Annotated in this window: 109 protein-coding genes, 1 other RNA gene, 1 pseudogene and 1 riboswitch (2 of these 112 running past the window's edge); of the genes and pseudogenes, 76 read left to right on the top strand and 35 right to left on the bottom strand. The window is 33.7% G+C overall.

Annotated elements, in window-relative coordinates:
* Together ppk1 and G3A46_RS07250 are read left to right on the top strand one after the other, a co-directional pair.
* Positions 1–1,803, top strand: the 3' portion of a protein-coding gene (ppk1, locus tag G3A46_RS07255) for a polyphosphate kinase 1 (RefSeq protein WP_165148171.1). Its footprint begins 294 nt before the window's first position; the window shows 1,803 of its 2,097 coding nt (coding positions 295–2,097); its start codon lies beyond the left edge, outside the window; it ends in the stop codon at positions 1,801–1,803.
* Position 1,804: 1 nt separating this feature from the next.
* The gene (locus G3A46_RS07250; protein ID WP_165148168.1) at positions 1,805–2,707 is read left to right on the top strand and encodes an ethanolamine ammonia-lyase reactivating factor EutA; all 903 of its coding nucleotides are present in this window, start codon (positions 1,805–1,807) and stop codon (positions 2,705–2,707) included.
* A gap of 53 nt (positions 2,708–2,760) precedes the next feature.
* Here the strand turns inward: G3A46_RS07250 and G3A46_RS07245 are convergent, their stop codons facing one another.
* The 5 genes from G3A46_RS07245 to G3A46_RS07225 all read right to left on the bottom strand — a co-directional run bounded on the left by G3A46_RS07245 (position 2,761) and on the right by G3A46_RS07225 (position 8,512).
* Positions 2,761–4,017: a T9SS type A sorting domain-containing protein gene (locus tag G3A46_RS07245; protein WP_165148165.1), complete on the bottom strand. Its 1,257-nt coding sequence runs from the start codon at positions 4,015–4,017 to the stop codon at positions 2,761–2,763.
* Between the two features lie 30 nt (positions 4,018–4,047).
* Positions 4,048–4,653 carry a class I SAM-dependent methyltransferase gene (locus tag G3A46_RS07240; protein ID WP_206735977.1) on the bottom strand — a complete coding sequence of 202 codons (606 nt, stop codon included), beginning with the start codon at positions 4,651–4,653 and terminating at the stop codon, positions 4,048–4,050.
* 1 nt (position 4,654) lies between these two features.
* Positions 4,655–5,962: a chloride channel protein gene (locus tag G3A46_RS07235; RefSeq protein ID WP_165148162.1), complete on the bottom strand. Its 1,308-nt coding sequence runs from the start codon at positions 5,960–5,962 to the stop codon at positions 4,655–4,657.
* A 21-nt stretch (positions 5,963–5,983) separates the two neighbouring features.
* Positions 5,984–6,565: a tRNA-(ms[2]io[6]A)-hydroxylase gene (locus tag G3A46_RS07230; RefSeq protein ID WP_165148159.1), complete on the bottom strand. Its 582-nt coding sequence runs from the start codon at positions 6,563–6,565 to the stop codon at positions 5,984–5,986.
* 126 nt (positions 6,566–6,691) lie between these two features.
* A complete protein-coding gene (locus tag G3A46_RS07225) occupies positions 6,692–8,512 on the bottom strand; it encodes a DNA polymerase III subunit gamma/tau (protein WP_165148156.1) in 1,821 nt (606 codons plus the stop codon).
* 145 nt (positions 8,513–8,657) lie between these two features.
* On the opposite strand from G3A46_RS07225, the gene rnpB reads away from it, so the two are divergent.
* Positions 8,658–9,018, top strand: an RNA gene (gene rnpB / locus G3A46_RS07220) — RNase P RNA component class A.
* A 22-nt stretch (positions 9,019–9,040) separates the two neighbouring features.
* On the opposite strand, the gene cdaA is transcribed toward rnpB, so the two are convergent.
* Together cdaA and folP are read right to left on the bottom strand one after the other, a co-directional pair.
* The gene (gene cdaA / locus G3A46_RS07215; RefSeq protein WP_165148153.1) at positions 9,041–9,814 is read right to left on the bottom strand and encodes a diadenylate cyclase CdaA; all 774 of its coding nucleotides are present in this window, start codon (positions 9,812–9,814) and stop codon (positions 9,041–9,043) included.
* Positions 9,815–9,936: 122 nt separating this feature from the next.
* Positions 9,937–10,725, bottom strand: a complete 789-nt coding sequence (gene folP / locus G3A46_RS07210) for a dihydropteroate synthase (protein WP_165148150.1) — start codon at positions 10,723–10,725, stop codon at positions 9,937–9,939.
* Between the two features lie 108 nt (positions 10,726–10,833).
* Between folP and G3A46_RS07205 the strand changes: the two genes are divergently transcribed.
* From G3A46_RS07205 to G3A46_RS07095, 24 genes are all read left to right on the top strand, one after another.
* Entirely contained in the window at positions 10,834–11,379 is a 546-nt protein-coding gene (locus G3A46_RS07205) for a DUF1599 domain-containing protein (RefSeq protein ID WP_165148147.1), read from the top strand.
* Positions 11,380–11,518: 139 nt separating this feature from the next.
* Positions 11,519–13,234 (top strand): BT_3928 family protein, encoded by a 1,716-nt coding sequence (locus G3A46_RS07200; protein WP_139854810.1) that lies wholly within the window; start codon positions 11,519–11,521, stop codon positions 13,232–13,234.
* Complete coding sequence (locus tag G3A46_RS07195; protein WP_165148144.1) at positions 13,234–14,310, top strand: ABC transporter permease; 1,077 nt, start codon at positions 13,234–13,236, stop codon at positions 14,308–14,310. The genes G3A46_RS07200 and G3A46_RS07195 overlap by 1 nt, the downstream gene beginning before the upstream one ends.
* Before the next feature lie 97 nt (positions 14,311–14,407).
* A complete protein-coding gene (gene tpiA, locus G3A46_RS07190) occupies positions 14,408–15,163 on the top strand; it encodes a triose-phosphate isomerase (RefSeq protein WP_165148141.1) in 756 nt (251 codons plus the stop codon).
* A gap of 125 nt (positions 15,164–15,288) precedes the next feature.
* Complete coding sequence (locus G3A46_RS07185; protein WP_165148138.1) at positions 15,289–16,230, top strand: glycosyltransferase family 2 protein; 942 nt, start codon at positions 15,289–15,291, stop codon at positions 16,228–16,230.
* 40 nt (positions 16,231–16,270) lie between these two features.
* The gene (locus G3A46_RS07180; protein ID WP_165148135.1) at positions 16,271–17,218 is read left to right on the top strand and encodes a glycosyltransferase family 2 protein; all 948 of its coding nucleotides are present in this window, start codon (positions 16,271–16,273) and stop codon (positions 17,216–17,218) included.
* 47 nt (positions 17,219–17,265) lie between these two features.
* Positions 17,266–18,075, top strand: a complete 810-nt coding sequence (locus tag G3A46_RS07175) for a polysaccharide pyruvyl transferase family protein (protein WP_165148132.1) — start codon at positions 17,266–17,268, stop codon at positions 18,073–18,075.
* A 58-nt stretch (positions 18,076–18,133) separates the two neighbouring features.
* The gene (locus G3A46_RS07170; protein ID WP_165148129.1) at positions 18,134–19,120 is read left to right on the top strand and encodes a glycosyltransferase family 2 protein; all 987 of its coding nucleotides are present in this window, start codon (positions 18,134–18,136) and stop codon (positions 19,118–19,120) included.
* Complete coding sequence (locus G3A46_RS14600; RefSeq protein WP_165148127.1) at positions 19,117–20,343, top strand: glycosyltransferase family 4 protein; 1,227 nt, start codon at positions 19,117–19,119, stop codon at positions 20,341–20,343. The genes G3A46_RS07170 and G3A46_RS14600 overlap by 4 nt, the downstream gene beginning before the upstream one ends.
* Positions 20,344–20,374: 31 nt before the next feature.
* Positions 20,375–20,758, top strand: coding sequence for a GxxExxY protein (locus G3A46_RS07160; RefSeq protein ID WP_139854802.1), 384 nt, complete (start codon positions 20,375–20,377; stop codon positions 20,756–20,758).
* Positions 20,759–20,828: 70 nt separating this feature from the next.
* On the top strand, positions 20,829–22,217 hold the full coding sequence (locus G3A46_RS07155; RefSeq protein WP_165148125.1) for an asparagine synthase-related protein: 1,389 nt from the start codon (positions 20,829–20,831) through the stop codon (positions 22,215–22,217).
* Entirely contained in the window at positions 22,201–22,326 is a 126-nt protein-coding gene (locus G3A46_RS14475) for a hypothetical protein (RefSeq protein ID WP_277875386.1), read from the top strand. The genes G3A46_RS07155 and G3A46_RS14475 overlap by 17 nt, the downstream gene beginning before the upstream one ends.
* Positions 22,327–22,441: 115 nt before the next feature.
* Positions 22,442–23,494: a glycosyltransferase family 4 protein gene (locus G3A46_RS07150; protein WP_165148123.1), complete on the top strand. Its 1,053-nt coding sequence runs from the start codon at positions 22,442–22,444 to the stop codon at positions 23,492–23,494.
* Positions 23,495–23,496: 2 nt separating this feature from the next.
* The gene (locus G3A46_RS07145) at positions 23,497–24,354 is read left to right on the top strand and encodes a sulfotransferase domain-containing protein (RefSeq protein WP_165148121.1); all 858 of its coding nucleotides are present in this window, start codon (positions 23,497–23,499) and stop codon (positions 24,352–24,354) included.
* A 2-nt stretch (positions 24,355–24,356) separates the two neighbouring features.
* Complete coding sequence (locus tag G3A46_RS07140; RefSeq protein WP_165148119.1) at positions 24,357–25,559, top strand: glycosyltransferase family 4 protein; 1,203 nt, start codon at positions 24,357–24,359, stop codon at positions 25,557–25,559.
* Between the two features lie 74 nt (positions 25,560–25,633).
* Positions 25,634–26,707 (top strand): exostosin family protein, encoded by a 1,074-nt coding sequence (locus tag G3A46_RS07135; RefSeq protein WP_165148117.1) that lies wholly within the window; start codon positions 25,634–25,636, stop codon positions 26,705–26,707.
* Positions 26,708–28,141 (top strand): MBOAT family protein, encoded by a 1,434-nt coding sequence (locus G3A46_RS07130; RefSeq protein WP_165148115.1) that lies wholly within the window; start codon positions 26,708–26,710, stop codon positions 28,139–28,141.
* Positions 28,141–29,022, top strand: coding sequence for a hypothetical protein (locus G3A46_RS07125; RefSeq protein ID WP_165148113.1), 882 nt, complete (start codon positions 28,141–28,143; stop codon positions 29,020–29,022). The genes G3A46_RS07130 and G3A46_RS07125 overlap by 1 nt, the downstream gene beginning before the upstream one ends.
* Positions 29,022–30,365, top strand: a complete 1,344-nt coding sequence (locus G3A46_RS07120; RefSeq protein WP_165148111.1) for a glycosyltransferase family 2 protein — start codon at positions 29,022–29,024, stop codon at positions 30,363–30,365. Before G3A46_RS07125 ends, G3A46_RS07120 begins: the two co-directional genes overlap by 1 nt.
* 174 nt (positions 30,366–30,539) lie before the next feature.
* Positions 30,540–31,631, top strand: coding sequence for a glycosyltransferase family 4 protein (locus G3A46_RS07115; protein WP_165148108.1), 1,092 nt, complete (start codon positions 30,540–30,542; stop codon positions 31,629–31,631).
* 59 nt (positions 31,632–31,690) lie between these two features.
* Complete coding sequence (locus G3A46_RS07110; RefSeq protein ID WP_165148105.1) at positions 31,691–32,821, top strand: glycosyltransferase; 1,131 nt, start codon at positions 31,691–31,693, stop codon at positions 32,819–32,821.
* A 105-nt stretch (positions 32,822–32,926) separates the two neighbouring features.
* Positions 32,927–34,192, top strand: coding sequence for an O-antigen ligase family protein (locus G3A46_RS07105; RefSeq protein WP_165148102.1), 1,266 nt, complete (start codon positions 32,927–32,929; stop codon positions 34,190–34,192).
* A complete protein-coding gene (locus tag G3A46_RS07100; RefSeq protein WP_165148099.1) occupies positions 34,155–35,177 on the top strand; it encodes a glycosyltransferase family 4 protein in 1,023 nt (340 codons plus the stop codon). Before G3A46_RS07105 ends, G3A46_RS07100 begins: the two co-directional genes overlap by 38 nt.
* Before the next feature lie 177 nt (positions 35,178–35,354).
* Positions 35,355–36,746: a sugar transferase gene (locus G3A46_RS07095; protein ID WP_165148096.1), complete on the top strand. Its 1,392-nt coding sequence runs from the start codon at positions 35,355–35,357 to the stop codon at positions 36,744–36,746.
* 31 nt (positions 36,747–36,777) lie between these two features.
* Here the strand turns inward: G3A46_RS07095 and G3A46_RS07090 are convergent, their stop codons facing one another.
* The 3 genes from G3A46_RS07090 to G3A46_RS07080 are packed head-to-tail and all read right to left on the bottom strand — an operon-like array spanning position 36,778 to position 38,772.
* Positions 36,778–37,311, bottom strand: coding sequence for an RsmD family RNA methyltransferase (locus G3A46_RS07090; protein WP_165148093.1), 534 nt, complete (start codon positions 37,309–37,311; stop codon positions 36,778–36,780).
* Positions 37,311–38,129 (bottom strand): DUF3822 family protein, encoded by an 819-nt coding sequence (locus tag G3A46_RS07085; protein ID WP_165148090.1) that lies wholly within the window; start codon positions 38,127–38,129, stop codon positions 37,311–37,313. Before G3A46_RS07085 ends, G3A46_RS07090 begins: the two co-directional genes overlap by 1 nt.
* A complete protein-coding gene (locus G3A46_RS07080; RefSeq protein ID WP_165148087.1) occupies positions 38,110–38,772 on the bottom strand; it encodes a hypothetical protein in 663 nt (220 codons plus the stop codon). The genes G3A46_RS07085 and G3A46_RS07080 overlap by 20 nt, the downstream gene beginning before the upstream one ends.
* Positions 38,773–38,899: 127 nt before the next feature.
* Here G3A46_RS07080 and G3A46_RS07075 point away from each other — a divergent pair, with 127 nt between their 5' ends.
* The 5 genes and pseudogenes from G3A46_RS07075 to G3A46_RS07060 all read left to right on the top strand — a co-directional run bounded on the left by G3A46_RS07075 (position 38,900) and on the right by G3A46_RS07060 (position 43,425).
* Positions 38,900–40,330, top strand: a complete 1,431-nt coding sequence (locus G3A46_RS07075) for an AAA family ATPase (RefSeq protein ID WP_139854785.1) — start codon at positions 38,900–38,902, stop codon at positions 40,328–40,330.
* A gap of 88 nt (positions 40,331–40,418) precedes the next feature.
* The gene (locus G3A46_RS07070; RefSeq protein ID WP_139854784.1) at positions 40,419–40,997 is read left to right on the top strand and encodes a DUF4126 domain-containing protein; all 579 of its coding nucleotides are present in this window, start codon (positions 40,419–40,421) and stop codon (positions 40,995–40,997) included.
* A gap of 53 nt (positions 40,998–41,050) precedes the next feature.
* Positions 41,051–41,758: pseudogene (kdsB, locus tag G3A46_RS14330) on the top strand (3-deoxy-manno-octulosonate cytidylyltransferase); the annotation flags it as partial.
* A 48-nt stretch (positions 41,759–41,806) separates the two neighbouring features.
* The gene (locus G3A46_RS14325; protein WP_241836875.1) at positions 41,807–42,868 is read left to right on the top strand and encodes an iron-containing alcohol dehydrogenase family protein; all 1,062 of its coding nucleotides are present in this window, start codon (positions 41,807–41,809) and stop codon (positions 42,866–42,868) included.
* A gap of 20 nt (positions 42,869–42,888) precedes the next feature.
* Positions 42,889–43,425 carry a 1-acyl-sn-glycerol-3-phosphate acyltransferase gene (locus tag G3A46_RS07060; protein WP_165148084.1) on the top strand — a complete coding sequence of 179 codons (537 nt, stop codon included), beginning with the start codon at positions 42,889–42,891 and terminating at the stop codon, positions 43,423–43,425.
* A 112-nt stretch (positions 43,426–43,537) separates the two neighbouring features.
* On the opposite strand, the gene G3A46_RS07055 is transcribed toward G3A46_RS07060, so the two are convergent.
* The 5 genes from G3A46_RS07055 to gcvT all read right to left on the bottom strand — a co-directional run bounded on the left by G3A46_RS07055 (position 43,538) and on the right by gcvT (position 47,627).
* The gene (locus G3A46_RS07055; RefSeq protein WP_139854782.1) at positions 43,538–44,260 is read right to left on the bottom strand and encodes a YebC/PmpR family DNA-binding transcriptional regulator; all 723 of its coding nucleotides are present in this window, start codon (positions 44,258–44,260) and stop codon (positions 43,538–43,540) included.
* A 172-nt stretch (positions 44,261–44,432) separates the two neighbouring features.
* Entirely contained in the window at positions 44,433–44,714 is a 282-nt protein-coding gene (locus tag G3A46_RS07050; RefSeq protein WP_165148081.1) for a 4a-hydroxytetrahydrobiopterin dehydratase, read from the bottom strand.
* A 36-nt stretch (positions 44,715–44,750) separates the two neighbouring features.
* The gene (locus tag G3A46_RS07045; RefSeq protein ID WP_165148078.1) at positions 44,751–45,608 is read right to left on the bottom strand and encodes a sugar nucleotide-binding protein; all 858 of its coding nucleotides are present in this window, start codon (positions 45,606–45,608) and stop codon (positions 44,751–44,753) included.
* Between the two features lie 22 nt (positions 45,609–45,630).
* Positions 45,631–46,545, bottom strand: a complete 915-nt coding sequence (locus G3A46_RS07040; protein WP_165148075.1) for a glutaminase — start codon at positions 46,543–46,545, stop codon at positions 45,631–45,633.
* Positions 46,545–47,627 carry a glycine cleavage system aminomethyltransferase GcvT gene (gene gcvT / locus G3A46_RS07035; RefSeq protein ID WP_165148072.1) on the bottom strand — a complete coding sequence of 361 codons (1,083 nt, stop codon included), beginning with the start codon at positions 47,625–47,627 and terminating at the stop codon, positions 46,545–46,547. The genes G3A46_RS07040 and gcvT overlap by 1 nt, the downstream gene beginning before the upstream one ends.
* Before the next feature lie 221 nt (positions 47,628–47,848).
* Here gcvT and G3A46_RS07030 point away from each other — a divergent pair, with 221 nt between their 5' ends.
* Together G3A46_RS07030 and G3A46_RS07025 are read left to right on the top strand one after the other, a co-directional pair.
* Entirely contained in the window at positions 47,849–49,210 is a 1,362-nt protein-coding gene (locus G3A46_RS07030) for an NAD-dependent succinate-semialdehyde dehydrogenase (protein ID WP_165148069.1), read from the top strand.
* Positions 49,211–49,270: 60 nt separating this feature from the next.
* Complete coding sequence (locus G3A46_RS07025; protein ID WP_139854776.1) at positions 49,271–49,660, top strand: hotdog domain-containing protein; 390 nt, start codon at positions 49,271–49,273, stop codon at positions 49,658–49,660.
* Positions 49,661–49,755: 95 nt separating this feature from the next.
* Here G3A46_RS07025 and fumC read toward each other — a convergent pair whose 3' ends face one another.
* Entirely contained in the window at positions 49,756–51,141 is a 1,386-nt protein-coding gene (gene fumC / locus G3A46_RS07020; RefSeq protein ID WP_165148066.1) for a class II fumarate hydratase, read from the bottom strand.
* Between the two features lie 251 nt (positions 51,142–51,392).
* On the opposite strand from fumC, the gene G3A46_RS07015 reads away from it, so the two are divergent.
* Positions 51,393–51,566, top strand: a complete 174-nt coding sequence (locus G3A46_RS07015; RefSeq protein ID WP_165148063.1) for a hypothetical protein — start codon at positions 51,393–51,395, stop codon at positions 51,564–51,566.
* A 189-nt stretch (positions 51,567–51,755) separates the two neighbouring features.
* On the opposite strand, the gene G3A46_RS07010 is transcribed toward G3A46_RS07015, so the two are convergent.
* The 5 genes from G3A46_RS07010 to G3A46_RS06990 form a co-directional block, all read right to left on the bottom strand.
* Positions 51,756–54,254 (bottom strand): TonB-dependent receptor, encoded by a 2,499-nt coding sequence (locus G3A46_RS07010; RefSeq protein WP_165148060.1) that lies wholly within the window; start codon positions 54,252–54,254, stop codon positions 51,756–51,758.
* Positions 54,255–54,371: 117 nt separating this feature from the next.
* Positions 54,372–54,713, bottom strand: coding sequence for an arsenate reductase (glutaredoxin) (gene arsC, locus G3A46_RS07005; protein WP_165148057.1), 342 nt, complete (start codon positions 54,711–54,713; stop codon positions 54,372–54,374).
* A 74-nt stretch (positions 54,714–54,787) separates the two neighbouring features.
* Entirely contained in the window at positions 54,788–55,264 is a 477-nt protein-coding gene (locus G3A46_RS07000) for a hypothetical protein (RefSeq protein ID WP_165148054.1), read from the bottom strand.
* A gap of 139 nt (positions 55,265–55,403) precedes the next feature.
* Entirely contained in the window at positions 55,404–55,763 is a 360-nt protein-coding gene (locus G3A46_RS06995; protein WP_165148052.1) for a plastocyanin/azurin family copper-binding protein, read from the bottom strand.
* Entirely contained in the window at positions 55,760–56,302 is a 543-nt protein-coding gene (locus G3A46_RS06990; protein WP_165148049.1) for a DUF4142 domain-containing protein, read from the bottom strand. Before G3A46_RS06990 ends, G3A46_RS06995 begins: the two co-directional genes overlap by 4 nt.
* A 241-nt stretch (positions 56,303–56,543) precedes the next feature.
* Between G3A46_RS06990 and G3A46_RS06985 the strand changes: the two genes are divergently transcribed.
* The 3 genes from G3A46_RS06985 (at position 56,544) to G3A46_RS06975 (ending at position 57,547) form a co-directional block, all read left to right on the top strand.
* Complete coding sequence (locus tag G3A46_RS06985; protein ID WP_165148046.1) at positions 56,544–56,705, top strand: hypothetical protein; 162 nt, start codon at positions 56,544–56,546, stop codon at positions 56,703–56,705.
* Between the two features lie 87 nt (positions 56,706–56,792).
* Complete coding sequence (locus tag G3A46_RS06980; protein ID WP_165148043.1) at positions 56,793–57,056, top strand: hypothetical protein; 264 nt, start codon at positions 56,793–56,795, stop codon at positions 57,054–57,056.
* A 311-nt stretch (positions 57,057–57,367) separates the two neighbouring features.
* Positions 57,368–57,547 (top strand): DUF1328 family protein, encoded by a 180-nt coding sequence (locus G3A46_RS06975; protein WP_165148040.1) that lies wholly within the window; start codon positions 57,368–57,370, stop codon positions 57,545–57,547.
* Positions 57,548–57,613: 66 nt separating this feature from the next.
* A riboswitch (TPP riboswitch) is annotated at positions 57,614–57,716 on the top strand.
* Positions 57,717–57,783: 67 nt separating this feature from the next.
* Here the strand turns inward: G3A46_RS06975 and prfB are convergent.
* Positions 57,784–58,891, bottom strand: a protein-coding gene (prfB, locus tag G3A46_RS06970) for a peptide chain release factor 2 (protein WP_165148037.1) whose coding sequence is annotated in 2 segments (ribosomal slippage) — positions 57,784–58,827 and positions 58,829–58,891 — 1,107 coding nt in all. Because the reading frame shifts where the segments join, the coding sequence is not laid out codon by codon here.
* 119 nt (positions 58,892–59,010) lie between these two features.
* Between prfB and G3A46_RS06965 the strand changes: the two genes are divergently transcribed.
* From G3A46_RS06965 to pncA, 3 genes are read left to right on the top strand one after another with little or no spacing between them, the layout of a single operon-like run.
* Positions 59,011–60,033 carry a GntG family PLP-dependent aldolase gene (locus G3A46_RS06965; protein ID WP_165148034.1) on the top strand — a complete coding sequence of 341 codons (1,023 nt, stop codon included), beginning with the start codon at positions 59,011–59,013 and terminating at the stop codon, positions 60,031–60,033.
* A gap of 13 nt (positions 60,034–60,046) precedes the next feature.
* The gene (locus G3A46_RS06960) at positions 60,047–61,447 is read left to right on the top strand and encodes a nicotinate phosphoribosyltransferase (protein ID WP_165148031.1); all 1,401 of its coding nucleotides are present in this window, start codon (positions 60,047–60,049) and stop codon (positions 61,445–61,447) included.
* A 3-nt stretch (positions 61,448–61,450) separates the two neighbouring features.
* Positions 61,451–62,056, top strand: a complete 606-nt coding sequence (pncA, locus tag G3A46_RS06955) for a bifunctional nicotinamidase/pyrazinamidase (RefSeq protein ID WP_165148028.1) — start codon at positions 61,451–61,453, stop codon at positions 62,054–62,056.
* A gap of 103 nt (positions 62,057–62,159) precedes the next feature.
* On the opposite strand, the gene G3A46_RS06950 is transcribed toward pncA, so the two are convergent.
* Both G3A46_RS06950 and G3A46_RS06945 read right to left on the bottom strand, forming a co-directional pair.
* Positions 62,160–62,480: a YegP family protein gene (locus G3A46_RS06950; protein ID WP_165148025.1), complete on the bottom strand. Its 321-nt coding sequence runs from the start codon at positions 62,478–62,480 to the stop codon at positions 62,160–62,162.
* Between the two features lie 100 nt (positions 62,481–62,580).
* Positions 62,581–62,904, bottom strand: coding sequence for a YbaB/EbfC family nucleoid-associated protein (locus G3A46_RS06945; RefSeq protein ID WP_139854759.1), 324 nt, complete (start codon positions 62,902–62,904; stop codon positions 62,581–62,583).
* A gap of 64 nt (positions 62,905–62,968) precedes the next feature.
* Here G3A46_RS06945 and G3A46_RS06940 point away from each other — a divergent pair, with 64 nt between their 5' ends.
* The 6 genes from G3A46_RS06940 to G3A46_RS06915 all read left to right on the top strand — a co-directional run bounded on the left by G3A46_RS06940 (position 62,969) and on the right by G3A46_RS06915 (position 70,731).
* A complete protein-coding gene (locus G3A46_RS06940; RefSeq protein ID WP_165148022.1) occupies positions 62,969–65,104 on the top strand; it encodes a S9 family peptidase in 2,136 nt (711 codons plus the stop codon).
* 81 nt (positions 65,105–65,185) lie between these two features.
* A complete protein-coding gene (locus G3A46_RS06935; protein WP_165148019.1) occupies positions 65,186–66,223 on the top strand; it encodes a pyridoxal-phosphate dependent enzyme in 1,038 nt (345 codons plus the stop codon).
* A gap of 180 nt (positions 66,224–66,403) precedes the next feature.
* Entirely contained in the window at positions 66,404–67,666 is a 1,263-nt protein-coding gene (locus tag G3A46_RS06930; RefSeq protein ID WP_165148016.1) for an aminotransferase class I/II-fold pyridoxal phosphate-dependent enzyme, read from the top strand.
* Positions 67,667–67,763: 97 nt separating this feature from the next.
* Positions 67,764–68,441: a DUF2461 domain-containing protein gene (locus G3A46_RS06925; RefSeq protein WP_165148013.1), complete on the top strand. Its 678-nt coding sequence runs from the start codon at positions 67,764–67,766 to the stop codon at positions 68,439–68,441.
* A 336-nt stretch (positions 68,442–68,777) separates the two neighbouring features.
* Entirely contained in the window at positions 68,778–69,527 is a 750-nt protein-coding gene (locus G3A46_RS06920; protein ID WP_165148010.1) for a carbonic anhydrase family protein, read from the top strand.
* A 148-nt stretch (positions 69,528–69,675) separates the two neighbouring features.
* Positions 69,676–70,731, top strand: a complete 1,056-nt coding sequence (locus G3A46_RS06915; protein ID WP_165148007.1) for an NAD(P)-dependent alcohol dehydrogenase — start codon at positions 69,676–69,678, stop codon at positions 70,729–70,731.
* Positions 70,732–70,811: 80 nt separating this feature from the next.
* Here G3A46_RS06915 and G3A46_RS06910 read toward each other — a convergent pair whose 3' ends face one another.
* Positions 70,812–71,213 carry a VOC family protein gene (locus tag G3A46_RS06910; RefSeq protein WP_165148004.1) on the bottom strand — a complete coding sequence of 134 codons (402 nt, stop codon included), beginning with the start codon at positions 71,211–71,213 and terminating at the stop codon, positions 70,812–70,814.
* 42 nt (positions 71,214–71,255) lie between these two features.
* On the bottom strand, positions 71,256–71,417 hold the full coding sequence (locus G3A46_RS06905; RefSeq protein WP_139854751.1) for a DUF1328 family protein: 162 nt from the start codon (positions 71,415–71,417) through the stop codon (positions 71,256–71,258).
* A gap of 327 nt (positions 71,418–71,744) precedes the next feature.
* Between G3A46_RS06905 and sbcD the strand changes: the two genes are divergently transcribed.
* Together sbcD and G3A46_RS06895 are read left to right on the top strand one after the other, a co-directional pair.
* Positions 71,745–72,947: an exonuclease subunit SbcD gene (gene sbcD / locus G3A46_RS06900; protein WP_165148001.1), complete on the top strand. Its 1,203-nt coding sequence runs from the start codon at positions 71,745–71,747 to the stop codon at positions 72,945–72,947.
* 3 nt (positions 72,948–72,950) lie between these two features.
* A complete protein-coding gene (locus G3A46_RS06895) occupies positions 72,951–75,986 on the top strand; it encodes an AAA family ATPase (protein ID WP_165147998.1) in 3,036 nt (1,011 codons plus the stop codon).
* Positions 75,987–76,111: 125 nt separating this feature from the next.
* On the opposite strand, the gene G3A46_RS06890 is transcribed toward G3A46_RS06895, so the two are convergent.
* The 3 genes from G3A46_RS06890 to G3A46_RS06880 form a co-directional block, all read right to left on the bottom strand.
* Entirely contained in the window at positions 76,112–77,842 is a 1,731-nt protein-coding gene (locus tag G3A46_RS06890) for a serine/threonine-protein kinase (protein WP_165147995.1), read from the bottom strand.
* Positions 77,839–78,699 (bottom strand): protein phosphatase 2C domain-containing protein, encoded by an 861-nt coding sequence (locus G3A46_RS06885; protein ID WP_165147992.1) that lies wholly within the window; start codon positions 78,697–78,699, stop codon positions 77,839–77,841. The genes G3A46_RS06890 and G3A46_RS06885 overlap by 4 nt, the downstream gene beginning before the upstream one ends.
* A gap of 100 nt (positions 78,700–78,799) precedes the next feature.
* Positions 78,800–80,473 (bottom strand): trypsin-like peptidase domain-containing protein, encoded by a 1,674-nt coding sequence (locus G3A46_RS06880; protein WP_165147989.1) that lies wholly within the window; start codon positions 80,471–80,473, stop codon positions 78,800–78,802.
* A gap of 516 nt (positions 80,474–80,989) precedes the next feature.
* Here G3A46_RS06880 and G3A46_RS06875 point away from each other — a divergent pair.
* Together G3A46_RS06875 and G3A46_RS06870 are read left to right on the top strand one after the other, a co-directional pair.
* Entirely contained in the window at positions 80,990–81,364 is a 375-nt protein-coding gene (locus G3A46_RS06875; protein ID WP_165147986.1) for a cupin domain-containing protein, read from the top strand.
* A gap of 182 nt (positions 81,365–81,546) precedes the next feature.
* Positions 81,547–82,167, top strand: a complete 621-nt coding sequence (locus tag G3A46_RS06870; protein WP_165147983.1) for a class I SAM-dependent methyltransferase — start codon at positions 81,547–81,549, stop codon at positions 82,165–82,167.
* Between the two features lie 54 nt (positions 82,168–82,221).
* Here the strand turns inward: G3A46_RS06870 and G3A46_RS06865 are convergent, their stop codons facing one another.
* The gene (locus G3A46_RS06865) at positions 82,222–82,743 is read right to left on the bottom strand and encodes a YetF domain-containing protein (protein ID WP_165147980.1); all 522 of its coding nucleotides are present in this window, start codon (positions 82,741–82,743) and stop codon (positions 82,222–82,224) included.
* 216 nt (positions 82,744–82,959) lie between these two features.
* Between G3A46_RS06865 and G3A46_RS06860 the strand changes: the two genes are divergently transcribed.
* The 8 genes from G3A46_RS06860 to G3A46_RS06825 all read left to right on the top strand — a co-directional run bounded on the left by G3A46_RS06860 (position 82,960) and on the right by G3A46_RS06825 (position 92,673).
* Positions 82,960–83,463: a DUF1648 domain-containing protein gene (locus tag G3A46_RS06860; protein WP_165147977.1), complete on the top strand. Its 504-nt coding sequence runs from the start codon at positions 82,960–82,962 to the stop codon at positions 83,461–83,463.
* A gap of 258 nt (positions 83,464–83,721) precedes the next feature.
* Positions 83,722–84,273 (top strand): hypothetical protein, encoded by a 552-nt coding sequence (locus tag G3A46_RS06855; RefSeq protein ID WP_165147974.1) that lies wholly within the window; start codon positions 83,722–83,724, stop codon positions 84,271–84,273.
* Positions 84,274–84,423: 150 nt separating this feature from the next.
* Positions 84,424–86,421, top strand: coding sequence for a heavy metal translocating P-type ATPase (locus tag G3A46_RS06850; RefSeq protein ID WP_165147971.1), 1,998 nt, complete (start codon positions 84,424–84,426; stop codon positions 86,419–86,421).
* A 276-nt stretch (positions 86,422–86,697) separates the two neighbouring features.
* Entirely contained in the window at positions 86,698–87,858 is a 1,161-nt protein-coding gene (locus G3A46_RS06845) for an alanine--glyoxylate aminotransferase family protein (RefSeq protein ID WP_165147968.1), read from the top strand.
* 170 nt (positions 87,859–88,028) lie between these two features.
* Entirely contained in the window at positions 88,029–88,736 is a 708-nt protein-coding gene (locus G3A46_RS06840; RefSeq protein WP_165147965.1) for a DsbA family oxidoreductase, read from the top strand.
* A 401-nt stretch (positions 88,737–89,137) separates the two neighbouring features.
* A complete protein-coding gene (locus G3A46_RS06835) occupies positions 89,138–90,748 on the top strand; it encodes a GMC oxidoreductase (protein WP_165147962.1) in 1,611 nt (536 codons plus the stop codon).
* Positions 90,749–91,002: 254 nt separating this feature from the next.
* Positions 91,003–92,208: a tyrosine--tRNA ligase gene (gene tyrS, locus G3A46_RS06830; RefSeq protein ID WP_165147959.1), complete on the top strand. Its 1,206-nt coding sequence runs from the start codon at positions 91,003–91,005 to the stop codon at positions 92,206–92,208.
* Positions 92,209–92,316: 108 nt separating this feature from the next.
* The gene (locus G3A46_RS06825; RefSeq protein WP_165147956.1) at positions 92,317–92,673 is read left to right on the top strand and encodes a hypothetical protein; all 357 of its coding nucleotides are present in this window, start codon (positions 92,317–92,319) and stop codon (positions 92,671–92,673) included.
* A gap of 318 nt (positions 92,674–92,991) precedes the next feature.
* Here G3A46_RS06825 and G3A46_RS06820 read toward each other — a convergent pair whose 3' ends face one another.
* The gene (locus tag G3A46_RS06820) at positions 92,992–94,764 is read right to left on the bottom strand and encodes an ABC transporter ATP-binding protein (protein ID WP_165147953.1); all 1,773 of its coding nucleotides are present in this window, start codon (positions 94,762–94,764) and stop codon (positions 92,992–92,994) included.
* 202 nt (positions 94,765–94,966) lie between these two features.
* Between G3A46_RS06820 and G3A46_RS06815 the strand changes: the two genes are divergently transcribed.
* Both G3A46_RS06815 and G3A46_RS06810 read left to right on the top strand, forming a co-directional pair.
* Positions 94,967–95,839: a T9SS type A sorting domain-containing protein gene (locus tag G3A46_RS06815; protein WP_165147950.1), complete on the top strand. Its 873-nt coding sequence runs from the start codon at positions 94,967–94,969 to the stop codon at positions 95,837–95,839.
* A 153-nt stretch (positions 95,840–95,992) separates the two neighbouring features.
* Positions 95,993–96,955 carry a tRNA-dihydrouridine synthase family protein gene (locus G3A46_RS06810; protein WP_165147947.1) on the top strand — a complete coding sequence of 321 codons (963 nt, stop codon included), beginning with the start codon at positions 95,993–95,995 and terminating at the stop codon, positions 96,953–96,955.
* A 37-nt stretch (positions 96,956–96,992) separates the two neighbouring features.
* On the opposite strand, the gene G3A46_RS06805 is transcribed toward G3A46_RS06810, so the two are convergent.
* Positions 96,993–97,376 (bottom strand): acyl-CoA thioesterase, encoded by a 384-nt coding sequence (locus G3A46_RS06805; protein WP_139854731.1) that lies wholly within the window; start codon positions 97,374–97,376, stop codon positions 96,993–96,995.
* Between the two features lie 199 nt (positions 97,377–97,575).
* Here G3A46_RS06805 and G3A46_RS06800 point away from each other — a divergent pair, with 199 nt between their 5' ends.
* The 10 genes from G3A46_RS06800 (at position 97,576) to G3A46_RS06755 (ending at position 107,665) form a co-directional block, all read left to right on the top strand.
* Positions 97,576–100,398, top strand: coding sequence for a TonB-dependent receptor (locus G3A46_RS06800; RefSeq protein WP_165147944.1), 2,823 nt, complete (start codon positions 97,576–97,578; stop codon positions 100,396–100,398).
* A gap of 24 nt (positions 100,399–100,422) precedes the next feature.
* Positions 100,423–101,427 carry a metallophosphoesterase gene (locus tag G3A46_RS06795; RefSeq protein ID WP_165147941.1) on the top strand — a complete coding sequence of 335 codons (1,005 nt, stop codon included), beginning with the start codon at positions 100,423–100,425 and terminating at the stop codon, positions 101,425–101,427.
* A gap of 1 nt (position 101,428) precedes the next feature.
* The gene (locus G3A46_RS06790) at positions 101,429–102,496 is read left to right on the top strand and encodes a phytase (RefSeq protein WP_165147938.1); all 1,068 of its coding nucleotides are present in this window, start codon (positions 101,429–101,431) and stop codon (positions 102,494–102,496) included.
* Positions 102,497–102,722: 226 nt separating this feature from the next.
* The gene (locus tag G3A46_RS06785) at positions 102,723–103,568 is read left to right on the top strand and encodes an urea transporter (RefSeq protein ID WP_165147935.1); all 846 of its coding nucleotides are present in this window, start codon (positions 102,723–102,725) and stop codon (positions 103,566–103,568) included.
* A 77-nt stretch (positions 103,569–103,645) separates the two neighbouring features.
* The gene (locus tag G3A46_RS06780) at positions 103,646–104,515 is read left to right on the top strand and encodes a helix-turn-helix domain-containing protein (RefSeq protein WP_165147932.1); all 870 of its coding nucleotides are present in this window, start codon (positions 103,646–103,648) and stop codon (positions 104,513–104,515) included.
* Between the two features lie 387 nt (positions 104,516–104,902).
* Positions 104,903–105,616, top strand: coding sequence for a pirin family protein (locus tag G3A46_RS06775; RefSeq protein WP_165148907.1), 714 nt, complete (start codon positions 104,903–104,905; stop codon positions 105,614–105,616).
* Positions 105,616–105,924 carry a GNAT family N-acetyltransferase gene (locus G3A46_RS06770; RefSeq protein ID WP_347237688.1) on the top strand — a complete coding sequence of 103 codons (309 nt, stop codon included), beginning with the start codon at positions 105,616–105,618 and terminating at the stop codon, positions 105,922–105,924. The genes G3A46_RS06775 and G3A46_RS06770 overlap by 1 nt, the downstream gene beginning before the upstream one ends.
* 9 nt (positions 105,925–105,933) lie before the next feature.
* On the top strand, positions 105,934–106,359 hold the full coding sequence (locus G3A46_RS06765) for a DoxX family protein (RefSeq protein WP_165147926.1): 426 nt from the start codon (positions 105,934–105,936) through the stop codon (positions 106,357–106,359).
* Between the two features lie 43 nt (positions 106,360–106,402).
* Positions 106,403–106,924, top strand: coding sequence for a YceI family protein (locus tag G3A46_RS06760; protein ID WP_165147923.1), 522 nt, complete (start codon positions 106,403–106,405; stop codon positions 106,922–106,924).
* Between the two features lie 168 nt (positions 106,925–107,092).
* Entirely contained in the window at positions 107,093–107,665 is a 573-nt protein-coding gene (locus G3A46_RS06755; protein WP_165147920.1) for an MliC family protein, read from the top strand.
* Between the two features lie 150 nt (positions 107,666–107,815).
* Here the strand turns inward: G3A46_RS06755 and G3A46_RS06750 are convergent, their stop codons facing one another.
* Genes G3A46_RS06750 through G3A46_RS06740 form a run of 3 tightly spaced genes read right to left on the bottom strand, consistent with a single transcriptional unit; the run spans position 107,816 to position 111,523 of the window.
* Complete coding sequence (locus tag G3A46_RS06750) at positions 107,816–108,820, bottom strand: ABC transporter ATP-binding protein (RefSeq protein WP_165147917.1); 1,005 nt, start codon at positions 108,818–108,820, stop codon at positions 107,816–107,818.
* Positions 108,821–108,822: 2 nt separating this feature from the next.
* Complete coding sequence (locus G3A46_RS06745; protein WP_165148904.1) at positions 108,823–110,487, bottom strand: iron ABC transporter permease; 1,665 nt, start codon at positions 110,485–110,487, stop codon at positions 108,823–108,825.
* Positions 110,468–111,523, bottom strand: a complete 1,056-nt coding sequence (locus G3A46_RS06740; RefSeq protein WP_165147914.1) for a Fe(3+) ABC transporter substrate-binding protein — start codon at positions 111,521–111,523, stop codon at positions 110,468–110,470. Before G3A46_RS06740 ends, G3A46_RS06745 begins: the two co-directional genes overlap by 20 nt.
* Positions 111,524–111,857: 334 nt before the next feature.
* On the opposite strand from G3A46_RS06740, the gene G3A46_RS06735 reads away from it, so the two are divergent.
* From G3A46_RS06735 to ilvD, 5 genes are all read left to right on the top strand, one after another.
* Positions 111,858–112,091, top strand: a complete 234-nt coding sequence (locus G3A46_RS06735; RefSeq protein WP_165147911.1) for a hypothetical protein — start codon at positions 111,858–111,860, stop codon at positions 112,089–112,091.
* 379 nt (positions 112,092–112,470) lie between these two features.
* Positions 112,471–112,929, top strand: a complete 459-nt coding sequence (locus G3A46_RS06730) for a hypothetical protein (RefSeq protein ID WP_165147908.1) — start codon at positions 112,471–112,473, stop codon at positions 112,927–112,929.
* Positions 112,930–113,312: 383 nt separating this feature from the next.
* Positions 113,313–113,504, top strand: a complete 192-nt coding sequence (locus G3A46_RS06725; protein WP_139854717.1) for a cold shock domain-containing protein — start codon at positions 113,313–113,315, stop codon at positions 113,502–113,504.
* 615 nt (positions 113,505–114,119) lie between these two features.
* Complete coding sequence (locus G3A46_RS06720; protein WP_165147905.1) at positions 114,120–115,010, top strand: branched-chain amino acid transaminase; 891 nt, start codon at positions 114,120–114,122, stop codon at positions 115,008–115,010.
* Positions 115,010–115,343 carry the 5' portion of a dihydroxy-acid dehydratase gene (gene ilvD, locus G3A46_RS06715; protein WP_165147902.1) on the top strand. The gene runs 1,343 nt beyond the window's last position, so the window shows 334 of its 1,677 coding nt (coding positions 1–334); the start codon lies at positions 115,010–115,012; its stop codon lies off the right edge, out of view. The genes G3A46_RS06720 and ilvD overlap by 1 nt, the downstream gene beginning before the upstream one ends.

The raw sequence follows: 115,343 nt of genomic DNA, 5'->3' as shown, positions 1-115,343 counted from the left end.
CAGGCTCAAAGTCTCGAGATTCTAAGTAAAATTCAAACGAAACTTAGGAAAGAGAATATATTTATTATCAACGAGACCGAAATATCACCTTCGCAAAGTAAGTTTATTTCAGAGTACTTTGTGAGATATGTTAGCCCGGCGATGATGACCATTATGATTGGTGAAGTTGATGAATTCCCCAATCTTCGTGATGATGCTGCATACTTAGCTGTAACAATGGTTATGAGTAAGGAAGATGAGACTTTTGAAGCTAAACACAACTATGCTTTAATTGAAATTCCGCGAACTATCAACCGTTTTGTTGAGCTTCCGAAAGAAGGGGATAAGCAATATGTTATTATTCTAGACGATTTAATTCGCCATTGTTTAAACAACATATTCAATATTTTTAAATATGAGACAATTTCGGCTCATATGATTAAAATAACCCGTGATGCTGAGCTAGATATAGATAGCGATTTAAGCCGTAGTTTTATTGAAAAAATCTCAAAAAGTGTAAAAAATAGAAGTGCTGGAGACCCAGTTCGCTTTGTGTACGATAAAAGTATTGATAAAAAATCGTTACAGTTTCTATTAGATAAAATGGGAATTGATAAAACCGACAGTATTATTCCTGGAGGACGTTATCACAACAGACGAGACTATATGAATTTCCCTAGATTGGGAAGGCCTGATCTTCAATACGAAAAAACAGAACCGCTTCCAATACCAGGACTGAGTTTACAAGGTAGTTTGTTCGATAGAATTGCTGAAAAAGATTACCTGCTTCACGCACCGTATCAAACATTTATGTATGTAATCAAGTTTTTACGTGAAGCTGCCTTAGACCCAAAAGTGAAATCTATTAAAATCACAATTTACCGCTTAGCAGAAGTTTCGCATATTGCTAGTTCGCTTATAAATGCTAAGAAAAACGGGAAAGACGTAACGGTACAAATTGAGCTTCAGGCGAGATTTGATGAAGAAGCAAATATTAAATACGCTGAATTACTTCAAAGTGAAAACATCAAATTGATTTTTGGAGTAAAAGGTCTAAAGGTGCATTGTAAAACTTGTTTGGTTGAAAGACTAGAGAACAACAAAACGGTTCGTTATGGTATCTTAAGTACAGGAAACTTCAATGAATCTACTGCAAAACTTTATACCGATTATACTTTGTTTACTGCAAATCAAAAGATATGCAAAGAGATAAATAAGGTTTTCGACTTTTTTGAAGTCAATTATCAGGTAAAAAAATATAGACATCTTATCGTGTCGCCGCATTACACTCGAAAGGCTTTATATAATTTAATCGATACGGAAATTAAAAATAAAAAAGCAGGCTTACCTAGCGGAATTAAATTAAAGCTCAACAGTCTGTCGGACTATGCTATGATAGACAAGCTTTACGAAGCGAGTAGAGCAGGAGTTAAAATTAAAATGATTGTTCGTGGTATTTGCTGCTTAATTCCAGGTGTGAAAGGAATGAGTGAAAATATTGAAGCTATAAGTATTGTTGGTAAATATTTGGAACACCCGCGTTTGTTTATTTTTGAAAATGCCGGAGATACTAAGGTGTATATTTCTTCTGCCGATTTAATGGGAAGAAACTTAGATAACAGGGTAGAAGTGAGTTGTCCGATATACGACCCTGATATTAAAAATGAAATTTTAGAAAATTTTGAAATTGGGTGGAGTGATAATGTAAAAGCAAGAGTGTTTAGCATTAAAAATGACAACGCTTATAGAAGAAACAACAATCCTCCAGTTCGTTCTCAATTCAAAATGTACAATTATTATTTAAACAAACTTGAAGTAAATTAATTTGTTAAACATAGAAAAATACGGAGCAGTAGATATTGGTAGTAACGCTATACGTTTGCTAGTAGTTACTGTAATTGAACAGAAGGGAAAAGATACTATATTTAAAAAAACATCTTTAGTTCGTGTGCCTATTCGTTTAGGTGCGGAAGTTTTTGTTAATGGAAAGATTTCTGATAAAAATGCTGTAAGGATGCTTGATGCAATGAAGGCATTTAGTCTGTTGATGAAGACGCACGGAATAAAACGTTATAGAGCGTGTGCTACTTCAGCGATGCGTGAAGCTTCCAATGGCTCTGAAATAGTTGAAACGATTAAAGAGAAAAGCGGAATTGTAATCGACATAATTGACGGTAATGATGAGGCTGCAATTATCGCTTCTACAGATTTAAAAACACTAATTGAAGACGACAAGGTTTTTCTTTACGTAGATGTTGGAGGAGGAAGCACTGAGCTAACTATTTTTGCCAATGGAAAAACAGTTACTTCGCAAAGTTTTAAAATTGGAACAGTTCGTTTGTTAGAAAACCTCGTAGTTGAAGATGTTTGGAAACAAATGGAGGCTTGGATTAAACAAGAAACCAAAGATTATAAAAAGATTTTAATGATTGGTAGTGGTGGAAACATCAATACTATCTTTAAAAAGAGCGGGAAAAAGCTTGGGAAGCCACTTAGTTATATTTATCTATCTTCATATTATAAAACATTAAAATCACTTACTTACGAGGAGCGTATTACAGAATTAGATATGAATCCAGATCGTGCAGACGTGGTAATTCCTGCTACAAAAATCTATTTATCTGCTATGAAATGGAGTAAAGCTAAGAGTATGTATGTACCTAAAATAGGACTTAGTGACGGTATTGTGAAAAGTCTTTACAACGAAAAAATTGCTGCAGAAAATTAGGATTAAGCCTAAAGCTCATCGTGGGAATTTGACAATGGGAAGTAATATTTACACTATTTAACTATTAGTTTTCTAACAAATTTAGAACTCTCTGTTGTTAAACTAAAGATGTAAATAGAGTTGTCTAAGTTGCTAAGGTTTAGCATAAAACTACTTTTGTTGTTCGATTTTCTGTTGAATAAAATTTTTCCTGAAACATCAAAAATTGAAACATCAATTTCCTGATAGTTTTTATCGAGATTAACAAATAGCTTATCTGTGGCTGGATTCGGATAAATAGATATTTGTTCCTTTTTAAACCTATCGATGTTTAATATTGGAATCTCTATAGTTTTTGTTTTGGTATCCGATTTACCACAAAAAGTAATGGTTTGTGAAACATTATAAATTCCACTTTCAGTATATGTGTGAACTGGATTAGTTTCGGTGGAATTGTATCCATCGCCAAAATCCCAATAGATTGAATGGAAATCACTGCTAGTATTAGTAAATGACACTTCACTTCCGTTTATTTCTTCCGTAAAATCTGCTACGGGGATTTCTGTAAAATCCCAATTAGTGATTTCATCAAAAACAATTGTCTTAGCTGCTGCTTTAATGGTATTAGCTTGATTTTCATCTAAACTAGAATTCCAAGAAATAAAAGTTGGGTCTTTTTTATAAATCATCGCATAAAAAGCACACGCAACAGCATATGAGCCTGCTAAGGACGGATGTGAGCCATCACCGGAGTACAGTGGAATATTGGGGTGGTTTTCTCTAAGATATCGCCATACAGCGCCTGCAGGAGCTGACTCAGATTGGTTGGTTTCAGCTAAGTATATATAAGTAGCTCTAATTACGTCGTCCATTTCTTCGTAAGTACAAACCCAAGGTCTTATAGCGCAATTTTGAGCATCTCCATCTTTACGCCCCCAGGTCATATAAAACAGCGGTTGTGAACATTCGTTGTTTGTTCTTATGGCATTGCTTAATGCTTCTACATAGGGAAATACTTCTGTTTCCATCTGCGACTGACTCAAAGAAGTTTCTCGACTTTGGCCTTGAAGGGCAACGTTATCCCAGTTATCTGAACTTATTTTAGTAAGAGTGGTATTGTTAGACGCGTGATCCATAAAACGAAATCCACCTGGAGTATTGGAATCATAAATTAGAATATCCCCAGTGCTATTGGCCATTTCGCTTACCATAAGCGGCAGATTATTAGCAGCTGTATAGCTATTCCCAATAAATAATACTTTTTTGGTGGTCTGACTATTTACAGTAATAGTTGCTAAAACAAAAGCTATAAATAGAAGGACCTTTTTCATCTCGTATCTTTAAGTGGCTGTTGGCTTAGACTATCGTTTTTTAAAACTACAAAATGTAAAATTCTGAAGTGTGTCGAAGGGAGTTTTGTGGTCTTCGTTTAGACAGCTAATTTTTTCAAAATCTTCAGCAAATTCAGAGCTTAATTCCTCCTCACTGTATTGAGTAATCTCAAGTCCGCTACATTTTAAAGGTCCATTTTCTGAAAAAGTTGCAATTATTAAATAGCCGTTTACCGAGTTTTTAATTGTTTGCTTATACTTTTCAATATGTTCAGCATTGGTTAAAAAGTGAAAAGCTGCTCTGTCGTGCCAAAGGTCGTAAGTAGTTTCTGGTTCGAACTCTGTGATATCACTTACAATCCAAGTTACTTTCTCTGCCTTATCACCGAGTCTTTTTTTCGCTTTATTGAGTGCTTTTTCTGAAATGTCTAAAACAGTAATATTTTCAAAACCAGCTTTAAGTAGATGATCTACCAAGTTGCTATCACCGCCACCAACGTCTATAATTTTTGCAGTTTTCTTTAATTCTAGCGATTGAATAAAATCTAATGAAGTTTTAGGAACCTCTTGTGTCCAACTTACTTGCTCTGGAGTTTTAGTTTCGTAAACTGTCTCCCAATGGTTTTTTTTATTCATATTATTTATTGTTATGCTTTTTTATTTTAATAGCTCTCTTTTCTTTTTCTTCCATTTGAGCTCCAATAAAAGGAATACGAGGAGCTAGAAAATAGCCTGTTAAACTCGCGAATAGTATTGGAATAAAATATGTGAACCCTGTTAATGTAGCGAGTAGAATAGTTGTACTCATTGGGGTGCGAGTTACACAAGAGTTTATAGCAGCCATACAACTTACAATAGTTAACGAAAGGCTTATGGAAGGGAAAATGCTGTGAATTAGTAACCCTAAAGCTGTACCGCAGAAAAACAAAGGAATAATAAAACCTCCACGCCATCCTGAAGTTACTGTAATGGAAATAGCTATAATTTTAAAAATAAGAACTGCTCCAAGAAATTGTAACGTGCCATTTTCTTCTAATAATTCATTGATTTCAAAGTGGCTGAAATATCTAGTAAGCGGAATATAATAAGCAATTACCCCTAGAAGAATACCTCCGATTAAGGTTTTAATGTAAATTGGAGATTTTAATTTTTTGAAAAGAGTTTTAAAAAACTTAGTACAAAAAATAAACATCCATCCCACTACAGTTGCCATAATTGCAAATAAGACAGCCCAACCAAAATCGAAAAAAGTTTCCATTTCGTAGGCAGGAAGATTCCACATTGGTCCCCAACCTAATTGAACGATTATAGCAAAAATGATATAACTAAAACCACTGGCAACAAGTGCTGGAATTATTGCTTGGTAATATTCTACGGCGTGTTTGTGGTGGAGTATTTCTAAAGAAAAGAGGCTACCTCCAAGCGGAGCACCAAATAAGGCGGTAAATCCAGATGCCATCCCTGCAATGCTTAAAGAGCGCAACTCTTCACCTTTTAATCTAAAAATCTTTCCCATCCAAGTTCCTGTGGAACCTGTAACCTGTACCAAAGGTGCTTCTGGGCCTAAACTTCCTCCCGAGGCTACACACAGAAGCGATGATAGTATCATTGAAGGATTGTTTTTAGGGTCTAACTTTCCTTTTTTGAAACGAATGTTGTTAACCATAAGTTCCATTTCGCCGGGGTCGCCAATAAAGTAGATAATTAACCCTGCAAGAAGCCCACAAATAGCCATAACAGGAATAACAAGCCACCCTTGATATACTGCTAAAAAGTCGGTTAGATACATTAAAACTACCCAATACACTCCAGAAATTACTCCTCCAATAAGCCCTAATAAAGCCCAGAGAATAAACATCCTACTAAACACAAAGGGGTTAAAACGAATAGGTTGGTCTAAAACATCTCTGTATTTAATTAATTTCCTTCTTCTTTCGATTTTCATTTGGAAGGGAGTCTAAATTATTTATCCGTGAATGGATTGATGCTTTCCCAAGTCTTTCATTACTTCAGCTTCATAGGTAAGAAGATCGTTCCATTTTTGATCAACCTCTTTTCTGTCACCGTATTGACGTGCAAAACCAAGGAACATTGTATAGTGATTTGCTTCACTAACCATTAGTTTTCTGTAAAATTCGGCTAGTTCTTTGTCTTCAAGTTCTTCACTTAACAATCTAAAACGTTCGCAGCTTCTAGCTTCAATAAGTGCAGCATACAATAGTCTATGAACGAGTTGTGTTGTGCGGCTTCCACCTTTCGGGAAAAACTTTAGTATCTGAACAACATAGTCATCTTTTCTATCTCGACCTAAAACCCAGCCTCTTTCCAAAATTTTATCGTGTACCATTTTAAAATGGCTGATTTCTTCCTTTACCAAAGCAATCATCTCTTGTGTGAGCTCTGTGTATTCAGGGAAACTCACAATTAAAGAAATAGCAGTAGATGCGGCCTTTTGTTCGCACCAAGCGTGATCTGAAAGAATGTCTTCTATGTTTTTTTCAACAATATTTACCCAGCGAGGGTCTGTGGGAAGTTTTAAGCCTAACATATTATCTTAATCGTTTGAATTTATGGTTTTAAGATTTTAATTGTCCAAACTTAAAGAGTGATGTCAATTAAAATCTATCGCTATTGTTTTCAATAACTACCTTATTGTTTTTTGAATTTACTCTAGTTATATATCTAAATCAAATTCCTGTCTAAGTCTTTCTAAAGCAGGATTCATTTCCTTCATTTTCTCGAATTTCTCTCGTGTTGAGTAAACATAACGCTTTTCCGTGGTTTCGTTTACTGTAATATCTAAGTCTATCTCATAATTTTGAAGTTTTTCACGCAGATAACCAAGTAAATCGTATTTAGCGCGTTCAACTTCAGTTTTTATGGTATGATTTGGAAATTCAAGATGAATTATCGCACCCTCCAATTTTGGTGTACCCATTGTTAAGTGAGAAAGCAGGTTAAACTTCCCGTCTTTTTCCACTTTTTTGGTGTATTTATTCCAATACTTAAGCATCTCTTCTTCGGTAAAATCATTCACCGGAAGATCTTCCTCTTTAGGTTGATTGGCTTCTAATTCTTGCTTTAACTCTTGTTTCTTCTGAATGCTTTTTAACGATAATGCAGAAACTTTTCTTTCATTTCGTCTAGTTGCTATACTAGGCTGTGCTACTTCTTGAGTAGTGGATGGCTCTTCTTTAGTTGTAGTTTCAACTTTTTCTGAAGGCTTATTTGAAGTAGATTCGTTTACATCGCTTTGACTTTCTTCTGCTTGAGAAGGTGCAACTTCCTGTTGAACTGTATTATCAGTTTCAATTTTCCTAAACGGCTTAGGTGTAATACTTCCAGCAGAGGTTATTTTCTTTGAAGTAAATTCTTCCGATTTAAAATAGGAGGGAGCTATTACGAAGCGTTGCCCGCTACTAGAGTTTTTTTTTTCGCCCTGAAAAGTCAAGGAAGCAAGTTGCAATAGGCAGAGTTCAACAAGGAGTCGCTGATTTTGACTGTTTTTATACTTTAAATCGCAGGTATTAGCGATTTCTATAGCATCCATCAAAAATTGAGCGCTTGTTTTTTTAGACTGCTCTAGATACATTTCCTTTACTTGCTCTCCAACTTCAAGGAGTTGTATTGTTTCCTGGTTTTTACAAACCATCAAATCTCTAAAGTGAGATGCAAGCCCCATTACAAAATGGTGACCGTCAAATCCTTTTGCGAGAATATCGTTATAAGTAACTAAAACTTGCGGAATATTGTTTTGCAATAGCAAATCGGTGATTTGAAAATACCACGTATAATCAAGAACATTTAAGTTTTCGGTTACAGCTTCACGCGTTAGGTTTTTTCCTGCAAAACTTACAACCCTATCAAAAATTGACAGTGCGTCACGTAGTGCGCCATCTGCTTTTTGAGCAATAATGTGAAGAGCATCATCTTCTGCGTCTATTCCTTCAGCTTTGGCTACATCGGCTAAATGGCCTTTAATATCGTTTACGCCAATTCTTCTGAAATCGAAAATCTGACAACGAGAGAGAATAGTAGGAATTATCTTGTGCTTTTCGGTAGTAGCAAGTATAAATATAGCATGTTTTGGCGGCTCTTCAAGCGTTTTTAGGAACGCGTTGAAAGCTGCTGAAGACAGCATATGAACCTCATCTATAATATAAACCTTGTATTTTCCAACTTGTGGAGGAATTCGTACTTGGTCTATTAGATTACGAATATCATCAACCGAGTTATTTGAAGCCGCATCCAATTCAAAAATATTGAAAGCGAAATCTTCATCTTCTTTTTCTGTGCCATCTTGGTTAATCTTCTTGGCAAGAATACGCGCACAAGTAGTTTTCCCAACACCTCTTGGTCCCGTAAAAAGTAATGCTTGTGCTAGGTGGTTGTTTTCTATGGCGTTATCCAAAGTATTGGTAATGGCCTGTTGCCCAACTACATCTTTAAAAGTTGCAGGGCGGTATTTTCGGGCTGATACAATGAAGTGTTCCATAGTTAAAATAGTCCTTTTCAAAATTCAGTATTAAATTTCTGAATTGTAAATTATGACTTGGTAGCAAATATAAAGATGTGTATCGGGTTTTAAAAAAATAGATGCTCGTATTTTCTCATATTTATTAACATTGGAGTACTTTTGCGCAGCAGGCCGCCTTATCGTCGTCCCGTCCCGATTGATATCGGGAATCGGGAGGGAGGAAAGTCCGGGCACCACAGGGAGGCATAGCGGCTAACAGCCGTCACTATTCTTGCGTAAGTAAGAATTTTAGGACAAGTGCAACAGAAAGTATGTACAGGTAATGCTGTAGTGAAACCAGGTAAACTCTATGCGGTGAAATGTCACGTAAACCTGCGTTCCGTTTTCGGATAAGGGTACCCGCCCGATGCAGGAGGGTAGACAGATTGAGCGTTTCGGTAACGAAACGTCTAGATAAATGATAAGGTGCTATTTTGATTTAATCGAAGTAGTAACAGAACCCGGCTTATAGGCCTGCTTTTTTATTTTATACTTAGATTTAGGTTTTTAGCTTAAATCTTTTTTTAGGAGTTTTTTCAGTTCATCGGTGTTTTCGTAAAGCACGAAGTCACCGTCTTTTAGATAAGAAATTTGGCCGTTTTCCTCCGAAACAACTAGGCAAACAGCGTCTGTTTTTTCGGTAATACCCACGGCTGCACGATGTCGCAATCCAAATCGCAAAGGTATAGTCCGGTCGTTGGAAACTGGTAAAATTACACGTGTTGCCGTAATCCTATTTTCTTCAATTATCATAGCTCCGTCGTGTAAGGGGCTATTTTTGTAAAAAATACTTTCTATAATAGGTTGGTTAACTTCAACATTCATTTTGTCTCCGGTGTTTTTTACAAAATCCAAACTATTGTTACGCTGAATTACAATTAAAGCTCCTGTATTGGTGCCTGCCATTTTTTTACAAGCTTTTACAATAGCATCGATGTCTATAAAAGGGCCAGAATCGGCAGAAGAAAAATTAAATCGTTGGAAAAACTTCCGGCGGGCTTTAAAATTTGTAGAGCCAAGCATTAAAAGGAACTTCCTAATTTCAGGCTGGAAAACAACTACCAAGGCGAACATCCCAACACCTAAGAACCCCCCTAAAATTTGGCTGAGTAACTCCATTTCTAAAAGTTGAGTTACAACGTAAATGGTATAGATAATAATTATACCCACCAAAATATTGATGGCAACAGTGCCTTTCACTAGGTTATAGATATAGTATAATAGCACTGCAACCAGTACTATATCTACAATGTCTAAAATTCGAATATCCAGAAAATCCAAAGGGCTGTATTTTTTGTAAAAGTACTTTAAAAATTGATTTTATGTTTCAGTCTTAAGTACATTTTGAAAGTTAGAAAATTTATAATACTTCGGTACAGAAAACCTAGGTAATTTTTGCCTCATTATAAGGAATGTTCAATACCGTTAACTGCACACCAAAGCTTTACACATTCCACAGCTTCTTTTACATCGTGAACTCGTAAAATAGATGCTCCTTTCATAAGTGAAACGGTATTTACAAAAGTAGTCCCGTTCAACGCATGTTCAGGAGTGGTGTCTAGCGTTTTGTAAATAAAAGATTTTCTAGAAACTCCCGATAATAGTGGAATCTCGAGGTTTTGGAAAAGCTCAAGGTTGTTTAAAACTTCAAAATTCTGCTCTCGTGTTTTTGCAAAACCAAATCCAGGGTCGGAAATCACATCGTTTATACCTTCTGCACGAGCTAAGGCAATTTTTGACGCAAGGTCTTTTATAACTTCAATAGTTACATTTTCATAATCGGTAAGTGTACTCATTGTTTTAGGAGTACCCCGCATATGCATTAAAATATAAGGCACTTTTAGTTTTCCTACAGTAGAGTACATTTCTGAATCTAAAGTTCCACCAGAAACGTCGTTTACTATTGCGGCTCCTGCTTCAACGGCTTTTTTTGCTACTTCACTTCGGAAAGTATCCACTGAAATTATTGCTTCAGGAAACTTCTTAAGGATAAGGGTTATTGCTTCGGTAACTCTTTTAATTTCTTCAGCTTCTGTAACTTCATTTGCACCAGGTCGGGTGCTGTAACCGCCTATGTCTAAAAATGTTGCGCCATCCGAAAGCATTTTTTCGGCTTGACTTAGAATATCGTTTTCAGTAGTCGTTTTTCCACCGTCATAAAACGAATCGGTAGTAACGTTTATAATTCCCATTACTTTTGGGATGCTAAGATCTATGAGCTTGCCGCGGCAATTAAGGGTCTGCAATTTTCTAAATTGATTTATTTACCCGAAATTTACGCAAAATCTTACAATTTACGAATGGCAAAGACATCAAAACAATACAGCGAACAAGTAGAAAAATGTAGGGAGCTGTTTATCAATAAAATGCACGACTACGGAAGTGCATGGCGAATTCTTCGACTTCCTTCACTTACCGATCAAATTTTTATTAAAGCACAACGCATTCGCGGATTACAAGAAAATAAAGAACAAAAAATTGCCGAAGGTCAAACGAGTGAGTTTATCGGAATTGTAAATTACTCAATTATGGCGCTTATCCAACTTGAAAAAGGTGTTGTAGATCAACCCGATTTATTAGTAGATGAGGCTGTAAAACTTTACGACAAACACATTGCCGAAACCAAACAACTGATGATGGACAAAAATCACGATTATGGCGAAGCTTGGCGTGATATGAGAGTGAGTTCGTTAACAGACTTGATTCTTCAAAAATTACTTCGCGTAAAACAAATTGAAAACAATAGCGGGAAAACTTTAGTATCTGAAGGGATTGATGCTAATTATCAGGATATGATAAATTATGCAATTTTTGCGCTAATTCATTTAAATGAAAATGAAGAGTAGAGAGTAGAGAACAGAGATTAGAGATTAGAGATATTTGGTGTAGAGGGAAATTAGGAGTTTACCTTAGTTGTGATTTGATAAAGTTTATTCAGAATTGAAGTATCCTTAATATTAAAAGTTTAATTAAGTAATAGTATATATGAAAATATTAGTTGGAATATCTAGAGTATTGGTTGGAGCCTTGTTTATTATAAGCGGCTTGGTGAAACTTAACGATCCTATTGGGTTTGCTTTTAAATTACAAGACTACTTTGCCCCAGACGTTTTAGACCTTGGGTTTTTGGTGCCTTATTCATTACTAATTGCAATTTTCGTTGTAATTTTTGAGGTGCTAGTAGGTGTAGCTCTTCTCTTAGGGTATTTAAAAAAGTTTACGCTATGGGCATTAATGCTAATGATAGTGTTTTTCACTTTTCTTACCTTTTATTCGGCTTATTTCAACAAAGTAACAGATTGTGGGTGTTTTGGAGATGCAATTCCATTAACTCCTTGGGAATCGTTTTACAAAGACATTATTCTTTTAGTTCTAATTATAATTCTTTTTATAGGGCGTAAATACATCAAACCATTTTTTGCTGAAGGCACGCGTAGCATCATCATTTTCGCAACTTTTGTAGGGTGTATGGCTATTACGTATCACGTATTACAACACCTTCCCATTATTGACTTCAGGCCTTATAAAATTGGTGCAAATATTAAGGATGGTATGACTGTTCCTGAAGGTGCTCCAGGTCCTATTTATGAATACAAATGGACGTTTAATATTAATGGTGAAGAAAAAACTATCGTTACAAACGGGGAATACCCACAGGTTGATGGAGAATTAGTGAATACTGAAACTAAAATGATTCAGGAAGGTTATGTGCCGCCAATTCACGATTTTACTATGGAAAGAAATGGCGAAGACTTTACCGATCAGTTCTTAAATGAAGAAAATCTTATTGTAATTGTAGCTTATAGCTTGACAAACACTGAAAAAGACGGTTATATTTCTGTAAAAGAAATTACAGATAGAGCTATTAAAAACGGTTATAATGTAATTGGACTATCTGCTTCTTCACAAGAAATGACTGAAAGCTTAACGGATACTTACAAATTAAACTTCAAGTTTTATTTCTGCGATGAAACTACTTTAAAGACTATTGTAAGAAGTAATCCAGGAATCTTAGAATTGGATAAGGGAACGATAAAGCAAAAACTTCATTGGAATGACGCTCATAAGCTAGAGCTACCTGTAGTTGAAAATTCAAAACCTAAATTGGATTTATCATTAAAACAGCGACTTGATAGCATAGGAAACTTAGATCAAAAATACAGACGCCTAATGCAAACTAGATCTTTGGAAGAAAGAAAGCAACTTGGTGAAAGTATGGGATTGACTGAAGCTGAATACAGCGGCGATCTTTCAGAAATGCAAAAGGTTTTGGATAGCGTTAATATGATTTTTGTAGAGAAATATTTTATTGAAAAAGGATATCCAGGTAAATCAGTAGTGGGAGAGGAGTCTAGTTTAGTAGCTTGGAATGTACTTCAGCATAATCCTGATAAAATCCCAAATTATTTACCACTTGTAAAAAAAGCAGCTGATGCAGGTGAAATTCCGAAGACCGCTGCAGCTATGATGGAAGATAGGTATTTAATGCTAGAAGGGAAACCACAAGTTTACGGTACGCAGGGAATGAGCTATGACGATGCAAGAGGTTCTTTTATTTGGCCTATCGAAAAGCCTGAAACTGTTAATGAACGAAGAAAAGAAGCTGGTTTTACAGAAACGATAGAAGAGTATGCAAAAATTCTTTTTGGAGACGACTTTATCTACGAGGTTAAAACGATGGACCAAATAAATCAAGGTTAGTGGTAAAGTATATTCTTCAAAAGTTGGGTTATGCAGTATTGACACTTTTTGGGGTTGTTACTGTTATTTTCCTACTTTTCACAATACTTCCTGGTGATCCAGCAAGAATGATGTTGGGTCAAAATGAAACCGCCGAACAAGTAGCAATCGTTAAAAAGAAATACGGTTTCGATCAACCTGTTTCTGTTCAATATGTACGGTATTTAAACGATTTATCACCAATTTCATTTCACAGTAATAATCCTGATGACTATACATTTCTAAAACAAGGAAAGTACAATGCTACTCATTTGTTCAACGTAGGAAATACAAGTGTTGTAGTTAAAACGCCTTATTTACGCGAATCTTTTCAAAAAAATGGAAAAGAAGTAAGTCAGGTAATTGCTGAAACCCTCCCAAACACCTTTATACTTGCAGTTTCAGCCATTGTAATTGCAATTTTTATTGGAGTGCTTTTGGGAATTATTTCAGTGTTGTTCAAAGATGGATTTATCGATAAGATGATTCAATTGGTAAGCACATTAGGAATGAGTGTTCCTTCGTTTTTTAGTGCGATTATATTCGCTTGGATTTTCGGATTTCTACTACACGAATACACAAACTTAAATATGACAGGAAGCTTGTATGAAGTTGATGATTTTGGAAATGGTAAATACATTCAGTGGAAAAATTTGATTTTACCTGCCGTAGTATTAGGTATTCGCCCACTTGCAGTTGTTAGTCAGTTAATGCGAAATTCCTTGCTAGAAGTTTTAAATCAAGACTACATACGCACTGCAAAAGCTAAAGGACTTTCGTTTTATCAAATCATTAAACGCCACGCTTTAAAAAACTCACTAAACCCGGTAGTTACGGCTATTTCTGGTTGGTTTGCTTCTATGCTTGCAGGAGCTGTTTTTGTGGAATACATCTTTGGCTGGAACGGATTAGGGAAAGAAATTGTAAACGCTTTAAACACCTTAGATTTACCCGTAATAATGGGCGCAGTATTAGTAATTGCGACATTATTTATAATAATCAATATTTTTGTAGATATAATTTACGGCTGGCTAGACCCGAAGATTAGTAGACAGTAGATAATTATGAATTATGAATGCAGAATGTAGGGTTATGATTTAAAATTGAAGATTAGTTTTATTAATAGAAAATACAAAATACCAAACATATACGATAATGAGAAAGAAAATAGTAGCTGGGAATTGGAAAATGAATAATGATTTAGCACAGACTGAAACATTTTTAGTAGATCTTAAAAAACAAGTTTTTCCAGAAGATGTAGTGGTAATGATAGCCCCTCCTTTTACCAATTTAAGTCATGCCTTTACTTCTATGCGCGAACATCCTGTATCGATTGCTGCTCAAAATATGCATCAAAGTGAAGAAGGTGCTTTTACAGGTGAGGTGTCAGCAAAAATGCTTAAAAGCGTTGGAGTAAACACTGTTATATTAGGTCATAGTGAGCGTCGTGCTTATTTTAATGAAGATAGCCAGCTGCTAGCAGAAAAAGTAAATACAGCTTTAAAAAATGAAATGACTGTAATTTTCTGTATAGGAGAGGAGCTTGAAGAAAGAAAAAGCGGAAATCATTTTAACCTAGTAAAAAATCAACTTACAGAAGGACTCTTCCATGTTTCTAGTGGAGCTTGGGAGAATATTATTATAGCCTACGAACCAGTTTGGGCAATTGGTACTGGAGAAACTGCTAGTCCAGAGCAAGCACAAGAAATACATAAGTTTATTAGAGAAACTATAGAGGAAAAGTACTCAAAAGATGTCGCAGATAAAGTTTCAATTTTATATGGAGGTAGTGTAAAACCTAACAATGCCGTTGAAATTTTCTCTCAAGCCGATGTTGATGGCGGACTAATTGGAGGTGCAGCTTTAAAAGTAGATAGCTTTATGGATATTGTTAATGCATTTGAGGGATAACCACCTTCGAATTTAGTTTAAAATTTATGCCTCAAGTTTTAAAACAGATGTTTTAGAATTTGAGGCTTTTATTTTGTTGCTTAGCTTAACCTTTTTCTTATTTTTGATAATAAACAGTTTAAACCTTGCCAAGTTCCAATCCCTTAGTTTCTATTATTATTCCAACCTATAATCGTGCGCATCTTATTGGTGAAACGCTAGACTCGGTATTGGCACAAACCTACCAAAATTGGGAGTGTATTGTGGTGGATGATGGGAGTACGGATAATACTGACGAGGTGATGGCAGCATATATGGCCAAGGATACTCGTTTTCAATATCACCATAGACCTAAAGATAGATTGCCTGGAGGAAATGCGGCTCGGAATTATGGGTTTGAAGTAAGTAAGGGGGAGTATATTCAGTGGTTTGATAGTGATGATTTGATGTTGCCTGAAAAATTGGAAATAAAAGTAAAAGTGATTTCTGAGTACAATGTAGATTTTGTTGTATGTGAAGGAGCTGAGATAATTGATGAGAAGAATCTATCATATGTGAAAAAGTGGAAACTTTATGAAACTGATGTTGCACTTTTGGAACATATAAAAGGAAATTTAGTCTTTGGAACTAATGGACCTTTATTCAATAAACAATACTTAGATAATAAGCCCTTATTTGACGTAGAGTTAAAAATAAGCCAAGAATGGGAATTTTTTTCTCGATTGTTAATTTCGAGTCCAAGGCTAGAGATAATTAATCAAGTACTTTACTTATATAGAAACGAAGCAGACGGTAAGAGAAGTAAAATAACAAAATTTAAACTTGTAAATAAAGTAATTGCAATTTCTAAAATTGTTGATTTATATGCTAATAAACCAATTACAGATACTTTTAAAGATTTTGAAATAAGAAAATATTTATTCAATTATTTAAATCTGTATATAAAACGATGTCTAAAACATAAACTCTACTCAGAGACCTTAAGACTTGTTAAATTAAGAATTAAGATTATAAATTATTCCTTTTTAAAAGTAGGTTTTTATAAAGTTTTAAAAAAACCAAGCATTATAATTAAAACAATTAAATAATTTTCACTGTTAATGTAGGTGTAACAATATTCATATAACTTTGATAAATAATTCGTTAATCAGCATTATAATCCCAACCTATAACCGAGCCAACCTTATCGGTGAGACTCTTGTTTCTATACAAAATCAAACTTATCAAAACTGGGAATGTATAGTTGTGGATGATGGGAGTACAGATAATTCGGAAGAGGTAATAAAAGAATTTAGTAAAGCTGATAACCGCATCCAATACTTTAAAAAGCCTTCTCATTTACCTAAAGGTCCATCGGCAGCAAGAAACTATGGTTTCGAAAAAAGCAAAGGTGAATACATTAATTTTTTTGATAGTGATGATTTAATGCATCCTCAAAAGTTAGTAATAGATTTAAAAAATATTAATTCTGGGAGTTACGATTTCACAATTAGTCAATCACAGTTCTTTAATTTACAAAAAAAACCAACTAAAGAATTCTGGAATAACGAATTGTGGAGTGATGACCCAATTAATGATTTTATTATAAAAAAAATTGGATGGGGTGTAAATTCTCCACTTTGGAAAAAAGAATGTTTAATTCATTATAACCTACGATTTGATGAAGAATTAATAACGGGAGATGATTATGTTTTTCATATTAAAGCTTTAAATAAAGGCATGACTCCTTATGTTAATAAGGATGTTTTAGTGCAATTAAGAATTCACGATAAACGACTAAATGAATTAAAAAACAAGTTTCGTTATAAATTAAAAATTGCACACAGTCTTTTAACGGATAAATCTTTAGATTTAAATGAGAAGACTAATAAAAGTTTGGTTAAAATGGGATTGAGACAATTAAGTAAATCGTTTAAGAACAAGAGTTTAAAGAATGGTATAAGTTATAGTTTTAAGTTTCTGTTTTTAAAAACATTTAAAGAATATAGAATAACTATACTAAAGTTATTGCTTTTTGGTATTCTGTATAGAGTTACAGGGGTGGGCTATAAATTTTTGGAAGTTAATTTTAAATAATCATAAAATGAACAATGGGTTATTTTATTTAAAATAATATATATAGAATGAAATTACATTATTTTAAACCACCTGATGGAACTTCAAATTTTGGGGATGAACTAAATGTCCATATTTGGAAACATTTTTTACCAAATTTTTTTGATGACAATGATAATCTAGTGTTTTTTGGAATCGGAACTATATTAAGGGCTGCCAAAAAGTACTATCCTAATTCTGAAATCATTGTTTTTGGGGCTGGTGCGCATGGAGTCGATCAAAAACCTAATTTAAATTTCCAAACAATATTTGTAAGAGGTCCATTAAGTTCAGCACTTTTAAATAATGCCAAATTTATTACAGATCCCGCAATATTAACACCAATAGTATTTCCTTTTAATAACCCAATTAAAAAACACTCTTATTCTTATATTCCACACTTTAGTGTTGCTAACCATTCTTATAAAAGAGCTGTAGAGCGTTTAGGAATTAATTATATTGATCCCCGAAACTCTGTTGAATCGATTATAGAAGATATTAATGCTTCAAAAGTATTAATCTGTGAAGCTATGCATGGTGCAATTGTAGCAGATGCTTATAGAATACCCTGGATTCCAGTTTCTTCTTTTAAATCATTTAATAACTTTAAATGGAAGGATTGGAGTCAATCACTTTCACTATCAATCGAAATAAATAAATTACATAGATTATATAATCACAGTAGTTTAAAGGAGTCGATAAAAAATAAGCTTTTTGTTTTTCAGCTTAAAAAAATTTTGAAAACAAAGCCATATTTAAGTGATATAAAAGTAAGTGCAGTTGCCAAGGAAAAAATTTTAGAAGAAGTTTCGCTTTTTAAAGAAAAGTATAGCAATTAGTTTTAAAGGCTCTTCATAACCTATATATTTATTATCGAAATCAATTACTTTAATTCTTGTGAAAATAGCTTTAGTTATTACTGTTAAAAATGAAGTTCGTTTATTACGAAACAATTTGCTGTATCACAAGGCAATTGGAGTTGATAAGGCATTTGTTTATTTTGACAATACTACAGATAATGGAAAAGAAAGTATTGCTGATTTAGACTTTGTAAATACTTCAAATTCTGTTTCAGCAGATACCTATGTTTCTTTACCCTACTTAAAAAAGTTTACTTCACAAGCAGTAGAACACCATACAGCGAGACAATGTTTAAACACCTATGATGCTCAACTAAAATGTAAGGAAGAAGGTATCCACTGGCTTATATCCATAGATGCAGATGAGTTAATTTGTACAGACTTTCAAAACCAATCAGATTTAAAATCATTTTTTAATACCATCCCTAATGATACCGAATTGGTTGATTTCACAACATTGGAAGTTCTTCAGCAAAAGGAAAGATATAATAATGTTTTTGCGGAAGAATCTAATTTTAAAGTAAATAAACAAGTATTCTTCATATCAATAAGGAATCCATTTACTAAATTAAATCAGAAATTTCCTTGGTGGTATGGACAAACCATGGGGAAATCGGCTATTCGTGTTGATGCAAATATAGTTCCACATAATGTACATCGATATAAGCATATAAATGGTACATCCCCAAAGAGGGTTGTGAAGGGTAATGTCTTGCATTATCATGCCTATGATGCGAAAGATTTTATAAAAAAATTCACCAATTTTAGGGATCGTCCCGATGTATTTTTATCAGGCAATAAAGTTGAAGATTTAAAACTATTATTACGGGATGTTGTTAACAACTCTGGAATGAGCCGTCAGGAACTAAAACATTATTTTAAAGAGAATTTAATGTTTACGGAAAAGCAAGTCAGGAAGTTTAAAAAAGGGAGGAAGTATATTTTTATTAAAATAAATCCAAAGCCTATACAACTTGTGGAATCTGTTATATCGACCTTTAAACAATTAAACAATTCGTTGTGACGCAGCCTTTAAACATAATTATCTTCGATGGCAGTTTTAAAACAAGGTCGTTTATCAATCGTTTAGCACAAGGATTGACGGAGAGACATCAAGTTTATATTTTAGGTTTTAATGAAACCCTTCCCAATAGGCTAGAAAAAGTAAACTATATACCACTTGGAAGTAATCAAAGCAAAATTCGATTTGTAAAAACAACATTACAATATGCTTTACAATCAGGCTCTATAAAGCTTGTTTATAAAACTTTAAAAAAAATAGCTTTAGGACGTCGTAATGAACTACACAAACAGAATCTAAGATTTGTACTGCAAAAAATAGCGCCCGATGTTATTCATTTGCAGTGGCTTTCGGTAATACCTTGGTTTGAAGAAGTGCTTTCTGCTCAAACTACACCAGTAGTATTAAGTCAGTTGGGCTTTCATGTTAATGTTCGTCCTTTTGTTAACGATAACAATTTTAGCTATTTACATCGCTGGTACCCTAAAATGGCAGGTTTTCATTCTGTTTCAAAAGCTATTTCACGTAATGGAGATAAGATTTGGAATGACACCTCAAAGATTGATAAAGTAGTTTATACAGGATTACCGCTAGAAATCACCCCTTTTGCTGAAAAATATACGATTTTAAATTCATTACAACTGCTATCCGTGGGGAGGCCACATTGGATTAAAGGGTACGATTATGCGCTACAGACTTGTAAGCTATTAAAAGATAAAAAGGTTCCTTTTCATTATACTATAATTGGAGGTGCGGGAAATGAAGAGTTACAGTTTCTTATTGCTGATTTAGGATTAAAAGGTGATGTGAGCTTGACAGAAGCTGTTTCTCAAAAGGAAGTATTTGATTTAATGCGTTCATCTTCTTTATTGCTAATGCCTAGCTTAGAAGAAGGTATCCCAAATGTAGTAGTAGAGGCTATGGCAATTGGTTTACCGGTAGTAAGCACCGATTGCGGTGGCATTCCAGAGTTGATAGCGAATGGAGTAAATGGGTGGGTAGTCCCAACTCGTAATCCTGAAGCTATGGCGGTAGCGGTAATGAACTTTAGAGAGTTGTCCTTGGAGACTATTGAGGCGGTGAGATTAGCAGCTCGAAGAAAGGTAGAGGAGCAGCATTCGGAGGAGAGGATGATTGAGGGGATGGAAAGGCTGTATTTTGAAGTACTGGGGAGGTTTCACGCAGGGGACGCTGAGAGTAGCGCAGAGGGCGCAGAGGGGAAATAATTGTATATTAGTCTTTTCAATTTGAATTGATATGGAAATTAATGCCATTACAGGAAAGATAATCGATACGGCTTTCAAACTACATTCTGCGCTGGGGCCGGGATTATTAGAAAATGTATATGAAAAATGTCTCGAAATGGATCTTAGGGAAGCTGGACTCGAGGTAGAATCACAAGTTGGAGTGCCTTTAAAATATAAAAATTTTGCGTTTGATACAGGTTATCGATTGGATTTGTTGGTTGAAAAAACTGTCATTATCGAAGTTAAATCGGTAGAGATTTTAGCTCCTGTTCATTATTCTCAACTGATTACTTATTTGAAACTATATAATAAACCAGTAGGGTTGCTGATTAACTTTAATTCCAAATATTTAAAGGATGGTCTTCATCGATTGGTTAATAACTTTAAGGAATGATTCGAAAACTCTCTGCGTTCTCTGCGTGTCCTCCGCGTTCTTTGCGTGAACCCTAAAAGCCAAAACCTCAATGAAAACTATCAAAACCTCAATACTTCCTACCCATCCTCAACACGTAAAAGTCCGTGCGCCACATGAACTGGATAAAAAAGCCATTTGCATATTTGCAGCCACTAGTTACTTCCTGGGCACAGACACCTATTGGAAAGATGAAAAAGTACTTCCTCCGGGAACGATTAACACCATCGACGATGAAGGATATTGGGTAGATAGCAAGCCGTGGTTTGAATGGTATTACAAGCCTCGGGATATTTCCTTTGACCAAGCAGTTTCAGAATTCACAGTGCTATTCCACACCATCTGCAAAGAACAAGCAGGGGATAGAACCGTATTGCTTCCTCTCTCTGGAGGATTGGACAGCAGGACGCAGGCGGTTGCCTACTCCAAACTAAACAACCCCGTGATTTCCTATAGCTATTCGTTTCACAACGGCTATAAAGAAGGCGGGATTTCCAGTAAAATCGCTAAAGAATTAGGATATGAGTACCGAGATATGACCATTCCTAATGGTTATCTGTGGGATAATGTTGATGAATTAGCCAAGCTGTTAAAGTACGGCACTGAATTTACCCATCCCCGACAAATGGCGGTAATTGATGAGTTTAGAAAAATGGATGGCGTATTTACTTTAGGGCATTGGGGCGATGTGCTTTTTGATGCTGTTGCTCCTAAAGATCTAGCGGAAGAGGACGCTGAAGAATGGATATTAAAGAAGATTATAGTAAAAGGTGGGCAAGAGTTGGCCGAAGCTCTATGGAAAGAATGGGAGTTGGAAGGAGAGTTTATGGAATATCTAAGGCAACGCACCAAGGAAATTTGGAAAGGACTTAAAATAGACGATATAGGCGCCAAAGCGCGTGCGTATTATAGTAGTACTCGCGCAGTGCGATGGACTAATCTGGGATTTGCTATTTTTGAAGCCACAAATCCTATTGAAGCTCCTTATTACGACAATAGGATGGCGGAATTTATCTGTGGTATACCAGAAGAGTACTTAGCCGATAGAAAAATACAGATCGCCTATTTAAAAAACCAAAGTCCTGAAGTGGCGAAGATTACTTGGCAAGCTCAAAGGCCGTATAACCTCTACGATTATCATAAAAACAAGGTTCCACATAATTTACCGTATCGCATTGTAGATAAAGCAAAGCGTGTTGTTAATGCAAAGATGGGAAAACCTTTAATTCAGCGTAACTGGGAGCTACAGTTTTTGGGAATGGAAAATGATGAAAAGCTTCAAGGGCATCTCTTTGACAAAAACTTACATCCCTTCCTACCAAAAGAGTTGATTACGCGCTTCTACAATAAGTTTAGCACAGATGATCGGGTTAAATATTCGCATCCACTGAGTATGTTGCTTACATTGGCGGTTTGGTATAAGAATGAAGTACGAAGTTAGAAGTTTGAAGTTGGAAGTACGAAGGTGGAAGTACGAAGTTGGAAGTGTGAAGTTGGAAGTACGAAGTTGGAAGTACGAAGTTGGAAGTGCGAATTATGAAGTGGGGTGAGACGCACGGAGTACGCTGAGAGTATTTAAAACTCTGCGGCCTCTGCGTTGTCCTCTGCGGTCTCTGCGAGAAACACACATACACAATAGAAAATTACAGATAGTTAATAAACAAAATGTCAAAAATCAAGATTCTATATACGATTCCAAATTTTAAAACGGCTGGAAGTCAGTATGTCTTGTTGTCTTTATTGAGAAATATTGATAGAGATATTTTTGATCCTTATATATGCATTGAAAAATTTCCAGAAGCAATTCCGACTGATATTTTAGATAACGAATGGATACAATTTACTTGGACAGGAAAAAAATCATCTGATATATTAAAATTCCGGAAAATCTTAAAAGATTATAAAATTGATGTACTACACTCTTGGGACTATAAATCTAATTATATAGAAGCTCTTGCATGTAGATTAGCAGGAGTTAAATATCTATATACTAAAAAGAATAACGCTTGGTCTAAGCGTTGGATGTTGAAAAGTTTGTTGTCTAGCCATATAGCGTATGATAACCCTGAAATGAAAACTCGATTTTTTAAATCAATGCTTTTAAGGCATAAAATTTCCTTTATTCCACATGGGGTTGATACAAAAGTGTTTAAGCCTTTAGAACCAATTGAACATACTACATTTAATGTTGTTTGTGTCGGAAATATTGGAGATAATAAGAATCAGCTATTTATAATAAAAGCACTGAAAAATTTACCTCATAATATAATATTGCATTTATATGGTAAGGAAGATAAAGAATACAGAAAAAAACTAGACGATTTTATAGAATTGAACAATATAAAGGAGAGGGTTCATTTTCATGGATTTTTAGAAAATGTGACAATACCTCAAGTTTATAGAGAGATGGATTTGTTTGTGTTGGCTTCCTATCAAGAAGGGTTACCTGTGTCTATATTAGAAGCATTAGCTTGTGGATTGCCAGTGTTATCTTCAGACTCTGGAGGTGGTGCAAGATACATTCTATCAAAAGGTGGTGGGTATATATTCGATTTAGATAATCCTAATAGCTTGGTAGATAATCTTAAGAGGGTGGCTACCAATAAAGAAGAAATGAAAAGACTTTCTATAGAAGGAATGAAAAATATAAATGCAAATTTTTCAGTACAGAATGAAATATCATCTTATGAAAAAGTATATTTAAAAAATACAAAGTAATAGTGAGTAGGTTCAATAAACATATTATTATAGTTGGTTCAGCTAGAAGTGGGACTAGTTGGTTAAGTGAAGTAATCGCTAGGCAGTTCCGTTATAGAATGCTTTTTGAACCAGAGCATGAGTTTAATACTAAGAAAGGAAAGTTAATTTGCGATAAATGGCTTCAAACTGAAGCAAGTTCTGTTGACGCTAATCGTTATTTAAAAAGAGTATTAAACAACCAAGTAGATAGTGATTGGATAGGGCAGATAAGTAATAGGAAATACAAAATGCACTTGTGGCCCTTTATTCCTAAAAAGTACATTATCAAATTTGTACGAGCTAATCTTTCGGCTAAATACTTAAATGAAAACTTTAAGGTGCCCCTTATACATATCATTAGGAATCCCTACGATGTCCTCGCTTCACAACAACGAGTTAAGTTTCCATGGCTATATAATTTAGAGCGCTTCAAGCAACAAAAAGATTTAGTTCAAGTGGTAAAAGAAAATTTTAAATTCGACCTTATTGAAGATACTAAAGCTTTTACTCCTTTGGAAATACTTACGGTGCGATGGTGTCTTGAGAATATATTGCCCTTACAAATATTGGAGCCATATCAATATAAACATCGTATCGTCAAACATGAAGATTTACGTAATGACTTAGATCTGTTTCTTGAGATATGTGATGAATTTAATATAGAACCTTTACCTAATATAGAAAAAGAGTATCAGCGTCCTTCATCTAAAACACATCCCAAAAGCGCAATTATAAATAAAGGAAAAAATACCTTAAAGTTTACTGTAGAAGAACTAGATGAAATAAATAATTTGCTAGATATTTTTAACTGTAATTTATACCCACGAATTCAAGCTTAGTCATGCGAATTGGAATTGTACTTTCTCAACCCCCTGGTTACTCAGAAACTTTCTTCCGGTCCAAAATTCTAGGGCTTCAGGAGAATGGAGTAGAAGTGAACTTGTTTTGTCAGGTTATAAACGATGAATTTACACTTTGTCCCGTTATAGTTAGCCCGAGGGTAAGTAAGAATCCATTCCTGCAACTATTGTTCTTTATAAAAGAGTTTGTATTGCTTATGCCATACATATCAACGGTATTACGCTATGTGAAACTAGAGCGAGCTGAAGGAACGGGATGGGCACAAGTCTTTAAGAAACTATATCTCAACGCTCACTTGCTTAAAGCAAAATTAGATTGGTTGCACTTTGGGTTTGCTACAATGGCCTTAGGTAGCGAAACAGTGGCTAAGGCAATAGGTGCAAAAATGGCGGTAAGTCTTCGTGGGTTTGATATTGCTGTATTTCCAATTAAATATCCTAATTGCTATATGCTTCTATGGAAGTATGTAGATAAGGTACACTCTATTTCCGATGATCTTCTAAATCTTGCTTTAAAATACGGGCTCTCTAAAAATGTACCCGTAGAAAAAATCACACCTGCTATCGATGTTAATGTGTTTAAAACCTCTAAAGAGGATGAGCATAAACTCGATGTTCCAGTTTTTATGACAACTGGGCGTCTTCACTGGAAAAAAGGATTGGTGGCTACTTTAGAAGCTTTAGCTATACTTAAAGAAGAAGGAGTTGACTTTACTTACAAGATAATTGGTGAAGGAAAAGAATATGAACGCATAGCTTATGCAGCCTATCAGCTTGGGCTTAAAGATCGAGTTCAGTTTTTAGGGAAGTTGCCACATGCTGAGGTGAAGCAGGAATTGGAAGAAGCTAGTATTTATCTTCAATACAGTATTCAAGAAGGGTTTTGCAATGCTGTGTTAGAAGCCCAGGCCATGGGGAAATTATGTATTGTTAGTAATGCAGAGGGGTTGACGGAAAATGTTTTGCATGGTAAAACGGGGTGGGTAGTGCCTAAATATTCGCCTTATCTTTTGGCAGAACAAATTAAGAAAGTACTTTTAATGGCAGATCATGAGAAATCAAAAATAACTCAAAATGCTGTGAATCGAGTGAGAGAAGAGTTTAATGTGCAAAAACAGCAAAGAGAGTTTTTGGAGTTTTATGAGGTAACCACAAATAGCGGAGATTTGCCACAGAGCGTCTAAAAGAACTTCTCTGTGTACTTGGAGTCCTTTGTGGTTGAAAAAAAATCAAACATTATAATTTAAGAAAATCTAAATTGAAATTATACTACCCAAAATCTCATTATGATAAATCTTCAAGAGGACAGTTATTCCCCTTATTAAAACCATTTATTAAAGGAGATGATTTTACCGATGCTCAGCGAATACAAGTCTATGGGGTTTCAGAAAAAGATTTTGAGTTCACTGATAAATTGGAAGAGGCGGATTTAGTAATTCTGACTATGGCGTGGAACTATTATCTAAAAACAAATAAGGAAAATCTTGCAGTTGATTTTGTCAAAAACTGTGCGATATTTAACAAGAAGGTTGTTGCTGTAACTGTTGGGGATTTTGGAGTTAAAGTTCCCAGTTTTAATAATTTAGTTTTACTACGTTCTGGAGGTTATAAAAGTAAGTTTAAGGTTAATGAGTATACAATTCCACCGTTTATTGAAGATCCTTTAAAAAAATACTACGATACTAAAAAAGTTTATCTTAGACCGTATGAGATGAAAGCTGTTGTCGGTTTTTGTGGTCAAGCAAATTTGTCGCGTTTAAATGCAGTAAAAGAGATTGTGAAAACTACACTTAGAAACTTGAAATATCACTTTAGAATATCTAAGAATGAGCCTCAGCAAATTCTTTCCACCTCTTATTTAAGAGCATCGGTTTTGAATGTTTTACAAAATTCGGATGCAGTTACAACAAACTTTATTTTAAGAAATAAATATCGAGCTGGAGTTACCAAAAATAAAGACTTTCATTCCACCACTTTAGAATTTTATGATAATCTTAAAAACTCTCCCTATATAGTTTGTGTAAGAGGTGCAGGAAATTTTTCCATTCGGTTTTATGAAGCTTTGGCCATGGGGCGAATTCCTGTATTTATAAATACAGACTGCTCTTTACCCCTAGATAATACCATTTCGTGGAAAAAACATGTCGTGTGGGTAGAGTATAATGATAGACACAAAGTAGCGCAAAAGGTAAAACAATTTCATGAGGCATTAACTGAAGACGATTTTATAAAGCTACAGAAAGACAATAGAAATTTATGGAAAAGTAAATTGACTTTAAAAGGTTTCTACAAATCATTAATCGATAATAATATAATTAGTTTGAGAAATTAGATGCTATTTAATTCTATTGATTTTGCGTTGTTTTTACCAATAGTATTTATATTATATTGGTTTGTATTTAATAAAAAGCTCAAATACCAAAATATACTTATTTTGGTGGCTAGTTATGTTTTTTATGGATGGTGGGATTGGCGATTTTTATCACTATTATTATTTAGCTCGATTGTAGATTATTCAATTGGGCTTCAAATGGATAAAACAAGTAATCTGAAGAGTAGGAAATTGCTTCTTTTTCTCAGTTTGTTAGTGAATTTGGGTTTATTAGGTTTTTTCAAATACTACAATTTCTTCATTGACAATTTTACTACAGCTTTTACATTTTTTGGTGGAACAATTCAACCTAATTCGCTCTCAATAATCTTACCTGTAGGGATATCATTTTATACATTTCAAACACTTAGTTATACAATCGATATTTATAGGCAAAAACTAGAGCCAACTAGAGATTTTATAGGGTTTGCTGCTTTTGTTGCTTTTTTCCCTCAACTAGTAGCAGGTCCTATTGAAAGAGCTACCAATCTTTTACCTCAGTTTTTTAAGAAAAGAGAATTTAATAAAGATGAAGCGATCATTGGTGTTAAACAAATTATATGGGGGCTATTTAAAAAGATAGTTATTGCAGATAACTGTGCTCAATTCGCGAATGAAATTTTTGCAAATCACACTAGTTTTTCAAGTGCGACTCTAATTTTGGGTGTTATTTATTTTTCCTTTCAGATATATTGTGATTTTTCAGGCTACTCAGATATTGCTATAGGAACAGCACGTTTATTTAACTTTAAATTAATGGTTAATTTCAGGTATCCGTACTTTTCTAGAGATATAGCTGAGTTTTGGCGAAGATGGCATATTTCATTAACTACATGGTTTCGCGATTACGTATATATTCCATTAGGTGGAAGTAGAGTTACACGAACTAAACAAATTAGGAATGTTTTTATAGTTTTTATAGTCAGCGGATTTTGGCATGGAGCCAATTGGACCTTTATAGTATGGGGAGCGATAAATGCATTGTTTTTTATTCCTTTATTACTTTCAAATAAGAATAGAGTTAATACGGATACAATTGCTGCTAATAGTGTTTTTCCGACGTTTAGAGAAATAACTTCTCTATTTTTAACTTATTGTATTGCCTTATTTGGGTGGGTGTTTTTCAGGGCCACTTCTATAAAAACTGCATTTGAATATATTGAGGGAATTTTTAAAGGTGATTTTAGTATCGAAATGCTAAGATTAGAGAGGTTCTCTTTTGAACTTTTACCGTTAATCTTAATTTTATTGGGGATAGAGTGGTTTTCAAGAAATAGTGAATTTCCATTATGTTCAGCTAAACCAAGCTATATTAAGGTTGGTGTCGTAATTATAATGATATTAGTTTTTGGAAGTTTTTCTATAGCTCAAGACTTTATATACTTTCAATTTTAATGAGAAAATTTATAAAATACATAATTGTTTTGGCCTCTATTTTAGTTGGCTCTATGTACTTGTTGGATTCTTTGTATAGTTGGGTGTATCAAAATGGAGCCTATAGGAATAAAGTAATGTGGATACATGACCTCAAAAACGAAAACTTAGACTATATTGTTTTTGGGTCCTCTAGAGCAAATAATTATGTGATTCCGAATATTATTCATGAAAAAACAGGGAAAAGAGGGCTAAATTTAGCTATTCAAGCATCTGGTCCTTTGGAAATAAAAGTCGCTATTAAAGAATATTTAAAACATAATTATACAGAAAGGATATTTATACAAGTAGATCATTCGTACAACACAGAAAAACCAGATAAGACAGGGCAACTGAGTTGGATTCCTTATATGGTTGAAGATGAGGTTTATGAGAATTTTAAGCCCTATGGAAAAGAATATCAACTTTTTAAATATTTACCTTTTTATAGATACTTAATGTTTGACTCTCGGTTAGGATATCGAAATGTTTTGTTAAGTATTTTAAATAAAGGTCTAGACTACTCAGAGTCTAAGGGATATACAGAATCTACCGGTACATTAAAAAAAGATGAGCCCTATAAGTTTTCATTAGTAGATACGCCAAACTCTCATTTTTTAGAAATCAACAAAATTTGTAATGCAATTAACATTGAAGTTATTTATTTTACTTCACCAATATATAGACCTGAAGGTAATTTTGAAATAATATCTAACCATCTTCCGAAGTATTATAATTTGTCGAATGTAATAAATGATAAGAGATTGTTTAGTGATCCTAGTCATGTGAATAAAAAAGGTGCTAAGCTTTTTACAGAAGTTTTTATTGATTCATTTTTCAATAATAAATCCACTAAAGAATAATGCTTTTTCTATTACTTAAATACCTCCAACCTACCCATTACCTCCAACTTGGCAAAAAGGACGGTAGCTCTGTTTTTCCACTTCCAGAGAAACTACCTAGTGAAATTCTCGATAAGTTATCCCCTGATTTTGGCTATAAAAGTGAGCAAGCAAGAGCTTACGATCTTAGCTGGCAGGCCATAAACAAAGGATATATTGGTACAGCAGAAACCTACACGTCGTTTAAAAAGTTGCCTTTAGAAGATGAATACCGATTTATCCGCAAATTTTTTCACCCCGCTTGGGCTTTTTACGTGCTGCTGATTCGGTTGTTTTCTTTTAATAATCCGATTAATGAAATTACAGCTTTTAAAAAGTCTTATAATACAGTAAGAAGTAATTATCTAAAGCAACCTATAGTTTATAAAAATTGGTTTTCCTTTGATTCTAAATTAGTATCTAATAAGCCTTTAGTGAGTGTAGTAATACCCACCTTAAACCGCTATGAATACTTAAAAGACGTTCTTAAGGACTTTGAACAACAGACCTATAAGCATTTTGAAATATTAATAATAGATCAGTCGAAACCGTTTCAAGAGGATTTCTGCAAAGGCTTTAACTTAAATATACGTCACATACAACAATCTGAACCTGCACTTTGGTTGGCTAGGAATTCAGCAATTAAGAAAAGCAAAGGGACAATTATCGCCCTTTCAGAAGATGATGTTAGAATAGAGCCTGATTGGCTTGAAAATCATTTGCGATGTTTGGACTTTTTTAAGGCAGATATATCTGCAGGAGTTTTTTACCCAGAAGGAAGTTCTGTTCCCAAAGAACGATCATTTTTTGCCGTAGCCTCACAATTTGCTACAGGGAACGCAATGCTTTATAAATCTGTTTTTGAAAAAATAGGATTGTTTGATCGTCAATTTGAAAAGCAACGTATGGGCGATGGTGAGTTTGGATTAAGAGCCTACCTAAACGGTTATAAAAGTGTTTCAAATCCTTATGCTTCTTGTATTGATGTAAAAGCTGCTACTGGAGGATTAAGACAAATGGGAAGTTGGGATGCTTTTCGTCCCAAAAAACTATTTGCACCACGTCCTATCCCTAGTGTATTATATTTTTTCAGAAAATACTTTGGTCGCAAAAGAGCTGTATTGGCACTTTTTAAAAGTGTACCGCTATCAATAATTCCATACCGCTATAAGAAAAACAAAAAAATGCTAATTCTGGGTGCGTTAATTTCTGTATTTCTATTACCGTTTATAATAATTCAAGTAATAATATCCTGGCGATTGGCATCGAAGAAACTTAGAGATGGGGAGATGATTGAGAGGTTAGATGTGAGAGGTGAGAGGTGAGAGGTGAGATGTTAGACTTGAGAATCTAGAATCTAGACTCTAGACTCTAGACTCTAGATGCAGTATGGTTGTAGGTCCTTAATATAGAATTTGAATATTGGAAATGTAACTGACATTGCTACTTTTATAGTTTTGTGCTTGAAATTTGCTTAAGAAAAACTATTTTTAAAATTAATGACAAAAACCCTCATATTAACTTCCGAATTTCCGCCTCAACCGGGGGGGATTGGTAATCACGCTTTAAATTTAGCTAAGGGATTACAAGGGAATGGCTATGAGGTAAACTTGCTTTGTGATTATCGCTCTAAAAACACAGAATCTGAAAACGAATACGATAAAACCCTTCCTTTTAAAGTTAAACGTATTCCAAGAAAGGATCTAATTTTCCTTAGTTATATAGCTCGTGTAAAAGCAGCAATTGCACTAGCTAAGAATAGTGAATTGATTGTATGTTCAGGTAAGTTTTCTTTATGGTTAGGAGCCTTACTTTCTTTATTTTTTAATAAAAACTTTGTAGCGATTATTCACGGTAGTGAACTTAAACTTCCGAATATTTTCCTTCGAAAACTTACAGAACTATCTCTAAAAAGATTTGATAAAATAGTAGCAGTAAGTAATTATACAAAGTCCTTAGTTGCTCACCTTAGATTAGACAATATCGTTGTTATCCCTAACGGATTTGAATTAAAATCACCTACAATTCTTCAATCATACACTAAACCCGTACCAGTGTTAATTACGGTTGGTAATGTTACCAAGCGAAAAGGTCAGCACAATATCATTAATGCTATGCCTTTGCTTTTAAAAAAATACCCCGATTTAAAATACCATATTGTTGGGATTCCTACAGAAAAGCAAAAACTAGAAAAACTAGCGCTGAACTTAAAAGTAGAAGATTCAGTGGTTTTCTTCGGAAAAGTTTCTGAAACAGAAAAAATTGAACTCCTGCAAGAAGCAGATGTCTTTATAATGTTAAGCGAAACCACTAAGACAGGCGATGCTGAAGGCTTTGGTATAGCAATCCTTGAAGCTAACGCCCTTGGCGTTCCTGCAATCGGATCTTTTGGCTGTGGTATAGAAGACGCTATAAATAATGGAATTTCAGGTAAATTAATTAATAATAAAAATATTAATCAGCTGGCTGATGCTCTGGAAGAAATTCTAAATAACTATGATTTATATTCTCAAGGCGCGAAAAGCTGGTCGCAAAACTATACTTGGGAAAAAGTAATTAAAAAATATCTTACAATTTTGAAAGAATTATAAGGTTAATAATACATTTTAGAGACTAGAAACTAGAAACAAGAACTAAGAAAAAAGAACTATTGAAACTCGCTATAATCTCGCATACTGAACATTACAAATTACCTGATGGAACTATTGTGGGATGGGGGCCAACGATTAGTGAATTAAATCATTTGGCTCAGGGCTTTGATGAAATTTATCATCTAGCTTATTTACACCCTGAAATGCCACCCCCCAGTTCTTTGCCTTATACTTCTTCTAAAATTAAATTCATTCCCATGAAGCCTCTTGGCGGAAAAGGAATAGGAGAGAAGCTTAAGATTATAGCTAATGTTCCTTCAGTAATAAATTCTGTAAACAAGGTGTTACAACAAGTTGATGTATTTCAGTTACGTACTCCTACAGGAATAGGTGTTTTTTTGATACCGTATTTATCACTTTTCAGTAAAAAAAAGGGCTGGTATAAATATGCTGGGAATTGGAATCAGGAAAATCCACCCTTTGGTTATGCATTACAACGGTGGATGTTGAAAAAACAACATAGAAAAGTTACTATCAACGGAAGATGGCCCCAGCAGGAAAGCCATTGTATAACTTTTGAGAACCCTTGTCTCACAGGAGAAGAACGCGTGATTGGATTGCAAATTACCAATGCAAAGGTGTTTAAACCTCCATATACATTTTGTTTTGTTGGGAGGTTGGAAGATGCAAAAGGGGTACAACGTATTATTGATGCATTTGGAAGTTTGGAAAATAAGGAGAATGTAAGCACGATTCATTTTATTGGAAATGGCGAAAAAATGAATGTGTATAAAAAGCAATGCGAAGAGCTGCAACTACCTGCTGTATTTCACGGGTTTTTAGACCGTGCTCAAGTTTTTGAAATTTATAAGAAATCTCATTTTTTAATGCTACCAAGTACTGCTTCCGAAGGTTTTCCTAAAGTTATAGCAGAAGCAATGAATTTTGGATGTTTGCCAATAGTTTCTTCGGTATCAAGTATTACGCAATATGTTAATTCATCAAACGGATTTGTAGTAGATCCTTGTACAGCTGAAGCATTAAGAGAATTAGTCTTGGATATTTTAAAAATTGAAGAGAATGTATTAAAAGTAAAAGCTTCAAAAGCTTATAAAGTTGCTAAAGATTTTACCTTTGAGAATTATCGCCATAGAATTAAAACAGAAATTTTAAAAGAGTCAACTCCCTAAAATACTTTTATCATCAAGATCAGACTGTTTGAAAATATTAAACCTTTAAGCGCTATACTCCTTCACGTAGGTATAGGAGTTATTGCATCGATTAATCGAAATGCAATGCTTATATATTTGGTTTTCATTTTTGGGTATTTTACTTGGCAGATTATTCAGAAAAAAAATAAAGCATTCAACGTATTATTAGCGTGTGCTTATTTTACAGGTGCGGAAGTTTTTTTAAGAATGACAAAGGCATATTTCTTCTATGAAGTAGGAAAATATTCTGTAATATGGTTTTCCCTTTTAGGGATGTTTTTTTTAGGCTTTAAGAGAAATTCCTACCCATTCCTTATTTATTTATTACTTCTTATACCTGCTATTTTAGTTTCTTATGATATCATTTCTTATGATGTTAATTTCAGAAAGTCTGTTTTATTTAATCTCAGCGGACCAATTTGTTTAGCTATCGCTTCAGTTTTCATTTTTGGAAGAACAATAAGAATTGATCAGCTTTTAAAGGTGTTAGACTATATGATATATCCTATGATTAGTATGACTACTTATATTATTTTGTATTCCCCTGATATACGTGAAGTTATAACTAATACTGCTTCAAACTCTGCTGTATCTGGAGGTTATGGACCTAATCAAGTTGCAACTATTTTAGGTTTAGGAGTGTTTATCTTACTTACACGACTTTTAATCCCTTATAAAAACACATTAGTACAAGGGGTTATGATGTTTTTTTTGGTTTTGATGGGGTATAGGGCTTTATTAACTTTTTCGAGAGGAGGGGTTATTGCAGGGGTAGCTATGTCTATTGCTTTTGTTATAATTTTATATTTTTCTACAAATTTAAAGTACAAAGCAAAAATAAGTTTAAAAATGCTTTTTTTAATAGCCGCTGCACTATCGATATGGGCTTTTGCTATATTTCAAACCGGCGGACTTATTGAAAACCGATATGCAAATGAGGATGCTTTAGGACGGGAGAAATCAGATATAACCACAGGAAGAGCTGAATTATTAGTTGCTGAAATTGGAGCGTTTAAAGAAAACCCGTTTTTGGGAGTTGGAGTAGGTAGGGTTAAATCACATTTTGAAGATGAGCTAGGTGTTTCAATAGCAACACATAACGAAATTTCCCGTATGCTATCAGAACATGGTGTTTTTGGAATTTTCGCATTATTGGTGTTAATATTTACACCATTAGTCACAAAATTAAATGGTAGGAAAAACATTTATTTTTATCCTTTTCTTATTTTCTGGGGGCTTACAATTGCTCACTCCTCTATGCGTATTGCTGCACCAGCATTCATTTACGCTTTATCTTTATTGAATATTGATTATGATTCCAAAAAGAAACCTGCTCTACATAGGAAATAAATTAGCAGCTCATGGTAAGCCTCCTACTGCGATTGATCTATTGTCTGTAAAATTTCAAGAGGAAGGTTATGAGGTTTATGCATCATCTTCAAAACTAAATAAAGTTTCGAGATTGTTGGATATGGTTTCCAAAACTATTCGTTATCGAAAAACTATAGACTTAGCATTAATCGACACTTATAGTACTCAAAATTTTTATTACGCTGTAATTATAGGAGGTCTATGTAGGTTTTTAAAGATTCCGTATATCCCTATTTTACACGGTGGAAACCTACCAAATAGACTACAAAACAGTAAAAGATTAAGTAAACAGCTTTTTAATAATGCACTTACCAATGTAGTACCATCGCAGTATTTAGCAGAGCAGTTTAAAACTTATGGAATCCATAATCTTACCCACATTCCAAATACTCTTGAAATTGAAAACTATAAATTTCTACAGCGAAATAAAGTAACGGCAAAACTACTTTGGGTACGTTCGTTTTCTGAGATATACAATCCTTTATTGGCATTGGAGGTTGTAGAATTATTACTTAAACAAGGTGTAGAAGTATCTCTGCGTATGGTGGGGCCTGACAAAGACGGTTCTTTAGCACGATGTAAAAAAGTAGCGGCTGAGCTAAACCTGCCAATAACTTTTACAGGAATGCTAAAAAAGAAAGAGTGGATAGCACTTTCCAAAGACTATGACATTTTTATTAATACAACCAACTTTGATAATATGCCAGTTAGCGTAATGGAAGCTATGGCTCTAGGGCTACCTGTTATTTCTACCAATGTTGGTGGGCTATCCTTTTTAATTGATCACGAAATAGATGGGATTTTAATTCCTCCCAATAATCCTGCTGCTTTTGTAAATGCTATAAATAAACTAAGGGAAAATCCAGTCTTAGCAAATACATTAAGCAACAATGCTCGAACAAAAATTGAAGCGCTTGATTGGCAGGTTATTAAACATAAATGGAACTCTGTTTTAAGATTGTAAATAGTGATGTTTTTAATCAAAAACGCTAGATTCAGTATGAAATGCTATAGTTTTACTAGTAATAATTGATAATTATTAACTATAATTGTGAAAATGATGGAATGCGTAAAATGATACGTTTATACTCTATTTTGAAGCTTTCAAAAGGACTTAAATTACCAACAATACCAATCATTAATGTCTAAGAATAATATTCATTTTGTAATTTCTGAAAGAAAAATACTACTGCGTATTCTTGATGTTGTATTTGTAATATCTGGACTGTACTTAGTTGGTTTTATTTTTGAATTCGATTACTTTAAAGTTTCAAGTGATAATTGGATTTGGTCTATAGTTCTAGCTATTTATCTAACAGTCTTTGCAACTATTTTCGAACTCTATAATCTGCAGAAGGCGAGTAAACTAGATGTTGTTGTTAAGAATGTGTTATTGACAACTTCAATTACGGTGTTGTTCTATTTGCTTACACCGTTTTACACTCCAATGCTTCCCAATAATCGCTTGCAAATAGTATATTTCTTTTTGGCGATTAATATAGCCTTACTTCTTTGGAGATATGCGTACATAGCTCTAATAACCTCTCCGAGATTTAATAAAAATGTAATCCTAATTGCACACGCCAAGGATATAGATGCGATTGTTCAATCTCTTCACAAATCTGATCCAAATTATAGAGTGATAGGATATTACAACACAGATGAATCGAACAAAATTAATTTAGATCACTTGCAGATTGATGCCTATAAACTCGAAGATTTAAGACCTTCAAAACTGAACAAGAACTATTCAGAAATAGTTGTGGCTACTCCGTTGTCTTATGGAATTTCAGTAGCACTTAACAATCAACTTATTTCTTTACTAAAAAGTAGTGTGCCGATTAGGGATTATAACCAAGTTTATGAAGAGCTTACTCAAAGAATTCCAGTGCAGTATGTTGATAGGGATTTTTATAGATATTTTCCATTTAGCCGTAGTAATCAGAACAAATTGTATCTCTTTTTTAGTAGGATTTTAGAGTTATTGTTTTCAATTTTAGGATTGCTTTGTGCTCTTGTAATATTGCCTTTTATATTAATTGGAAATCTTCTAGCGAATCCCGGCCCATTATTTTATACACAAACTCGAGTAGGGAAAAATGGGGAACACTTCGAGATTTATAAATTTAGAAGTATGGTAATTAATGCCGAAAGTGAAGGTGCACAGTTTGCCAAAGCTAAAGATAGTCGGGTTACCCGTTTTGGAAGGTTTTTACGACGTTCACGAATTGATGAAATCCCACAATTTATTAATGTAATTAAAGGCGACATGGCGATTATAGGTCCTCGACCGGAACGTCCTGTTTTTGTAGAAAAATTACAAGAATGTATCCCTTTTTATGAAGTAAGACACGTTGTAAAACCGGGAATTACTGGATGGGCACAAGTTAATGCAAGGTATGGTTCTTCTGATAAAGATGCATTAGAAAAACTTCAATACGACCTTTATTATATTAAACACAAAGGTTTGTTTCTAGATATAGCTACGCTTGTAAAAACCTTGAGTACGGTGATTTTCTTTAGAGGGCAGTAGCAATTAAGTATTGATAAAAATAGAAAGTAATCTAGCTAAAGAAACTAAATACATTGCCACCGTATTTTCTAGCTTCAGTAAAGTTATTTTCTTTAGAAAGATCATTCATTTTTGAATGTTCAATGATTAAAACTCCTTCTTCAGCTAAGAGATTCTTTTCGAAAACAGCTTTCACTATATTTTCTAAATCTGAAACCTCAAAGTCGTAAGGTGGATCTGCAAAAATCACATCAAACTTCCCTGATGCCGATTCTAAATACTTAGCAACATCAGATTTAATAGCATTTATAGGAAACTCAAATTCTTCAGATACTTTGTTTATATATTGAATACACCCTTGATGTGCATCTACAGAGGTAATATTAGGCACTGCACGCGATGCAAACTCAAAACTGATATTACCAGTTCCTGCAAATAAATCTAACACGTTTAGTTCATCAAAATAATAACGAACTCTAAGAATATTAAAAAGTGCCTCCTTAGCAAAATCCGTTGTAGGACGAACGGGAAGGTTTTTGGGAGCGGTTAATCTTCTTCCTTTATGAGTTCCTGAAATTATGCGCATTATAAGGTGTTTTGTAAGATAAAGTGACGGTGTGTATTAATCTCTGAATCTAAATTAATTTTTGGTGCTTCCGTTTTGGCAAAGTCGATGTTTCGAATGTAGGTATAAGCAATTTTATAATTGTCATCCTCCTTATCAATTTCACCTAAAAGTGTTACTGGTATGGTATCAGGATTTAACTTTAATTGCTCCATGCAGAATAGAGTGTAGTAAATAAAGTCTTCTGGAGTTCTATAATTATAACTGTTGCAAAGTTGAAGCTGACCATCTTTTAAAACAATACAGTCGAAATTGTTTTTTTGAAAATGTAGAAACATTTTTGGAAGGGAATACTTTTCCTTTTCTAAAATTGCCTTCAACATAATTGAAGTAGCGTGGTAGTAATTGAAACTCCCGTACTTTTCAAAAAAATAGTTGTTGATGTTCATAAACGGAACATATACCACCACAATGTCGTGTTTTTCAATTACATCGTGAGCCATGTAATCGTTCGCTAGAATCTTTGAATTAAATTTCAGGTATTCACTAGCTTTTGTTTCATCAAAAATAGGCGCAGGAACAAGACTGTAGATAGGAGTGGAGTAAACCACCGTAACTTCGGAAAATGAAGAATTTAAAATGTTATTTTGTGACATAATGGATTCAATATCCATTAACAATTCTTCTGGAGTGGTACTGTAGTCTAATGTTTTTTCAATAAAGAAAACAGTATCCTCATTTTTGGGATTTGTAACCAAAAAAGAAAGCCCGTTCAAAGAAACTTGAACGGACAGTCTATATTGTAAATTGTCTTGTATGTTATCTGTCTGTTCCAGCATCGTAAATTTTCGGCCAGTTTCCAGAAGTATTAACATCTTCTAATGATCCTACTTTAATATCAGGACCATTTACACCATCTACGGATTGTGTTTGTTTTTCCTGAATTAAAAGGTCTTTATCTAAGTCGCCTAAAATTACATCTTTAGAAACTTTAGCTTCAAACACTGAGTATGATGCGTCGTTTTTAACGATAGTTCCAGATTTAAGATCAAACTTTGCGTTTACACCTTCTACAGGTACATTCATCATAGTTTTGTATCTATCTGAATTTTTAAAGAGTGAATCTTTAACAGGCATAAATCCTAAAGTGTCGATCAATGATTTCTCGATGAAGTATCCTGACTCAATACCAAAAGCTTTGTTTTTAGCAACATCGGCATAACTGGTATCACGACGTTGAGTAATTGCAAATTTTGCAGTATCAATAAAATTAACCAAACTGTCCCAGTCTCCTGTAAAGTTCCCAGTAATTTCTTTGTGTGCAAGCTCGGCAGCCTGAATATCTTTCAAGTTTTTAATTACTTTGGCATAACGCTCTTCTTTAATTTTATTAAATTCTACAGGTCCCATAATAGAGCTCCATAATTTCCAACCAAGGAACACGATTACAATCCAAAGAACAATCTGAATTACTGATTTCATTATTGATAATATTAAATGTTGATTTATTTAAAGGTCTATCGCAAATCTACAATTTTTTTTTGTTCGTAAAAGTATATTGCCAAAAAATCATACCTATCTTTGAAACTCTCAATGATAGTAGTGAACAATGAATGTATCAGAATATTACAATTTTTTAAAAAGCGATTTTCCACACAATACAACTCCAAAACAAGATATTGCGCTGCAATTGTTGGCAAAATTCGTGCTAAGTACGAACAAAAATGAAACATTTTTGCTCAAAGGATATGCAGGAACAGGGAAAACTACCATAGTAGGAGCATTAGTAAAAAATCTTTCAAAGGTTAAAAAGCGAGCGGTACTTTTAGCACCAACAGGAAGAGCTGCTAAGGTTATTAGTAATTACTCCAAGAAACAAGCGTTTACAATCCACAAAAAAATATACTTTCCTAAAAGTAATAAAGGCTCCGTTTCTTTTACATTACAACAAAACAAACATCGCGATACCATATTTATAGTAGATGAAGCTTCAATGATTCCCGATATTAATCAGGATTCTAAACTCTTTGAAAATGGTTCTCTTCTAGACGATTTAATGCAATACGTTTATAGTGGAGCAAACTGTAAGCTATTGTTAATTGGTGATTCTGCCCAGTTGCCTCCTGTACACCTCTCTATAAGCCCAGCATTGGATGCACGAGTGTTGGAGATGCAATACGATAGAGAAGTAATTTCGATAGAACTAGACGAGGTTGTAAGACAACAAAAGGATAGTGGTATTTTAGAAAATGCAACAAAAATTCGTGAACGACTAGACGATGAACTTTACGAAGCATTTAAATTTTCTGGTGAGAGTTTCCCAGATGTAATTCGCCCAATAGACGGGCAGGAAATTATGGATGCTATTAATGATAGTTATTCAGCCTTAGGAAATGAAGATACAGTAATAATTGTACGTTCAAATAAACGTGCAAACCTTTATAATCAAAGTATTCGCGAACGAATTTTATTTCAAGATTCCGAATTATCTGCAGGGGACTACCTAATGGTGGTGAAGAATAATTATTTTTGGGTAGATAATACTAGTGAAGCTGGATTTATAGCTAATGGAGATATTGTTGAAGTATTAGAAATTTTCGCTTTTAAAGAATTATACGGTTTCCGTTTCGCTGAAGTAAAAATGCGAATGGTTGATTATCCAAATATGAAACCTATTGAAACTGTGTTATTGTTAGACACGCTAACATCTGAATCTCCTTCCTTAACCTATGATGAGTCTAATAAGCTCTATCAAGAAGTGATGAAGGATTACGCAAATGAAAGCTCTAAATACAAGAAATTTTTAGCTGTAAAGAAAAACAAGTACTTTAATGCCTTACAAGTGAAATTTAGTTATGCTATCACGTGTCATAAATCACAAGGTGGACAGTGGAAAACGGTTTTTGTAGAACAACCATACCTGCCTAATGGTGTTGATAAAGAGTATTTACGATGGCTATACACCGCAGTTACTAGAGCACAGGATAAATTGTATCTGATAGGCTTTAAGGATGAGTTTTTTGAGGATGAAGTGTTTTAAATTATAATTCAGAAATAGATATTAAGTTTTTGATGTTTGTAATTTAGTGTTTGTGATTTGATTTCAAGAACTTTAGATATTATTAAAAATGGAAACTTTTGAAATTATATTAAGTGCTTTTTTAGGGGTCGGCCTTGCAGCAGCTGTTGGGTTTCGGGTTTTCTTGCCGTTATTAGTATTAAGTTTGGCTGGATACTTTGACATTATTACTCTAAATGAGAGTTGGGAATGGGCAGGAAGCCTTACAGCAGTTATAACAATGGGCGTTGCCACCTTATTCGAGATTTTCGGTTACTATATCCCTTGGATAGACAATTTACTAGATACAATAGCTTTGCCACTTGCAACTTTAGCTGGTACTGCGGTAATGGTTGCTACAGTTACAGATTTGAGTCCGGTGATTACTTGGGCTTTAGCAATTATTGCAGGAGGAGGAACTGCAGCTGCCATAAAAGGAAATACTTCTGCGGTAAGACTTACTTCAAGTACAACAACAGGCGGAATAGCAAACCCAGTTTTAACTACTGTGGAGACAGGAACTTCTGTTGTTATGGCGGTGGTTTCTATATTCTTACCTATTTTAGCATTTGTGTTAGTGGTGTTTTTGTTTTTTATAATTTTCAGATTTTATAAAAAGCTTCGTAAAAAACATCTGCCACGAACATAAACTTCTTATTTTTGATTTCATTTTAAAAAACTTCCAATTTGAAAGTAATAGCGATGATTCCCGCACGATATGGTGCGTCCCGATTTCCTGGTAAATTAATGCAAGATTTAGGTGGAAAACCTGTAATTGTAAGAACTTATGAGGCTACAAAGGCTACAAACCTTTTCGATGAAGTATATGTAGTTACCGATAGTGACATTATATTTCAGGAAATTGAAAGTTATGGCGGAAAAGCCATAATGAGTATTAAAGAGCACGACTGTGGTAGTGATAGAATTGCCGAAGCGGTTGAAAATATGGATATCGATATTGTTGTGAATGTTCAAGGTGATGAACCATTTACAAATAGTGAAGTTTTAGAAAAAGTTCTAGCCGTTTTTGATGGCCCTGATGCCGAGAAGATTGACTTAGCTTCTATAATGACTGAAATCCACGATTGGAAAGAAATCAACGATCCAAACACTGTGAAGGTAATTGTAGATAAAGACAATTTCGCACTTTACTTTTCACGTTCTCCAATTCCATATCCTAGAGATAAAAATGTAGCGCTTCAATATTATAAGCATAAAGGGATTTACGCCTTTAGAAAGCAAGCAATACTCGATTTTTACCGATTGCCAATGCGCTCATTGGAAGCCGCAGAAAAAATTGAATGCATCCGATACTTAGAATATGGGAAAAATATAAAAATGGCTATTTCAAATACTTCAGGAGTTGAAATAGACACTCCAGAAGATTTAGCTAGAGCCAATAAACTGCTATTAGAAAATAAACAAGTTAGTGTAAATAATAAGTTTAGAAACTTCCCAATGGTGCCGAAAGTAGTCTTTGGAGAGGGATGTTTTGATCAGTTAACTACAATTCTTTCTTCTCATAAAAAAGACAAGGCTCCATTTATATACTTAATAGATGATGTTTTTGAAACAAATACTGAGTTTATAGACCGAATTAATCTTCGATTTAATGATAAATTAATTTTCGTTTCAGCAGCAGAAGAACCTAAAACTTCTCAAGTTGATAAACTGGTGAAAGACATTAGAAGTGAGTTTACCAATTTGCCTTCAGGGATTATTGGAATAGGAGGAGGAACCTTGTTAGATTTAGCGAAAGCAGTTTCTATTATGCTTACTAATAAAGGTAGTGCAGCCGATTATCAAGGATGGGATTTAGTTAAGAAAAAAGCTGTTTACCACGTAGGAATTCCAACTATTTCTGGAACAGGAGCCGAAGTTTCTCGTACAACAGTGCTTACCGGGCCTGTTCGTAAACTTGGGATTAACAGCGATTTCACTCCTTTCGATCAAGTAATACTCGACCCAGAACTTACTCAAGGTGTTCCTAAAAATCAGTGGTTTTATACAGGGATGGACTGCTTTATACACTGTGTAGAATCGTTGAATGGAACTTTTTTAAATGCTTTTAGTCAGAGTTATGGCGAAAAGGCTTACGACCTTTGTATGGAGATTTTCTTAAAAGAAGATTCCCTTTCTGAAGCAGAATCTCGCGCTAAGCTTATGATGGCTTCATGGCATGGTGGTATGAGTATCGCTTACTCTCAAGTGGGGGTAGCTCACGCAATGAGTTATGGGCTAGGTTATGTGTTGGGAACTAAACACGGCATCGGAAATTGTATAGTATTTAATCAGTTGGAAGAATATTACGGTGAAGATGTTGTTCTTTTCAAGAAAATGGTTGAAAAACACGGAATAGAAATTCCTCAAGGTGTCTGTGCAAACCTCACTGATGAACAAATGGAAACAATGATTAACGTTGCTATGGGCATGGTGCCACTTTGGGAAAATGCTTTTGGTGAAGAATGGCAAACTATTGTTACCCCAGAAAAATTGAAAGAATTATACTTAAAAATGTAACCTTACTTTAGCACCAGTATATGGGAATTGCAAAATTTGTTTTTTATAAAATAATGGGATGGAGGATTGACGGTGCCTTTGACCCAAAAGTTAAAAAAGCCGTTATTATCGTTGTACCACATACTAGTTGGCACGATTTCTATATTGGTTTATTTATAAGAAGAATAACCAAGGTTCAGATTAACTATATAGCCAAGAAAGAACTTTTTAAGTGGCCGTTTGGTTGGTATTTTAAATGGACCGGTGGAGCTGCATTAGACCGAACTCCTGGGCAGAATAAAGTTGAAGCGATAGCAGAAATTTTCGAAAAGAAGGATGAGTTTCGTTTGTCGTTAGCCCCCGAAGGAACTCGTAAAAAAGTTGAAGAATGGAAAACGGGATTCTATTATATCGCTATGAAAGCAAACGTTCCTATTATATGTGTTCCTTTTGATTGGGGTAAGAAAACAGTAACTATTAATGAACCTTTTTACCCAACAGGAGATTTAGATGCTGATATGGTCCACCTTAGAAAATACTTTGACGGCGTGGTAGGGAAGGAGCCTGAGTTGTCTTAAATAAAATACCTTATTTGATATTTTAGTTTTATCAATTAGTTATAAAAAAGTCGAGAGCACTATATTTAATAGCGTTCTCGACTTTTTTAATGTTTAATTTATTTGGAAAAAATTATTCTTCAGTAGATTCTTCCATAGTGTGATAAACGTTTTGAACGTCATCATCTTCTTCTATCTTTTCAAGAAGTTTTTCTACATCGGCAACTTCTTCGGCATTTAGTTTTTTGGTTACTTGTGGAATACGTTCAAACCCAGAAGAAAGAATTTCTATATTTTTATCTTCTAAGTACGATTGTATTGCACCGAAACTTTCGAAAGGCGCGTAAATTAAAATACCATCTTCATCTTCAAAAATTTCTTCAAGACCGTGATCTATTAATTCTAGCTCAAGTTCTTCAATATCCATTCCTTCAGGATTTATACGGAAGTTACAAGTGTGATCAAACATAAACGATACAGAACCAGAAGTTCCTAAACTACCGTCACATTTATTAAAGTAACTGCGAATATTTGCAACAGTTCTAGTGTTGTTATCGGTAGCGGTTTCAATTAAAATTGCAATTCCGTGTGGAGCATATCCTTCAAAAAGAACTTCCTTATAATCGCCTAAGCTTTTGTCACTCGCTCTTTTAATAGCGCGCTCTACATTGTCTTTAGGCATGTTTACAGACTTGGCATTCTGTATTACTGCACGAAGTCTAGCATTGGAATCTGGATCAGGGCCTCCTTCTTTTACAGCCATTACAATATCTTTTCCAATACGAGTAAAAGCTTTGGACATAGCAGACCAACGCTTCATTTTTCTTGCTTTTCTAAATTCGAAAGCTCTTCCCATTTCTTTACTTCTTTAAATTGTGTTTTAATTAATTCACCTTAAGAATGAATCGAAAAATTAATACTTCAAATATAAAAAAACCAAAAACCAAATTTCAAATAAACTCCATTTTTATAAGAACAAAATCCAATGAATTTATAGTATTATTTAGGGTCTGTTTTGAGGGCTAAGTTTACCCAATGAGTTCATCAATTATTCGAGCAAGCTCAAAATCTTTTTCGGTTACACCATCTGCATCGTGAGTAGATAAATAGATTTCTAACGAATTGTATACATTACTCCACTCAGGGTGATGGTTTAATCTTTCAGCTTCAAAAGCTATTCTTGTCATTGAAGTAAAAGCTTCTTTAAAATTTTCAAATTCGAAAATTGCGTGTAGTGCTCCTTCAATATATTCCCAGCCTTCAAAATCTTTAAGCTTTTCTAATATTTCATTTTCTGATAATGCTTTCATAGTTGTAATTTTAGTTTAAAATCAATGTACAGTATTTTATCGTATAGACATAATCTCTTCGTTTAAACCAGATTCTTCAACTACTTCTGCTACAGCTATTTGATAAGGTTCAGGTAATTGATTTACCTTTGGAAGAATTGCGTGATAGCGGTCTTCATTACTGCTAAATACACTTTTAAAGATAGGCATTTTATCACTAATTTTTACAGTTATCTCTCTGATGAGATCTTCGTGATGTACCATGTCATTACTCGATAAATGGAATATTCCCACCAAAGAGTGATTAACGATATAGTGAATTTGCTGACACACCTTATCTATAGTAGTGGTAGTAATTATAAGATTAGGGAAAACTTCATATGTAGCCTTATGTCGGATACATTGACGTAAATGAGCTATTTCCGGTGAATTAACCCCTAACACCATTGGCAGCCTTAAAATTGTGGTTTGCTGCGGAATAGTTTCTAATAACAACTTTTCAATTGCAATTTTAAACTTCCCTGAAGGAGTTTCAGAGAGTGTCAGGTCATTTTCATACGATGGATGTGAAAATTTTCCATCGAAAACTTCTGCTGAAGAAATATATAAAACTGAACAATCCTCGTGAAGCAGGGTGTAGTTCACCATTTGTTGATAGGCATCAAACAGTTTCTTATAATCTCCAGAAATTGCCGAAATTATTACAGTAGGCTTTATTTCATTTAGCAATAAAAATAAGGAATCCTCTTCCACACAGTATTTAAAGAAGACTTGATTTTCAGAAAAAGCGCCTTCTTGCTTACAGTAAGTGCAATACACTTCGTAATAGGAGAGAAGTTCTTTATAAATTTCATAACCTATAAAACCGCTACCTCCAAGAATTAAAATACGTTCTTTCCCTTCTTTTTTCCTCATTAAATTCCGCTTCAACTTCTTTTTAAAATATAGAAAGCTTTGTTTTAGTGGTAAACTGCTCTAATGCCTGCATTCCTAAAAATGAATTTCCTTGTGGATTTAAGGCTGGTGCCCAGGTTGCAATTGTAAAACAATGGGGTAGAAGTGCCACTATTCCGCCACCAACGCCACTTTTTCCTGGCAATCCAACTTCAAAAGCAAATTCGCCTGCTTCATCATAAAAACCGCAGGTTAACATAATTGCATTAATGCGTTTTACCTGACTAGGAGTTAAGTGTAGTACGTCTTTTAAACACTTTCCTCTATTGGCATAAACGAAAAAAGCGTTTGTAAGTTGTTTGCAATTCATCATTATTGAACATTGATGAAAGTAGAAATCTAATACATCATCAACATCATTTTCAAGGTTTCCAAAGGACTTTAAAAGGTTGGCAGCTGCATAATTATTGAAACCTGTTTCTCTTTCAGACTCTGCAACTTTTTCATTATAGCTAATTGAATCGTCGTGAGCTAATTCGCGTACAAAGTTTAAAAAATCTTCTTTTGGGTTTTTTAAATTTGAAAGCAAAACGTCAGCCACTACAATCGCCCCCGAATTGATTAAAGGATTTCGAGGAATTCCATTTTCAAGTTCCAATAGAGAAAGATGATTAAATGGATTCCCCGAAGGTTCTACATCAACTCGAGTAAGAAGTTTATTTCCAACCAACTGAAATGCTTTTGATAATGAGAATACTTTAGAAATACTTTGAATTGAAAATTTTTCTAAAGCATCGCCAACAGCATAGTCTTCACCCGTAATTAACTGTAGGTGAATTCCTAGTTTGTCTTTTGGAATCTTAGCCAATTCTGGGATATAGCTAGCTACCTCACCAGTATCTTCAGTTTTTTTGAGGGATGAATATATTTCTTCTAAAATAGCTTGATAATCCAACATTAGCCTTTGTAAAAAGGAGTTTTAACAACTTTTGCTGCAATTGGTTTATTTCTAATTTGAATGAATATTTCAGATTCTGGAGCACTATTTTCTACAGTTACATATCCCAATCCAATAGATTTATTTAATGAAGGTGCCATAGTTCCACTTGTAACTCTACCGATGATGTTTCCATCTTTATCAGCAATTTCATACCCTTGTCTTGGAACTCCACGGTCTATTAATTCAAAACCAATAAGTTTGTTTTTTACACCTTCTTCTTTTTCTTTTTTCAGATTATCAGAATTGATAAAGTCTTTAGTGAATTTTGTAATCCATCCCAATCCAGCTTCTAGTGGAGAAGTTGTTTCATCTATATCATTTCCGTATAAGCAGAAGCCCATTTCTAATCTAAGTGTATCACGAGCAGCTAAACCAATTGGCTTGATACCGTAATCTTTTCCAGCTTCAAAAACTTTATTCCAAATTTGTTCTACTTCACTGTTTTTACAGTAAATTTCGAAACCACCACTTCCTGTATAACCAGTAGCACTGATAATTACATGCTCAATTCCAGCAAAATCAGAAACTTTGAAGTTGTAAAATTTAATCGCACTCAAATCTTCTGAAGTTAACGATTGCATTGCTTCTATTGCTTTCGGCCCTTGAATAGCTAAAAGTGAATAATCATCAGAGATATTTTTCATTTCGGCACCCATAGTATTGTGCTTTTCTATCCAAGCCCAATCTTTGTCGATATTAGATGCGTTTACTACAAGTAAATACTCTTCGTCTTTAATTTTGTAAATAATTAAATCGTCAACTATACCTCCTTCTTCATTTGGAAAGTAGCAATATTGTGCTTTTCCATCTTCAAGTTTAGTAGCATCGTTACTGCTTATTTTTTGAATTAATTCCAAAGCTTTTGGACCTGTAATTAAAAATTCGCCCATATGCGAAACATCAAATACACCCACGCCATTTCGCACAGTTTCGTGCTCAACTTTTACTCCTTCGTATGAAACCGGCATATTGTAGCCTGCAAATGGCACCATCTTAGCGCCTAATTGTTCGTGTATGTGTGTAAGTGCAGTGTTTTTCATTTTAAAAATGGTTTTATTTCTTTATCCTAAGGCATTGCTTTAGATAGAGATATTGATAAATTTTTTAATATTATTCTTAATAATTTATTTTTCACAAATGTATTATAATAGGCGCAAAGGTAATGAAAGTTTGAATGCTTTATTTTCAATATTTTTCTCGTTAAAATAGTCTTAATCGCTTACTCATTCTCTATGTTTTCAATACTTTTAAAATAAAAACAATGGCCGTTACTATTTCCAAAAATCCATATAATGGAGATGAATTAAATTCCTATAAAAATCACAGCAAAAAGGAAGTTTCTGAAATAATAGACAAAGCGGATAAACGCTTTTATAGTTGGAGAGAAGTTCCATTTAAAGAACGCCAAAAACTAATGCTTGCAGCGGCTGCAGAAATGAGATCTAATAAGCACGTATATGCCGAAATGATGACTTTAGAAATGGGAAAACCTATTTCTCAAGCAGAAGCAGAGGTTGAAAAATGTGCATGGGTATGCGAATATTACGCTGAGAATGCCGAAAATCAACTTCAAAATAAAGTAATTAAAACCGATGCCTATAAAAGCTATGTGAGCTATGAACCCTTAGGTGTAGTTCTTGCTGTAATGCCGTGGAATTATCCGTTTTGGCAAGTTTTCCGATTTGCGGCTCCTGCTCTTATGGCTGGAAATATCTGTGTTTTGAAGCACGCTTCTAACGTATTTGGAAGTGCCATGAATATTGAAAAGATATTTAAACGAGCTGGATTTCCTGACAACTGTTTTACTACATTATTAATAGGAAGTGATGCGGTAGAAGAAATAATTGAAAATAAGAAAGTAAAAGCTGTTACGCTTACTGGAAGTGGGCCAGCAGGATCTTCGGTTGCTTCCTTAGCAGGTAAGAACATTAAAAAAACAGTATTAGAATTAGGGGGTAGCAACGCATTGGTTGTAATGAAAGATTGTGATATTGAAAAGACTTTGGAAACTTGTGTTCAAGCGCGTTTTCAAAATACCGGGCAGAGTTGTATAGCCGGAAAAAGATTGATTGTAGATGAATCTATTGCTGAAGAATTTGTTGAAAAACTAGTTGTTAAGGTAAGAGAATTAAAAAGCGGAGATCCTTTAGACAAAGAAACTTATATAGGAACTTTAGCAAGAGAGGATTTGGCGAAAGATATTGAGAAGCAAGTCAATGATTCTATTAAGGCAGGAGCGAAGCTTGAAGTAGGAGGTAAGCGACAAGGCGCGTATTTTGAACCAACTGTTTTGACAAATGTTACCGAAAATATGGCGGTATTTAAGGAAGAAACATTTGGGCCTGCTTTGTCTGTTACTACATTTAAAACTATTGAAGAAGCGATTAATCTCTCTAATAATTCTCAATTTGGCTTAGGAGTTTCGCTATTTACAGAGAATATAGAAGAAGCAGAGAAGATTATCCATAAATTTGATGAAGGTGCTGTTTTTATAAATGAATTAGTAAAAAGTGATCCGAGATTACCTTTTGGTGGAATTAAAGAAAGTGGTTACGGACGAGAGCTAAGTGCCGATGGAATAAAAGAATTCGTAAATAGGAAAACAGTATATATCAAAAAATAAAAGCCTACTAGATTTGATTTGTAGGTTTATTTAAATAACCAACCTAAATTATATTAAAGAATGAATTTTCACACACGAAAATGGATTAAGCCAGAAGATTTAAATCCAAACGGAACTTTGTTTGGCGGCCGTTTACTAGAATGGATTGATGAAGAAGCGGCTCTATATGCAATTATACAATTAGAAAACCCAAGAACAGTAACGAAGTTTATGAGTGAAATAAACTTTGTGAGTTCTGCTAAAAAAGGTGATATCATTGAAATAGGGCTAGAGCCGAAATCTTTTGGAAGAACTTCATTAACGCTTGCCTGCGAAGTTCGAAACAAAATGAATCACGAAGTAATAATTAGTATCGAAAAAATTATAATGGTAAGTTTAGACGAAAACGGGGTGCCAACACCACACGGAAAAACACAAATTGAATTTGTTAAAGATAGACTAGCTAAATAAAACCATACTATTTCAAAAATGGTTTAAGCCTAAAAAGAAACCCCGCATTATCTGCGGGGTTTGTTGTTTAAAACTTTGGGTGTGTGTGGTGATTATTACACCATATCTTCTGGTCTTACCCATTGGTCGAACTCTTCAGCTGTAGTATAACCTAAGTTTACTGCTTCTTCTTTAAGAGTTGTTCCGTTTTTGTGAGCTGTATTAGCAATTTCTGCTGCTTTGTAGTAACCAATTTTTGTATTTAAGGCTGTAACAAGCATTAAGCTGTTGTTCAATTGTCTTTTAATAACTTCGTGGTTAGGTTCAATACCTTGTGCACAATTTACATCGAATGAAACACAAGCATCTCCAAGAAGTTGAGCTGATTCTAAAAAGTTTGCAGCCATAACTGGTTTGAACACGTTAAGTTCAAACTGACCTTGCATACCACCTACGGCAATTGCCATGTCGTTACCTATTACTTGAGAGCAAACCATTGTTAATGCTTCACATTGTGTAGGGTTTACTTTTCCTGGCATAATTGAAGAACCTGGTTCGTTTGCAGGAATGTTGATTTCTCCAATTCCACTACGAGGTCCACTAGCAAGCATTCTAACGTCATTAGCTATTTTGTTTAATGAAACCGCCAATTGTTTTAATGCACCGTGACTTTCTACAAATGCGTCGTGAGCAGCTAAAGCTTCAAATTTATTTTGAGCAGTAATAAAAGGTAAACCTGTAAAGTCAGCAATATATTTTGCAACTTTTACGTCGTATCCTTTTGGTGTGTTTAGTCCAGTTCCAACAGCAGTACCTCCTAATGCAAGTTCAGCTAAATGTGGAAGCGTGTTTTTTAGTGCTTTAATTCCGTGAGCTAATTGTGCTGCATATCCACCAAACTCTTGTCCAAGTGTAAGAGGAGTAGCATCCATAAAGTGAGTACGACCAATTTTTACAACGTCTTTAAAGTCTTCTGCTTTTTTAGCAAGTGTCTTTTGAAGTTGCTCAACACCTGGAATTGTTGTTTCAATTAACTTTTTATAAGCTGCAATGTGCATTCCCGTTGGGAAAGTATCGTTTGATGATTGCGATTTGTTTACATCGTCATTTGGCTGAAGTGTTTTTTCACCTTCACCAATTGTTTTTCCTGCTAATTGGTGCGCGCGGTTTGCAATTACTTCATTTACGTTCATATTACTTTGCGTACCACTTCCTGTTTGCCAAATTACTAATGGAAACTGATCGTCGTGTTTTCCTGCTAAAATCTCATCACAAACTGTTGCAATAAGATCTCTTTTTTCTTCTGGAAGAACTCCAAGTTCGCAGTTAGTGTAAGCTGCTGCCTTTTTAAGATATGCGAAGCCGTAGATTATCTCTAGAGGCATTGAAGCACGTGGGCCAATTTTAAAATTTTCGAATGAACGCTCTGTTTGTGCGCCCCAAAGTTTATCGGCAGGTACTTTTACCTCGCCCATAGTGTCTTTCTCTATTCTATACTGCATTGTAATAATGTTTATAATGAATTAATTATTATTTAAAATAGTAGAGTTACGACTAACTCCTTAAGTACTTGATTTTGAATTTATTTTAACCTGATTGAATAAGGGGGTTAAATTTGCCGCAAAGATAACGAAAAGCAAAAAGTTGGTCAACCCGCACAGCTGTTTATTTCCTGTGAATAAAACTAAAAGTTTTGTTGTTGTTTTAAAAAAAAACGTACTATCTTTGGACTTTCAATTAAAAATAATATACCATGTTTACTTTTGAGCAATTTTTAGGATTCATCGCTGTTATGACTGTAGTTACCATCGGATTTTGGTTGATGATTTTTTTGATGGGAATACTTCCTTATTGGATTGGTGGTGCACTTCAAGAGAATTTTAAAAATAAACGTGAAGAAAAGAAAAACAAACAATTAAATAAGTAGTTTTTCTATACAATATAATTAAAAGGGAGCTTTTTATAAAGCTCCCTTTTTTTGTTTCTACACATTAAGGTTGAATTAGATAACTATTAAGTGAATAGTAGAATGCATATTTACTAATCAAATTAAAATTTACACCACAAAAAAAGGGAACCAATTTGGTTCCCTTTTTTATTGTATTAGACTTGGATGTTATCCTTCAAACCCACCTTCGTCAAATCCACCACCACTGCCTCCGTTAGGACGTTGACGTTGTTTCTTCTGGTTGAAACGATAGGTGAATGTTAAATTAACTTGTCTAGCTCTCCACTGAAATTCACTTTCACTAGTAAATGAGCTTGTAGTAGTTAAACTATTTCTCTTACGTGTGTTAAGTAAGTCACTAACATTTAAAGATAAAGTTCCATTGTCATTAATGATATCTTTACTAATAGCCATATCTACAGATAGGATTCCGTCGCTTTCTGTTTGAGAGTTATTTCTTGGACCACGGTAGAAAGCATTTGTTTGCCATTCGATTTTTGCAGGTAATTTTACCTTACTGCTAAATCTTCCAAAGTAACTAACATCCTCTGTTCCGTAATCTACACCGTTGAAAAATCCTTCAGACTTAAACATAAAGTAATTAAAGCTTCCGTTAAGTGTAAGCCACTTATTAGGGTTGTATAATAAACCTGCTTCAAAACCATATCTTTTGTTGGTAGAAAGGTTAATAGGTAGGGTACGGATAATTGGAATTCCGTTACTTGTAGTTTCTCCAGTTTCTTCTTGAACTCTTTCAAAAGAATCTGTTTCGTGTTGGTAGTAAATAGAACTCGATAATGTTAGCTTTTTCCAGCTCTTTAAATACCCTAAATCGAATGCACTAGAGTAGGCAGGGTCTAGGTTAGGGTTTCCTTGGAATACGTTTGCTTCACTTGAACGAGAAGGGAAAGGGTTGATAAACCAGTGTCTTGGACGGTTAATACGTCTGTTGTAACCAAGTGTAATGTTTTCACGGTCACCTAACTCGTAAGTTAAGTTTACTGTAGGGAAAAGCCCTGTGTAATCCTTGTCGAAGTTTAGGTTAATAGGTGAATTTGTATCAACATTTTCAGCATCTACACTACCTTTTAGTTGTGTGTTTTCAAGACGTAAACCTAATAGGAAAGAGAACTTTCCAAATTTGTTTCCGTACTGAGTGTAGAAAGCGTGTACATTTTCTTCGTAGTTGAAAATATTAGAAAGGCTATCATTTCTGTGATAAAGACCAGAAATACCGTCTTCTTGTAATAAGGTGTAATCTGTGATTGTTTCTTCAAAACTTCCACGGTAACCCGCTTCAAATTGTGCATTTTCACCTATAGGTAATACGTAATCCGCTTGTGCTAAGTATTCTCTATCTGTTCTTTTTTGAAGAATATTCTCAGATGGAAGTGTTATGAATTCTGGGAATAAACGATCTTCAGTAATTAATGAATTTTGATCGTCCTTTCCGTAATCGTACTGAAAATCGGCAGTTAATTTATGTCCGTTGTCATTAAAGTTATTTACATAATTCAATGAGAACTGATAGTTAGAATCGTCTTCTCCTTCGTATTCAATTCTTCTTATTTTCTCTTCAGTTTCGTTGTTGTTTCTGTTAAGAGTGTTGTTTGTTGTAACATCATCTCCAGTTCCTTTTCTGTAGAATCCACTTGCAGTAATAGAAGACTTGTCGTTAATAAAGTACTCTATACCTAAGTTGGTATTAAAGCCTTTACCCATTCTGTCGTAATTTCTACGTTCAATAACTTGATCGAAAGTTGGGTCAACAGTTACAGGATTTCCATCACCATCTATAAAGTTGCGTGAAAAATAATTATTATCGAAATGTGCTTTTCCTGGAGCTTTTCTGTAATAAACACCTGTAGTATTAAAGATATTGAACTTGTTAGTTCTAATATTTATGTTTCCAGAGGCATTACTATTTGTAGGTACACCTATAGTAGTACTTATAGAACCATTAACACCTAACGTTTTTTCTTTTTTAAGAATGATGTTTAGAATACCTGCAGTTCCTTCTGCGTCATAACGAGCCGAAGGAGAAGTAATAACTTCAACTCTTTCAATAGCTTCAGCAGGTAATTGGCGTAAGGCATCGGTAGAGCCAAAACCAGCAATAGCAGAAGGCTTTCCATTAATAAGAATACGAACGTTTTCATTTCCTCTTAATGCAATAGCTCCATCTACATCAACAGTTACAGACGGCACGTTGTTTAGTGCGTCACTTACTGAAGCACCTCCTGCAGTAAGGTCTTTCCCAATATTGTATATTTTCTTGTCTAGCCTTATTTGAACTTCTGTAGTTTCGGCACGTACAACTACTTCGTCTAAACTTGCTGCGTCTAAATCAAGTTTTATTGTAGGAAGTGTGGTGTTTTTTGTGAAATTTTGATTTTTTAATTCTTTAGTTTTATATGAAATAAATTCAAATCTCACTGTGTAAACTCCAGTTGGAACATCAATTTTATAGTGTCCATCTAAATCGGTAATTCCACCAGTTACGGTTTTACCTTCTCTATTTATAAAAGAAACAGTAGAATATTCTAATGGGTAGTTTGTACCTTCTTCAAGAATGGTTCCTTTGATTGTAACTTGTTTTTTTTCAGGGGATTGGGCTACTACATTGTAGCTAATAAACAAAAATAAAAAGGGCAATAAGTATTTCATGAGTAGAGTTAAAAAATTAACTCACGAAAATAGTATTGTTAGAATTGAATTCTGCTAATTTTCTGTTAATAATACCCGCTAAAAAGCCCGTTAATGTTAAACTATGGATGTTTTAGATTAAAGTAATTCTAGGATATTTTCTGGTGGTCTCCCGATTACTGCTTTTGTACCTTTTACAGCTATAGGTCTTTCAATTAATTTAGGATTTTCAATCATAGCATCAATAATCTGCTCTTCTGAAAGGTCTTTGTCTTTAAAATTTTCTTTCCAAACCTTTTCTTGAGTGCGCACAAGTTCGATTGGTTTAATACCTAGCAATTCTATAATTTGTTTTAACTCCTGTTTGGAAGGAATGTCTTCAAGATATTTTACAACTTTAATGGTTTCCCCTTTTTCTTCAAGAAGTTGCAATGCTTGTCTTGATTTACTGCATCGAGGGTTGTGATATAGTGTGGTCATTTTTTCTTTAGGATTTAATATTTTAATGTTTTGTAAAAATAATAGAAATAAAAGTTCAAATTGAATTTAAGTTATCAGTTTAGTAGTTCTTCTATTTCCATTTCATAATCATACTGCAAGTCTTCGTGAAGGGTAGATACTTTTTTCTGTATGTACTCAATTTGTCTATTGTAAAGATTGGTAAGCGTTGTATTTCGTTTAATAGAGGGTTTAAAATCTTTTAGTTTATGACAAAAATAAAGCAATAACTCAACCTCAGTTTCTTTGTTCTGAGAATAGCGAATAAACTTTTTAATCTCTCTTAGGATTTTCCGAATGCTTTTTTTAATAAAGTAGAAGGTTTTAGTATTTATATTTTCAAAATCTTCATCTATTTTGGACTTTATACTTCTTATAAAAGCTTCTTCATTAGCAGATTCAAATAATAAATAGGTGAGTAGCTCTTTATTTTCTTTTTTAAACTTAGAAAGCCTAAGGCAAAGTTCTAGCAGTTCTTGAGTTGAACGATGATTAAGTTCGGTTTTGATTTCCTTTAGGCTGGCTGCTTTCATAATAAAGTTTGCAGTAAAGGTACATTGGATTTGGAGAAATTAAAACCCATTAAGATTTCAAATGTTTTTTACAATAAAGAAACTCATTGCGGAATAAGGAAACAATTTCAACAATGAGCTTCTTTTGAACTAAGGAGTATTAATCCTTAATACTTACCGAACCTTTCATTACAATATGTATACTGCAGAAATAATCAAAATTAGTGGTAATCTTTTTTGAAAAGGAATCTCCTTTATTCAATGTTTTAGAAGCCCATTTCTTATTGAGTTCTGTTACGTCGTGCGGAACGATGTCTTTGTTAACCCATTCTATTATATCACCTTTTTTTACTTGTATTTTTTCTGGGACAAATTTCATCTGATAAATACTAACTACATGTTTTGTAGGTGTGTTTGAAATAGATTCAGTAGTATTTAAGCTAGAAAATAACAGAAAAACCATCGTTGTTCCTATAACTAATACAGCTTTTCTTAGGGAAAAGATTTTAAGAGTTTTCATTTTTTAAGAATTTTACTTTGGGCCATTTTAGCATGATGATAATGTGTTTCCAAAATTGGTACAGCAGTTTTAAGTAATGCCTTTAGCTCTGAATTTTGAGATTGTGGAATCAATAATGTATTTACAGCATCAATCACTGCTTTGTGATATGCAACTTCATTATTTATGTATGCTTCGTCGAAAGCTTTTCCTTTTGCCGACTTTAATTTTTTAGTGGTTTCATCGGCTTGGTTTATCAAGGACTTACTTACATGATTGTCTTTAGGATTAACGCCAAGTTTTGTAACAAGTTCAACAGCAAGATCTATAATTGCTTGGTGATCGTTAATCATGGTATTTGCAAATTCACGTACGGCTGCATCTTTTGATGTGCCAATAGCAAGTTTTGCATAATCGATGTCGATTTGATTGGCTACAACTGCAACATTTGCAATTTCAGCATCATTTAGTTGTGGAGTTTCTTGGGCATAAATACTTATAGAAGTAGTTAAAGAAAATACTACTATAGCAAGTGTCTTAATAATCGATAGTGTTTTCATAGTGTCTGATTTTAGGTTTAACCTTTAATTGTTTGTATTGGTTTGATGCCATTAAAACTTTTAGGTTACAATAATTTCAGATTATTTATAATTATCGTTTGCTGATACTTTATTAGTGGTCAAGGGTTTATAGAAATAACCCTATTAACCTTTGTTCGATTTTACGATTATCGTAAAATTTGAGTGAGGGAATTGTGTTTTTGTTAATTTTAAAGTGAATTTATAAGTCATATATCCAATTTTGAGAATCACAATTACAGTTACTTGTATTCTCTTATTTACAACTCATTTTATACATGCTCAAACCGTTGCAGAAAGTAAAATTTATGAAACCTATGGCAATATCGTTGGTGTAGAAAACACTGGATTATTCAACGGAACAGAATTTACCGACCTCTTTTAAAACACTAATGGAACTTATAGATATTTTAAATCTTATAATTATGTAAGAGGGGATGTAAGCTATAATGGGCGGTTTTACAGCAATGTATTGCTGAAATATGATTTGTTAGAGGATAACCTTATTACTCATTCTGAAGGTAAACTAAGTGCTTTCAATGTAAAATTTATCCCAGATTTTATTACTTCCTTTTCAATTTACAACCGGAATTTTGTGAAATTAGTAGATATATACTTACAGTTATCTGGAAATGGTTTTTTTGAAGAGGCTTATCTCGGAAACCAGCTCAAACTTTACATTAAACACAGTAAAAGGAAAAAAGATAAGGCATTAAATAGCGGAGTTCAGTATTAATTTTCTATAAGCAATTATTACTTGTTGAAAGTAGAGGGAAACTACTTCTAGATTATAGAGTAGAGTTAATATGGAATTCTCAAATTGAAAGCTTAAAAGATGGCTTTATTGATGGTTTTTTACCTCAGATTTTTCGGGATCCTATCAAATTTCTATTGAGGGATATGGTGTTAATGGGGAATTCCACTATTCAACAAACAATTTTATGGTAATTCAATAAAATAAATGTTAAATTATTATGGATTTGTGTTAATATTTTGTTATCTTTAAGGAGCATATTTAATATTAACATCTAATCTCCTTTTTTTATCATGCTTCACTGGAAAGCAATATTTATTATTTTATCTATTGTGTTTGGCGTAATAGGGTTTATAGGCATTGGAGATGGACCAATAGAGCCTGCAAAATTTGTTTTCGCAATATTTTTAGTCCTTTTAATGTCTCTATGGATTTTTGATTTTATAGGAAAAAAGCGAAAAAGAAGATTATAATTTATTTAACATGTTAAATGTTTCAGTATGTAGCATCTGTTTCAAATTAATTTCATACTTTTACTAAACATCATATCGGGGTGCTTAAAGTTTTAATTAACAGCTGAGATTATACCCGTAAAACTTCGAGATAGGTAATGCTAGCAGAAGGAATATGATTTGCAAAGGGAACATAGATTCAAATCTTGTTCCCTTTGTTTTTTTTCTATAATGAGATTTTTACAGAAATTTAATTCTTATAATTCGTCCGACTTTTCTTCCTGTCCAGTCATCATTAGATAGGCTTTTAAGAAACCGTCAATTTCACCATCTAGTATAGCGTCTGTATTTCCTGTTTCATGTCCTGTACGAACGTCTTTTACTAATTTATAGGGATGTAAAACGTAGTTGCGAATTTGTGATCCCCATTCGATTGCCATTTTACTATCTTCAATTTCGGCACGTTGAGCTTGTTGTTTGCGAAGTTCAATTTCGTACAATTGCGATCGAAGCATTTGCATAGCCTTTTCACGGTTTTCTAATTGGCTACGGGTTTCGCTATTGTGAATAATAATCCCACTAGGGTGGTGGGTAAGAATAGCTTTTGTTTCAACCTTGTTAACATTTTGACCTCCAGCTCCGCCACTACGTGCGAAATCCCAAGAAATATCGGCTGGGTTTATATCAATTTCTATACTATCGTCAACAAGTGGATATACGTAAACACTTACAAAACTTGTATGTCTTTTGGCATTACTATCAAAAGGTGAAATTCTAACTAATCTATGTACACCATTTTCACTCTTTAACCATCCAAACGCATATTCACCATCTATTTCTAGGGTTACAGTTTTTACTCCTGCAACATCACCAGATTGAAAGTTGAGCTCTTTTACCTTAAATCCATTCTTTTCTGCCCACATTAGGTACATACGCATAAGCATTTGTGCCCAATCGCAACTTTCTGTTCCACCTGCTCCTGCGGTAATTTGAAGTACAGCGCTCATATCGTCGCCTTCTTCGCTCAGCATATTGCGGAATTCAAGGTCTTCGATGGCGTTTTCAGCTTTTTCAAAAATAGCGTCAACATTTTCAGCAGTACCTTCACCTTCTTTATAGAACTCTAAAAGTATTTCAGCTTCTTCGGTAAGTGATTTTGCTGTTTCGTAATCGGTAACCCATTTCTTTTTGGTTCGTAGTACTTTCATAAAAGCTTCTGCTTCTTGAGAGTTATTCCAAAAGTTGGGGTCAAAAGTTTTTTCTTCTTCGTTTGTAATTTCTATGTTTTTGCCATCAATGTCAAAGATAGCGCCTCAAGGCATCTAACCGTGTCTTAAGGTCTTTTATTTGGTCTGTTGAAGTCATATAATAATTAAGAATTTCAACAAAAATACCATTAACTTCGTGAGTAGGATATATATTTCGGCTAATTTTATACTTTTCTGAAGATTGCTAATTGAACCCAAGAATTTCACAATTATAATATGATAATAGATTTAAGAAGTGACACCGTAACAAAGCCTACAAAGGAAATGATGCAGGCCATTATGAATGCTGAAGTTGGAGACGATGTTTACAAAGAGGATCCTACAGTTAACAAATTGGAACAAAAACTAGCAGAATTGTTCGGGATGGATGCTGCGTTATTTTTTCCTACGGGAAGTATGGCAAATCAAGCAGCTATTAAAATGCATACTCAACCAGGAGAGCAATTAATTGCAGATAAATGGGCTCATGTATATAATTATGAAGGAGGCGGTGCTTCTTTTAATAGCGGTGTTTCTTGCAAATTGATTGACGGACACCGAGGGATGATTACAGCCGAACAAGTAGAAGAAAGTATAAATCCTCCAGATTTTTATCACAGTCCTTTAACCACATTAGTTTGTTTAGAAAACACGACGAATAAAGGTGGCGGTGCTTGCTATGACTTTTCAGAAATTGAAAAAATTAAACAAGTTTGTGATAAACACAATTTAGGTTTTCATTTGGATGGAGCGCGAATTTGGAATGCTTTAATAGCTAAAAATGAAGATCCTCAAGCTTATGGTAGAGTGTTTGATACTATTTCTGTCTGCTTAAGTAAAGGCTTAGGAACGCCTATAGGAAGTGTGCTACTCGGTAATAAAGAAATAATGAAAAAAGCAATGCGTGTCCGCAAGGTTTTAGGAGGAGGAATGAGGCAAATTGGATTCATGGCAGCCGCTGGGATATATGCTTTAGACAATCACTTGGAACGCTTAGGGGAAGATCATAAGAAGGCTTCAGAAATAGCGGAAGTCCTTTCAAAACAATCATTTGTAAAAAATGTAGAGCCTACTGAAACAAATATTGTTATCTTTTATCTTTCTGAAGCAATTTCAGAAGAAAAATTTATGGCCGATTTACTTCAGAAGAATATAAAAATAAGTGCGATGGGGCAGGGGAAACTTAGAATCGTTACTCATTTAGATTATACCGACCAAATGCACTCAAAGTTTTTAGAAACGATAAATAATTATTCATAATAAAATTCAACTTATGCTAAATATTTCAGCATCATATACCGACTTATATCAACTGACAATGGCTCAGGTTTATTTCAAAACCAAACCAGATAGTACAGCTGTTTTTGATTATTATTTTAGAAGCAACCCTTTTAAAGGTGGATACACGATTTTTGCGGGACTTCAAAATATCCTTGAAATCCTTGAAAATTTACGCTTCACGGATGCAGATATTCAATACTTAAAGACACACGATTTCGAAGATGATTTTCTCGAGTATTTAAAAAACTATAAATTTCAAGGAAATATAAACTCAATTAGTGAAGGTGATATAGTTTTTCCTACAAGTCCGATTTTACAAGTTGAGGGTAATATTATAGAGATTCAGATTATTGAAACTGTATTGCTTAACATTTTAAACTTCCAAACGTTAATAGCAACAAAAGCAAGTAGAATTCGCTACAGTGCGGGTGATAGGGTATTACTTGATATGGGCTTACGTCGTGCGCACGCTACAGGAGGGTATTTTGCAACACGAGCTGCTGCAATTGGTGGTTTTAATAGCACTAGTAATGTAAAAGCTGCTGAGGATTTCAATATTCCATCTTCTGGGACTATGGCACATTCTTTTATTCAAAGTTATGGAGATGAACTTCAGGCATTTCGAGATTTCGGAAAAATACGATCTAAAAACTGTGTGCTTTTAGTGGATACTTATAATACATTAAGAAGTGGAATTCCAAACGCTATAACCGTAGCGAAAGAAATGGAAGAGAGAGGAGATAGGTTGATGGGAGTGCGATTAGATAGTGGAGATTTAGCCTATTTAGCTAAAAAAGCACGTAAGCAACTTGATGAAGCAGGACTGGATTATGTAAAGATAGTTGCTTCTAATCAACTAGATGAATATGTAATTAAAAGTTTAAATGAGCAAGATGCCCCTATCGATATATTTGGGGTGGGAACTAATCTGGTAACTGGTAAACCAGATGCATCATTAGGTGGTGTATATAAACTTTCAGAGTTTAATGGTGACCCAAGAATAAAAGTTTCAGAAAACATCATTAAAGTATCCTTGCCTTGTAAAAAACAAGTGTATAGAATGATTGATGATAATGAAATGTTTTTAGGAGCAGATGCTATTGGAATTGCTTCAGAAGATAAAATTAAAAGAATGTACCACCCATTTGATTTTAATAAGGAAATGGATTTGCAAGATTTTAAACACGAGGCTTTATTAAAACCTGTAATGGTAAATGGGAAAAGTACAATAGGCAAAAAAACAATAAACGAAATAGCTGCATTTACTAAGGAACGTCTAAAGTTACTACCATCCGAATACAAACGTTTTGAAAACCCACATATATATAAGGTTGGTTTAAGTGAAGAGCTAAAATCGCAACGTGATAAGTTAATTGCAGCACATAAGTCTTAAATTATGAAAACACTAATAGTTATTGATGTTCAAAATGATTTTATACCTGGAGGCTCATTGTCAGTTCCCGATGGAGATAAGATTGTTTCGATTATCAACAGCATACAAGATAAATTTGATTTAGTAGTTGCATCACAAGATTGGCATCCACAAAATCATATTAGTTTTGCTTCAAATCACAAGGGTAAAAAGACTTTCGAGGAGATTGAAGTTTTTGGTAAAAAGCAAACCTTATGGCCAGACCACTGTGTTCAAGGCACCGTGGGTGCAGAATTTCATCCAGATCTTAGAACTGATAGTTGGGAAACCATTTTTAGAAAAGGTACCGACCCAAATATCGATAGTTACAGTGCATTCTACGATAATGGTCATTTAAAATCAACTGGACTCACAGGGTATTTAAAAGAAAAAGGAGCTACGCAATTGTTTTTCTGCGGCTTAGCTGCCGATATTTGTGTGTATTATTCTGTAAAAGATGCTATGGAAGAAGGGTTTGAGTGCTTTTTTATTGAAGACGCATCACAACCACTAGATGTTGTTACTTTCGATTTTCAAAAGAAGGAATTAGCTGATTTGGGGATAAAAGTGATTAGCTCAAACGAGATTTGATTTGCTACTTTAGAACTGCAATTATTTCTAAAAACACGAAATCACGGATATTAATATTTAAATACCCGTGATTTCATGATTAAATCTTATTCTAAATAGAAAGTTATTCTACTTCCTTAACTTCTGCTCCAGGAGCATTTTTTCGAACAGATTCTATTCCGTTTTTTGCACCACTTTCAGAGGCATACATTTGGCTAGAGCCTATAATCTGGCCGTTAGTCGCTTTAATATTCCAGTGGATTTTTCCGTTTTTAGCCGTCTTCATTTCAAAACTGTCTTCGTTTTGACAATTTTTTTGAATAGACTCAATTCCATTCATAGCAGATGCTTTAGAAGCATACATTTGGCTAGAAAGTATAACTTGTCCGTTACCAGCTTTTAAAACAAAGTGATATTTATCACCGCTTTTTTTAAGTTCAAACATAATTAGGTGTTTAAGGTTTAAAATTTAAGCTTTCAATATCGGGAAAATTGGAATATTTTAAAAGTTACAATGCTATTTTATAAAAAGTTTAGCAAATTACTTATTTAAACATATCCATTCCAGGAATATTTGGCATTCCATCCTTAGCAACTGCAGCGATTTCTGATTCGTGAACGTTTGTTGCTTTTTCAATCGCCTTATTAAGCGTTAGTATTAGATAGTCCTCTAATTGCTCTTTGTCTTCTAACAAACTGTCATCTACTTCAATAGATTTTATTTTTCTATTAGCTGTAAGCGTGATTTTTAAAAGTCCGTCGTTACTTTTTTCATCAATTAGTACTGTGTCTAATCTTTTTTTAGTTTCTTCAACTTTAGCCTGGGTTTCTTTTAATTTACCCATCATTCCCATTAAATCTCCAAACATAATTAGTGTATTTTAGTTTCCCGCAAATTTACTACATTGTAAGTTTATTCAACAACCTTCAATTATGAAAAATTCTATTATTGTTTCATTCGCTTGTCTTACTTTTGCTGTTGCTTGTAAAAACCAAGAAACTTCAGAAAAAAATATGGAAATCACTGCCCCGAAAGCCGAAAAAATAGCCAAAGAATTAACAGCTCACGGCGATACTCGCGTAGATAACTACTATTGGTTAAACAATCCAGAAGACGAAAAAGTTATTGACTATCTTAATAAAGAAAACGAGTATTACGATGCAATGACGGCACATACCAAAAAGTTCAAAGAAGATCTTTTTGAAGAAATGAAAGCGCGTATTAAGGAAGACGACGAGTCTGTTCCATATAAATTGAATGGATATTACTATATAACTAGATACGAAACAGGTAAGGATTATCCAATTTACACCCGTAAAAAAGGTTCGTTGGATGCCGAGGAAGAAATTCTTTTTGATGTAAATGAAATGGCAAAGGGCTATTCTTATTACAACCTTTCAGGAATAAATGTTTCAGAAGACAATAAACTTGTGTCTTTTGGAGTGGATACCTTAAGTAGAAGAAAATACGACATCTTTATAAAAAACCTTGAAACAGGTGAAATTCTTGCCGAGCGTATTCCTCTTACAACTGGAGGTGCTACTTGGGGAAGTGATAATAAAACACTTTTTTATACTAGAAAAGACGAAAACACACTTCGTGCCGATAGAATCTACCGCCATACTTTAGGTGATGATCCTATTAAAGATGAACTTGTTTACACCGAAGAAGATGAAACTTTTGGAACCTATGTATATAAAACTAAATCTAGAAAGTATATTGTAATTGGTTCTTATAGCACATTAACTTCAGAGTACAGAATTTTAGAAGCAGATAAGCCCCTAGGAGAATTTAAAGTTTTTCAACCTAGAGAAAGAGGCTTAGAGTACAATATTTCCCATTATGGAAATAACTGGTATGTGCTTACAAATAAAGACAAAGCGCTTAACTTTAAATTGATGATGACTTCGGAAAACAAAACTACCAAAGAGAACTGGGTAGATATGATTTCCCATCGTGATGATGTGTTACTTGAGGATATCGATATTTTTAAAGATTTCTTGGTAATAAGTGAGCGTAGTGATGGATTGACAAAAATTAGAATTAAAAAATGGAAAGATGATGTAGATTACTACCTTCCATTTAGCAGTGAAACTTACACTGCCTTTACGACTCAAAACCCCGAATTCGACACTAAGATTCTTCGTTACGGATACAATTCTTTAAACACCCCAGCTTCCATAATAGATTTCAATATGGAAACTAAAGAAAAAACAGTTTTAAAAGAAACTGAAGTTTTAGGAGGAAAGTTTGATAAGGATAATTATCATACTGAACGACTATGGGCAACTGCTGCAGATGGAGCCAAAATACCGATGTCTGTTATTTACAGAAAAGGAATAAAAAAAGATGGTAAAAACCCATTGCTTATTTATGGCTATGGCTCTTATGGGGCAACCATAGACCCGTACTTTTCAACAGTGCGTTTAAGTCTCTTAGATAGAGGTTTTATATATGTAATTGCTCATGTTCGCGGTGGCGAATATATGGGTAGACAATGGTATGAAGATGGAAAGTTGCTAAAGAAGAAAAATACATTTACAGATTTTATTGATGCATCTAAGTATCTAATTGAAGAAGGATATACTTCAAAAGAACATTTATATGCTTCAGGAGGTTCTGCAGGAGGATTATTAATGGGAGCTATCGTTAATATGGCCCCAGATTTATACAATGGGGTTATAGCTTCGGTACCTTTTGTTGATGTTGTAACCACTATGCTAGACGACTCAATTCCATTAACAACAGGAGAGTATGATGAATGGGGGAATCCTAATATAGAGGAGTATTACAATTACATAAAAAGTTATTCTCCTTACGATAATGTTGAAGCTAAAAATTATCCAAATATGCTAGTTACAACTGGATTACACGATAGTCAAGTTCAGTATTACGAACCAGCAAAGTGGGTTGCTAAGCTTAGAGATATGAAAACAGACAAGAATATCTTATTGATGCAAACTAATATGGATGCCGGTCATGGTGGGGCTTCGGGAAGGTTTGAAGCCTTAAAAGAAGTGGCTATGGACTATGCGTTTTTACTAGATTTAGAAGGAATTAAGGAGTAGTAAAATTATTTCCTTAACTTTGCAAAGTTTTTAAAACTTGGTTTTTTAGAGCTGAGTTGTTTTATAACGAACATCCTTTTTATGAAAGAAGAAATAAAAGCTTACGATAATGTGTTAGATTTAATAGGTAACACACCATTAATAAAGCTTAAAAAAATTACCCACAATATGAAGGGTAATTATTTCGCGAAAGTTGAAGCGTTCAATCCGGGACATTCTAGCAAAGATAGAATTGCACTACATATAATAGAGGAAGCAGAAAGGCAAGGAATACTTAAACCAGGTGACACTATTATTGAAACTACTAGTGGTAACACAGGGTTTAGCTTGGCTATGGTGAGCATCATTAAGGGATACAAGTGTATCTTGGCTGTGAGTTCAAAGTCATCTGCCGATAAAATTGATATGCTTAAAACAATGGGTGCTAAGGTTTATGTTTGCCCAGCAAATGTAAGTGCAGACGACCCGCGATCATATTACGAAGTTGCCAAAAGATTACATAATGAAACTGAAGGTTCTGTATATATCAATCAATATTTTAATAAGTTAAATATTGAGGCGCATTATAAAACTACTGGCCCAGAAATCTGGGAGCAGACAGCAGGAAAAATCACTCATTTGGTTGCTTGTAGCGGTACAGGTGGAACAATTTCTGGAACAGCAAAGTTTTTAAAAGAACAAAACCCAGAAATTAAAGTTATAGGTATTGATGCTTATGGCTCTGTGTTACAGAAATACCACGAAACTAGAGAATTTGATTCGAATGAAATTTATCCATATCGTATTGAAGGATTAGGTAAAAACTTAATTCCTACAGCTACAGATTTTGATAAAATTGATAAATTTGAAAAAGTAACCGATGAAAGCAGTGCGCATACGGCACGTGAACTAGCTAAAACTGAAGGTCTATTTGTTGGATATACAAGTGGAGCAGCAATGCAAGGCTTAAAACAATTAGACGAAGAAGGTGAATTTAACGAGGATAGTAATATTGTAGTTATCTTCCCTGATCACGGTTCAAGATATATGAGTAAAATTTATAACGACGACTGGATGAATCAGCAAGGATTCTTTGATACAGAGTCTGAATTAATTGAACAAATAGAATACGTAAAATAATACGTGAAATTAAAATTAATCTCCCCTAATTTCTATAAATAAACCTTTAAAAGTCCCAAATGCGATTCGTATTTGGGATTTTTTATATCCTTTATTCTCAATACTGAAAATCTCCGGTCTAAATCTTAGAATCTTATTATAATTTAATTAATTTTGTCCCGCATTTTAACAGAAATTTTGATGAGAGATCTATTCGATAAAATCTATAAAGATAAAGGTCCGTTGGGAAAATGGGCTGATCAAGCAGAAGGCTATTTCGTATTCCCAAAATTAGAAGGTCCAATCTCTAATAGAATGAAATTTAAGGGCAAAGATGTAATCACTTGGAGTATTAATGATTACTTAGGTCTTGCCAACCATCCAGAAGTGAGAAAAGTAGATGCTGAAGCAGCTGCTAGATGGGGTTCCGCATACCCAATGGGAGCAAGGATGATGAGTGGTCATACCGATCTTCACGAACAACTACAAAGAGAACTTGCTGAGTTTGTAAATAAAGAAGCTGCGTACTTATTAAACTTTGGTTACCAAGGAATGGTTTCTACCATTGACGCATTAGTGTCTAAGGACGACGTAATTGTTTACGACGTGGATGCTCACGCTTGTATTATTGACGGAGTTCGTCTTCATTTAGGACAGCGTTTTACTTACAAGCACAACGATATGGAAAGTATCGAAAAGAATTTACAACGTGCTACAAAGGTTGCTGAAAAGACCGGAGGAGGAATTCTTCTTATATCTGAAGGTGTATTCGGTATGCGTGGTGAGCAAGGTAGATTAAAAGAAATTATCGCGCTTAAAGAAAAGTATAACTTCCGCTTTTTCGTAGACGATGCTCACGGTTTCGGAACCTTAGGTAAAACTGGAGCTGGAGCAGGTGAGGAGCAAGGAGTTCAAGACGGAATAGATGTTTACTTTGCAACTTTTGCAAAATCTATGGCTAGTACTGGTGCTTTTATCGCAGGTGATCAAGAAATAATCAATTACTTAAAGTATAACCTTCGTTCGCAGATGTTTGCTAAATCATTGCAAATGGTTCTTGTAGAAGGAGCTTTAAAGCGTTTAGATATGCTACGTTCTATGCCGGAGCTAAAACAAAAGCTATGGGAGAATGTAAACGCATTACAAGGTGGTCTTCGTGAAAGAGGATTTGATCTTGGAACAACGCAAAGCTGTGTAACTCCAGTATATTTAAAAGGAAGTATTCCAGAAGCGATGGCTTTAGTAAAAGACTTACGCGAAAACTACGGAATTTTCTGTTCTATTGTTGTGTATCCTGTAATTCCTAAAGGATTAATTCTTTTAAGAATGATTCCTACGGCATCACATACAATGGAAGATATTAATGAAACTTTAGAAGCTTTCTCTTCAATTCGCGAGCGTTTGGAGAATGGAACTTACAAAAGACTTTCTGCTGCTGTAGCTGAAGCTATGGGTGAGAAATAATAAGTGTTATTTTAGTTATATATTTATGAAAAATCCACCCCTAGGGGTGGATTTTCTATTTTACACGAGTACCTTTATCTTTTAAATATTTTTACTGATGAATTCAACGATCCCAAAATCTGCATTTGAATTTCTTTTGAAGCTAAAAGAAAACAACAACCGCGAATGGATGCAGAAAAATAAAAAGGAATATTTAGCAAATGAAAAGCTATTAAAAGAATTTTATTCTGCAGTAGAGAACGACTTGAATGTAACCGACGAGATTGCAAAAGTAAAAGTGTTCAGAATAAATCGCGACGTTCGGTTTAGTAATAACAAAACCCCTTATAATATTCATCGCAGTGTTAGCTTTAGTAGAGCAGGAGCTCATAGAAGAGGTGGCTACTATTTAAGGCTAGAACCAGGCAATAGTTATATGGCTGGAGGATTCTTTTCTCCCGAGAAAGAGGATTTACTTAGAATTAGAAAGGAATTTGAATTAGATTCTCAGGAAATTCGTGAAATACTAGCCGAGAAAGAATTTAAAAAGGCATTTGGTGATTTCAATCTAGAAAATGCAGTTAAAACAGATCCAAAAGGTTTTAATAAAGATGATGAAAATATAGATTTAATCAGGCTTAAAAGCTTTTTCGTTACGCATAGATTTACTGATGAAGAAGTTTTTGCTAAAGACTTTAAAGATAAACTCCTTAATCACTATTTACTACTTCGTCCATTCTTTGATTATATGAGTGATGTTTTAACCACAGATTTAAATGGCGAATCAATAATATAGTTAGCAGCCATTTGTTGATAACATAACTACTCATTTCTCAGTTTTTTTTTCCTACCACCTTCCCTTTTTAAGGTTTTAATTACTTTTTATAAGTACCTGAATGCTATAATCTTCAATTGTAACATATTTATTGAAGTGAACTTTAAAAATCTTCTACGTGTTACTACGTATTTTCTACTTGTATGATTCCATTTTTCATAATATTGTTCGTTATTGTTAATGATTTACTTTATTTTTATAGGAATATCCCTTCATATTTATAAAATGTTCAAAAAACAACATTTATTTAGTCGTTTTCTGTATCGATTAATTAGATAACCCAAAAGTCAAATTATTATGAGTGTAACATTTAGAATTTCTGTATTAGCATTTATTTTTATGGCTTTTACATGTTGTAAACAAGAGAAAAAAACAAATGAACTAGTTGCTCATTTAGAAGCTGAAGAACCTTCAGTAGAGTTGGTAGGTGATGTAATGAGTAAAGCAAAACAAGATATTTTAACACCAGATGTAATAATAAATTCTCTTATGGATGGTAATGAAAGGTTTGTGAACAATGAACTTACCGCTAGAGATTATTCTAAACAAGTTAAAAACAGTGCCGGGGGCCAATATCCAGAAGCTGTGATTCTATCGTGTTTGGATAGTAGAATTCCGGTAGAAGAAATATTTGATAGAGGTATAGGCGATCTTTTTGTGGCTCGTGTAGCTGGGAATTTTGTTAATGAAGATATGTTGGGTAGTTTGGAGTTTGCGTGTAAAGTGTCAGGTTCAAAATTAATTGTTGTATTAGGTCATAACCATTGTGGCGCCATTCGAGCGGCTGTAGATAATGTAAAACTTGGAAACATAACATCTATGTTAGAGAAAATTCAACCAGCTGTGGATAATGTGGATTATGATGGTGATAAGACCTCTGCTAATGCCGAGTATGTTGCTAAAGTTTGTGAAAGTAATATCAACAATACTATCGATAACATTAAAAAAAACAGCTCAATTCTAAAAGAAATGGAAGACGCTGGCGAAATAAAAATTATTGGCGCTATTTATAACATTGAAAATGGGAAAGTAGATTGGCTAGATTAGTTCATACATTTACTGCCCTTACTGTCATCCTTGGTTACATTATTAACACCCCCTTAACCCAAAATTCAAGTTTCTGTAGGTACTTTTACACTTGTTACGGCTAACTATCAGTTGGCGTATTATTCTTCATTTAAAATCTAAATATATAATGACATTAGTAACAAAAGCTTTCGGTGTAAAGGAAGAAAATAAACCATTAGAACCTCTTGAAATACAGCGTAGGCTAGTAGGTGATAGCGATGTTAAGGTAAATATTACTTACTGTGGGGTTTGCCATAGTGATATACATACGGCGAGAAATGAATGGGGTGGATCAAAATATCCCGTAGTTCCAGGTCACGAAATAATAGGTCGCGTTTCTGCTGTAGGGAAAAACGTAAAGAAATTTAAAGTTGGAGATTTGGTAGGAGTAGGATGTATGGTAGATTCTTGCCAAGAATGCAATCAATGTAAAAATGATTTAGAACAATTCTGCGAAAAAGGGGCTACATACACATACAATAGTGAGGATAAACATATTAAAGGTCAAAGAACTTTTGGGGGTTATTCTAATGAGATAGTTGTGGACAAGGAATTTGTTTTAAATATTCCTGAAAATATAGATCCTGCAGCTGCTGCGCCACTTTTATGTGCTGGAATCACTACTTGGTCGCCTTTAAAGCACTGGGATGTTAAAAAAGGGGATAAGGTAGGAGTAATTGGTTTGGGTGGCTTAGGACACATGGGGGTTAAGTTTGCGAATGCATTAGGCGCTCATGTGGTGATGATAACTACTTCACCATCTAAAATTGAAGACGCAAAGAAACTTGGTGCTCACGAGGTGCTAATTAGTAAAGATGCTGAAGCAATGAAATCGCAAAGGCAATCATTTGACTTTATTCTTAACACTATTCCTGTTGGACATAAAATGGATCCGTATATTTCATTGTTAAAGAATGACGCTACAATGGTTTTGGTTGGTGCAATTGAGCCCTTAGAACCTTTCCACGGAGGAGCGCTTATTAGAGGAAGAAAACGAATTTCAGGATCATTGATTGGTGGAATTAAAGAAACCCAAGAAATGCTCGATTTTTGTGGAGAGCATAATATTGTTTCAGATATTGAAATGATTGATATAAAAGATATAAATGAAGCTTATGATCGTGTTGTTAAGGCAGATGTAAAATATCGTTTTGTAATTGATATGGCTTCATTAAAAGGATAAAATCTATATTAAAGTATTACTTTAAGTAAAAAACCCTAACTTATTAAAGTTAGGGTTTTTTTAATTTAAAATTTAGTTGATTAATCTTTATAGTTTATCATCCAACTAATTCCATATTTATCTGTACATCTTCCATACTGAGCACCCCAAGAAGTTTCTTGGAATGAAGTATGTACTCTTCCGCCTTTAGATAATTGATCGAATGCCGATTCTGCCGATTCTGCTGAATCCATATCAACTCCTAGATGTATATTAGTACCATCGGTGAGTGGAGTGTCTGGTGCTGCATCGTATCCTAGAATCGTAAAGTTTTTCCCACGAAGTTCTGCGTGTTGCCACTTGGAACGATAATTTCCTGGAATGTCGATTTCTTTATCTTCATAGGTTTCAGTATTCTTAATTTCGCCACCAAAAATATCTTTATAGAAATTAAATGCTTCTTGGCAACTGCCTCTAAAGGCTAAGTAGGCTTCAATTCTCATAGCTTTATTTTTTAGATTATTAGTAAAAACTTTACTCCCGAATTATTTTTTAAATAATCTGGATAATAGCGATAATACTAATAGCACTAGAAAAATATAGAAAATAATTTGAGCAATATCAGTTGCTCCTTCAGCAATTCCACCGAATCCAAAGATTGCAGCTATAATTGCAATAACTAGAAAAATAATAATCCATCGTAACATAAGTTGTAGTTTTTGAGTTAGTATTCATCTAATTTATAATAGATTATCAATTATCAAAACTTTTTAATTGTAGTTTAACAAGAAATGTTAATGGTAGTTTGACGATTTATCAAAATAATAGCCAATAAATTATCAATTTAAAACATTCAACTATGTTAATACTGAACTGTCCTTAATAGTAATTTTAGGAAAATTCTTTCTTCATTTTTAATTGTAGAATAGTATTTATTCTAAAACGATTTTTTAACATTTAAAGATGAAATCGATTTCTTTAAATTCTACTTTTTAAAAATCATATCTTTGGATATTTCACAATAATAAATTGGCATGAAAATTCTTCACACTTCCGATTGGCATATCGGAAAACAACTACTTAAATATGATTTAACTGCAGATTTAGACCTGTTTTTTGAATGGTTAATAAATTATATTAAATCTGAAGATATAGATGTGTTATTGGTTTCAGGTGATGTTTTCGACCAAGCTAATCCTTCACAAGCAGCGTTTAAACAGTACTATGATTTACTAAAGAAGTTAATCAGCCTAGACTGTAAAATAATTATTACAGGAGGTAATCACGATTCCTCAGCAGTTTTAAACGCTCCAGCCGAATTACTAAAGGCATTCGATATTACAGTTGTTGGCGGTGCTACAGAAAGGGTAGAGGACATGTTTGTAACCGTAGAAAAGAACAACGAAAAAGTTGTAGTAGCTGCCATTCCTTTTTTAAAAGATAGAGATATTCGAAAGTCGGCTGCAGGGGAAAGCTATGCCACTAAAATCGAACAGATAAAATCTGGGCTAAGAGTATATTTTTCTAATGTCAATAATTTTTACCAACAAAACCATTCTGATGAATTGTTTATTGTAATGGGCCATTTATATGTACAAGGAAGTGAACTTTCGGAAAGTGAACGCGATATTCAAATAGGAAATCAAGCAGGTGTAGAGGCAAATATGTTTGGAGAAACACCCGATTATGTCGCATTAGGACATATTCATAAGCCGCAGGTAATTTCTCGCGAACAAAACATTTATTACTGTGGTTCTCCCGTACCGCTAAGTTTTTCTGAAAAGGAAGATCGCAAGCAGATTAACGTGATTACTGTAGTAAATAATGAGATAGAAAACGTTGAAATTGTCCCTATTCCGAAACACAGAAACCTTGTAACTTTTGAAGGTAGTGTGCAGGAGGTGGAAGAAAAACTAAATGCCTACTCTGAAAAAACCACCTTAACTTCATTAGCCGAAATTATCGTAAACGAAGAGGTTGAAAGTTTAGAAAGGCGTCAAGCTTTTGAGGTACTTATCAATTCTCAGTTTAATTCGAATATAGAAGTTGTAAAATCCCGTTTAAATTTCAGAAACAAAATTAGAGGTGCTAGTGATGCCTTTGAAGTAGGAACAGACGTTGCCGATGTAACGCCAATGCAGATGTTTGAAAAGAAACTTGAATTACAAAGTGGTTTGGAAAACACGGAAGAATTAAAGAATGCTTTCCGTGAAATTTTAGAAGAATTGAATCTATAGGCTATGAAAATTCTAAAAATACGATTTGAAAATATACATTCCCTCAAAGGGGAGCACGAAATTAACTTTGGGGAGGGGATATTAGCAGACGCTGGACTTTTTGCTATTACCGGACCTACAGGGTCTGGAAAATCAACATTATTAGATGTAATAACTTTGGCCCTTTATAATCGAATTGCTCGAGTTGATAAAAATGTGAGTAATTCTATTTTGGAAGACGATGGGGGGATTATGACTCGAAATATGAAGAGTTGCTATGCCGAAGTTGAATATCGAGTAAATGGGAAGGAGTATCGCAGCCATTGGTCTATAGAACGCAATAGAAACAATAATTTAAATGCCCGAAAACAGGAATTGGTAGAGGTTGCTACGGGACATATTCTAGAGTCAGGCACTAAAACCCCTGAAAAAAACAATATTATTATAGGTTTAAGTTACGAGCAGTTTGTAAAAGCTATGGTATTATCGCAAGGGGAGTTTAGTAAATTGCTTCAAGCTCCGCGTAATGAGCGAAACAAGCTGTTGGAAGATATAACTGGAGCCAAATCCTATCGTGAAATTGGAAAAGCTGTTTATTTCCGGTATAAGTCAGTTGAAAAAAAGATTGAACTTAAAAAAGCTGGCCTTGAAGGAATTGAATTATTAAGTCCCGAAGTTATTGCAGAAAAGAAAAATGAATTAAAATCATTAATTAAAACTAAACCCGAAATTGAGAAGGCTTACCAAGTTGCAGCAGAAAAAATAAAAACTAGGCAAGAACTTCAAAATAAGCAAAAAGAACAAAAACAACTTGAAGTCGATAAATCCGAACTTAAAAAGGATGTTGAAATTTTTAAGCCTTTTAAAGTTGAATTAGAGAATCACGAGAAACTATCTAAATACGCAATTAATTTAAGAGAGTTTGATTTAATCGTTAAAGAAGAAAATCAGCTTAAAGAATATATAGAAAGACTACAGAAATCTAAAGAAGAAGCAGAGTCGTTACAGAAAACTTATTTGCATAAAGTATCAGAACTGATTTTTGAAGCAGTTGATGTAGAAAATGCTAATAGTAAACTGGAAGCGTTCCGAGGAAAAATTGCTGCCTTACAAAATGAAGAAGAAAAGAAAAATGGAGAAGCCAATCTCTATAAAAGTCAGCTGAACAACTACGTTCGTAATATAAAACAATTAGGTTTCTCACTTTCAAATGCAGATAATCCTGAGCAGTTTAAGCCACAGTTTATTGCTTTTGAAAAATCTATAAATGAAAGCATTGATAATTCAGGAGTTGGAAGTATAGAAGAGTTAAATAACACCTTAGAAACTGCTCGACATAATCACGAGAAAGCTGGAGAATTCCTCACTAAAAAAGAACAGTTACTAAAAGTTCAGACTAATATCAAAGGTCAGAATGACAAACTTAAATCGATAAAGGAAAAATTAGAGCATGACAGCAATGCTATAACTTCTCAAGAAAAAGATGTAATTGATTTAAAAAAGGATGTTGAAATTTTAGAGAAAAAATTAGAGCAACAGCGCAAACATCAAAATTTAGAGGAATACCGTCAACAATTGAACCCAGAGGAACCTTGTCCACTTTGTGGCTCCATACACCACCCATACGCGTCTGAGGAGCCGTACTTTGACGCCAAGGAAGAACTACTAAAGCAAAAGAAGGATTCACTTAAAACCAAATCTGATTTATTAATTGCTTTAAACGAAAAGAATAAATATCATTTAAAGGAAATCACAAATGTCACCAATGATATAGAAGTTCTGAAGAAGGAAGAAGCAACCAATTTGAAAGTGCTTTCAAATCTCGCAGAAGATTTGGATTGGAGTTATAAGGACAATCTTGAAATTCTTCAAAGCAAACGAATGGCATTAGCTAAAACCATTAAGCAAATGGAAGCATCGAAAAATGCTTTTCAGGCAGCTGAAGTTTTAAAGGATATTGGAACGATTTTTAATCAATGGGAAACAGCTTTAAAACAATATTTAAATTTAAATAAAGAGCGAAGTTCACTCTATAAAGGGCAGGATATCAATAAAGAATCCAATACTTTATCAACTCAACTCACGCAAGCTGTTTCAAACATTTCGGCAATTGCTAAACAGCTTCAGGAAAATAATGACAAAATAAAAAACACAACTTCAGAGAAATCTAAGAGAGAAGCAGATTTAAAACAAATACTTGTAAAGGAAGACTTAGAAAATCTCGAAGTAATGCGAAAGTCAATTATACAAGAAGATCGGGCTAACAAGATTAGAAAAAGAGAAAATGAGCTTAAAGAACGCCACACAAGTATTTCTGTAAAAGAAAGTGAGTTGGTAAAAAGGATAAAAGAATTGACTGATAAAGATGATACTAAACTTTCATTCGAAGCTTTAAATTCCTTGTTTGAAGAGTCTAAAAATCATTGGGATACACTTTCTGTTAGTATTGGGAAGTTAACCCAAAGCTTGGAAGACGACGAAAATAACAAGAAGCGTCAGCAAAAAGTAATTGACGAATTAAACCTTTTAAAGAAAGATTTGGCTCTTTGGAAATCTATGAACGATTTAATTGGGGATGCAACTGGAAACAAGTTCTCAAATTTTGTTCAGGATCTCACTTTAGAGCAGCTTATAGGTTTTGCCAATAAGCGCCTTTCAGATTTTAGTGATCGTTATTTACTAGATATCCCAACACCTGAAGAAGCAGAAAAAAGTGATACGCTTAAGGTTTTTGATAAGTATATGGGGAACGCTCGTCGTTCTGTTCGCACTTTATCAGGAGGAGAAACCTTCTTGGTGAGCTTGGCAATGGCCTTTGCTTTGTCTGATATAGCTGCTAGAAACGTAAAAATTGAATCCTTGTTTATAGACGAAGGTTTTGGAACTTTAGATCCTGAAACCTTAGATCAAGCCATTACGATTCTTGAGAAAATGCAAAATGAAGGCGATAAGTCGGTTGGAGTGATTTCACACGTAAGTGCCTTAAAAGAACGGATAACAACCCAAATTAAATTGGAGAAGGGGAGTTTGGGGTATTCTATTTTAGAGGTGGTGCAGTAATGGTAACAACCCCACTTTTTAAAGAATGAGCTTAAAAAACAAACAAAGCCCAAATGTTTTAAACGCCAATAATATGCATTGGAATTGGTAACGACATAGCCATAAAGATTGTGCTTTTAATTTATCTATTGCACTCTGCCACCTCTTAATTTTGCTTCAAATGTTTCACCAGTTTTATATTTCACAGGAATCCCAGGTGCATCGGCATATAAACGATAGCGTCTAGATTTTAGTTTAACTTTACTACCATCAACGGCTTCTACATATTGAATTACAAAACCAATCAAAGCTTTTTTTCTACTATGTGACGATTCAACAACATCGACAATCTTTCCTGTAACTTCGGCTCCTTTTTTAATAATTACTCTATTTTCGGCAACAACATCTTCGTTGCATATAAGTCGGATTTGTTTTCCATCTCGCTCTTTTTCTTCCGAACTTAAATCTTCTTTTAAGGTAATACTAATAATTTTTCCTGCCGGAACATCAACGGGAGTGCTTGGAATTACTGGTTTTTCAACCTTGCCTTCTTTCTTCTCTGTTTTTTCAGATATAATTGATGGTTTTGCTTCACTCTTTTTTTTTGGCAGATTTGATGGTTTACGAATCGTTGGTTGGCTAATGTCTTTTTTAATTTCTTCCTTAGCTTCAGGAATGACTTCTGTATTTTTAATAATACGCTTGTACATATCATTCGGTGATTCTTCAAATTCACTAGAAGCTTGGTTTAATACTACTTCTTGAGGGCTGTCCTCAGGTTCTGTCCAGGTTACTTCAGACGCCTCAGGAGTTTCTTCTGCAATTATTTCCTTATCTGTTCCACCACCCCAAATCAATAAAATCGCACAAAATAAAACAGAGACTCCTAGTAATAATAATGACTTGTTTACTTTGGTTGCCTTTGGCACTTTAAACCTTCCTGAGATGGATTTTGCACGAGCTAAAATATTATTTACAGATATTATTTCACTTCCTTTTTGAGGTTCAGTAAAAACCTGAGATGCTTGTAGCACTTCGGTAAGTGTAGATTGATCTAAAAGAGAGGAACCAAGATTTTTTTCAATGGCAAATTTCATTTCCAATGCCGATTTGTATCTGTTATTAGGCTTGCGTTGAAGTGCTTTAAAAATTATCTTTTCAAAGGAGACAGGGACTGTAGGATTAAATTGTATTATGGATTCAGCTTGTTTTTCTAACTTATCTTTCATCAATCGATAATCGGTGTCACTTTGGAACGGTGTACTACCGCTTAACATTTCATATAAAATATTACCTACAGCATAAACGTCAATACGTTCATCTCCCTCGTGGCCTTGAATTTGTTCTGGAGCCATATACTCTAGGGTTCCTACAGACTTACCGTGACTTGTAATTCGTTGGGCATTACGGATTCTAGCAATTCCAAAATCCATAATTTTAACTTCTCCATCTTCATTAATCATCACATTAGCAGGTTTTATATCTCGGTGAATAATTCCCTTGCGATGTGCGTGTTCTAAACCATCAAGAATTTGCACCGCAATACTAGCCGCGAGTTGATGTGTGATTTTTTGATGAATTTTCAACCAATCTTCGAGGGTTTTTCCCTCAACATATTCCATAATCATCCAATAGGTATCTTCCTTTGGAATAAATGAATAGAGGTGAGTAATATTAGGGTGATTTAGTTTTGCTAACGCTAGCGCTTCGGCTTGAAATCGTTCACCTAAACTTTCATCCTCTGAACCTCCATCGCGATGAAGCTGCTTAATGGCAACTAATCTTTGAATCATAGTATCTCTTGCGAGATAAACAACACCCATTCCGCCTTCACCAAGCTTTTGAATAACCTCATATTGACTACCTAGTATGCTCATAATATTACATTTTGTTCTTTAGTTTTTGAAGGATTGGTTCGATTTATTGAAGAGATCTCTATGAGCAATGCGGAAAAATTATCTGAAACATTTCTAGATATGGCAGTACAACAGAGACATTCCAACACAAACTCTGCTTGGCTCATTGAAAGTAAATCTTTAATGTCACCATCACTAAATACATCTGTTACTCCATCAGAGCACATAAAAATCCGATCACCTTCCAATACTTTCCAGCCATTGGATGTAATTTGAGGTTGTATATTTGTTGTAGTTCCTAAGGCCTGCAATAGAACATTTTTCATTGGATGATTATCCCGTTCTTGTTTTGTAATATCGCCATCTTCAAACATCTGGTTAACTAGTGTGTGGTCTTTACTTATTTGTGTTAAGCTTCCATTTCGCAAAAGATAAATACGACTATCACCAATATGGCCGATATAACAAACATTACGCTGTATTATCACTGAAGTAGCAGTAGTACCCATTCCTTGTTGTTCTGGATTCCCTTCGCCAGTTTCAACTATTTCTTTATGTGCATTTTTAAATGCTTTTTGCAACAATTTTTCTGGAGAATATTTCTCCCAATATTTTAAACAATATTCGAGCAATATATCACACGCCATCTTGCTAGCAACTTCACCTGCATTATGTCCGCCCATACCATCTGCTACTATAGCAATTAGGTTTTTTTGGTTGTTTTCTGGAAAAGAATATGCAATGGAGTCTTCGTTGTGGTCGCGTACAGGACCAGTTTCTGAAACAGTATAGACATTGCAAAAACTTCCACTATTTCTACTGTTTTTTACAGTGGAATTAGCAACCTTATTTTTATTATTTGAAAAGAAAAACCTCATAATTATTTTTGTTAATTGCCAGTTACTTGCTTTCACCATATTAAAATAGAATTAGTGGAAAGGTGAAAGTAAGTACCAAATACTTGTCGTTTTAATGAAGTTATTTAATAACCTGCTGACGGCCCATTAACTCCATTACATATTTAATCGGAACTGAAAAACTAATAGCATTTCCTCTTCCATCTGTTGTTCCGGCGCTATAAACACCCACTACACGTCCTTTATCATCAAACATAGGTCCTCCGCTATTTCCTCCTCCTGTAGAGTTGATAGTAAGTTGGTAATAGTCACCTAAGGAAGACCGATAATCATCAATTTTTTCATTTCTTTCACTTCCACGAACCATTCTTCCTACATTTCCTGTACTAATAGTGGGAACTGGTACGGTTGAAATATTTGGATTGGAATTAAAATAATCTTGTGAGCGATTAAGCACTAATTGGTTAGGTGCAAGCCCTGGATATCCCATAACAATTGCAGGGTCACCGGGTTGAATTTCATTATAATTATCATAAAGTTCTACTTTAGGTAAAGATTCAGGTAAGTCAATTTTAATCATAGCGATGTCGTGAGTAGAGGAAATTCGGACAATCTGTGCTGGTGTTCTTTGTGAATTATTGGCAAATGTTACATCCAAATAAGTATTTACCCCAGTGTATTTTTTATCATTCCCAGGAACCCAGCTACCTACCATTTCTCTTGTTACTTGTTTATCCCAAGAAGGTGCGAATTGTCCGTTTTTATCTGTCTCCATTAGTACTCCCGGGAAAGCGTATTCTTGAAATTGGAACCTTGTAAGCCAACTAGTAGCTACGTGTCTATTTGTTGCAATAAACCCGCGTTCGTCTATAACAAAGCCACTGCCCATACCTGAACTCGCAATGATGTCAAGTTCTATGCCTTGAGTATTGCCAAATCCTTTTAAATAGTCACCTTTTGTAACTAATAAAGGCTCGATTTGTCCTTGTTGATTTTGAAAATATGCACCTCTGTGTCCAATAATTTGTTTATCCTTTATAACAGGATAATAAACGTGATACATTTCTTCACTAGATTCAGTATTTGTAAGTTTCCAAGCAAATTCTATATAAACTACTTTTTCATTATTTGCTTTGGCAATTTCGGTAGGAGTGAAGGTGGTTTTTGGTTCTCTTACATGAACAATTTCCTTAACGCTCTGTTTTTGATATAATAAATAACCTCCAGTTGAAACTAACAGTAAAATAGCAGTTAATGTGATTAGAAGGCCGGTCTTATTTTTCTTTTCAGATTCGCGAATCATATGCTGCATAGTATTTTTTCCAATACCATCTTTTTTCGGCTGTTTTTTTTCTGAAGTAGCTTTTGGCAAATTAGTAGCAGTATGAACTTTGGTTTCTTTTGCTACGCTTGGGTCTATAACTCGAGTGCTTTTTATATGTAGTTTTGGACGAGGATCAAGGTCGAATTCAAATGAAGGGCCTTCTTTTCCAAGCTTTATAATATCCCCAGCAAATATTTCGGTCTTTTTTGTAATGAGAACTTCATTTACAAATGTTCCATTCTTACTCTGACTATCAGAAATGAAGAAACGTTCAGGATTTTCACTGTCTTGAGATATATGGCAGTGATTTCGACTAATAGTATCTTCCTTAACAGGATCAAAGCTTACATCGTTATCTAATCCTCGTCCTATTTTAACTTCTAGATTTTTGGAAATAGTGAAGCTTTCTACTTGTCCTTTCTTAGAGCCTGCAATGTGACGTATTAAAAGAAAATTGGCTTGATTATTCATAGTGATCGAATTTATTGGTTAAAAATTGGTTCAAACTGAAAATGGTATTCAATAATTATCCATTACAACCAACTATCGAAAAACTATAAAAAGGTCATCATTTATAAAGTCTAAATCGTTTTAGAAAGTATATTCATACCAACATTGTCAATTTTTGAGAACTAAAAAAGATGTATGAAAATCAATATGGAAGTGTAATTTCGAATCGAATTTATAAGCTGTAAAATTTAAATAAACTAGTCTGATCAGGTAAATTCAACTTTTAAATAAAATTGAATTTATAAGGAATATTCAAGGTAAATATCTGAATAACAGTAATTTTCAAGCTAAAAGTTTATAGAAAAACAAAATAAATTCAATATATTTGAAATAAGCAAATTGCTTTTTCTCCTTTCCTAGTGTAAAATTCCTCAACAAGTTAGTGCTAATATTATAGAGAATTAATTCGCTGTGATGCTACAATTTTGTCTGTAGTACTCAAGTGATTAAAAATATTAATCCAATAAACGAATAGCTATGAAAATCAACAAAAAGAATATTCCTGTAACAATGGAAGGACCAGGTACTGTAATGAGAACAATAGAAAACTTAGGAGGAATGTCCGTTTGTTTTAACGAGTTACCTAAAGGAACGGATTTTACACCTTTACTTAATGGTTTGGATAATAATAGCTGTCATTGTCCGCATTGGGGTTATGTGTTAAGTGGTAGATTACTCGTAAAATACGACGATGGAAAGGAAGAAATTCTTTCGGAGGGTGATGTTTATTATTTACCAAATGGACATACTGCAATTGTTCAAGAAGATTTAAAGGTAATTGAATTTAGTCCTTCAAAAGAATTTGATGAAGTAATGACCCACGTTGGAAAGAAAATGGCTGAATTAAGTTAATAGGTTTGATGACTTATTTATTAGATAATTGAAGACATCGGTCACATTAAGCTTAAGGTATGCTTCAGATTGCTATGTGTCTAATTTCTTTCTATAGTGTGTGAAAATATTTGTGTAAATTGTTGAATTTGGAATTCATCCGTTGAATCTCGCAAGATTTAGTTAATTATAAAATTTGCTAAATGGAATGCACACTTTGTAATACCACACTACACAATAAGGTAGATGAATTTTATTTCATTTGTGATTGTTGTGGCGCCTATGTTAAGCATAAAAAGTATTATTTAAATAGTGAAGAAGAGAAGGAGCGTTATAAAGAACACAATAACGATATAGATAATCCTGGTTACCAAAAATTTACTTCGCCAATTACAAATGCTATTTTAGAGAATCAAAGTCCAGAGGAACTTGGCTTAGACTACGGCTGCGGAACAGGCCCCGTAATCTCAAAACAACTTATTGATAATGGGTATAAGGTAATCCTTCACGACCCGTACTTTAATCCTAATGAAGATTTCGTCAATTATAGTTATGACTACATTTTTAGTTGTGAAGTTTTCGAACATTTTTACAATCCTAAGCGAGAAATTGAAATGCTTTTAAAAATATTAAAACCAGGCGGACGACTTTATATAATGACACATTTGTATAATTTGGATATAGACTTCACAAATTGGTATTACCGAAATGATCCCACACACGTTTTTATATATACTTCTAAAACTATTGAATATATAACCGATAAATACAATTTGGCTATAGAAAAACTTACAGATAGAGTCATTATAATTTCAAGAAAATAAATTAAGATTCATGATAATCGGTTTTATTTTCAAGCAATAATTTATCGTGTGAATTTATTTCATCACATCTTTTAAAAGCCAAGACTCAACTTCCTGTGATTCTTTATCGGTATGTAACACAGCTATATCTCCTGTAGTTTCAAATATTACAGCTCGCACTTGAGATAATTCCAGCACATTTGCTTCGCGAAGTTTTGCTCGTAAATCTCCCTCTGTTACTCTAGCCTTTGCTAAATTTTTATGAAGTATATTAGAACCATCCATTAGCAGTAAAGGAGTGTTGTCTATAGTTTTGGCAAAAAACTCAAATCTCCGAAAATAAGCTGCCGTTAATTGTAATATATAAACTACTAATAGTCCTAAAACTCCTTCAGAAATAGAAATACTAGAAGTAAGAATTGTAGAAGCAATTAAAGAACCTATGGCTACTGTCATTGCAAAATCAAAACTTGACATTTTACTAAAACTCCGCTTTCCAAAAACTCTAGTATAAATGATAACAGCTACATAAACTGCTATCGCACTAATTACAATACTAGTAACTTCGGAATTAGATATACTAAACAACTTTTCCATATTATTTCTTTTAATTATTGAAAGCAATTTCTATAAAGTTAAATTTAATTTACTCCATAAAATGTTATTTTAGTAATAAATTAGTAAGAAGGTAAGTAATAACTGTAAAATCAAATTGTGTTTAAAACTATAATTCTAGCTATTCTTAAAAGCTTTATAATCACATATCAAATACAGGTAATCAAAGTTTTCGTTTTTAAAAATTGAATTAATTAAATGACGCGTCCAAAAATTAAAATCGAGAAAACTACAATTGATAAGTCTATTGAAGTTTTTACATTTCTGCTAATTATAGGGTCAGCAATTTTAATAGGATACTTTTATAATCAACTACCAGAAAAGATTCCTATTCACTTTAATTGGCCATCAAAAGATGAAAATGGATTTGGAGCAAAAAATTTGCTTTGGACGAGCCCGATAATTTGTGGTATTATCACAATCGCAGTATTTAAACTCAATAAATATCCTTGGATTTTTAATTATCCCACTGAAATTGATGATGAAAATGCTAGGTATAACTATAAGCAAGCAACACTACTGCTTCGGATTGTAGCATTATTGATAGGTCTTTTATGTTTTTCTATAACTTTAACGTCAATATTAGACGGGCTTGAAATAGAAAACAACCTTGACACATATCTTGCACCTATATTCCCAATATTATTAATTGGAATTCCAATTCTTTTCGTGATTAGAATATTAATTGTCAACAAGAAATAAAAAATTGATTCGATTTTCTCAACGAATAACTCGCAAATTATCGTAGAGAGTTTAATTAGAAGATTGATTAATTTTTAAAGAGACGGAGTATATCTTTTATTCTCATTCCTTTCATATTTAAAATCAATCTATTTAGTAGATTTCTAGATGCTTAAAATTTGATTATATTTCAAAAAGATGTAATTTGAACTTAGAGTAATTTCTAAGTGAAATAGATTACTAAAATCATTTTGATAACAATAAATAAAACTTCTTTAAATGAAACATTTACTTTTAATTGGATTGAGTTTATCTTTATTAGCATGTAATCAGCAAGCAGATAATACAAAAGATTTGGAAGAGCGTATAAACAAGTTAGAAAGTAAACTTGCAGACGCTTATAAACCAGGTTTTGGAGATTTTATGGGTTCTATACAAACACATCACGCTAAATTGTGGTTTGCAGGACAAAATGAAAACTGGGATCTCGCCGATTTTGAAATTCACGAATTAGAGGAAGCTATTGAAGACATTCAAAAATATCAAGCTGGTCGTAAAGAAAGTGAAATGATAGGAATGTTAAATGCACCTTTAGAAAACATTGAAAAAGCTATTGATGAAAAGGATTCAGAAGCTTTTAAAAGAAATTTTATCTCACTTACAAATACGTGTAACAAATGCCATATAGCAGTGGGATTTGAATTTAACGTTGTGAAACTTCCTGAAACTTCTCCTTTCAGTAATCAGGATTTTAGACCAATAAATTCTGAAGATAATTATTATCTCGAGGAACATACAACTTCAAAAACTAATTCAGAAACACAAGACTAATTTCTTTCTTAAGAGAAACAGCAATAGCTTGATAAAACTAAAGTTTTATCATTTGTATTCGTATAATCAATAGTCATTATACTTTTTTACAGCTTAAGGAAATTTTAAAAGTACATTTAAGTTTATAAAAACGAGGAAATCAAAAATAATATGAAAGATGCCAGTAAGGATTCACATCAGGAAAATAGTGAGCACGTTCATTCTAACCTCAATTTTTTAGGAGAAAACACCGAACTCTATTTCGCAATAATCAGTGGAGTATTTTGGATTACAGGGATCATCTTATCATTTATCTCTAGCGTTTCTGAATCCATTGTAACTCCGATTTTTATTATCGGAGCTATATTTGGTGGAGTTTTCACTTTCTCTTCTGCTATTAGTGGTCTTTTAAAAGGAAAGTTTGAAATTGATTTCTTGATGCTTTTTGCAGCTATTGGTGCTGCTGCATTGGGAAAGTGGAGCGAGAGTGCCTTATTGCTATTCCTGTTTAGTTTAGGACACGCTCTAGAACATTACGCCATGAAAAGAGCGCGAAAGTCTATTTCTGCTCTTTCAGATTTAGCGCCTCCAACCGCACTTGTAAAACAAAATGGTGAACTGAAAGAAGTCCACATTGAAGAGCTTAAGGTTGGAGACATAATTGTGGTAAAACCAAACTCAACTATCGCAGCTGATGGAGTAGTAGCAAAAGGAACCAGTGCAGTAAATCAGGCTTCAATTACAGGAGAAAGTATGCCAATTACCAAACTCCCAAGCGATAGCTGGAAAGATGACATCGAAATTAAAAACTTATTGCCTGAACATCGAGTTTTCGCAGGTACAATTAACGGAAGTGGAGCACTAGAAATTAAAGTTCTTAAGGAGTCCAAAGACAGTACACTTTCGCGATTAATTTATTTGGTGAAAGAGGCCGAAACTCAAAAATCGCCTACACAACATCTCACAGATAATTTTGAAAAATACTATGTGCCTTCGGTATTAATTTTAGTTATTCTTTTATTATTTGCTTTTGTTGTAATAGACGAAACTTTCGAGCAGAGTTTTTACAGAGCAATGTCAGTTTTAATTGCAGCTTCACCGTGTGCCTTGGCTATTTCAACACCAAGCGCTGTATTAGCTGGAATTGCGAGAGCAGCTAGGCAAGGAGTATTAATTAAAGGTGGTCGTCCTCTTGAAGACTTAGGTGGAGTTAGTGCAATTGCATTTGATAAAACAGGAACCCTAACCGAAGGTAGGCCTAAACTAACACACGCTATTCCTTTTGGAAATATAAGTAGAGAACAGTTATTAAAAGTTTCTGTGGCTGTAGAAGCACTTAGTGATCATCCATTAGCGGCAGCTATAGTTGATGGAGGAAATAAAGAATTAGGAGATATTGATATTCCGAAAGCTGAAAATTTAAAAGCCTTAACCGCAAGAGGAATTCAAGCCGATTGGAATGGTGGTCTTGTTCATATTGGTAACCGAAGACTATTTGAAGAATTAACCGGAAAGGCAGTACCTGAGGAAATAGACCAAAAAATGGCTGAGCTTGAATTAGAAGGAAATACAGCAATGATTGTTCATCAAGGGAATGAGTACTTAGGTGTTATTGCGGCCATGGACGTGGCCCGCCCTGAAGCGATTTCAACCTTAACAGCTTTAAAAGGAATAGGTATTAAGCGAATGGTTATGCTTACGGGCGATAATCAAAAAGTAGCTAATGCAGTTGCAAAAATTATAGGAATAACCGATCCGATGGGAAGTTTACTTCCTGAAGATAAAGTAACAGCAATAGAAAAACTTAAGAAAGAAGAAAGTGGAGGTGTGGCAATGGTTGGAGATGGTGTGAATGACGCCCCTGCAATGGCAAAAAGTACAGTAGGAATTGCCATGGGAGCAGCAGGGTCTGATGTAGCTTTAGAAACCGCAGATATAGCACTAATGGCGGATAAACTAGATAATCTTCCCTTTGCAATTGGCTTAAGTAGAAAAGCAAAAAGCATCATTAAACAAAACTTAATAATCAGTTTGGGAATGGTGGTTATATTAGTTCCATTAACAATTATGGGAACCATAGCCATTGGACCGGCAGTTGTCTTCCACGAAGGATCAACTTTGGTAGTTGTATTAAATGCCCTGAGATTATTGCGGTATGAGTTGAAATAGATTTTCAGAACCCTATGCTTACATTATTATTTGAAGAGGAAAAGAATATGTTCATTCTATTGATTTATACTAACGAAATCTAATAGAGTTTCTTTTGAAGTTGCTGTGATTAATGGTTTATTTCGGATTTTCATTCTGAATCCAAAATCGTACATCGTAAATCAAGAAATTCTATGTTATTTCCTTCAGGGTTTATAAGGTTAATAATTACTTAACGGTATATCTCATCTTGTAAATTATCCTATATTAATTACAGGAAAAAATTAAATTAATTATATGAATTCAAGGAAGTTATTAATGATTCCGGGGCCAATAGAGTTTGAAAATGAAGTTTTACAATCTATGGCTATTCCTACACTTAGTCATATTGATCCTGATTTTATAGCTGTTTTTGCAAACAGTTTAAAGTTATTAAAAGATGTTTGTCAGTGTCCTTCTGGACAAGGATTTATTGTAGCTGGAACAGGGACACTTGCTATGGATATGGCGGCAGCCAATTTAGTTGAAGCTGGCGATAAAGTGCTAGTGGTTTCTACAGGATACTTTGGACTTCGATATGCTGAAATTTTAAAACGCTACGGAGCCGATGTAGATGTTCTTGAATCCGAGGTGGGCCAAATTGTCCCTATAGATGATATTGAGAAGCAACTAAAATCTAATAACTACAAAATTCTGGCATTTACTCACGTCGATACTTCCACTGCGGTATTAAACGATGCTAAAAGCATAGGAGCATTAGGAAAAAAATACAATGTATTGACAATTCTCGATGGAGTTTGCTCGGTAGCGGGTGAGGAAATTAAGCAAGAAGAATGGGGAATAGATGTTGTTGTAACCGCATCTCAAAAAGCAGTAGGAGTTCCTCCTGGACTTGCCTTAGTAGTTGCATCTCAAAATGCTATCAAAACTTTTGAAAATCGTAAAAGTCTAGTTTCAAACTATTATTCCGATTGGACAAACTGGTTACCCATAATGCAAGCTTACGAAAACAGGCAGGCCTCATATTTTGGGACGCCTCCGGTAAACCTTATCATTGCTTTAGAAAAAAGTTTAAAGTTAATTTTAAACGAGGGATTAGAAAATCGTTTTAATCGTCATAAACGAGCAGGAAAAGCTATGCGTGAAGCTATTAAAGCTTTAGGTTTGGATTTGTTGTCTAAAAATGATGAAACAGCAGCAAACACATTAACAGCTCCATTATATCCAAAGAAAATTGATGCTAAAGCATTTTTACAAGGAGTGGGTGATAATGGTATAGTATTAGCAGGAGGTCTATTGCCAGAATTAAAAAACACTTACTTTAGAATTGGCCATATGGGCTCAGTAAATAAAGCAGATTTACTCGCAACTATAGGCGCTATTGAAACTGCTTTAAAGCGAAATGGTTATAAACACGAATCAGGTATTGGTGCTGCCCAAGTATTAAAGCACTTCTAATAATTGGATATACTTTTGGCAGATACTTCTTGTAATGATTTATTAGTTGAACCGACATAAAGTCATTTATTAGAATCTATTGCTTTATTGAAAACTTTAGGCTAAGTTATTGCGAAGGAGTAGGAAAGAAATATGTAAATTAAAACCTTAAATAAATAATGGAAAACAAAATGAAAATAGAAATTTGGAGTGATGTAATGTGTCCTTTTTGCTATATCGGGAAGAGAAATTTTGAAACAGCACTCGAACAATTCGAACATAAAAATGAACTTGAGGTAGTTTGGAAAAGTTACCAATTAGACTCTAGAATTCCTGAGGAACCAAAAGACAGCTACCAAGACTATCTTGTTAAAAATAAAGGAATGAGTCAAGAGCAAGTAAAAGGAATGTTAGATAACGTTACCCTTTCCGCTAAACAAGTTGGCTTAGAATACAATTTTGATAAAGCAGTAATGGTGAATTCATTAAACGCTCATAAGTTTATTCAGTTTGCCAAAACCAAAGGTTTAGGAGATCAAGCAGAAGAAAAACTATTTCTTGCATTTTTCACAGAGGGTAAAAATATAGCTGATATTGATACTTTAGTTCAAATAGGAAAGGAATTAGAGCTAGGTGAAGCAGACGTAAAAGCAGCTTTAAACGATGAGAAATATGCTTCTTTATTTAATCAAGATATTCAAGAAGCTAGACAGCTAGGAGTTCAAGGAGTTCCGTTTTTTGTACTTGACAGAAAGTATGGAGTTTCTGGAGCGCAGCCACCTCAGGCATTCTTAGAAAATCTGGAAGTTGCATTTGACGAATGGAGAAAACTTAATCCAGAAACAAAATTAGAAGTTACACAAGGTCAAAGCTGTAGCACAGATGGTACTTGTGAATAGATTGAAGTTTAGTTTTAGAAATTAAGTCTATTTTAAAAATAAAATAGTCTTCTAAATTACTTTATTTTCCATCAATAAAATTATTAAAACCTAACAGGTTTCATTTCTTGACTATTGCAAAACAGTGAAGGTGAAAAATCTGTTAGGTTTTTTTATAGCTAGTAAAGAAGTTGAGTGGTGGATTATGGGACATACCTTTTATTATTCTTCTTAATCATCAAAAACGTTTTCTCCCTCAATTGATAATCTATAATTCCATTCCTCAAGAAATAATTAAGAATATTTTCAGAATTTTCTTATCTGTTAGCTTTTTTATCATTTGTATATTAGTCACATATCAAGAGTTGGAAACCGCTCAGAAAAAATAAAAATAAATAGCACTAGAAATCGGTTGAATTATAATGAAGAGAAGAAATTTTATAAAACTTACCTCAGGATTAAGTATGGGGCTTATGGTTCCTAGTGTTTTAGCAAGTGAATTAATGACAACAAATACAAATGAATATATCGAGAACCTAGTGATTGGTTCAGGATATGGAGGAGCAGTAGCTGCGTTGCGTCTTACCCAAGCAGGGAAAAAGGTGGTGATGTTAGAAATGGGATTAGATTGGGAAAAAGAGGGAGGTAAACACAAGCCTTTTTCAAATTTAATTACCCCCAAAAACAATTCTACTTGGCTTAGAAAATCCACTCAAGCTCCAATGATGAACATTTCTAGATTTAATAAAAAATTTACTGGTGTTCTCGATCGTATGGATTTTGAAAATGTTAAGGTTTATGCTGGTCGAGGAGTAGGAGGAGGCTCATTGGTAAATGGAGGAATGGCTGTACAGCCTAAAAAAGAATATTTTAAAGAAATATTTCCAGATTTAGATGTCGAAGAATTTTGGAATACTTATTTCCCATTAGCACAAAAAGAATTAGATGTAAATCAGATTTCGGATGAATATTACAATGAAACTCCCTATTATAAATTTGCGAGAGTAGGTGAAAGTGAAGCAAGGAAAGCTGGATTTAAGACTATACGAGTTCCTAACGTTTACTCTTTCGATTATATGAAGAAGGAAGAAGCAGGAGAAGTACCAAAGTCTGCACTTGCAAAAGAAGTGATTTACGGAAATAACCATGGGAAACAAAGCCTTGAAAAAACGTATTTAAAGAAAGCACTAAATACTGGATTGCTGAGCATCCATGATCTTCATCAGGTTGATTACTTTCAGCAAACGGAGAAAGGATATGTTGTATATGTAAATGTTCTTAATACCGAAGGCGAAGTAGTTGAAAAGAAAACTATAAACTGTAAAAAACTATTCCTAAACGCAGGAAGTCTTGGCACTACAAAACTATTATTAGCTTCAAAATACAAAGGCAAAATGAACAATTTTGACTCTAGTTTAGGAGAATATTGGGGGAATAATGGAAATGTGATGACTGGAAGAAATATGGTAAATACGCTCTTTAATAGAGTAGAAAATGAGGCTACAGATAGTAATTTCCGACCAGGAACGGGGGTTAAACAATCTACAATTCCAGTTTCGGGTATTGACAATTGGGAAGATGAAAAACATTCATTTTTTGCTGAAATTTCTCCTTTACCAATGGGAATGGAGGTATATACGGCTCTGTATTTAATAATTAACAAAGTGCCAACACCAGGAAGTATTTCATATAATCCAGAGATTAATGATATAATAATTAATTGGGAAAAGAAGAACTATAAGCATACTGTAAAAAACGCCAAGTATTTTATAAAGAAGATGAATAAAGCAAACGGTGGAACTCCTTCTGGGTTGTTATGGAAAGGTGGTTATGGACCAGATATTTGTTATCATCCACTAGGTGGTGCAGTATTAGGTAAAACAACCGATCTATATGGTCGAGTTAAAGGGTATGAAAACTTGTATATAACCGATGGCGCCCTAGTCCCTGCAAGCATTGGAGTAAATCCTTTTCTAACTATTACTGCAGTTGCAGAATACTGTATGGATGAAATAATTAAAAGTGATTACTAATAATGTAAGTAGCACATAATTATTGGTCTAGCTAAATTTATTTGTTCATCATAATATTAAGACTTAATTTTGTAGTCGAAAATGAAAACATTAAATAACATATTACGTCTGCCTTATTTCAGCACTTATTATTACCAAATAATATCTGCTCGGAATGGCTATATATATGTTTCAAATAAAATTTAAGAAGTTAAAAACACTATATTATAATCTAAAGCCCGAGCATTTGCTCGGGCTTTTTTATTTAAGAAAAAATGGAAACTATTGAAAGACTAAAACAAAACGTTGAAATTATTCTTCCAGAAAATGGATTGGAGGAAAAATTGAAACAAGCTGAAAAGGAAAATCGCAAATTAATAATTAAGCTTGGTTTCGACCCCACTGCTCCAGATTTGCATTTGGGACACGCCGTGGTGTTAAAAAAACTAAGAGAATTTCAAGATTTAGGACACCAAATCGTGATTTTGGTAGGAAGTTTTACTGCCCGTATTGGAGATCCAACGGGGAAAAATAAAAGTAGAGTGCCACTGAGCATTGATGAGGTGCAACACAATGCTAAAACTTACCTCAATCAGTTATCCAAAGTTATGGATATTGAAAAAACTAAAATAGTTTTTAATTCAGAGTGGTTAGATAAGCTTGAGTTTACAGAAGTAATACAGATATTATCTAAGGTTACTGTTGCTCAATTAATGCACAGAAACGATTTCAATAAGCGTTTTTCTGAAAATACTCCTATTGCAATGAACGAACTTGTTTACCCAATTCTACAAGGTTTCGATTCTGTGAAAATTAAAGCAGATATCGAAATGGGGGGTACAGACCAGCTTTTTAATTGTACTATGGGAAGGCAATTGCAGGAAACATTCGGTATGAGTCCTCAAACTGTAATGTGTATGCCTTTGTTAAAAGGACTAGACGGAAATGAGAAGATGAGTAAGTCTCTAAATAATATCATTGGGCTCACTGATTCTCCCAACGATATGTTTGGAAAAACTATGTCAATTTCAGACGATTTGATTAATGAGTTTTTAGAATTAGCCACAGACTTTTCTGTAGAAGAGATAGAATTTATTTTGAAAAGCATGGAGGAAGGGGAGAATCCGATGAATATTAAAAAGTTGATTGCCAAAAACATTATAACACAATACCACAATGAAGTTGCAGCAGAAGAGGCAGAAGCTTTTTTTTGTAATCAATTTCAGAATAAAAATTTTCAAGAAAAGGTATTCGAACCTGTTGACTTAAATAAATTTCAAACTGAAAATGGCACGATTAGTTTACTTGGTTTATGTTCTGAGTTAAATAGGGAGTTGAGTAAATCGAATATTAGAAGACTTATTAATAGCGGAGCTGTTCAAATTAATGAACAAAAAATGACTGATCCTTTTATGAGTGTTGACTTAAAAAGTGAAACCAAAATTAAAATGGGAAAGCGAAATTTTTACGAATTGAAATAGAGTGAGTAAGTAGAAGCGAAAAACACAATTATAATTCCAAATCTTAAATTCTAATAAGCTTATCTTTATACAATAAATAATCACAACAATTCATATACATAACTATCAATGGAACAAACCGAATTTTTAGAAAAAAATATATTTACAGATTTCAAAAATATGAATGAAGGAGATGATAAAGAAACTATTCATCGTTTTTCTGAATCAGATTTCGAAGTTATTCTTCAGCGTCTAGAACATTTTGGAATTGGAGTTTATAGCATACATACTTGGCTAAATAACGAAGAATTTGAGAATGTAGCACATGACGATTTTAAAAAGAAAGCTACTGATCCAAAATGGTATAAAAAAGCATTTTTAACTTTTAAATCCCGTCAAGCAGGGCTTACCTATGCCGCAACATATAAAGTTTCCAACAAACTTTTAGCTAAATATACCGAAACTGACGACGAGGAAGTAGAATAAATTAAAAGCTTAAAATAGGAAAGCGAAATTTTTAGGAAGCGAAATAATCTTTATAAAACTCCTAATTTTTATAAAGATTTATTAGCTCAAGAAGAGGTTAGAATGTGGTATAAATAATTTGATAATATAGGGGGAGATTTTTTTTAGGATAATTGAAATTAATTATTATATTTGGCGCTAAGCTTAGGCTTTTATCTCCTCAATTAATTAAACCCCATTGGCAATTTGACTATTTGGGGTTTAATTAGATTATTTCTCTCAGTATATCGCTATAGTTCATGCAATTATCTTCTTGCCGAAACTCTTAAATTAATACTTTTAAATTTTCGCTTGATAGGTATATAATTCATAATATCTACCTTCTTTGGCTATTAATTGTTCGTGAGTACCGCGTTCAACAATATGTCCTGCTTCAATTACCAAAATTTGATCTGCTTTTCTTATCGTACTCAAGCGGTGAGCAATAACAATAGTAGTTCTATCTTTAATTAATTCGGCTAAACTCTTTTGGATTAATGCTTCACTTTGAGTATCTAAACTAGATGTTGCTTCATCCAAAATGATGATTTTTGGATTTGCCAATATAGCTCGAGCAATGGCTAAACGCTGTCTTTGTCCTCCAGAAAGTTTTACACCTCTTTCTCCAATTAAAGTTTCTAAGCCATCTTCAAATCTATCGGTAAATTCATTTACATAGGCTGCTTTTACCGCATTTTGCAATTCAGCTTCTGTTGCGTTGGGTCTTGGGAACATTATATTATCACGAATAGAGCCTTCAAACAAAAATTCATCTTGTAAAACAACACCTAAATACTGACGGTAACTACTTAATTTAACTTGTGATAAATCTTGATTATCGATAGTGACTTTTCCAGATTGTGGCGTTAAGAAAGTAGCTGAAAGCCCTGCTATTGTTGATTTTCCAGAGCCTGAACTTCCCACTAAAGCTGTAACAGAACCTGCTGGTGCTTTAAAATTAATGTTGTGCAATATTTGTTTTCCTTCTTCATATGAAAATGAAACATCGGTAAATTCTATATCACCTTTAAAAGTCTCTAACTGAATGTTTCTTTCAGGATTGTCTTCTTCTGCCATCTTATTCATTAGCTCTTCCGTTCGATCTAACCCGGCTAAAGCTTCGGTTAGCTGACTTCCAATATTGCTCATTTGGATAATTGGCGCAATCATAAACCCAAGAATTAATGTGAAGAATAGGAAATCTCCAGTGGTCATTTCGCCAATCATCATATAATAACCTCCAATTCCCATTATTCCTGTTGTGGCTACTCCAATTAAGAAGGTAGAAGAACTTGTCATAAGGGCAGTGGCTGTTAAACTCTTTTTTACATTCTGATACAGTTTTTCAACGCCTCTTTCAAAAACAATATTCTCTTGTTCCTCTGCATTAAATGCTTTTATAACGCGAACTCCTGCAAGTGTTTCAGTCAATCTACCAGTAACTTCGGCGTTAATTTTGCCTCGTGCTCTAAAAATTGGTCGGATAAATTTAAAGGCTTTTAAAGCAATAAAACCGAATATAGATAAAGGGACAAACACAAATAGTGTCATCCAGGCATTTAATTTTATTAGAATAATCAAGGAGACTATGGCTGTAAACGAACCCCCAACTAACTGTACTAGACCTGTTCCTATGAGGTTTCTTACTCCTTCAACATCGGTCATAATTCTAGATACTAAGGCTCCAGATTTGGTGTTGTCGAAAAAACTAATTGGTAAGGAAAGCACTTTCTTTTGAACTTGCGATCTCAATTCACTAATTAAATATTGGGCTTGAACGCTTAGTATTCTAGTAAGTAAAAACGAGGTTAATGCCTGAACGGTTATTGCGGTAATTACTATGGCAATTAGGGTATAGAGTTGAGATAAATCTTTATTGGGTACAACCTCATCTAGTAACACTTTACTTTGCCAGGGTAAGACTAATCCTGACAAACTTCTTAGAACGATTAAAATTAAACCTATAAAAACTAAGTTTCGTCTTGGCCAAATTATGGTCTTGAATGCTTGCAGCATTGTAACTTTTGGCTGTGATTTTTCATTCTTTTTGGTTGTTTCTTTATAATGCTGCATATTTTTTGATAAATAGTAGAGTAGACAAAAATACTCATTAAAGAAGCGTTAAGGGAATTCACTTCGCTAAAAGAATTTTTTACTTCACTTATCATGTATGTTATAGAAAATTCGGCTTATTCCAAAAACTTGAGCGTGGGGTGTGCAATTAATTTGAAATAAGATTATACTTGCATTTTAAAATCTAACTTATTGAAAATTTATGAAAAAAATTACATTAGTTGCTGCTTTAGTAATGGCAGCAATTTCGGCTCACTCCCAACAAACATCATTTGAAACATCTGAAGGCTATACTCCCGGAGAATTAGTGGACGGAATTAATGGATGGCAAGAAACTTCAGATACCTCAAATTATTTCTTTGTTTCAAGTGAAAATGCTTCTGAAGGTGAAAATTCTTTAAAAATGACTTACGACTCTAATCAGCCTTTAATTTTTGCAGATTGGAATTTCACAGAAGCACTTCCTGTACAAGATGATTTAGAAATTTCTATGGACATATATGCGCCAGGAGGGAATACAACATTTTATTGGAAAATTAAGTCTAATGATGAATATGCTGCCTTTATCATTATTCAAGAAGAATATGTTTTTCCAGCGCAAGTTAATGTGGTTAACCCAGTGCCAATTGCAATGGCTCCAATAAATGTAGGACAGTTTAACGAGATAAAACTGAAATTCAATTACACAAATCAAACAATTACATATTATGCAAATGGAATAGAAATCCATCAAGATACGCTTTGGGGTTCACAGGAAGCAATTGATGAGTATGCTTTAGAAGCTTTCCTATTTGAAGATATGTTTATAGATAATCTTAAAACTAATAATGTATTGAGTACAGGAAAGTTTAAAGAAACTCCATTTACACACTTTATTCAGAGCAATACTTTGAATTTACAAAGTTCGGCTACTATGGAGCAGGTTGAAATCTATAATGCTTTAGGAAGTTTAGTACTAACTGAAAACTTAAACAACAATAAAGAGTCTATAAGCATATCAGCATTAAATTCTGGAATGTACATAGTGCGTTTAAAAATGAATAATCAGTGGCATTCTTTTAAAATCGTGAAATAGATTTAAAATTTACATTGCGATTTAAGCTTCAATTAAAAGCTTTTCAACTAAAAACACGGGTATTCTGCCCGTGTTTTTTATTAGAAAATTTTTGAAAACGGATGGCAAAAACCACACATCAATTGTTATATCTTTACTCCACTAAAAAATAAGATGACATCTACATTACTTTCTTCCCCTTTACAAGGATTTACAAGTTTCAGGTTTCGCAATGCTTTCAATCATTATTTTGGAGGTATTGACACATTTTACGCACCTTATATAAGGTTGAATGGAAAGCTAAAAATCAAACAATCTTATCAAAACGATTTAGAACCTGAAAACAACAAAACTGTAACGGTTATTCCTCAAGTGATGACCAATGATGCAGACGAATTTATTTTTGTTGTGAAGTATGTGCAAAGTTTGGGTTATAAAGAATTGAATTGGAATTTAGGCTGTCCTTATCCTATGGTTACAAAATCTGGAATGGGTTCGGGCTTAATATGTAATCCTTCAAAAATTGATGAAATTTTACACCGAGCACATAATGAAACTGATATTGTAGTTTCAATGAAAATGCGAATGGGATATGAACATGCAGAAGAAATACTTGATGCTTTTCCAATTTTAGATAAATATCCGCTTAAAAATATTGCAATTCACGCTAGAATTGGAAAACAACTTTACAAAGGTCCTGTAGATTTAGATGCTTTTGAAAGATGTTTAACTGGCACTAAGCATAAGTTGTACTACAATGGAGATATTACTAGTGTTGCAGCTTATAAAGCTATTAAAGAACGCTTCCCAACACTTGACCATTTCATGATTGGTCGTGGCTTAATAGCCGATCCTTTTTTACCAAGTATGATTAAAAACAATACTACCGAATATCCCGAAAACAGATGGGCCATTTTTTCTGAGTTTCACGATACAATATATAAGCAGTACGACGAATATTTATCTGGACCAACCCCAATTAAAATGAAAATGTTGGGCTTTTGGGAATACTTTTCACAATCTACTTCCAATCCACAGAAAACGTATAAAGCCATTAAGAAGGCTTCAAACCCTGTAAAATACAGACAAGCAGTCGCTCAAATAATCAATAACGAAATGAAGATTGCAAAAGAGTAAAAGAATTTTGTAACACTCACTCTCTGTGTAGCAATTCTTAAATAACTTTTACTGGTTTTTTGTTCTCATCTATTGCCACGAAGGTAAATTCTCCAGAGACCGCTTTTTCTCTATAATCTGAATACATTTCTTCAACATAAATATCTACTCTAACTTTTAAGCTAGTGTTTCCTACATGGGTAATATATCCAACTAATTCAACAATAGTTCCTGCGGGAATTGCTTTTTTAAAATCTATTTTATCACTGCTTACCGTTACCATCTGTTGTCTGCTAAATCTAGTAGCGGCAATAAATGCAGTTTCATCCATCATTTGCATTGCCGTTCCACCAAAAAGCGTGTCGTAATGATTTGTAGTATTAGGAAATACAGCTTTAAAGATTGTAGTTGTTGAGTTTTTAATTCGTTCAGCTTTATTCATTGGAGTTTTTGTTGAAATAAATCGGTTTTTTTAAAGGCCTAAAGATATAATTGTAAAATGAATACGGTACCCTTTTCTGCTAATTATACAGCTGCTTTCAATAACAAATTATGTTCTTAATATGGAAACAATTGTATAACATAGAGGTAACATTTGATAGGTAGTTTTGGCGGCAATAATAAATAAAACAATAAATCAAATGACCAAAAAAATTACAATTTTATTCTTTTCACTCTTTATTGCATTTAGTGCATTTTCACAAAAAAGCAGTGGAGTTATTTCAGGTAAAATTATTGATAAACAAGGAAATTTATCACTACCAGGAGCTACTGTAACTCTAGATAGTGGACAACGATATACTATTTCAAACCAAATAGGGTATTATGAGTTTTTAAATGTTCCTGAAGGAACTTACCAAGTTACGGTTCAATATTTAGGTTTTTTACCTCATACTTTGGAAGCTAAAGTTGAAATAGGGAAAAACTCAAGGTTAGACTTTATAATGTCTTCCGATTTAGAAAGTTTGGATGAAGTTATAATTACTGGAGAACGACTTAAAGGTCAAGCGAAAGCGTTAAGCCAACAAAAAAATAATCAAAATATTACTAATGTCATATCTTCAGACCAAGTAGGGAGGTTTGCAGATGCAAATGTTGGGGATGCTTTAAAGCGTGTGCCTGGTATCACCGTTCAAAACGATCAAGGGGAAGCAAGAAATTTAATTATTAGAGGATTAGCGCCAGAGTTGAATTCGGTGACATTAAACGGCGATAGAATTCCTTCTGCTGAAGGCGATAATAGAAACGTTCAGATGGATTTAATTCCTTCCGATATGATTTCTACTATTGAAGTAAACAAAACACTTACACCAGATATGGATGCCGATGCTATTGGAGGTTCGGTAAACTTAATTACTCGAGCTTCTCCAAATGGGCAAAGAATTTCAGCAACATTAGCAGGTGGCTATGCTCCAATTCGTGAAAAAGGAAATTACACCGCAGGATTGGTTTATGGGAATCGTTTTTTCGACAATAAATTAGGAGCAGTTTTTAGTGCTTCCTATAATAACAACAATTTCGGTTCTGATAATATTGAAGCTGAATGGAAAGAAGGAGAGAAAGGACAGGTATATATAGGTGAAAAGGATATCCGAAAGTACGATGTGCAACGTGTAAGAAGAAGTTTTGCTTTAGCACTAGATTATAATCTAGATTCAAATAATACCCTTTTTCTTAATTCCATGTACAATTGGAGAGATGATAGAGAAAATAGATATAGAGTTCGTTACAGAAAAATTAAACCTCTATATGACGACCAAGATAATATAACTGGATTTACAGGAGATATTCGAAGAGAGACAAAGGGAGGAATTGATAATAATCGTAATAAAAACACGCGTTTAGAAGATCAACGTGTTCAAAATTATTCGATTGGTGGGCAACACTTAATTAACTCTAAGTTAGATTTAGACTGGCAAGTAAATTATGCGACAGCTAGTGAGGATAGACCTAATGAGCGTTATTTAAGTTTTCAGTCGAAAGGTTTGGACTTAAGTCAAGATTTAAGTGATTTAAACTTTCCGTTAGTAAATGCTTCGGGTGATGGTCTTGATACTTTCAAGATGAATCAATTATCAGAAAATCACAATTTTACTAAAGAAAAAGAAATTGGTGCTAAGGTGAACATTCGTATTCCATTTTCTGTAATTGATGGACAAAAAGGACGTTTAAGAACAGGACTTCGTTTGCGAATCAAAGAGAAGAAAAGAGATAATATTTTTTACGAGTACGAACCAATAACATCTTTCGGCACATTAGCAGATCTTCCACTTAGTTACTACGGAGGTGGTAATTGGGAAGCAGGACCGAACGATTTTCCTGGATTTTTTGTAGATAAATCTTTTCTAGGAAATTTAAATCTAACCAATACTAGTTTATTTGAAGGCGAATTAGATCCTTCAGAATATTTGTCTGAAAACTATAAAGCTAAAGAACGTATTTCAGCAGCTTACTTTCGTTGGGATCAAGATTTATCTGATAAGTTTTCGATTATTACTGGTGTAAGAGTTGAACATACTAATATTGACTATACGGGGAACTATGTTAAGGAAGAAGAGGAGCTGGTAGGACAAATTTCTAATACAAACTCCTACACAGATATCTTGCCAAGTTTAGCTATTAAATATGACATCCAAAATGATTTAATTTTAAGAGCAGCCGTTTCAACAGCATTGGCTCGTCCTAACTACTATTCATTGGCACCTTATGTTAATGTAAATACTGAAGACAATGAAATTTCAGCAGGAAATCCAGAACTAGATGCTACAAATGCTATTAATTTTGATTTAATGGTGGATAAATACTTCAAGTCTGTAGGAATTTTATCTGGAGGGGTATTTTATAAGAATATGAAAAACTTCATTTATACTGCAAGTGATTCACAATACACCCAAGAAAAATTTGCATCAGATTTTCCAAACCAATCAAATCCTATCTCAAATGGTGAAACTTGGGACTTTGTTCAGTCAAGAAATGGTGATAATGTAGATGTATATGGGTTTGAAGTGGCACTTCAAAGACAATTAGATTTCATACCAGTGGACTTCTTTAAATCTTTAGGGGTTTATGTAAACTATACATTTACGAAGTCTAAAACCAAAGGAATTACAAACGAAGATGGTGAAGAAAGAGAAGGAATTGATTTACCTGGTACTGCTCCTCATATGCTTAATGCTTCACTTTCGTGGGATAACGATAAGTTTTCAATTCGCGTTTCGTCAAACTACAGCTCTGATTATATAGATGAATTAGGAGGAAATGAATTTGAAGACAGATACTACGACAAACAGTTTTTCTTAGATGCCAATGCTTCGTACAAAATATCAGAAAACCTACGTGTTTTTGCTGAAGCAAATAACTTAACAAATCAACCACTACGCTATTACCAAGGAGTTTCAGAGCGTACCATGCAAGCGGAATACTACCTTCCTAAATTTAATTTAGGGTTAAAATTCGATTTGTAAAATCATTTTATTATTAAAATTATCATGAAAAAATTACACTTTATTATTTTCTTTCTTTTGCTGCAAACCTTGTTTGGGCAAGAGTCATTTATAGAATCAAAACTAACGGCTGGATATAAAGGCGACTTTATTCCGGAGCTTAAAAATGAAAATGAAAATGAAGATTTAAACTTTTTAGTTCTTGGCGATTTTGGTCGCGTAGGCGAATACTATCAAAAAGAAGTTGCTAAACAATTGGGAAACGCCGCTTTAATGTTAGATTCAGAGTTTATTGTTACGGTTGGAGATAATTTTTATCCAAATGGTGTATCAAGTATTTATGACGAACATTGGCATGCTTCATTTAATAATATTTATACACATCCATCACTTTATATTGATTGGTATGCTGCTTTAGGAAACCACGATCATAGAGGAAATATTGATGCGCAAATTGCGTATTCAGATATAAGCCGTCGTTGGAATATGCCGGCTCCTTATTACAGTAAAACTTTTGAATTAAACGACGGAAAAAAGCTACTTTTAGTGGTTATAGATACGAGCCCGTTTATTCAAAGCTATCAAGGTAAAGACGAGAAATATCCACATCTGGAATCACAAAACGCTGAAAAGCAAAAAAAATGGCTTATTGAAACGTTGAGTACAAAAGATGAAAGCATTGCTTGGAAGGTAGTTGTAGGTCATCATCCGTTGTATAGTGGTGGAAAGCGTAAAGAGGCTAAGGATACTAAAGATTTTGAAAGTCAGTTTGCAGATTTATTCGATACTTTAAAAGTAGATGCTTATATCTGTGGTCATGAGCACGACTTACAAATTATAAAACCAAAGGGTAGGTTTACGACACAGTTTTTGTCTGGTGGAGGAAGTGAAACGCGCCCCGCAGGAAATCGGGAAGGCACTATCTTTTCAAAAGCAGAACCAGGTTTTATGAGCTTTACAGTTAATGGAGATTTTATGGAAATTCAGACCATAAAAGCACATAAAAACAGTGCGGAAATATTACACAAAATGGAATTAAAAAAGAAGTAAGATGATTAAAACAGTCTATAGATGTATACTATTAGGTTTTGGATTTTCCTGTTTAGTTTCTTGTAAGAATACAATAGAATTAAATTCATTAAAACCTATTGTTATAACCGAGCAAACACCAAATGATACGGATGACCCTGCTATTTGGATTCATCCTACAGATCCTAAGCAAAGTATTGTTTTAGGAACCGATAAGGATATGAATGGAGGGTTGTATGCTTATGATTTAAATGGAAAAATCATCAATAAGGTTCTTAATTTAAAACGTCCGAACAACGTTGATATCGCTTATGGTTACAATTGGGGAGGAGAAAAAATTGATATTGCTGTACTTACCGAACGTAAGGCAAATAGTATTCGAGTTTTTCGATTACCTAATCTAACGCCGATTGATGATGGAGGGATTAAAGTTTTTGAAAATGAAAAAGGTAAAGGACACAATGAGCCTATGGGAATTTCACTATACACAAAGACTACCGATTCTACCTCTCAAGTGTATGCCATAGTAGGAAGAAAGTCTGGACCATCAGGGAGTTACCTATGGCAGTACGAACTTTCTACCGATGAAAATAAGGTGGTAAAAGGTATGAAAGTAAGAGAATTTGGAGAATATAGCGGAAGGAAAGAAATTGAAGCTATAGCCGTAGATAATGCATTGGGATTTGTGTATTATTCTGATGAAACCGCGGGAATTCGTAAATATTACGCCGATCCAGAATTAAATGATAATAATCAATTGTCATTTTTTGGTCAAGAAGATGCAAAACGAGATCACGAGGGAATTGCAATTTACACTACCGGAAAAGGAACAGGATATATTTTAGTTTCAGATCAGCAAGCAAACAAGTTTTTAGTATATCCACGTGAAGGTGCTTCATATGATAACCACACTCATAACCTTATTACTTCCGTTTCTGTTTCTACAGATGAATGTGATGGGGCAGAGGCAACTAATGTAAATTTAGGAGAAGACTTTCCTAATGGCATGCTCGTAGCGATGACAAACGGAAAATCTTTTCATTTTTACGATTGGAGACAAATTCAAAATGAAATTGATAATGCGCTATAAGCGTAAATTGTAATACTAAATTTAGTATTTATTTTAAACACTTAGAATGGTTTGGAATGGGGGGATCCAAATTGTTTTAGGTGTTTTTCTTTTTTATATAATGTATTGATATTTATTTTTTTTAAAATTGAGTTCATTAAACTTACATTAGTATTCTTAAAAAAAACAATCAGGATTTTAGTTATAAAGCTATATTCGTCCATAAAAGTAAATACGGCAATTGTAAATGAAGTTTATAGATTCAATTCTACGGGGTATAGGTCAGGTAATATTTCAAAATAATATTTACTCTGGAATCTTATTTATTATTGGAATCTTTTACAATTCCTGGATAATGGGATTAGCCGCCCTTATCGGAACTATTATCAGTACTATTACAGCGCAATCTTTAAAATACTCCGAAGATGATATTAAAAATGGACTTTACGGATTTAATGGAACGCTTACTGGAATTGCAGTACTATGCTTTTTTGAGCTTAATTTAATTACTGCTATTGCACTTGTGTTGGGTTCAGTTTTGTCAACTTTATTTATGAACTTCTTAAAAAAGCACATTCCTCCATTTACATCACCCTTTGTAATTGTAACTTGGTTTCTTATTTATTTTCTGATATTAGTTTTTCAATATCCGTTGATTTCATCTTCTGCAGTAAGTGAAACCACATTTAACTTTGTTACGGCAGTAAGTAATAGTTTTGGGCAAGTGATGTTTCAAGAAAACACAATAACAGGACTGTTTTTTCTACTAGCAATTTTGGTAAACAATAAATTGATGGCTGCTTATGCAGTGTTTGCCGCTGTTTTAGGTTCCTTAACAGCATTGATATTATCAGAACCTGCAACCAGCATTAACGCCGGACTTATGGGATATAACGCCATACTTTGTGCAATTGCGCTTTTTGGTAAAAAATGGAGTGATTTTATTTGGATTTCAATAGCTATTATTCTCTCTTCATTAGTGAATATTGGTTTAGGAGCAACAGGAATAATAACTCTTACCGCACCATTTGTTTTAACTACTTGGGGAATCTTGTTAGTAAAAAGAAGCATAAAAAAATCTCCAAAAACATAATTAATATTACAGACTTAATACAAAATTGTACTTTTGAAGAAGTCTCTTAATATTTAACTTGTGTAGAAAATACTCCAATGGATAGCGTAAAAACATATCAGAATGTAAATATCAATCAGCACAGTGTGAGTTTTGGTATATCAAGAATGGAAGATATTTACACAAGAAGAAATGGAGAAGTGGACGTGCCTCATAGACATGAGTACTATACTGTATTAATTGTTAAGAAAGCTAGAGGAAAACATATAATCGATTTTAATACTTACGACTTAGGCGATAAACAAATATTCTTTGTTGCTCCAGGGCAAGTACATCAAGTTGTTGAAACTGAAAAATCGTATGGTTATGCGATGACGTTTTCGAATCAATTTTTAGTTGAAAACTTAATTCGACTATCTTTTATTGATAGTTTAAATCTCTTTAATAATTACGGTCAAAGTCCACCATTAATTCCAACTGAAGAACAATTTGAAACAATAACGAACTATACCAATCAAATTTTCAAATTATTCAACAGTGAGAAAAACATGAAATTATTGTCTATTGGTGCATTTTTGAAGTTGTTACTTATAGAGTGTAATAATATATGTTCTATTAATCCAATAGAATCTGATGTTGATAGCACAGGAGATAATTTGATAAGAGCATTTAAAAAAGGGGTGGAGAAAAGTTATAAAAAAGAACACTCTACTACATTTTATGCTAATGAACTACATATCACTCCAGATCATTTAAATCGTACCGTAAAATCTAGAATCGGCAAAACAGCTAAAGAATATATTCAAGCTAGAATAATTACAGAAGCAAAGAGATTACTTTGTTTTACCGATTTAACAACTAAGGAAATTGCATACGACTTAGGGTTTAATGCTCCCGCAAACTTCAGTGCCTTCTTTAAAAAGAACACCAAAGTATCTCCTTCAGACTTCAAGGTTAATCAGAATTAAATATTAGTTTGTTAAGAGATTCTTATAGCACTTTCCTATCCTAACTGAAAGTTGTAATTTGTAGCAGATAACACATAGTATTTTTATGTCAAATAGTGTAATCACTACATTGTTTTTGTCTTTTTAAGGTAAACATCGGATTTTCATAAGTCTATCCCTTTTTTTCATATTCCCCACACTCAGAAAGGGTTATATCTTTGTACCATACTTAAAGCAAATACTATGAATCGTAAAAAGTTTATAAAAAATGTTTTGTTAACTGGTGTTGTTGGCGCGATTGCTCCTCAAGCACTTAAAGCAGATAAAAGCAAAAATATAAAATCGACTTACGATAAATTGATGCAACAAGTAGGATTTAATCATTTACCAAATAAAAATATATATACTATGAATACAGTAATTCACAAAGCAGAAACAAGAGGACACGCTAATCACGGTTGGTTAAACTCACACCATACATTTAGCTTCGCAAACTATCACAATCCAGAAAGAATGCACTTTGGTGTGTTACGCGTACTAAACGATGATACCGTAGCAGCTGGAATGGGATTTGGAACTCACCCACACGACAATATGGAAATTATATCTATACCACTAGAAGGTGATTTAGAGCATAAAGACAGTATGGGTAACGTGGCAGTAATTAAAGAAGGAGATGTTCAAGTTTTAAGTGCTGGAACTGGAATCACACACTCTGAATACAATAAGAATAAAGATAAGGAGGTAAAGTTTCTTCAGATATGGGTTTTCCCAAAAGAAAGAGAAGTAAAACCTAGATATGATCAAATCTCAATTAGAGATATTGCAAAGGAGAATGAATTTTATCAAGTGCTTTCACCTAATAAAGACGATCAAGGAGTTTGGATCAATCAAGATGCTTGGTTCCATATTGGAAAGTTTGAAAAAGGAAAATCTGACGAGTACAAGATTAAAAGAGAAGGAAATGGTGTTTATGCATTCATTTTAGAAGGTGAAGTAGAAATTAATGGTGAAAAACTTTCTAAAAGAGATGGTATGGGAATTTGGGATACAGACAGCATTAATGTAAAAGCAACAGATGACGCTCGTGTATTGCTTATGGACGTACCAATGACAATGTAATAACTAACTTTCTAGATATTAAAAACATGGAAATTACAATTAAAGAATTAGACAATAAGGGTTATGCTATGGCCCGAGAAGGCAATGAAAGAGCTGGGTTGATGACGTATTCTGTAGCAGGAGAAAATCACATCATCATCGACCATACCGAAGTAGATCCAAAGTTTAAAGGAAAAAACATAGGTAAGCAATTGCTTTATAAAATTGTAGAAATGGCTAGAGAGAAAGATATAAAAATTACTCCTTTGTGTCCATTTGCTGCTGCAATGTTCAAGAAGTTAGAAGATATTCAGGACGTATTAAGATAATCATAAAAGATGCAAGCGATTCTAAAAAAATCTTTAAATTCAGGAGTTACTAATACAAATATCAGTATAGCGTTATTAGTACTACGAGTGATAGGAGGTGCTTTTATGTTAACACATGGTTTAGGTAAGTTTGAAGCTTTTTTTAGTGGAGAACCAATTCAATTCAGAGATCCTATAGGTGTGGGAGCATCGGCATCCCTAGCACTAGCAGTTTTTGCAGAGGTATTATGTGCTATTCTATTAATCATAGGATTAGGTACTAGACTTGCAGCAATCCCATTAGCTATTACCATGCTCGTTGCAGCATTAATAGTACATGCTAATGATGGCTTTGGTAGACAAGAACTACCTCTTCTTTATGCAGCAATATATATTTCCATAGCATTAATTGGCGCAGGGAAGTATTCTTTAGATAACTGGATATCGAAAAAGTAAACAGATTAACCAAAACGAATTAATAATTTTAAAACATAACAAAATGAGTAAGAACACAAATTGGTCATTAGACAACGCACATTCAGAAATAGCATTCAAAGTAAAGCACATGATGATTTCAACCGTAACAGGACACTTCGAAGATTTTGAAGCAACTGCAAAAACGGATGGAGACGACTTTAAAAATGCAGAGTTTACATTTACAGCAAAAACAGCATCTATCAACACAAAAAACAAGGATAGAGATGCACATTTAAGATCCGACGATTTCTTTAACTCAGAAAAATTCCCTGAAATGAAATTCGTTTCAAAATCATTCGATGGTGATAAATTAGTAGGTGATTTAACGATAAGAGATATCACAAAAGAAGTTGTTTTGGATGCAGAATTAAACGGTGTGGCTGTAGATCCTTACGGACAAACAAAAGCTGGATTTGAAATGACAGGTACTATTAACAGAAAAGACTTCAATTTAACGTGGAGCGCTGTTACTGAAGCAGGAAGCATCGTTGTTTCTGACAAAGTAAAAATGGTTGTAGATGTACAATTTACAAAACAAGCTTAAATTATAAATAGATTACACTCTAATTAAGTTAACTTAAACGGTCAGGTTTCAAACTCTGACCGTTTTTTATTTTATAAAAAATACATTATGGAATTGTATGGTTTTGGCAGAGTATTTGCAAACTATATGGGCAGAAATAAAACTTAATTTTAAAAACTAAATTAAAAAATGACAAAGAATATTTTAACAATCACCATGCTTTCAGCACTAGCTTTAATCTCTTGTAAAGACGCGCCTCAACAGGAAAACGCTGAAGTAAAAGAAACCGTTGAGCAAGTTTCGGATGATTTTGTTACAACGACTACTGTAAACAAAGATGGTGAGGAATTAGAAATTGTATTTAATAATACAAAAGGAACGGCAACTCTTGTTTTTGATGGAGAGACGATCGATTTGCAACAGGAGAAATCAGCATCTGGAATTTGGTATAAAAACGACACTTACGAATTAAGAGGAAAGGGGAATGATATCCAATTAAAAAAAGGGGATGAGATTGTTTTCGAACACCAAGATGATATCGTACAATCTTCATTAAAGGATGATAAAGGCCAAACACTAGATCTAACCTTCAACAATACCGAAGGAACGGCTAAAGCTTACCTTAATGGTGGAGAACAAATCGACCTAGTTGCTGAGAAAGCAGCATCTGGAATTTGGTATAAAAACGACACTTACGAATTAAGAGGAAAAGGTGAAAAATTGGAATTAACTAAAGACGGTGAAACTGTTTTTAAGAATTAAATAAAATTCTCTTCTAGAGTATAAATAAAAAACGGTTTGAGTTTTTCTCAGACCGTTTTTGTGTTTTACAAATTCGATTAAGAGATTCTATGAGAAACCCCGAAATCGGAATTTAAAAGTAATAGACTTAAACTTGTAGAGTAAAAATAATTACTCCTGCTCAAATTCTAAAATATCTTTAGAATTAAATCCTACATAAATAGTATCTGCAATATTTTTATCTTGTGTCATTACAGTTAATTGCTCCCCAGATTCAAGTTTTAAAACTAATTGTGTAGAATCACCTAATTGAATTTTTTTAATCACTTGGGCCGCTGTAATGTATTCACAATCGGCTTCAGCAGAGGAGGGGCTTACTATAATTTTCTCGTTGCGAATTGCGTGACAGCAATTTTGTTTTAAAGGACAACGGAAAGCATTCTGTAAATTTTTATTGATATGTACAGTACTTCCAAATAATGAAGCTACATATAAGGTATTTGGCTTAACATATAGATTTGCCGCTACATCCTTTTGAATTACTTTTCCTTTTTGAAGAATTAAAATTTCATCTGCAACTGAAAGGGCATCTTGAGTATCGTGGGTAACGAACAACACAGTGACTTCTGTCTTTTTAATAATTTCGAAAACCTCGTTTCTCAGTTGAGTACGCAACATGGTATCAAGATTACTAAAAGGCTCGTCTAATATTAACAACGAAGGTTCTGGCGCCAGTGCTCTTGCTAAAGCAACACGCTGCTGTTGTCCACCAGATAATTGATGTGGGTAACGTTTTCCCATATCACTTAAACCGACCAAATCAAGCATCTCTTGTGCTTTCTTCTTTTTATTTTTTACTTTGGAAATTCCGTATAAAACATTATCCAAGATTGTTAGGTGTGGAAAAAGCGCGTATTCTTGGAAAACCAATCCAATTTTTCTTTTTTCCGGCTGTACAAATTTATCAAGAGAAGCAATGATTTTATCATTCATCGCAATACTCCCGTGATCTGGTCTTTCAAGACCTGCAATTAAACGCACTAAAGTAGTTTTTCCACTTCCGCTCTCTCCAACTATGGCACATACTTGTCCAGCTTTCAAATTGAAAGACACATTCTCAAGGGCGTAAGTTTTACCCTTGTCAAAGCTTTTGGAAAGAGAGTTTATTGTTAGCATGTTTATTTTTTAATCAATAATTTATTTAAAAATATCACAGGAATCATAGCTGTAAAGATAATGAAAAGAGAAGGGATAGAGGCCTCCATCACCATCTCATCACTAGCATATTCAAAAGCTTTTACGGCTAAAGTGTCTATATGATAGGGTTTTAGTATTAATGTTAAAGGTAACTCTTTCATTACATCTATAAAAACCAATATTACAGCACTAAACACTCCCGTCTTTATCAAAGGAAAATCAATTTTAAAAAAGGTTCTTATGTTTCCAACTCCTAAAACTTTTGATGAATCTGGAATAGAATTATCAACCTTTAACGCTGTTGAATCTATCGGATTATAGGCAACGGCTAAAAAACGAACTGCATATGCGTATAGTAATGCAAGCAATGTCCCGTTGATGATTAGTCCTGTATCTATTCCGAAGTTGCTCAACATATTAATTAACCATTTATCTAAAGCTAATGTTGGAATCATTATTCCTATAGCAATTACCGCACCTGGAATAGCATAGCCTAAAACTCCAATTCTAGAAATATTTTTAATTGTACTAAGCGTACTCCATTTTGAAAAATAAATAAGAATTAGAGCAAATAAAACAGTTATTATAGCCGAGGCGATAGCAATAGCAAAGCTTTGAAGTGAAATCATAACGAATTCCATGTCAAATACGGTAGACGCTGTAATAACTGCCCAATATATCAATTGTGCTACAGGTAAAATAAAACCTAAAAAGATAGGAAGAAATACAACTAAAAAAATCATCCACTGCACTGCTCCTTTAGCTTCGTTTCGCTGAATTTGAGTGCTATTAGTTTTTGAAGATGTAAACTTTATCTTTCTTACCTGCCATTTTTCAAAAAGGATTAATGCGAAAATAAAACAGATTAATAAAGCCGATAAATACACTGCTGTCTGTGGTTCTTCCAATGAAAACCAAGATCTAAATATTCCAGTAGTAAAAGTATTTACACCATAGTATTTGGCTGCCCCATAATCATTGAGCACCTCCATTAATACCAAAACCAAACCAGCAACTATAGCAGGGCGGGCGAGGGGTAGCATTAATTTGAAAAATGTTTTACGCTCTCCAACCCCTAACATTTTAGAAGCTTCTAGCAGGTTGTTAGCTTGGTTTAAGAAAAAAGCTCTTGCGCTTACGTAAACATACGGAAACAATGAAATACTTAATACAAATGCAAGCCCAGCTCTATTCATGATATCGATACGAATAAACTCCAAGCCAAGTTGGCGGAATAATAAGTCCATACTTCCACCATAGTCGAAAATTCCAGCGTAAGCATAACCCACAATGTAGGAAGGAATAGCCAATGGTAGAATAAGTAGCCATTCCATTTGCTTTCGGAAAAGAAAATCGTAACGTGATACAAACCACGCTGACGAAACTCCAAAAATCAAAACGAGAATACTACAAATAAATACGAGATACAAAGAGTTCCATATATAGTCAGGTAAAAGGTATTCTACTATATGTCCCCAAGTTTCTCCAGGACCAGAAAATAGCTCTACACCAATGAATATAATGGGTAAGGCTAAGAAAAAAACAATGGCCAGTGTAAATACTGACCACTTGTTTACATCTCTTTTTAGCCTTTTAATTCTCGTTTTTAAAGAGAAAGCTTCGTTATTATTTCCACCCTGCTGCATCAAAAATCAATACTGCTTTTTTGTTATTTTCACCTAGTTTGTTTAGGCTTAAATTATCTTCTTTAAAATCTCCCCAAGCCTTAATATCATTAACAGGCTCTACGCTATCTAACACTGGATATTCATAATTTGCCTCAGTAAACACTTGTTGCGCTTCCTGGCTAATTAAAAACTCGATAAACTTAATTGCATTTTCTTTATTTGGGGCATATTTAGCAACTCCCGCTCCGCTTACGTTTATATGAGTTCCTCTATCACCTTGATTTGGAAAAAACAAACCAATTTGTTCTGCTGTTTTAACTTCTTCTGCATCAGGAGAGTTTAGCATTTTACCAATATAATATGAGTTTACTATAGCCAAATCACCTTCACCAGCCACCACAGCTTTTACTTGATCTCTATCTGATCCTTTTGGAGAACGAGCCATATTTGCAACAATTCCTTCAGCCCAAGTTTTTGCTGCTTCTTCACCGTTATTAGCAATTATAGATGCCAATAAAGACTGGTTGTAAATGTTAGATGAAGATCTAACCAATATTTTTCCTTTCCATTTTTCATTTACTAAATCTTCGTAGGTAGAAAGATCTTCTGGTTTCACTCTATCTTTGGCGTAAGCAATAATTCTAGCTCTTTTCGTTAGCCCGAACCACTGATTATCGACATCTTGTAAATGCGATGGTATTGTATTTTCTAATATATCAGAATTAATACTCTGAAGCAAACCTTCCCCTTTAGCACGACTTAATCTCCCTGCATCCACAGTTATTAATACATCAGCAGGAGATTGTTTTCCTTCCATCTTCATTTTCTGAATTAACTCATCTGCACTTGCATTAATCACCTTTACCTTAATGCCCGTTTTTTCCTCAAACATTCTGAAGATATCTTGGTCCGGTTCATAATGACGGTGAGTGTAAACATTAACAACTTGATTTTTTGAAGATTCTTTTGTTGCAGAATTTTCATTCTTTTTGTTGTCGTTTCCACAGGCAACTAGTAAGGAAATAGTTGCTACTGCTAAAAGTAATTTTTTCATAAAAAATTTTTTCGAAGTGCAAATATAATAATTTAGAACCGATATAAATAGAACAGAGTGCATCATTGTAAATTATAATCTCTACCTGTTGATAATGAGTGCGAAGTGGGGGTGTTTCTTAATCTATTAATTCAATATAAAGGTAAATTAAGTGTTTATTGAATACTTTTTATAACAATGAAAACCTCAGGATTTTCTAAAAAAATAAATTAGAAATCTAAAAAATAAAAAGGCTATATTTAGAAAGTAATATTAAATAAATTCACACATATTGCCAGTAAAAATCCTTAAAACCCTCTTTCACCTACTTACATTATTTGTATTAATAATCACTTTGAATTTACTTTTAGATTTTAGACTTCGTGGTAATCATTTCTTAACTGATACTTATAGAGAAATCAACTTACTAACAACATTTATAACCATCTCATTTATGACGGGAATTGCAAGTGTAATTTTACTTGTTTTAAAATGGATTAAGGATGATAAATTAGAACTTTACTTGATTTCATTTTTGATAACAAATATTATTTTAATTGTAGGAATATCCCTATTGATCTTTATGTAGTTATAACTATTTTGATATTAATTAATAGCTTTTAGAATTTTAAATTTTTACATCCTTCTTCAGGCGAATAAATACTTAAATGAATCGTTAGTTTAATAGGATTATCGTTAACGCTATCAACTTTTCATTGCAAGTATAAAGCCCAGTTAATTATTTATATCATTAGTAATTCATAATTTATTTAAAAGTTATATTCAACTTCATTGTAAACACTGTCATTAAGATTGCATATTTTTTGGAATAGTGAGTCAGTTAATTCTTTTGTTAAAACTTTTCAAAAGAATCATTTGAGAGTTTATTTCCTCGTAAATTAGTTCGAAATCAATAAAGGTTTCTTTTGATATAAAGTTTAATCTTTTTTAAATAACTCAAACATATAATGAAGTCGAAAATAATAGTATTACCGTATCTGCTATTAACTCTAATAGCATGTAATAATAATAGAAGTTCTGATACGATTTTACATAATCGAATTGACAGCTTACAGATTCAAAATGACTCATTAATAGAAGTTCTAACAGCGAAAAAAGATGTTACTGAAAATACTGATTCTCCACAGTGGTACTATCCAGAAACGGATTCGAGAAAACTTTTAGAACTAGGTGTAGAGGATCCTGGAAAATATATTAAACAGGCGCTTAGGGAAAATAAAGATCTAATTCCAATGGATGCAGTATTAGGAGGGACCATGCACTATAATAACATCCAACTCTTAGGAGACAAATGGATAATTGCAGATTTTGAAGATGGTCACGTGTACGGGAAGGCTATTTTTGAATATACCTTGTTAGAAGATGATAAATTAAACTTTAAAATAATCGCCTTAAGCGAGAATTAAGTATCAATTTTTGATTTTCGCCTCCATTATACTATAAATGAATAAAAAAACATATAAGGTGTAAAGTACTATATTCAGTACGTTAGCTCGAATATTATAACAAATATTTATCGAATAAATCAAAATAAATAAATATAATTGATAAATAATTAGGTGGGTGTGGAAAAGGGATGTATATTTGCAGCTCAATAAAACACCTACATAGTTTTAGTATTTAGTGCAATTAGTATATTTCGAGTTTTTACTCTTCTTTCCAATTAAATTTTTACAATTACTTTTTAATAGTGTTTACTTATCCAAAGTGCAGAGTGCATTTTAGTTAACACAAGTTTTATACAGGATGTTTATTGTAAAAATTAATAACAATTTAAAATTAAATTAAAATGCAAGAAGGTACAGTAAAATTTTTCGACGAGATTAAAGGATTCGGATTTATTACATTAGAATCAGGTGAAGAAATTTTCGTTCACAATTCAGGTTTAACTCACGAAATTAGAGAAAACGATAAAGTTTCTTTCGATACACAAGAAGGAAGAAAAGGTTTAAACGCTATTAACGTAGAAGTTTTAGACTAAATTTTATATACTGTCTTAACAGATAGAATAGTAAAAGTACAAAAGGAGATCATTTATATGGTCTCCTTTTTTTGTTTAAAACATTTTTAAATGGTTGTCTTTTAAGGTTCAAAAAATGTTTTTTAAAAAATAAATTTTGAGTACTAAAATATTTATCTACATTTGTCACGCAATAAAAAGCAACTATGAACAATCTAAATATTATTTCTTCTATTATTATTGTAAATGTGATTATCACATCTGCAACGGGAAGGTTATAGTATATACTCAATATATTAAAAAAAAGCCTCCCGAGAAATCAGGAGGCTTTTTTTATTACTAAGATTATTAAATGACAACAAATACTAACATTATTATTATCAGCATTATTATTCGCTCCTTCGAGTGAGTCAGGCTGGTATATCCAATTTTAAGCCTTTCTCATTCGGTTGAGAAAGGCTTTTTTTATTTAACACAAATTCGAATCATGAAAAAATACACTAACATTATTATTATCAGCATTATTATTCGCTCCCTTGAGTGAGTCTGGCTGGTATATCCAATTTTAAGCCTTTCTCATTCACTTTGAGAAAGGCTTTTTTTTTCACCAAAAATTAAAATTAAAAATCACATAAAATGTATTACAACGAAAACACAGTTATTTATCTAGATGGACAATTCGTAAAAGCCAATGAAGCTTCAACCGACTTATACAGTCAAACAATGCACTATGGTTATGGTGTTTTTGAAGGTATTCGTGCATATGCCACAACAGATGGCACAAGTATTTTCAAAGCAAAAGAGCATTATGACCGATTAAAAAATTCAGCAGAACTAATCAATATTCCTTTTAATTATGAAGTTCAGGATTTAATAGATGCCACTTACGAATTATTAGAAAAAAATAATTTAACTGATGCTTATGTTCGACCATTAGTTTTTTGTGATCCAAATATGTCACTCTCTAGACCTAATAAAGTTTCAGTTATGATCTGCGCTTGGGAGTGGGGAGCTTATTTAGGAGATAAACAATTACGTTTATCAGTATCTTCTTATTGTCGTCCGCATCCACGATCTATAAAAATTGATGCTAAAGTTTGCGGACATTACGTAAACTCAATTCTTGCAACCAACGAAGCAAAAGACAAAGGTTTTGATGAGGCATTATTATTAGATAGCGATGGTTACTTAGCTGAAGGACCAGGAGCAAATTTATTCTTCGAAAAAGATGGTGTGTTATACACCCCTCAATTAGGAAATATTCTTCCAGGAATTACACGTGCAACCGTATTGGAATTAGCAGAAAAACTAGGAATGGAAGTAAAATTAGGTCTCTTTACTCCTGAAGTATTGGCTGAAGCAGATAGTGCTTTTTATTGTGGAACTGCAGCTGAAGTAATAGGAATTGCTTCGGTTGATGAGAGAGAATTTCCACTGAATTGGAATGATTCACTTGGTAAAAAATTACAAGAAGCCTATTCAAAATTGGTAAGGAAATCTCATAAAACTTTAAGTTCAGTTTACTAATGAATACACTTAACAAATACAGCAAAACCATAACGCAAGACGAGTCACAACCTGCTGCACAAGCAATGCTCTACGGTATCGGACTTACTGAGGAAGATATGCAAAAAGCTCAAGTAGGGATTGTAAGTACTGGGTATGAGGGTAATACTTGCAATATGCATCTAAACGATCTTGCAAAAGCCGTGAAATTTGGAGTTAAAGCAGAGAATTTAGTCGGTTTGATTTTCAATACTATTGGCGTAAGTGATGGAATTTCAAACGGGACAGACGGGATGCGATTCTCTTTGGTTTCACGAGATGTTATTGCAGATTCAATAGAAACTGTGGTGAGTG

The sequence above is a fragment of the Aequorivita sp. KMM 9714 genome (assembly GCF_011065475.1).
In the GTDB taxonomy this organism is placed as follows: domain Bacteria; phylum Bacteroidota; class Bacteroidia; order Flavobacteriales; family Flavobacteriaceae; genus Aequorivita; species Aequorivita sinensis.
This window is presented reverse-complemented; position numbering and strand designations above follow the sequence as displayed.

Bases quoted from the DNA above. Each gene is read 5' to 3' on its own strand.
- folP (WP_165148150.1), bottom strand. From the start codon at position 10,725: ATGGGAATTATAAACGTTACTACCGATTCGTTTTATGACGGTGGAAAA.
- G3A46_RS06975 (WP_165148040.1), top strand. From the start codon at position 57,368: ATGCTTCACTGGAAAGCAATATTTATTATTTTATCTATTGTGTTTGGC.
- tyrS (WP_165147959.1), top strand. From the start codon at position 91,003: ATGGAAACTATTGAAAGACTAAAACAAAACGTTGAAATTATTCTTCCA.
- G3A46_RS07155 (WP_165148125.1), top strand. From the start codon at position 20,829: ATGAAAACTATCAAAACCTCAATACTTCCTACCCATCCTCAACACGTA.
- G3A46_RS07040 (WP_165148075.1), bottom strand. From the start codon at position 46,545: ATGTTGGATTATCAAGCTATTTTAGAAGAAATATATTCATCCCTCAAA.
- G3A46_RS06895 (WP_165147998.1), top strand. From the start codon at position 72,951: ATGAAAATTCTAAAAATACGATTTGAAAATATACATTCCCTCAAAGGG.
- G3A46_RS06990 (WP_165148049.1), bottom strand. From the start codon at position 56,302: ATGAAAACACTATCGATTATTAAGACACTTGCTATAGTAGTATTTTCT.
- G3A46_RS07150 (WP_165148123.1), top strand. From the start codon at position 22,442: ATGTCAAAAATCAAGATTCTATATACGATTCCAAATTTTAAAACGGCT.
- arsC (WP_165148057.1), bottom strand. From the start codon at position 54,713: ATGACCACACTATATCACAACCCTCGATGCAGTAAATCAAGACAAGCA.
- G3A46_RS07100 (WP_165148099.1), top strand. From the start codon at position 34,155: ATGATTCCAAAAAGAAACCTGCTCTACATAGGAAATAAATTAGCAGCT.
- G3A46_RS07235 (WP_165148162.1), bottom strand. From the start codon at position 5,962: ATGAAAATCGAAAGAAGAAGGAAATTAATTAAATACAGAGATGTTTTA.
- G3A46_RS06820 (WP_165147953.1), bottom strand. From the start codon at position 94,764: ATGCAGCATTATAAAGAAACAACCAAAAAGAATGAAAAATCACAGCCA.
- G3A46_RS07140 (WP_165148119.1), top strand. From the start codon at position 24,357: ATGCGAATTGGAATTGTACTTTCTCAACCCCCTGGTTACTCAGAAACT.
- G3A46_RS06950 (WP_165148025.1), bottom strand. From the start codon at position 62,480: ATGTTTGAACTTAAAAAAAGCGGTGATAAATATCACTTTGTTTTAAAA.
- G3A46_RS07090 (WP_165148093.1), bottom strand. From the start codon at position 37,311: ATGCGCATAATTTCAGGAACTCATAAAGGAAGAAGATTAACCGCTCCC.
- gcvT (WP_165148072.1), bottom strand. From the start codon at position 47,627: ATGAAAAACACTGCACTTACACACATACACGAACAATTAGGCGCTAAG.
- G3A46_RS07240 (WP_206735977.1), bottom strand. From the start codon at position 4,653: ATGAATAAAAAAAACCATTGGGAGACAGTTTACGAAACTAAAACTCCA.
- G3A46_RS06720 (WP_165147905.1), top strand. From the start codon at position 114,120: ATGTATTACAACGAAAACACAGTTATTTATCTAGATGGACAATTCGTA.
- G3A46_RS06740 (WP_165147914.1), bottom strand. From the start codon at position 111,523: ATGAAAAAATTACTTTTAGCAGTAGCAACTATTTCCTTACTAGTTGCC.
- G3A46_RS06870 (WP_165147983.1), top strand. From the start codon at position 81,547: ATGGAATGCACACTTTGTAATACCACACTACACAATAAGGTAGATGAA.
- sbcD (WP_165148001.1), top strand. From the start codon at position 71,745: ATGAAAATTCTTCACACTTCCGATTGGCATATCGGAAAACAACTACTT.
- G3A46_RS06860 (WP_165147977.1), top strand. From the start codon at position 82,960: ATGACGCGTCCAAAAATTAAAATCGAGAAAACTACAATTGATAAGTCT.
- tpiA (WP_165148141.1), top strand. From the start codon at position 14,408: ATGAGAAAGAAAATAGTAGCTGGGAATTGGAAAATGAATAATGATTTA.
- G3A46_RS06785 (WP_165147935.1), top strand. From the start codon at position 102,723: ATGAAGTTTATAGATTCAATTCTACGGGGTATAGGTCAGGTAATATTT.
- G3A46_RS07160 (WP_139854802.1), top strand. From the start codon at position 20,375: ATGGAAATTAATGCCATTACAGGAAAGATAATCGATACGGCTTTCAAA.
- G3A46_RS07230 (WP_165148159.1), bottom strand. From the start codon at position 6,565: ATGTTAGGCTTAAAACTTCCCACAGACCCTCGCTGGGTAAATATTGTT.
- G3A46_RS06825 (WP_165147956.1), top strand. From the start codon at position 92,317: ATGGAACAAACCGAATTTTTAGAAAAAAATATATTTACAGATTTCAAA.
- G3A46_RS06905 (WP_139854751.1), bottom strand. From the start codon at position 71,417: ATGTTACGATGGATTATTATTTTTCTAGTTATTGCAATTATAGCTGCA.
- G3A46_RS07055 (WP_139854782.1), bottom strand. From the start codon at position 44,260: ATGGGAAGAGCTTTCGAATTTAGAAAAGCAAGAAAAATGAAGCGTTGG.
- G3A46_RS07115 (WP_165148108.1), top strand. From the start codon at position 30,540: ATGACAAAAACCCTCATATTAACTTCCGAATTTCCGCCTCAACCGGGG.
- G3A46_RS06880 (WP_165147989.1), bottom strand. From the start codon at position 80,473: ATGAATAATCAAGCCAATTTTCTTTTAATACGTCACATTGCAGGCTCT.
- G3A46_RS06765 (WP_165147926.1), top strand. From the start codon at position 105,934: ATGCAAGCGATTCTAAAAAAATCTTTAAATTCAGGAGTTACTAATACA.
- G3A46_RS07225 (WP_165148156.1), bottom strand. From the start codon at position 8,512: ATGGAACACTTCATTGTATCAGCCCGAAAATACCGCCCTGCAACTTTT.
- G3A46_RS06875 (WP_165147986.1), top strand. From the start codon at position 80,990: ATGAAAATCAACAAAAAGAATATTCCTGTAACAATGGAAGGACCAGGT.
- G3A46_RS07050 (WP_165148081.1), bottom strand. From the start codon at position 44,714: ATGAAAGCATTATCAGAAAATGAAATATTAGAAAAGCTTAAAGATTTT.
- G3A46_RS06805 (WP_139854731.1), bottom strand. From the start codon at position 97,376: ATGAATAAAGCTGAACGAATTAAAAACTCAACAACTACAATCTTTAAA.
- G3A46_RS07130 (WP_165148115.1), top strand. From the start codon at position 26,708: ATGCTATTTAATTCTATTGATTTTGCGTTGTTTTTACCAATAGTATTT.
- G3A46_RS06755 (WP_165147920.1), top strand. From the start codon at position 107,093: ATGACAAAGAATATTTTAACAATCACCATGCTTTCAGCACTAGCTTTA.
- G3A46_RS06725 (WP_139854717.1), top strand. From the start codon at position 113,313: ATGCAAGAAGGTACAGTAAAATTTTTCGACGAGATTAAAGGATTCGGA.
- G3A46_RS07080 (WP_165148087.1), bottom strand. From the start codon at position 38,772: ATGAAATCAGTAATTCAGATTGTTCTTTGGATTGTAATCGTGTTCCTT.
- G3A46_RS06730 (WP_165147908.1), top strand. From the start codon at position 112,471: ATGAAGTCGAAAATAATAGTATTACCGTATCTGCTATTAACTCTAATA.
- G3A46_RS06995 (WP_165148052.1), bottom strand. From the start codon at position 55,763: ATGAAAACTCTTAAAATCTTTTCCCTAAGAAAAGCTGTATTAGTTATA.
- G3A46_RS07070 (WP_139854784.1), top strand. From the start codon at position 40,419: ATGGAAACTTTTGAAATTATATTAAGTGCTTTTTTAGGGGTCGGCCTT.
- G3A46_RS07125 (WP_165148113.1), top strand. From the start codon at position 28,141: ATGAGAAAATTTATAAAATACATAATTGTTTTGGCCTCTATTTTAGTT.
- G3A46_RS07085 (WP_165148090.1), bottom strand. From the start codon at position 38,129: ATGCTGGAACAGACAGATAACATACAAGACAATTTACAATATAGACTG.
- fumC (WP_165148066.1), bottom strand. From the start codon at position 51,141: ATGCAGTATAGAATAGAGAAAGACACTATGGGCGAGGTAAAAGTACCT.
- pncA (WP_165148028.1), top strand. From the start codon at position 61,451: ATGAAAACACTAATAGTTATTGATGTTCAAAATGATTTTATACCTGGA.
- G3A46_RS06760 (WP_165147923.1), top strand. From the start codon at position 106,403: ATGAGTAAGAACACAAATTGGTCATTAGACAACGCACATTCAGAAATA.
- G3A46_RS06885 (WP_165147992.1), bottom strand. From the start codon at position 78,699: ATGAGGTTTTTCTTTTCAAATAATAAAAATAAGGTTGCTAATTCCACT.
- G3A46_RS06920 (WP_165148010.1), top strand. From the start codon at position 68,778: ATGAGTGTAACATTTAGAATTTCTGTATTAGCATTTATTTTTATGGCT.
- G3A46_RS07120 (WP_165148111.1), top strand. From the start codon at position 29,022: ATGCTTTTTCTATTACTTAAATACCTCCAACCTACCCATTACCTCCAA.
- G3A46_RS06865 (WP_165147980.1), bottom strand. From the start codon at position 82,743: ATGGAAAAGTTGTTTAGTATATCTAATTCCGAAGTTACTAGTATTGTA.
- G3A46_RS06855 (WP_165147974.1), top strand. From the start codon at position 83,722: ATGAAACATTTACTTTTAATTGGATTGAGTTTATCTTTATTAGCATGT.
- G3A46_RS14475 (WP_277875386.1), top strand. From the start codon at position 22,201: ATGAAGTACGAAGTTAGAAGTTTGAAGTTGGAAGTACGAAGGTGGAAG.
- G3A46_RS06960 (WP_165148031.1), top strand. From the start codon at position 60,047: ATGCTAAATATTTCAGCATCATATACCGACTTATATCAACTGACAATG.
- G3A46_RS06780 (WP_165147932.1), top strand. From the start codon at position 103,646: ATGGATAGCGTAAAAACATATCAGAATGTAAATATCAATCAGCACAGT.
- G3A46_RS07175 (WP_165148132.1), top strand. From the start codon at position 17,266: ATGAAATTACATTATTTTAAACCACCTGATGGAACTTCAAATTTTGGG.
- G3A46_RS06810 (WP_165147947.1), top strand. From the start codon at position 95,993: ATGACATCTACATTACTTTCTTCCCCTTTACAAGGATTTACAAGTTTC.
- G3A46_RS06850 (WP_165147971.1), top strand. From the start codon at position 84,424: ATGAAAGATGCCAGTAAGGATTCACATCAGGAAAATAGTGAGCACGTT.
- G3A46_RS06750 (WP_165147917.1), bottom strand. From the start codon at position 108,820: ATGCTAACAATAAACTCTCTTTCCAAAAGCTTTGACAAGGGTAAAACT.
- G3A46_RS06775 (WP_165148907.1), top strand. From the start codon at position 104,903: ATGAATACAGTAATTCACAAAGCAGAAACAAGAGGACACGCTAATCAC.
- G3A46_RS07045 (WP_165148078.1), bottom strand. From the start codon at position 45,608: ATGAGGAAAAAAGAAGGGAAAGAACGTATTTTAATTCTTGGAGGTAGC.
- G3A46_RS06790 (WP_165147938.1), top strand. From the start codon at position 101,429: ATGATTAAAACAGTCTATAGATGTATACTATTAGGTTTTGGATTTTCC.
- G3A46_RS06935 (WP_165148019.1), top strand. From the start codon at position 65,186: ATGAAAGAAGAAATAAAAGCTTACGATAATGTGTTAGATTTAATAGGT.
- G3A46_RS06925 (WP_165148013.1), top strand. From the start codon at position 67,764: ATGAATTCAACGATCCCAAAATCTGCATTTGAATTTCTTTTGAAGCTA.
- G3A46_RS06745 (WP_165148904.1), bottom strand. From the start codon at position 110,487: ATGCAGCAGGGTGGAAATAATAACGAAGCTTTCTCTTTAAAAACGAGA.
- G3A46_RS06965 (WP_165148034.1), top strand. From the start codon at position 59,011: ATGATAATAGATTTAAGAAGTGACACCGTAACAAAGCCTACAAAGGAA.
- G3A46_RS07025 (WP_139854776.1), top strand. From the start codon at position 49,271: ATGAATTTTCACACACGAAAATGGATTAAGCCAGAAGATTTAAATCCA.
- G3A46_RS07205 (WP_165148147.1), top strand. From the start codon at position 10,834: ATGGCAAAGACATCAAAACAATACAGCGAACAAGTAGAAAAATGTAGG.
- G3A46_RS06795 (WP_165147941.1), top strand. From the start codon at position 100,423: ATGAAAAAATTACACTTTATTATTTTCTTTCTTTTGCTGCAAACCTTG.
- G3A46_RS07095 (WP_165148096.1), top strand. From the start codon at position 35,355: ATGTCTAAGAATAATATTCATTTTGTAATTTCTGAAAGAAAAATACTA.
- G3A46_RS07105 (WP_165148102.1), top strand. From the start codon at position 32,927: ATGCTTATATATTTGGTTTTCATTTTTGGGTATTTTACTTGGCAGATT.
- G3A46_RS07030 (WP_165148069.1), top strand. From the start codon at position 47,849: ATGGCCGTTACTATTTCCAAAAATCCATATAATGGAGATGAATTAAAT.
- G3A46_RS06800 (WP_165147944.1), top strand. From the start codon at position 97,576: ATGACCAAAAAAATTACAATTTTATTCTTTTCACTCTTTATTGCATTT.
- G3A46_RS06910 (WP_165148004.1), bottom strand. From the start codon at position 71,213: ATGAGAATTGAAGCCTACTTAGCCTTTAGAGGCAGTTGCCAAGAAGCA.
- G3A46_RS06940 (WP_165148022.1), top strand. From the start codon at position 62,969: ATGAAAAATTCTATTATTGTTTCATTCGCTTGTCTTACTTTTGCTGTT.
- G3A46_RS06930 (WP_165148016.1), top strand. From the start codon at position 66,404: ATGAGAGATCTATTCGATAAAATCTATAAAGATAAAGGTCCGTTGGGA.
- G3A46_RS07245 (WP_165148165.1), bottom strand. From the start codon at position 4,017: ATGAAAAAGGTCCTTCTATTTATAGCTTTTGTTTTAGCAACTATTACT.
- G3A46_RS07075 (WP_139854785.1), top strand. From the start codon at position 38,900: ATGAATGTATCAGAATATTACAATTTTTTAAAAAGCGATTTTCCACAC.
- G3A46_RS06890 (WP_165147995.1), bottom strand. From the start codon at position 77,842: ATGAGCATACTAGGTAGTCAATATGAGGTTATTCAAAAGCTTGGTGAA.
- G3A46_RS06840 (WP_165147965.1), top strand. From the start codon at position 88,029: ATGAAAATAGAAATTTGGAGTGATGTAATGTGTCCTTTTTGCTATATC.
- G3A46_RS06835 (WP_165147962.1), top strand. From the start codon at position 89,138: ATGAAGAGAAGAAATTTTATAAAACTTACCTCAGGATTAAGTATGGGG.
- G3A46_RS06845 (WP_165147968.1), top strand. From the start codon at position 86,698: ATGAATTCAAGGAAGTTATTAATGATTCCGGGGCCAATAGAGTTTGAA.
- G3A46_RS06945 (WP_139854759.1), bottom strand. From the start codon at position 62,904: ATGTTTGGAGATTTAATGGGAATGATGGGTAAATTAAAAGAAACCCAG.
- G3A46_RS14325 (WP_241836875.1), top strand. From the start codon at position 41,807: ATGGTGCCGAAAGTAGTCTTTGGAGAGGGATGTTTTGATCAGTTAACT.
- G3A46_RS06915 (WP_165148007.1), top strand. From the start codon at position 69,676: ATGACATTAGTAACAAAAGCTTTCGGTGTAAAGGAAGAAAATAAACCA.
- G3A46_RS07000 (WP_165148054.1), bottom strand. From the start codon at position 55,264: ATGAAAGCAGCCAGCCTAAAGGAAATCAAAACCGAACTTAATCATCGT.
- G3A46_RS06815 (WP_165147950.1), top strand. From the start codon at position 94,967: ATGAAAAAAATTACATTAGTTGCTGCTTTAGTAATGGCAGCAATTTCG.
- G3A46_RS07015 (WP_165148063.1), top strand. From the start codon at position 51,393: ATGTTTACTTTTGAGCAATTTTTAGGATTCATCGCTGTTATGACTGTA.
- G3A46_RS07010 (WP_165148060.1), bottom strand. From the start codon at position 54,254: ATGAAATACTTATTGCCCTTTTTATTTTTGTTTATTAGCTACAATGTA.
- G3A46_RS07200 (WP_139854810.1), top strand. From the start codon at position 11,519: ATGAAAATATTAGTTGGAATATCTAGAGTATTGGTTGGAGCCTTGTTT.
- G3A46_RS07060 (WP_165148084.1), top strand. From the start codon at position 42,889: ATGGGAATTGCAAAATTTGTTTTTTATAAAATAATGGGATGGAGGATT.